Origin of the sequence: Flavipsychrobacter stenotrophus, assembly GCF_002954265.1 — a bacterium.
In the GTDB taxonomy this organism is placed as follows: domain Bacteria; phylum Bacteroidota; class Bacteroidia; order Chitinophagales; family Chitinophagaceae; genus Flavipsychrobacter; species Flavipsychrobacter stenotrophus.
Window position 1 is genome coordinate 1 of sequence record NZ_PPSL01000007.1, and the last position, 115,343, is coordinate 115,343.

Sequence of the window (115,343 nt, forward strand, 5' to 3'; positions counted from 1 at the left end):
TAGCAGCGATTTTGAGGACTCCCATCCTGTAAATATAATCGGTTACAGACTGTTCGTGTATGATATTTTGAATAATGAGCGAGCCCCGTTCTTCCGGATGTCCGAAGGGCTAGGAAGTCAAAATAAATTCCAAATAAATAACAAAAACACTTTATTGAACTGGTGTTCGACAGCTCCCTTGATTACCATGACAACAGTTATCGAACCGCTTATTTGATTAATACCTTCGCGCCTAAAGCCGCGTCGGTAAAGGAAAAGGGGCTACTCGCCACGAGCAGCCCCATCAATATTCGAGCAATTTTGCTCTAAGTGCCCCTAACTGACAAAACTTCGAACCAGATAAAAAATTTCTTTTATGAAATACATTCTTACGCAAGGGTATTAGTTAGTAAATACAAACAACAACAGAAGAAATGATGGTTACAATTTAAATTTCGAAAATTTCCTTCCATCAAATTGATAAACTCCGGCTCCATCCGTCCCAAACCATAGAATATCGTTTTTATCTCTATAAATTGCCCAGATTAGGTCAGTCCCAAGCCCATCCTTAGTTGTGTAGTTAGTCAAACGTTTACCATCAAACATCCAGACACCTGCGTCAATAGTCCCTATCCAAAGATCTCCTTTTTTATCTTCTGCTATTGTCCATACACGAGCGAGAGTACCTTCTTTACTTTCAAAATTTTTGATGAAATTTGAATTTTCAAGATTTTGTTGCTTTGTTACATTAACTAACGCTCCACTATCATATCGAAACAAGCCATAACCGTTGTTACCTATCCAAATTGTTCCATTTTGTCCTCAAAAATAGAGCGAACCGGAACACCTAATTCGTTATTTTTAATCCAAGTGTATTCTTTCCCATCATATTTACAAACACCTGCAGTGCATGTCCCGAACCATATATTACCACGCCGGTCTTTTAACGTACTGTAAATATCGTATTGAAAGCGAGAGTTTTTATTTTCATCCTTAATGTATGAGGTGTGCGGTAGTGCAATTTTTACAAGATATTTTCCGTCATAGTAATGATCAATTAGTAACTGGTCTTTCATGAAGTCGTAATTTATTGGCCTCGAACTCATTTCACCTTCTTGCTGCACAATAAATTGTTTTCCATTAAAATAACAAACTCCCTTCTCAGTTTTAAACCAAATATCTCCATTGTTTGCTTCCTGAACATTCCAAACGATGTTGCAGCAAATACCATGTTTGTCGGTAAATTGCCTGAGAGATTTTCCACTGTACAGAACAGGAGGTCAAAAATGGCTTTGTAAAGATTCCCAAATGAGTTTGTATGTAGGACTGACATGGTGCTCTAACCAGCTGAGCATATAGTGCCCTTTATTGAACAAAGTCAATATAGTTTATAAGAATCAATAAGGAAATAAAAACAATAAAAATTATCCCTTACGGAGTATTCTTTCCCATCCGCCACAATTGGGTATAAGATCCATGATACCTGACTATTACTGAGGCTTTAATGGTCCTGTGGTTCTTTGTTGCCCCGTATTCCTCGTAGCAAAGAATGTAATGAAAACCAAAATGGACTAACAATATATTTTACAAAAAAATAGATCTCAATTCCATCACTTTACAACAAATAGAAAAAGTCCAGAATAAATTCAATAACTGACACAAAAAAAAGAAAAATTTCACTTCACGAGCTAAATTATTAGATTTACATAAGTTGCATTTGCCGCTTGCACTTGAGTCACTTAGCATAAAACACTTACAGAACATGAAACAACACATTAAAGAAAAACTAGAGGGTTTAAAATCTAATACCAAGAACGTACAGCTTACATCTGGTCGACTAAAAGAAGTTCCAATAGAACTTAATATTTGTACCGAAATCAGGTATTTAGATTTATTTGGCAACTCTATTGATGAAATTCCTGACTGGTTCTATCGTTTTAAGAAATTAGAGCACCTAAGTCTACGAAATAATACACTTAAAGAACTACCTACAATTGTATTTACTCTCGAGAATATTAAATACCTAAACTTATCGGATAATCAAATACATGAAATAACGGGGCATTACTTTAGAAATTTGATGAGTATTGAAAAAGTTGATATTAGTTACAACCAAATAACATCAATTCCTTCAGAAAAAATAACATATTCGAAATGCAACAGTTTAAATATAAAAGGCAATAAATTACAAAAATTTCCAACTGCAGTAAGTGAAATTCATACTCTTGAGAAATTAGATTTGTCTGAAAACAATATTAATTCAATAGAGGATGATGCCTTTGAAGGACTTGAGAATTTGATAGAACTCGATTTAAGTTTCAATAAGCTCCAATATTTACCAAGTAGTATCGGTCAATTAAAAAAGCTTAAAAGGCTGAATTTAAGTGGAAATGAGATTAGTTCTTTGCCAAAGGAATTTGAAAATCTTACCTCCTTGGAGTTTCTGGATTTCAATAATAATCCGATAGGAAGAGTACCAGTGGAAATTTCTTCACAGGGTGTTTCAGGAATCATAAACTACTATCTATCGCTTGGTGATAATGTACAATTATTCGAAGCAAAGTTGCTGATAGTCGGACAAGGCAACGTTGGAAAAACCTATCTGATGAATCGCTTGATACATGACTCGATACCCGAAACCCAAACTACAGAAGGGATTGATATAAAAACATGGACGATTCAAACGCAGTCATCATCTGACTTCAGAGTCAATATTTGGGACTTTGGAGGACAGGAGATATATCATTCAACTCACCAATTTTTTCTAACAAACAGATCTCTTTACTTGCTAATCTGGGAAGCAAGAACAGATCAACATCTTATTAGCTTTGATTATTGGCTTAATGTTATTCGTCTTTTGAGTAGCAACTCCCCAGTAATAATTGTGCTAAATAAAATTGATGAAAGACTTGCCAACATTGATGAAAAATCACTCAAGGCAAAGTTCAAAAACATAGTTTCTTTCCATCAAGTCAGTGCAAGTAGTGGTAAAAATATTGACTTGCTCACAACAAAAATTAGAGCGGAAATTGATTCATTGCCCCTTATTGGTGACAAGCTTCCCAAAGTATGGTTGGAAATAAGGACAATACTAGAAACTCAAGAGTCAAACTATATTTCAGCTGAACAATATTTAAACATTTGTAACCAGCACGGTTTGTCAAATAAGCGAGCACTTTTTTTAAGTCAATACTTTCATGATCTTGGTGTTTTTCTTCATTTTCAAGATGACAATTTCTTAAGAAATATACTTTTTTTAAAACCGGAATGGGCAACAAATGCAGTATATAAAATACTTGACTCAAAAGCTGTTATAGCTCGGAACGGTGAATTTGACTCTGACATGTTAGACTCTATACTTGAAGGATTTGAGCGTGACAAGCGTCCCTACATAGTTACACTCATGAAGAAGTTCGAGTTATGTTTCGAGGTTGAAAGAAACTTGTTTCTAATACCAGAGTTACTTCAGCCAGAAAAAGTTGAATTTGATTGGGATTACAAAGATAATTTGCGTTTTGAGTACCAATATGACTTTATGCCTGCGGGTATAATGGCTCGCTTTATTGTTAGAACAAGAAATTTGGTATACGATAAAACCTTCTGGAAGAATGGGGTAATTATTCAAAGAGAAAATACAAGGGCATTAGTTACGGTCGACCAATATTCTCGAAAGCTTTATATCTGGATTCATGGCAATAATGCATCTTTTTTACTTGAGATTATCAGGAAAGAATTGAATGACATACATCAATCTTTGAATTATCCTGATGTTCCTGAGAAAATCCCATGTAATTGTCAAGAATGCATTAATTCAAAGACCCCCCATCTCTTTAACTATGCATTTGTTAAAAGAGTAGGGTTTGAAAATACTTTCAGAACTATACCGTGTGAAGTGAGTGCTACAGGAGTAAATGTTCATAAACTTCTTGGGTTATATCGAATTGATAGTCCTGAGCCTGATAATAATCCCATATACTCACTTGATAAAATCCTAAATGATCTTATTGAAGTTGGATCACGAATTCTTGAACGAAAGTTTCAAAAGAAGATTGAAGACCTAATTAATGATGACATTGTTGATTTATTAAGAACCAAAGGGCATAATATTTCAGACCAAACGAGATCTGGGACTTCTGGTAATGGAAAAGGAGCTGGTGAATTAGACATTATGATTAGGATGAGCAATGGAATCCCAGTTACCATTATTGAATGTTTCAGACTCGAAAGTTGTGGCCCCAAAAATACAGTAATTGCAGATCACCTTATAAAACTACTTTCAAAATATGACACACATGAGCTTAAGCGTAAATTTATAATTGTGTTTGGTGAGGCAGAACGGTTTGACAATTTATGGACCAACTATACTCAATACATCAAAGATCTGAATTCTAATAATAATTATGGAGATGACTATCCTCTCTCGGGCTTTAGCGTGAGAGACGACCTCCATAGCTTTGCAAATATGAAAGTGGGTTTTTCAAGACATGAAAACAATGGCGAAATTGTTGAGGTTGTGCACGTGATGATAAATATGAAATAAGTAGCCTTATTTACTTTGCATTTCTAGCATAGCCCTGTGAGTAGGCCAGGTCGTGTTTATATATTTAACCGGTTTGCCTCGGGCATTATGGTACAAATTTGACCTTAGCAACATTGTATTAGACCGCATAGGATCTTGATGTAAGTGTATCTGAATTACTCATAATTAACAGCAGTTGCATTAACTTGTAGCTGCTTTCTTATTTTTGTTCAATTCTTGGTCGCAACAGCCGTTGCTTTAGTCGCATTGTACTGTATTGTTTGGCTTTTATAATGTTGCGCTACTCTATGTAGCTGGGCTCGATTTGACCTCAAGATGAGCTTAGAATGTTTATTGGTGGAAGACATGGTGCATCAAACCAGCTGAGCATTAACGGAGTAAGTTCCGTATAGGACCTGACGGCTTGCGCTGTAATATCAATATTGATATAAATGGGTAGGTAAGTTTCGAAAAAAAAATCCCAATGTATCACTACATTGGGGTTTCTATTTATTCAATGTATTAAGCTGCTTGTTTATTCTTAACTAAGTAAACTACTCGCTCAGTATCTGCATCAGTTAGAGGTTTTACCCCACCTAACAATCCTTCAAAGTTCTAGTCATCTGTCATTAAAAGAATAGTTGCACTATCCGTCCACTCATCGTAAGAATCAACTTCTTTAATTCGAAGGATTTTCTTAGTATTTAAGTCATTATTAACGAAATAACCGACTACTGTTTTTGCCTTATAGGGTGCCAAAGATGTCTCACATTTCCATGAGATAATGTATTGCTGGTTAGGTGTATAATTCCCCATTGGCAAAATTACCCCTTGTCTTCCTCCGGGCCAAGAATAAATAGTTGATAAATCCACATCGATATTATTTATTGTCACATTAACAAATTTCACAAAGGGGCTTGAGCCGATGGGAGCCCATCCGAGATATAAAGAAAGCTGTGGTTTTAACCCATCGATTGAAAAGTTTCCCTCCCATGGTTTCTCATCATAAATTTTGAAAACACTTTGATTTGCATTAGGTAGATTCAAATTAGTCACATAGTTCTGAAATTCTTTACAACTTCCCGAATCAAAAACATATCGAGTAATCGCATCACCTACAATTATTTCAAGTAGGTTGTCTTGTTCATTGCATGACGATGTCAAAAGTACCTTAACCTTTATGTATTGGCCAAGGTGCATTAGGAAAATCAATCCATTTGTCACGGTAGATTTTGAACATTGACTAATTACGTATTCTTCATTAAGGTAGGACATCCGTCCACTTCTGAATTTGTCATTAATTACAATTTTGAATTCATAGGTCGTACCTAAATGATCTATTACGCTTGCAGAATAATCTTTCATGGTTTAATTTTTACTTTAGTTTTAAGTTATTATAAAGGTTGTTCAGTCACGCCTTTGAGGAAAATAGTCATTAAATATGCATCGTGATTAATATTTTGAATTGTTCCTTTAGGGAAAAATTGATGATAAATGTGATCAATAAAAGCACTAATACGACGCATTTCCCCAAAATCATTAAACTTTAATAAAATAACTTCTTCTCTTCTTGGTCCATCAACAGATGTTGTAAATTGCATAACGACAGACCGATCCATAGATTGAAATTTAAATTGAAAATCTATAGCATAAACAACAGTATCATCGTATAACTCTTTCAAAAGTGCTTCCTTATTTTCTAACAATTTGAAATTGCTAAATTTATCATTATCAATTAAAATGTTTTCCATATTGTTTATTGTTTAAATAATTAAAAGAAATTAAATTACATATATTGATACTCGAGTAAAATTGTAAACTCGCTATCCGTTTCGACTGCCTTTAGTGTCGGCTAAAGGGGGGCACTTTTTTCTTACTATCAAAAAATGCAAAATATAGCTTCAGATAAAGTTACAGTAACAATCAGAAATATGTCAAACTAAGATCTAATTCTGAAAATTCTTCTTGAATAATAATCCAATGTCCTTTCCACTTGTCATTAGAAGCAGTGCTAAAAATACAATTTTAGTTTTCATCTCTATTCGATTTGATACTATAGTTGAACAATAATTTTATCTGCAACTTGACCATGTGCTGTTACAATCGACAGGATATATACCCCTGTTTCATTGAGGTCAACGCTTATGGTACTGTTTGTTTTGATTTCCCTCTTCAATAACTCCCGGCCTAAAAAATCTGTTACAATTAACTGTCCATTTTCTGTAAAGTCCGATGTCAACTTCACATTAAATCGTCCATTGTTTGGGTTGGGTGATATTTCCATTTTACCGACCTTGCCTGAAGTAATGTCATTAACTATTGTTGGCACTCTTAAATAGGTCTTCTGCATACAATCCTTATAGGTGGTGATGACCCAATAGTACTTGTTTGTAAAGTCAGGATTCTCATTATAATAGTTCTGATTAGTTTCACCAACCAAAAGAGATGAATCTAATGTACCCACGTCGTCATAACCCCACTGATAGGTCCACTCAGGATTAAACAAGCATACAAAATCAGGATGGTGATAGATCACTTCAGGTGACATTGACGTGTAATCGCCTACAAGTACTACAAACGAGTCCCTCGTTTTACAGGTATATCCAGTGTATGATGAAGAAAGAGTTACCCAGGTAAAGCCCGGATACTTAAAGTTAACCAGACAATATTGGTCGTCAATACCGGTAGCCCATACTTCTGCACCATTTGCTGTCCAGGTATATTTTATTCCTGATGGAGGAATTGAAGCAGCACCAAAATTCTGGTACATTGTTCCTGTACACAAATATGATGGAGACATAGTAGTGATCCTCGGCGGAGCAGGTGCTTGGGTTTCAACAAGTACATTTACATTTTGAGTCGAAGTACAACCAGCTGCAGATAGAGTAAATGTATACACTACAAATATACCAGCACTGGTAGAATTGGTAAGACTCTCAGATATATAATTAGTCCCAGTACCCACTGAAGGTAATATACCTAAAACACTTGCTCGTGACCATATGAAAGATGTTAGTGGCGTAGCACTACTGGCAAGATAATTTATAGGGACATCTGAACATGTAGTGATGTTCAAGCTACTATTCATTGCCGGAATAGGATTGATAATAACTGAAACGGCCTGAGTGTTGCTGCAACCTAAAGAAGTTACAGTGACATTATATATTACACTCGTTGGTAGAGCCCCATTTAGAACAAGTGTTTCATTAATACTATCAACACCATAACCTGCAACATTCACAATGAGCGGAACTACTGCCCTACTCCATGAATAACTGGCACCAGGACTGGCACTAGTCGGCAAATAATTAAATGGCGAACCGCTACATACACCTGCAGGATTCAAAGTGCTACTTAAAGAAGGAATAGGATTGACAGTAACATAGAATATGGCAGTATCGTATCCGCATGTATTTGACACTACATATCTGACAATTGCTGTACCGGCATTAATACCATCTACCCTAACACTGTCCGAGCCTAATCCAGATGTATTGATATTGATTACTCCACTTGATGCAACAATGCTCCAGCTTCCACCCTGGACTATACTATGTAGTATACTTGAAGAACCTGCACAAATGCTACTTGGACCAGATATTGACCCGGCATAAGGAAGCTGTTTAACAATGACGGTATCAGTTACATCTGCAACTCCACATACGTTTGTTACAGTGTAGTGAATTACAACATTCCCAAATGATAGCCCGTGCAAGACACCAGTTGAGTTAATCGTTGCAATGCTTAAATTACTGCTGCTCCATATACCGCCAATCGCAGTATCACTCAACAAAATATTAGAACCGATACATACGTCAGGCAGCCCTGTAATATTGCCGGCAACGGGCAAAGCAATCACCGCGAGAGACTTGTGAACTGTATCTGATCCGCAGGTATTTGTAATTACGTACTGAATTGTGTCTGTCCCAGGCAGTATGCCGCTGACCAGACCTGCAGTATTAATTACAGCATCAGTATTGGTCATCAGCCAGGTTCCACCAGGAGTAATATCTGCCACAGTAACAGTAGAGCCAACACAAACATATGCAGGGCCAGTAATGCTATCAATCACGGGTATTCGATCAATAAAGACTTCTAATGAATTTGTGTCACTACCACAGATATTGGATAGTATGTAAACTGCTGTATCTAATCCATAAGAAATACCTGTCAAAGCTCCTGAGCTATTAATTGCAGCATGGTTATTCTTAACTGACCAGATACCCCCTGATACAGAATCCAAAAGTATCGTCGTTGCAAATTGGCATACCAATTGACTTCCTGTAATAGACGAGCCATTAGGTATAGAAAGCACGTGAACCATTACGCTATCTGAAGAAAAACAATTATTTATTCCTGCAGTTACTTTATAATATCCTGAGTCTGACAACGAAACTGGAACTATTGCTGTGTTTTGAAACGTTGACGTGTAACCTCCTGGACCACTCCATACAAATGAAACCCCTATCGTAGTATCTGTTGAGCTCAAATTCAATATTGAACCTAGGCAGACAGGTGAGTTAGTTGTCAAATGTGGAATGGCAGGATTAGGGGGATCAACTAGTAATCCTGTAACGTAATTTGAAGTACATCCACCTAATGAGACACTAATGTTTGTATAGGTACCCGCAGTTAAGCTATCAAGAAGTAAATTACCAACTGCATCAGAAGTTTTTACTGTTACGTGAGGAATACCATTTTTAAGATAATTGACGTTATAAGTGATCGAGCTCCCAACTCCCATTATCTTTATGGCACCACTTATGCCGTTACATGTTACTGGATGTATTAGTTGTACACCACTAATAATAAACAGGTTATTTACTGTAACCGTAGCTGTTCTATAGCACCCTGAGGACAATGTGTAAGAAATTGTTGAACTGCCTACTGCTCTTGCATATACTAAACCAGTACTGCTTATGGTTGCAACTGAAGTATCGCTACTGCTCCACACCCCACCTGAAACACTATCTGTCAGCTGAGATGTAGTACCGAGACACAATCCTGTTGAACCTATAATAGGTTGAGGTAACGGATTTACTAGGACAGAAATATGACTACTGCATGCAGACAAGTTAGAGAGTGTAATTGTGAGTATTCCAGGAGTGACTGGAGTAACAACATACATTACAGCACCTGAAGAGTCTGTAAGCACTACTGGTGAATTCACACATGCTGTTGGACTACCAAAAATAGGAACCGGCAAAGGATTGACTTTGATCAGATCAACAACCTGGCAACCTGTGCTAGAAATTGTATAGACAATAGTATCAATTCCTGAATGGACACCAAAAACTAATCCTGAAGTACTAACAGTTGCAATTGAGAGATTGGCACTACTCCATATGCCACCCGGCGTTGTATTTGCCAATCCAACATTTGCCCCAACGCATACGGAATCAGTACCTGTTATTGCATTGGGCAACGGGTTTACTAATAACATAGTTGTTATAAGACAACCCGTTGGTAAAGTATAAGTGATCGTATCTATCCCAGTTGATAATGCAGATACAAGACCAACAGGACTAATTGACGCAACTAAAATGTTACTGGTGCTCCAACTACCGCCAACTGAAATATCTGAGAGTAAAGATGTCAATCCAAAACAAACTGTAGTATCACCGGTTATAACTGCAGGAGTTGGATTAACTGTAATTACAAAGCTAACAGGACTACCAATACATCCATTTGCAGATGGAGCTACAGTGATCGTAGATGTAGCTACAACGGGACTGGTATTAATTGCGGAAAATGAGCCTATATTCCCTATACCATTGGACGATAATCCTATGCTATTGTTACTATTACTCCAGTTATAGGTTGTACCGCTAACTAACGAACCTCCGAAAATAATTGCGGCGGTACTAAGTTGATTACATACGCTTTGATCTGACACCGCGGCTACTGAGGGTGTAGGATTGACCGTAATATTGAAGCTATTAGATAGACCGTTGCACCCATTTGCATATGGAGTTATGTTTATAGTTGCGATAACAGCGGTAATTCCACCATTTAAAGCAGTAAATGCAGGTATATTACCAACACCAGTTGCAACAATTCCTATACTAGTGTCGCTGTTGATCCAATTGTAAACAGTTCCCGAAACAGAACCTCCAAATATAGTAGATGCTACAAAATCAGAATTACATACAGTTTGACTAGGTACAGAAAAAACATTTGGAGTAGGATTTACAGTGATATTGAAATTTTGAGAATTACCTGTACAACCATTCGCAGCTAAAGTAACTGTAATTGTAGAAGTAACAGCAACCGTACCTGTATTATTAGTTACAAAGGATGAGATATTGCCGGTTCCTGAGTTAGCTAATCCCATACCAGAAGTACTATTGACCCAGCTATAACTGGCTCCACTTACCGACCCACCAAATACTACTGATGTGGTCGCGCCTCCATTGCATATTGTCTGCCCAGAAACCGGAGAAACAAAAGGTGTGGGTTTAACATCAATTGTAAAAGTAGTTGTGCTTCCATTACAAAGATTAGCTGTAGGTGTGACAGTAATGATAGCTGAAACAACTGTACTTCCGGCATTTATTGCTGAAAATGGAGCTATTGACCCAGCCCCTGTTGAAGCAAGACCTATCGATGGGGCGTTGTTTGCCCAGCTATAGGATGTTCCCGCAACATTACTATTGAATGATACTAATGTGGTTGAGAATCCATTACAAATAGACTGACCTGAAACTGGGGAAATAATTGGAGTTGGGTTTACAGTTATGGTGAAATTTTGCGCGGGACCATTACAACTATTTGCAAATGGAGTAACGGTAATAGTTGAAATGGTACTTGTTGTCCCAACATTTACCACTGGGAAGGAAAGGATGTTACCAATACCAGATGCTGCAAGACCGATACTTCCATTGTTGTTTGCCCAATTGTAAACAGTGCCAACTACACTACCGCCAAATAATACTGTTGCTGCCGAAGCTCCATTACATATTATTTGATTTGAAACTGGATTTACATCCGGAGTTGGCTTGATAGATATTGTAAAGACTTGAGCAGCACCAATACACCCATTAACCGATGGAGTTACAGTAACTGTTGACACAGAAGTAGCAGTTGTGGTGTTGATACCAGTAAATGCAGCCATGTTACCTGTACCTGCTGTTGGCAACCCAATAGATGGGTTGCTATTTACCCAATTATAGACTGTACCTGTAACACCTCCACTAAAAATAATGGCAGTAGTCGCCGCTCCATTACAAACAGATTGACTTGTCAATGGCAGTAAATCAGGGGTGGGATTTACGGTTATCGTAAAATTAACAGGACTACCACTGCAGAGATCTGCAACTGGAGTGACCGTAATAGTAGAAACATTTGCAACGTTCCCAGAATTCGATCCGACAAATGGCAATATATCACCAGATCCTGTTGCTGGAATACCTGTAGTGTTATTGCTATTAGTCCAATTATAAACAGTAGAAAATCCACTTATTGGAGACCCTGTAAATGACACTAGAGTCGTAGTTGAGCTATTGCATATCGTCTGGCTTGCAACAGAAATTACAGTTGGAGATGGTTTTACATTTAAGCTAAAACTCTGAGGTGATCCAACACAACTATTGGCAACAGGGGTTACAATTACTGTTGATGTTACGGCTACGCTACTGCTATTTATTCCTGTAAATGATGCGATATTACCTGTTCCTGATGACGCTAATCCAATACTGCTATTGCTATTAGACCAATTGTAGTTTGTACCACTTACTGTTCCATTAAATACTATTGTTGCAGTATTGGTGTTATTGCATACTGTTTGTCCTGGCACACTCAATACGGTTGGTGTTGGTTTTACTGTGATAGTAAAATGCTGAGAACCACCAATGCAACCGTTACCTACAGGAGTAACCGTAATTGTGGAGGCAATTGCCGAACTTGTCAGATTGCTGGCAGTAAATGCCCCTATGCTATCACTTCCAAAAGAAGACAGCCCGATGGTTGCATCACTGTTTATCCAGTTATATATAGTAGAAGATCCACTAACCGAAGTTCCATTAAAAATAACAGAGGATGTCAAGTTGTTATTACATACTGATTGATTTGAAATAGGGAGAACCGTAGGAGCTGGTTTAACAGTAATTGTAAGATTTTGGCTTGTACCAACACATGTATTAGCAACTGGTGTTACTGTGATAGTTGATGTTACTGCCACGCTACCTGTGTTAATCACAATAAATGAAGCAATATCTCCCGACCCAGTCGTTGCAAGACCAATACTGCTATTACTATTTGACCAATTGTAAACTGTACCGCTTACATTGCCACTGAGTGCAATTGCAGTATCAAAGGTTCCATTACAAACAATCTGACTAGTAACAGGTATTACCGTTGGAGTCGGATTTACCACTACAGAAACTGTTTGCGGCAAACCACTACATCCATTTGCATATGGTGTTACAGTAATCGTTGAAGTAACTGGTGTCGATGTCGTGTTAACAGAGACAAACGATGCAATGTTACCTGTACCAATAGTAGCAAGACCAATACTTGCATTACTATTGATCCAGTTATATGTCGTTGAAAATCCAGTAACAGGAGATCCAGTAAACACTATTGTTGAAGTTGACGCATTATTACAAGTTGTCTGCCCCGCGATTGGGAATATTGTTGGAGATGGTTTAGCAGTGATAGTGAAAATCTGAGTGCCTCCATTACATCCGTCAGCAACGGGCGTCACCGTAACAGTTGACACAATTAGCGTACTACCTGTATTTAGAGCAGTAAACGTACTTATATCTCCGGCTCCTGATCCTGGTAAACCAGTACTGCTGTTGTTATTGATCCAATTATAGGTAGTTGAAAAACCACTGATAGCTACGCCACTAAACAAAATGGGCGTACTAGATTGTGTGTTACATAATGTTTGACTGGCAATAGGCAGTAAAGTTGGTGATGGTTTTACTGTTATTGTAAAAAAGTCAGCAATACCTATACAGCTGTTAGCCGAAGGTGTAACGGATACTATTGCCGTTGCTGAGACAGTACCCGTGTTAATAGCTGTGAAAGATCCAATATTCCCTGTCCCAGTTGTAGTAATCCCAATTGTACTATTACTATTTGTCCAACTGTACAACGTACCTGAAACAGCACCTGCAAAAGTTGCTGAAGTCAATGTATTATTACATACAATCTGGTCGGAAATATGATTTACGGTTGGTGTAGGCTTAACTGTTAATGTAAACGTCTGTGGAGCTCCTGTACAACTATTAGCAACCGGTGTAACTGTAATGGTAGTAGTTATTGCTACACTTCCATTATTGATTGCAGTAAAAGAGCCTATATCGCCTGTTCCAGTAGTTGCAAGGCCAATGCTGCTATTACTATTTGACCAATTGTAAACAGTCCCACCAACGCCTCCTGTAAAAGTAATTGGTGTAGTTGATGCATTATTGCATACTGCTTGATTCACGACTGCAGATACTGTAGTTGTTGGCGCAACCGTAATTGTAAAGATCTGTGAAGAACCAATACATCCATTTGCAGTAGGTGTAACAGTAATTGACGAAAATGTGATTGTACTACCAGAGTTCACCGCAATGAACGATCCAATACTACCTGTCCCAGATGTAGCTAAGCCTATACTACTATTAGTATTTACCCAACTGTAGGTTGTACCACTTACAACACTTGAGAAGGAAATGGACACAGCAGCACCATTACATACAGCCAGGTTAGATAATGAGGTGATAGTCGGTGTTGGTTTAACAGTTACGTTAAAGGAACTGGATGATCCATTACATCCATTTGCCACAGGGGTAACTGTTACAGTGGAAGTGATGGCAACAGTTCCTGTATTAATAGCAGTAAAAGAACCAATATCTCCTGAGCCTGTACTAGCAATACCGATGCTATTGTTACTATTCACCCAGTTATAAGTTGTTGGTACTCCGATAATTGGTGATCCCCCAAATATGATTGGCGTGCTCAACGAAGTATTACATAGGATTTGGTTTGTAGTAGTATTAACTGTTGGCGCAGGATTGATTGTTATAGTAAAACTATCTAGAGTACCAATACAACTACCAACAGATGGTGCAACGATAATATTCGAGGTGACAGCAACACTACTGCTATTCAAACCGGTAAATGACGAAATATTTCCAGTTCCATTGGCACTTAACCCGATTCCTGCATTACTATTAGTCCAGGTATAACTAGCACCAGGCACCGAACCAGAAAAATTGATGGGTGAAGTACCTGTATTTTTACAAATTGCCTGATCCGCAACTGGATTAATCGAAGGTGTGGGAGTTACATTGATAGTAAAGTTACTTGAAGTCCCAATACAACCGTTGAACACTGGTGTTACAGTTATAGTTGCCGTTACGGTAACGCTGGTGCTGTTAATGCCTGTGAATGAGGCAATATTGCCTGTACCGGTAGATGCCAAGCCGATACTACTGTTGCTATTTGCCCAGTTGTAAGTTGTACCGGCCACAGATCCATTAAATATAATTGGAGAGGTAAAAGTATTGTAACAAAGAGTTTGATTTGAAATTGGCGATACAGTTGGTGAAGGGTTTACTGTGTAATTGAAACTTATTGAACTGCCTGCACAACCATTTGCAGCCGGAGTAATAGTTATTGTGGATGTTACCGCAACAGCAGATCCATTGTTAGCTGTAAATGAACCAATACTACCCGTACCTGAAGTAGCCAAGCCGATACTACTGTTACTATTCGACCATGTGTAAGTTACTGGTACTACAGAACTAGTAAATGTAGTTGGCGCAGTTAGTGCATGATTGCACACCGACTGATTCAAGACAGGTGATAATATCGGTGTAGGTTTAACTGAAATGGTAAAAGATTGTTGGATACCTGCGCATCCATTAGCATTTGGAGTAACCGTAATCGTTGAAGTAACAACTGTAACACCAGAATTTATTGAAGTAAAAGAAGCAATATTTCCATTTCCTGATGAGGCAATACCAATTGTAGTATCAGATGAAGCCCAACTATAAGTAGTGCCCGCAACCGGACCAGAAAAAGAAGTCAACGAAGTCATGCTTCCATTACACAAAATTTGATTAGATGTTACGGATAAACTTGGTCGAGGATTGACTGTTATTGAAAATATTTGCTGAGGCCCACTACAACTGTTAGCTACTGGAGTTACAGTAACCACTGAAACTAATGGAACATTGGTTGCATTTGTAGCAAGATATGACCCTATATCACCCGACCCGGATACGCCAAGCCCAATAGCACTGTTACTGTTGATCCAATTATAGGTAGTTGGACTACCACTTACAGCAACACCATTAAATGATATTAAAGTCGATGTAGAGCCGGAACATATTATTTGATTGGGAATAGGAGTAACTGTAGGTGAAGGTTTGACAGTTATCGTGAAAGACATTGGAATGCCGGTGCATCCATTAGAAAAAGGAGTAACTGTAACTGTAGATGTTACAGCAACACTACTTGAATTCAATGCGGTAAATGACGGTATATTTACTGCACCCGATAAAGCCAGTCCTATGCTACTATTACTATTTGTCCAACTGTATGTAGCGCCAGCAACTGATCCGGTGAATGTAATTGCTACGGAAGATGTGTTATTACAGACTACCTGGCTAGATATTGCATTAACTGTTGGAACTGGATTTACAACAACAGTCCTATTTGTAGTATTAGCACATCCGTTACCTCCAACCGCTGTTACCGTGTAGATAGTAGTTGCGGTAGCATTAGAGACTACTACCCCACCGGTAGAAGCAGATAGCCCTGTAAATGGAGTCCAAGTATAACTGATACCACCCGACGCGGTTAGTGTGATGTTTTGTCCGCTACATATTATAGCAGGTGCTGGTGTGATGCTGATTGTTGGCAATGAATCAACTACAATTGTTGTAACGGATGTATCAGCGCATAAATTACCATCCTTACCCGTTACTGTGTAAGTTGTTGTAACTGTCGGATGCGCATTAACTGACGTACCTGTAGTTGTGGTTAAACCTGTTGTTGGAAGCCATGAATATGTAGTTCCGCCTGTTGCCGTCAGAGTTGTATTCTGACCACTACAGATTGTCGTAGGTGGTGATGCCATTGTAACAGTTGGCAAAGAATTAACTGTAACTATCTTAGTTGCAGTACTTATGCAACCATTGATATTATTTCCTGTAACAGTATAAGTAGTTGTTGTCGTTGGAGAAGCAACGACAGACACTCCAGTACTAGAGCTCAGAGTTGTTACTGGTATCCAGGAATAGCTTATTCCACCACTGGCAGTCAAAGTGCGAGTGCTACCAACGCAAACAGAGGCGAACGTAGGAGAAATAGAAATAATTGGAAGTGCATTGATAGTAATTGTAATTGTAGTAAAGCATGTGGTAGGAAGCGTATATGTAATTGTTACTGTACCTGAAGCAAGTCCTGTTAGTTTCCCAGTAGTGGCATTAATAGTTGCTGTTGACGGGCTGTTACAAGTCCAAATTCCTCCAGAATCAATATCGGTTAATGTTACAGAAGAACCTACACAAAGAGCAGGCGGACTAGAGATCGGGTTGGGAAGGGAGTTTGTTATAACTTGATAATCTACTTCACAACCACCTCCTAATGAATAAGTAAAGCTGACATGATTAATGCCAATATGAGTTCCAGTGTAGGTTTCCCAAGGATCATTATTTAGTGAATCTCTTACAGTGATAGGATTGCCATAACATGTACTGAATGACCCAAGATGTAAACTATCAGGATGAACTGAAACGACTCTAGTTACGAAACAACCTGTAACGGGATATATGTAAGATATAATAGCAGCACCTGTATCGAGCCCAGTAATATATGCTGTAGAAGGATCTATAGTAGCTATAGAAGGACTTCCGCTGCTCCAAATTCCTCCAGTACTGGTTTCCAATAAATGAATTTGATGTCCAATGCAAGTGACAGCAGCCGTTGTTAAATATACCTGAATATCTGCTGGTCGAGGATTTACTGTAATTGCACTAATTGCTGTATTGCTGCAATTATTTGTATCAGAGCCGGTAACCAAATATAATTGGGTTGCGCTAGGACTAGCCACAACAGATGATCCAGTAGATGTATTTAAACCTGAGACGGGATTCCATGAATAACTTGTTCCGCCAACTGCAGTTAAAACAGCACTATTGCCATTACAGATAGTATCTAACGATGGAGTAACGGATATTACAGGTAATGGCTTAATTGTAACTTTAATAGAATCTCTTGCACTTTCACATCCACTTATTGTTTGCGAGACATAGTACTTTGTTTCTCCGACTAGCGCAGTTGAAGGGATTGGTGTTACTGATGAGCCTACCCCTCCTGTTGCAGAAGTATACCATTGTAAAGATGCACCTGTTGCTACTAATGCAGAATCAGGTCCATTATTGCAATATTGAATAGGTGAAAGTACAATTGGTGTGGACGGTTGAAAAATTGTAGCGACTATTGTGATTATTGCAGAATCAGTTCCATCATAGATCTTGATCTTGAAGGTGTCTGTACCCGTGAAACCGATGACAGGTGAATAAGCAACCGTATGTGACGGGGCCATTGCAAGACCTGAAGAACTCAAAGTGTCATCTAAGCCTGTAATGCTACCATGGGTAGGCAACCTAAAAATAGATATAACCTCAACTTGCCCGGTATCTAGATCGTTGAATTGCAATAGAGCATTCAAGCTATTATTTAGTGAGTTTTTACATACAGTTATAGTTTGTGGTGAAATAGAAACAAAGCTAGGTGGGTTATTGGCTCTTAATTTGCTAGAAATGAACAATAAAACTAAAAGAAAAGCATAAGAGTTTTTCATAGAGATAGTATAAAATTTTAATTGAGGATAAAAGTACAATTAATAAATATAATTTCAGCACAATGAAGCGATTATTGGATTACACATAAAATAATATTAATTTTATTTTATAAATCTAAGTTCAACTCTTCTGTTTAGCTTTTTTATAAAATTTTATTGTCCTTATTTCATCAGTAACCATAGTAATATATTGTGTATATTCCCTTTTGGAAGGCATTACATCACTCTATAATCAAATTCTTAAAATGAGCTTAATGGGAGACGTAATAAATAAGGAATATTACCATATTCAACGAACAACACGTATCAGCAATTTTGAAGTTGTGCCCAATTTAGAAAAATGGCAGACGGATAATGAGATAAATTTTGGAGAAATATATAATTCTCTACGTGATAGGATTTTTCAAATAAATTTTGATGTAACAAAGGAATTAGAACTTTTGTCACGCCTGAGCAGATCTTCAGCGTTTGATTTTTATAAAAATCAGGTTCAGTCTGACTTTTTTCATAATGGCTTTTTGCTTAAATACTTACAACTACTTAGAGAAACTGTGCTCGAAGTAGATTTTTCTTTAAAAATTCAGTCTTACCAAGTATAATACTATGTTTCTCTTAAAAGATTGATGGAGATATATTAAGTGTATGCAAGAGAAATTCCAGTTACAAGAATAATTCAAAATATGGAGCCAAACGTACACAACTCTCATCAATTCATATAACGATTTTAAAAGTGCCAATATTGACCCAATTTGTAATGGTAATTTTTTACTGAAAAAATCTTAGTCCCCCCTCTTAAAGTACGTGGTTATCCTTAGCATATCAGTTTCTCCATTTAGCACGGCATCAAGATTCACTACTTCTGCATCATTAATACGCAAAGTCCTATGTTTGAATGTAAAGATTTGGTCGTGAACAAAAATGCGGTATGTATCAAAAACTATGGTAAGGTCATTGATAGGTTCACCATTTCTTTCCTTCAAATTAGTTATTGCTTCGGCATCAAATTTGCCCTCTAAGTAAGAAGTAAAATCCAATTGCATCTCGGAATTACAACTGATTGCATAAAGTAATCGAACCAACTGAAAAGTATCATCCGTGATTTCATCAATTGATATGAATCTTACTTGATAGTACTTTTCTATCTCTGATAACATTTTGAAATAATTGAAGTATTGCTCAATCCCCCTCGATTTTTTGATGTTAGAGTTTATTCCACCGGGATATTTTTTGCCGTTTTGCAAAAAGATGCTGAACGGATTCCCCTCAGCTATGTACTTTAATAAAGTAAAAGCTTCCAATTCATCTTTAGGGTTACCATAAGGCTAGAACGTAATCTTATCTCGCAACGTACAAAGAAAGTCTTGTCTCGCAAACGTGCAGAGGGAATAGTTTTATGACGTCCCAAGGAATACGTTCAACTAAGGTGAAGCTTTCCGGTCAATTGGAACGACCTAATGTGCAAAACGTTTCAGCAGATCGAAAAGGGGACAAAGGGATTCGAACCAATAATTCTAAAGTGACAACATTTTAAAGATATTTCCCTTTCGTTTCTAATTACTTTGTACTTTTGAAAATAGTTCATTGAATGATAGTGTGCCATTCCGATTTAAAGTGAAATCGTTTCACCGCTTCTTCACCAAATATTTGCGACCACGCTAAAACATAGTATTCATAGGCCTTCCAGCCAATCCATTCTATTCCTGGCAATACCAAAGGATTGATAGGAATTTTATTTAGACTTCTTATCTCTTTATCATCAGTCAGACTTTCAAAATGGTTCTTTGAAAGTAGCAAATAGTCATATGCCTTCTTAAAATCCACATTATTATACTTTTCATCACTAAATAAACAGACATTGAATAGTTCAATTCAATATCATTTGGAGACTTACGTATGGCTTTATTGAGTTTCTTGGACGCCTTAGTATATTTTTTTTTCTATCAGCTTCAGGTATTTGTTTTGGCTAAAAGATATGTGGCTACTTTTGATCAGAGCCAACACAAGAATCAATTTGATGTAGTTTATAGTGTGATTTGGAAACGGTAAGGGTAAAATTTCGAAAGGATTAAACGGAAAACAATCAAACTCGACGCAGAAAAGTAATAAATTAATCGAAAGTATTTTAAGCAGTATTTGATATCCAGCTAAATCACCTGTAAAGTTACTTTAAGAAATGGGAGTTTACGGGAGTAAACGGCAGTTTACTCCCGTAAAATGAAGGACATTTCTTTACAAAAATTTGCCCCTAAATTGTTCATTAGATTTAAAGTAACTTTAAAAGTACTCATTAATCAATTCACTATTGAAGTCATAGTTCTGCAAAGAATCGCATATCACATACCAACTATTCTACTTACAAATTTAGTTTTTTATTCCTCAATCTTATTGCCACGCCTTTACAGATTCATAAATACTGTATAAATCCTCATTATGGAAATTTGGCTAAAAAACATGCTATGTTCGAGTCTGGACGGGGGCTTTAGTTATTGTATGAAATGAACTGAATTATACTCCAATGAACACTTATAGTCACTTCGGAGATTTTCAAAAAGACGGTAAATGTCCATATGAGTCCACAGTAATACAAAGCTGTTTAACGATTCTCTACGGTAGCTCTACGGCAAGATATTTTTGCACTTACAAATAATCCCAAATCCATTTCACAAAGCGACCATATTCCAAATTAATCCTTTATACATCGAACAGAATACCCACTCTTATATGAACTATATAATTTAATATACGTTATAGAATTAAGAATCGGCGTCATTCTATACACTTTGGTGGTCATAATTTTCCGATCAACGTTCGAAGTCCAAAAAAAACATTGCCCTTTTGTACGCATGCCACCCAGTAAATAGGACGCAGGCAAAGCAGAAAAACCGCTTACGTTTGTGCCATTTCCGTCATCCTCCCATCCTGTTGTATCTTTCAACTTTTTACCAGCGATATTTTCCCCTCCTAAATATTCTATGAGCTCAAGCCACTCATCTTCAGTAGGAATGTGCCACCCTTTTGGTGCTAAACCTCTTGGATCTATTACCGCGCCGCCACTATAGATACATCCGAGTTGCTCAATATTCTCAGACTCCAAATTAAGATTTGCCCAGGCTGACTTCATTTCAAAATTTGAGTCAACAAGCTTTCCATTCCAATCATTATCAGATTTTGCTTCGTTTATTGAGTCCCCGTTTCTAAACCTTGTCACATTTAAGTTTTCAGCCATCCAAATTTGATTTCCAATTTTCACAGATTTATATAAAACTCCATCAGCTTTCTTTGTTGGCTCCGCTTTTTTAATTTTCTCAATTGTCACCCCTTTTTTTGCTGTTGTTGCTTCGTTTCTTTTAGGTGAATTTACATGCTGCACCTGTGCACCGATGCAAAAATTGCAAAACAGTATTATTAAAAAAAAAGTTGCATTATTGCGTTTAGCATCTATTATTGTCATCACATCATAATATTTATTGAATTGAAAGGAAATTTGTCTTTACATCCTTAAAAAGAACGAACTGCCCGAGTACTACAGTTGCATATGTCAAAACGAATTTTAAATGATTCGCCATTGTCAAAATCGATAGCTGTATGATTATTCGCGCTCCAATAACCCAAATGAACCAGATTAGCATCCATTATGGGAATTCCTATTGCAACATGTTGACTATTTTTCTTTGTTATTGTGTTAAAACCACCAATGTCATCTTTCCCCAAATTTTGATACACAAGTTTCAATTCTTTAACAGATGGCAACCTCCAATCGTGGTACCCACCCATTCCAAGTTCATCGCACTCCTTTTTTGCAACGTCCCATTTCATTGCCGGATCAATATCTGTGATAGCTGCAACTAAACCATGCCCGTTTTCCTCGTAAATAACAACCCCTCCGTTTTTTATAAGGGAGTGTATACCTCTGGGCTTAACAACGTATCCGCTTATATGCTCAATTTGTTGAAGCGTTTTAGGATCGTCCCACATAAATGTCGCGGCTTTTTGTCCTGAGGCTAATAACGTAATACTCCCTGGGTGAGCAACCTTATAAAAGTGAATTTCTCCATTTCCATAAGTCTCAACGTCCGAGACAACCTTAAAAGACCTTATATACCCCTCTATACAATAATTAAAATTTGTCAGTGCTAGAGATGACGCAAGTGTCCTTAAGTAAATTTTTTTGCTCTGTCCTTTATACGTTATTTCATATTGAAAATATAGCTTCTTAAGCTCTGCATATGTCTGCACTTCTTCTCTCGTTAAGCTTATTGCCTTTAATGTTTTAAAAAGATATTCTGAGCAGACATCAATATTCTTATTCGTAGTTGCAGTCACAACTATTGGTATGTTCCAGTTTTTACCTTCTTTGTCTATAATACTCGATGCCTTGGATTCACTTGTTTTAATTTCATAGTCGTAAGCCGTTTGCATGGGTTCATGTAGCAACATTAATAGATCAACAATAGATTTGAATTCACCTTGTTCATTTAGAAGTTGCTGTTTTATATTCATCGCAAAAACTGCTCCATTAAATTCAACGGCAATCCCCTTCGCCTGCACAAAACTAGATAGCTTACTTACAGAAACAACAGCTTTTAGCATCACACCCCAGGTACCATCTGGCAACTGAGAAGCATTCAACACATCGAACGATTGTATGTTGCCGCTGGCAACAGAACTGATTTGATCCGCTACTACCTTATCGTTTAATATCTCCGTTTTCGACGATATAAATGCACCAAATGTCTGCTCTATTGCAGACCGAAGAGCCGATTGTTTTGCCTCATCTTGTGTTTTACCGCTGCCGCTCACGGTAAGGGTTACCACTTTATCTTTTTCCTGCGCCAGTGCACACGAAAAGGTCGTTAGGATCAATAATAATGCGAGGGAGGCTCTTTTCAGACGAAAAATCATATCATAAACTTGCTTTAGTGTGTATGTAAAAACGGCCAGCTATTTTTTTAGCTCTTTATAAAAAAAATATACCTTTTTGCTATCGAGGTCAAATTTCACGAGGTTTTCCAATCCATCAACAAACCCCATAGATTGTTCCCTGATCATTTCAGATGCATTGTCTTTCTTGCGTCCACTTGTGGTAATGATCATATCTGAGCTTATAGTTGACCCGTTGAAAAAAATACTCGCCTGAGATTTTGCTTTTATTTGAGCTACTCTATCCATCATAGCCGCAGATGCATATTTCTTATTCTCCAGGGTTACTCCCGAGATTAAATAACTGGAATTGGGGGTAGTAATTAGCTTTGCTCCATCAAACGGCTGCTGCTTATAAGTAATTACAACAAATTCAGAGAGGGGCTGACATAAAAATAAAAACGTTGTTTTTTTCTTCCCCTGGTCGGGCATTGCAACAAGCATCTCCAATTTTATACATGGCTCTGCAAAAGTACTCCTGGCCGATTCCTCGGCTTTGTGTTCTGCAGTAGTAAGTTGTTTTTCGGAAGATGGCTCCTTACTTTCATCTGGCAGGGTAATGGCAACCACATAATATTTTCTGTCCTCGCCTTCTATTAATTTTGCACCTTCAAAAGAGGAAGCCAGATACATTCTCTTAACATAGTTGGTCACTACAACCTTTTCATCATTAAATGACTGAGAATAGCAATGAATATTGACGAACAGTAAACAAATTATTACTAGAAAACGTGCGGTCATTTTATTTTGTTTCATGCTTATTTCCAATAAATATTGTTGTAAACTTTCGTACCGGGCTGCCTGTTGAAATAAGCTACAGCTATATTTTCGTACGCAATAATTTGTTCTTTTTCCAACGATAATTCTTCAACATGATTCTTTTGGGCAAGTAGTTTTTTCTCTCTCTCGTCTACTGTTGTCTTTTTCAGTATTTTTTCAGAAAAGGCCCTAACCTCATTAAAGCAGGAGGAAGACGGGCTTATTGAAGATAAATTCTCCTCAATAAGCAAAGCTGTTTCTTGATTAGGACTTGCTGCCCATTTATTCTTTGCTTCCTGCAACTTTTGCTTACAATCAAAATCTATCTTCGACTTATAAACTGCTGGCAGCTTTTTAGCGGCTTTTATATAACACTCTTTACAAACATCGGGTATGAGTACCAACGTGTAAATTGCAGCGTCATACTTTTCTTGTTTTGCAAGCCCTTCAGCTTCTTTAATAATGAATTCGCATTGCGAATTGAAATAGGAAATTATCTTGTTCTTCCCTTCTTCCATCAAAACTGCTATCTCTTTGCTTTGATTATTCAGGTTTATTATGGCGTCAATGAATGCTTTGTCCTCATTGGTTCCCACCCCTTTGGTCTTAATGGTTATATCAGAAAAACGCATGGCTGTATATGCATCGCCGATAGAAATGGTGATTTCCAGATTTTGGGCCAGCATTTGTGGTGGACCGGAAATGAAATCCTTAGTACCCACATTTACATTTGCTGTTATGACAAATCTGGGGTTTATGGAATTTCCCCCAACACCATAGTGGGTGGCTATTTGTGTCAATTTATCTTCCAGCATTTTTTTCGCTTCCTTGGGTATCGATATATTTGCAGGCAGATATGTATTTAAAACTATCCGGTTAAATCCATTTGATTTTGTTTGTCCATTGCTTACGCCACATGCCAATACAAGTACCAAGATTGATATAATTTTTTTCATTGCTATTATTTTTCACCCAGCACCAGAATTGCTTCTCCCAGCCCGCGTGTCATTAATTTCACTTCAAAATTAAAAGGAGCCGCCTTTAAATATTTTTGCAGTCCTTTTGCAAATTGCCGCGCATCAAGCGCATTATTATTGGAATCGAATAATGGAATACGAACCTGGTCAAAGCGAATATTATTTTCAGTGGCGTCACTAGTGCTAAATCTGCCCTTCGTGGTGTTTAGTGCCATCCATTTATTAATGTAGTCTGTTATTTCCTCTCCATTTACCTCTGTTGACAGATTCTTATCCCAGCTCTTCCATCTTTTTACAGTTACAATAACTTCCCTGCCATTACTAAACATGTCATCAAAATGTTTTTGTAATTGAGCTGCAAAAGGGTCGATATTAGCTAACACCGCTTTTTGTAAAAGCTCTGGAACTAAATCAGTGGTGTTAGGCGATCCAATACCTGTTGATGATGCTATCCTTTTACTGGTAAACGCATCAAAAGCTTCCAGAGTAAATGAAACAGAATTTCCTTTGTCGGTTTTGTTGATCTTCCACCATATTTGAATAATAATGTCTGCCTTTGCCTTGTTTTTTAGTTTATCCAGTGGGCTTTCCGAAATTGAAGAAGCTGAGGTTGTACTACTCGTCATATTGTCCTCTGCACTTCTTGCCTCTATTGCTTTCAGTTCTTGCTCTGCATCTTTAAGGGGGAAACCGCGCTCAATCATGAGTGAACCAATTTTACTTATAACCTGGTTGATTTCCGCGTCTTCCTGAAATACCTGTTTATAATTGGGTACCTTTTGCTTGGTGCCTTGATTATCAAATTCGGTCATAAAATACCGCTGCTCACACCAGTTGTCACTGGGGAGGATCATTAAGGTTGGCTTTTTTGCCTGCCCGATACAGGTAACCGAATTACCTAGAGCCAAAAGTATTGCAACAATTAAGTAAGTGCTTTTCACAATTAAAATCCTTGATTTAAAGGTTTAATAATATTATTCTCTTCCAGGTATTTTCTCAATTCACCCTTGGAGACTGAAACCTGATAGACCTTCCAGCTCTTATTCTCAACATGCGACGGAACTGTTGTCTCAGTAGCCGCACTTCTGGTAAACATTACCCATTTCCCATTTCTGGAAAAAAAGGCTTCTTCTATGCTTTTGAATTTTTCCTGTTCATCTGCTGTTTTGAGTATTGGTGGTTGAGTAGGACAACCATTGCTTCCGGCAACTCCGGAATACAGAACGGCGTTAACGGCATCTTTGCGTGCTTTCACGGCTTTATACAAGGACCGCTTTTGGGTATCCCATATTTTAATCGTCAGATAACCATCTGACTCAAGTGAAACACATTCAGTTTGATAATTTCTGTCGTTGGGGAGAAATGATAGCAACCCTAAACTGAAGACAAACAATAAGCAGATTTTTATCGTGCTTGATTTAATTTTCATAATAATTTACATTTTAGAACAAACTATTTGCTGAGGCTAGCTTCAAACTATATCCTCATTCCTTTTACTTCCAATGCAGATTCATGTCTACTATTGTCAATATATCGTCCTTAACCATGGTGCTTTTATCTGATTCCAATACCTGGAAGTCATTGTTCCCTAAATATTTGACTTTTACCTTGCTCCCCGGGCCATACTTAAAAGAAATAACCTGCTCAAGATTCAACCCCGATATCGTCATAGTTTCCATTATCTCTATATTAGAATTATCGATCAGTCTATTATCTTTAGACGCGTCCTCCCAACAATTATATCCTGTATATTGCGCAATCAGATCTAGGGTAAATTTCCGCGGATGGGTAGGCCCTTGTTTAGCCATACCAAATATCCGCACCAATGTGGCAGGGCTGATTTTTTCATTGCAATAATTACTGATTGATAGAGCTAGTGCGTCACAGTCTTTGGGATACCTTATTGATTTTCCAAAACGTACTTCTATTCTTTTCTTGATAGAGTCAGGTATCATAGTTTACTTTCAAGCGCCAAAGTAGCGAAATCTATTTACGAAACTGCGGAGTGCAGTAAATGGAGGAAATGATTGACTTGCAGCAACTGATAAATATTTATTTTAGGGAATTTACAACTATTTTTGTTTCATATTAAATTATCATTATGATAAATAAATTTATTACATGTGCGGTCCTGATTATCATATTAATTTGCGGGAGTTACAGTTGTAAAAAAAACTATACTGGTATATATTTAATTTCCGACAGTGTGCGATATAAACAGTATCAAATTGCTACGTTGACACTCAGCGGAACAACGTTTAAAAAAAATACATATGAGGCCCGACTTAATGGTCAAATAATAGAGCTGTCGGCTATTGGTAACCAACTCGTTTTTATTACGCCTACGTTAACACCTGGGGCATATAGTTTGCAGACAAACATTGATGAAAGAGTATTTACCGTGGCAATAAATATAGATTCTACAGTTTTAGACAAGAGCCCTAATGAAATTATTGCAAACGTTTTTGACAGCTGTTTTTATCGTAACAGTTGCCTTGACAGTCTTACGCAACTCAATAACGGATTATTAAACGTAGATACTGAAAATGCTGTTCATGATGGTATGTTACTCAAGCAGCAGTTAGCAAGAACATTAGCCACATTCGACTCTGCGACAACTTCGGAGAAACTTATAGTTGCGAAATTTATCCAAGCCAACCCCGATTTCTTCATGCCTTTGGCTGATGTTATTTCGTATGCTGACACAAATACTCTCCACCGGACAACAGACGAGGAGGATATGGAGGTGGTATTTAGAAATGATATGACGTTTTTTAAGCGAAGATTGCGAACTGATTTGGCATTAACATTCGTAGGTGGAGTTATATTTCGTATTCCTAGCGCAGGTATAAACCAAATAATAGGAGGTCTGTTAGGCGTTTCGGGGGTATACAGGTTGTACAACGATCTCATATGGAGTCAATTGGTTTTTTCAAAGCCATTTGTCCAAACGGCATTAGATGTAATTGGAGCACACAAAACTACCTCGACTTCGATTACTTTCGGCAATAACCAATCTTATGTTCTCGACATAAACGGAAACTACAGAAATATATGTAACCAAGACGTAAACTCCGCCGACCCATTACTCATCGATTTGAATTCGGTTATGAAAGAATTTAAAAAAACGTGGGATGTTGTCAGTTTATTTCTCCCAGAAAAATTAAACAGTGTGCCGCCACAATTTGAAAGTGCTGTAGCGGTCAGATCTAAACAGTTAAAGGTGAACGCAAGATACCTTTCGATAGATAACATTTCCAATTTTTGGGTATCGTGCATAACCGACAATGTCAATGGAGAGTTGAAGGTCAAGTTTAATACATCATCAACTACTAATGAAGATTTTTCCTATAATGTGACATATAACAATCTTAACGGCAATTCAAACACACAAACGTTTAATGCGAAGGTGAGTACAAAAAAATATAATTTGGTTGGCACCTGGATTTCCCAAGACGAAAACTTATGCCCCGGACTTGCCGGAATGATTGTCGCTTATAACGGTATTCAAGGTACTATAGTGTCTGGATCATCAGCCGCTTGTAGCCTCTATCCAGGAAATCAAATGTGGACTAACTATGATTCAATAAACTATAAAATGGACATACTTACCTCTGGATGGTCTGGTGGAACATATGAAAAATGGGATATTAGTTTTATAGACTCCACTAATATTATACTTGGAAATACAGTTCGGTATATCAGACAATGACAACTATGAAATCACTCAAGTGTATTTTTTTTGTAATCGGTAATGTAGTTAGTATTTCGGCAAATGCACAATATAACATTGGTATTTCAACAAGTCTTTATGGCGGTATAAATGCCGTGCAAATGAATCCTGCGTTTATTTCTGGCTCGAGACAAAAAATAATTGTAAACTTTTTAGGGATATCCTCTTTCCCCACAGATCTTTTGGTTACGTCGGGCAATTTTGCAGCAGCCATTTATTCAGAAAACGAACGTGGACTAAATTATAACAGCAACATTATCGGAAATGTAAACAGAATTAACCAGGCCCAAGGCCCAGGATGCCAAATTAGCATTGGGCAAAGGTTCGGAATAGGAATCAGTTCTCGAATAAGAAGTATGGAAAAAATAACCAACATAAACGAAAATACGTTGGGTATTATTTCAAATAATAACAACCCTCAAACATTTGACCTTGCTACACATTTCAGATATAATTCACATTTTTGGAACGAGGTAGGGTTTACTTTTGGCGCCTTGATGTACAAAAAAGAGGACAGGCAAATTAAGTTTGGAATTACTCTTCGATCCTTGGGCGGTATTCAGTACATGTCCGTTAATTGTAAAAATATGTCCGTTCAATATCGAAACGCAGATAGCACATTTGTCGTAAAGGATGTTGACATGACTGCGTCAGGAAATTTGTATGACACAAAATGGCAGAGTGCTACCAATAACGTGGCAGGGCAACTTTTTGATTCAAAAATAGGCAAAGGGCTTAGTGCCGATATTGGCGCAGTTTATTCATGTTTTCCAATGGTGGCAAAGCGCAATGACAGTACAGGAACGTTAATCTATTCGGATGAATATAAGCTGAATGTGTCCGTCTCAATAACTGATATTGGGTCGATTAAATACCCATTTGCATCGGATAATAGTTATAAAATCTCCGGTAACGGTGTTGTGACCCAAGAGGGATTAAATTACAATTCGCAAAAATTCGAAAATCTGCTATATTATATGCAGAGCAGTGGTTTTAAAATCGATACTACAAAGTCGATAACGAAGATGTATATGCCCACTTCGCTTATCATGAGTGTCAACTATAATATTCTACATAGATTTCATACAGTCCTTACTGGATTGTTTTCCATAATTAGTAAAAATAAACCAGGAGTATTTTTTGATAACTATCTGAATTTAAATACGATGTATGAAGGCCCCAGGTTCAGTTTTGGGGTTCCTGTTTCATATAGGTATGCAACTGGAAAAATTGATTATGGTGTAATGTTAAGGTGGAGGGGTGTTTATTTAGGTACGGATAATCTCAAGAGTGCATTTACCCAGTCTGGTATTAATTTTTATTTAGGATATCAATTAATTTTAAATAAAAAACCGAACATAAAACCGATTGTTAAAGCACATTAGATATGTTATTGCAAAATACCTGCATTAGGGTGGAAAAATAGACCTAAACTGGAACGCGTATGGCGCAGCCTGTGCAAAATGAACAGAAGTGTCTTGTTGTGGTGTAACACTATTGTTTGTTCCGCCAAGATTATAAAGGATCTTTTATCTCCTCCGTTGTATCCTGTATGAAGTTGAGCGACAAGCGTAAAGTACTTATACAATGGTTTACGCCATTCGGCACTTGTTGTTAATCAAAAGACAAAAGGACCACCTTTATCTGAACCCTTAAATCCATCAAAAAAATCAGCTTTGTTACCTGTAAACAATCTCTGTAATTTTGGCTTAATGAACTAAAGTTACCATATAATATTACCTTTGAGCGTAGGGGAGGTTGATGTCAATTGTAAAGTTGTAAATATTTAGCATAGCTACAATGAAGAAAATTCCGGTCAGACAGCTTGCAGAATCTCAAAACAAACGAGGTACGCTTGAGATGTTCAACATACGTCAAGTAAGTGATCTATTTGGTGACAAAGAAATAATTAACCATGAGCTTCACCGGCACGACTTCTTTTTTGTTCTTGCTCTTAAAAACGGAAACGGTGTCCACGAAATCGATTTTAATGCGATTGATTTGTCCGAAAATTCGATCTTTGTTTTACGTCCAGGCCAAGTTCACCAACTTACATTAATGGCAAAGTGCTCGGGATACTTAATGGAGTTTAATACTGAATTTTATCATTCGGACAATACGCTGTCGAACCAGCGCTTGAGAAAAGCCGGTAATAGAAATTTTTGTAAGGTAGAGGATGCTCGGTATGATAAGTTGGAAGCGGTTCTGTCCTACATCTTTAACGAATATGTCGATAAATCGGATGGATACCAGGATATTATTAAGGCTAATCTGGATATTTTCTTCATAGAGCTTACACGTCAAAGTCGTAATTCTAATGCTGTAATAGCTAACTCCGGTTCTTATCAGCAGGAGCGATTGGAGGAATTTTTAGAGCTCTTAGAATTGCATATCATTGGCCAAAAACAAGTATCTTATTATGCAGATGAGATGAGTCTTTCCCCGTATCAGTTAAATGAGATTACTAAGAGCATTGTCGGAAAAACAGCGTCAGACGTTATCAACAGCCACATTATTCTTGAAGCAAAGCGCTATCTGCTGGCTACTCCGAATCAAGTCAAGGACGTCGCGTATCAATTAGGCTATGAGGATGTTTCCTATTTTATCAGGTTCTTTAAACGGCATACAGGCCATTCTCCGGACATATTCAGAAGCAATTTCAGATAAGTCCTATTCAACTCCATTACAGTCCTACTATACCACCTTTTGCCTATGGTACTTTTGTGAAAGCAAAGATAATTGCTGATAAAAGTATTCGATATGAAAGCAAAAGCAAGACTGTTAATGTCTCTAAAAATTTGGTTGGTCATTTATCCATCAATTACATTGTTCCTTTTCCTGTTTGGACAGCAATTGTCAGATATTCCACTATATCTGCGAACATTCATTTTAACTATTTCATTAGTGCCATGGATGATGTTTGTTGGGGTTCCGTTTCTGGATTTTATCCTTCGTCAGTTTTCAAAGAATAATTCATTGAAATAACATGTTGCGGCGTGACTTCGTAAAACAAACAGGAATCCTATTAGGCGGTATGTTGGTGCCTATACCATTAATAAGCAATTCGATAAAAAATAAAATGAAACAAGAGAAAGTGTTTGACGTAATAATTATTGGTGGCAGCTACTCTGGACTTGCAGCAGGCATGGCTTTAGGCAGAGCATTGAGGCGAGTGTTAATCATCGATAGTGGAAACCCATGTAATAAACAAACGCCACATTCACACAATTTCCTCACCAACGATGGAAAGACACCTCGGGAAATCGCCAACCTGGCTAGGCAACAAGTCCGGATGTATGATACAGTGACAATTTTGGACGCATCGGTAACTGGTGCCAGTAAAATTGAAAAAGGATTTGATATTCAGGTAAATACTGGTGACAGGTTTACAGCGAGTAAACTGGTCTTTGCGACTGGCATAAAAGACATACTTCCTGATATACCAGGTTTTGCCGAATGCTGGGGGATTAGTGTAATTCATTGCCCATACTGCCATGGTTATGAGGTCAGGTATCAAAAGACGGGTATACTTGCTAACGGCGATAGTGGGTTCGAGCAATCGTCGCTCATCTCTAATTGGACAAATGATTTAACCCTGTACACAAATGGTAGGTCTACACTTAACGATCTACAAAAAGCAAAGCTTCAAAAGCACAACATCACCATAGTAGAAGCTGAAATTGAGCGAATCGAGCATGAAAATGGTCATGTGCAAAGGGTCGTTTTCACTGACGGCAGGAAGGAATCCCTTAACGCCTTGTATGCGCGGCTTCCCTTTGCACAGCAGTCGACTATTTCCCAAGAGTTAGGCTGCGAGCTAACTACAGATGGTTATATTAAGATAGATGCTGCCCAAAAGACGACAATTCACGGTGTGTACGCGTGTGGTGATAATACGACAAGAATGCGGACTGTAGCAAATGCTGTGTCAATGGGCACAACCTCAGGACTAATGGTGAATAAGGAATTGATTGAGGAAATTTTTTAAATGAAAGGTCAAGAAAACATAGAAAAATCTAGTCCTGGGGAAGTATGGAGTCTAAAGTCCAGTTTCAAAACAGAGATGCCAAATAAAAAACAGTTTTATTAATCACAATTAAACAATTACCAAACAAGTATGAAGATTATCATCGTGGGTGCATCAGGCACCATGGGGACTTATTTGTCCAGCGCATTTGAAAAAGAGCATGAAATAGTGCGTGCAGACCGCAGTGGCGCAGACGTTCAGGTAGATATTACATCGCCAGAGTCGATAGAAGAAATGTATAAAAAGGTTGGCACATTCGATGCAGTTATCAGTACAGCAGGTCCAACTTTTGTGGGGCCGTGGAATAAGCTCACAGACAAGGAGTTCAGGCAAGGAATAGAGGGCAAAATGATGGGGCAGATTAACCTGGTGCTAATCGGACAACATTACATCAACGCCAAAGGTTCGTTCTCGCTGATTACCGGGGCATTGACGCATGACCCTCAGAAAAACTTTGCTAATGCATCAGCCGCGAATGGAGCAGTAGAAGGCTTTGTGCGTGCTGCTGCTATCGAGTTGCAAAACGGCATTCGTATCAATGCAGTAAGCCCTACTGTAATTGAAAACTCTCCACAGTATTTTCCATACTTCCCCGGCGATATACCAGTGACCATGAAACAACTGGAATTTGGCTTCCGCAAAAGTGCTTTCGGTGCAAACACAGGCCAAGTAATCAAACCACATTAATTTCTTCGGTCAGTCGGGTCATTGTTTTAACAGTGGCCCGAATGACATTAAAACAAAGCAATGAGATACTCAATATTTCCCTTCATATTATGGCTAATGGTTTCTGCCTCAAATAGCTATTCCCAGATCAACATTTTGAGGTACAACGATAACTTCACCTATCTCAAGGCAGATAGCGTAAATAAGAAAGGCATCGACAAAATTAAGTATATAACCTTAACTAAGGGAACAAACATATCATTTGGCGGCGACTTCCGGGAGCAGTTGCAATATTATAAGAATAGCAATTTTGGAGATGCTAAATCATCTCATACAAATACTTTCCAACTATGGCATAGATTAATGATACATTCAAATTTAGAACTAGGTAAAAAAACGCGACTGTTTGCTCAACTGGGAAGTACATTCCGTTTTTTCAATCCCGACCCACTTACTCCAGAAATCGATGAAAACAGGCTTAGCTTGCATCAAGCTTTTATTGATTATAACTACAATAAAAACTGGTTGTTCAGGATTGGCAGGCAAGAAGTTACTTATGGTAATAATAGGGTCGTAACATTTAGAGAAGGACCAAACACCCGGCAGACATTTGATGCAGCAATTGCAAAATACCATACCGAAAAAAGAAGACTGGATATATTGGTAATGAGCCCAGTAATATCGGAACCAGGGTTATTCGATGACAAAAGTTCTGGTGAGGTAATAATTGGAGTTTATGGTACAGAAGTTGCTCGCAAAAACCTTCCTGGATTGGATTATTACATTCTCAGCTATACAGGAAATCGGCGCAAATACAATTTCACTCCTGGCAATGAAGTGCGCCAAATCTACGGTTTCCGAATATTTAGCAAGAATAAGAGCTTCAATTATGAATTTGAGGGTACATATCAGTCTGGAAAATTCAACAACCTTAGGATAAACGCTTATAGCATTTCTGCAGATCTAAATTATGCATTGGTGACGAAAAAACTTACTCTCGGCGTTGCCGCGAATTATGCCTCGGGCGATAAAAACAAAAATGATAAGGAACTAAACACCTACAACTTTCTATTTTCAAAGCCACAATACGGACTTGCAGCACCTATCGGTGCGACAAATATTGCGAACATAAATCCCTATGTTACCGTCACACCGTTTAAAGAGGTACATATTGATGCAGGAGCATTTTTCATGTGGAGACAAAGTGCACAGGACGGCACATATTCTCCTCTCGCAAAAGAGGTGCGTCCGGGCCCTGCCCTATTATTTAGCTCCACTAACAAAAGAATTGGGACCCTTCTTAACCTAGAATCCACATTTGTCATAACAAAGAACTTTTCCTTTGGTGTAGATGATGCCTATTTCATTGCGGGGAATTATCCCAAGGGAACCGGAAAAGGAAAGGACATTTTCTATAGTGCTCTCAAAGCAACAATTAAATTTTAAAACTGAAAGTATCACCCGCATAAAATTTACAAAGTCCCATATCGATTCGTGTTTGTCTATCAGATGGACGTATCGCTACAATACTTTTGCCTTGAAATTAGGACATAGAATGAAATAGGCTAGTCTAGACCCAAAATGGGAGTGAACGGAAGAGAAGACGAAAAGATCGCTATCAATAATCGCTTGTTTAACATAGTCGAAAAATAGCACAGGACTACATTTCGATCGGGCTGTCAAAATAGCCATTTAAAGGTTAGCTAGTCAAAAAAATGAACGATCAATCTTATATGGAAGTTTACGGCAACTATTGCAATACAAAAAAAATTGCAAATACGATAAAGAAAACTGCTATATAATGTCAATAATCTCTCGTTTTGCAGACAATTATGACCAGTTTGCATAATTTCCCCCTCAATGCCAAATGAATAACGGAGGTTTGCTTACTTTTTAATTGACATTTCTAAAGCACGAAAAAATCGTTTGTTGTTTTATACTTTGGTTTTTGAGTGTGTTATTTTTTAAACGATAATTAAGATATTGGGTGTTTATTACAGAAGCAGTTCTCGTTTAAAAGCAGCGACTACCTTCTCATAGCGTCTTAATGTCTATTGCTGACAGATCGTTAAAATGATGGTCGTTGAAGGCTTACGCACAAAAAAGAGGATACGATATCAAATCATATAGTGACGTAATAGATAAAGTGACACATTTATATAAAATATGAAAAAATCATTTGCGCTGTTGTTGAATTTAGGGTTCTGGGTTTGCTATTTTAGCTTGATCGGTATCCTTTTGACGCTTTACAACAAAAGCATCTCGCATGCGGCCGATCACATTTACAAGGTGATCAATGCCTTTAAAAGCCTTTTTATTTTTGCTATCCTGCCTTCAGCGATCACCTATGTTCTTTATTATTTCGTGCTGTTCCGCAAATACCTACAGCATCGAAAATACTTACGCTCAATGCTTTTCGGCTTGGTGATTGCTATTGGTGTGGCGGTGCTTAGCTATATCCTGCATCGTTATCTAATCGAAACCGGCCGTATTCTTGATATGGATGAAGCCGGCAGGAAAGGTCGATCTACCGCTATCATAGTGATAACTGCTACGACCGTCATCAATCTGATAACCGGAATGCTTGCATTAAGTATTAAAGGCTTTGTCACTTGGCTCTCAGAGATCAGGTTAAAAGAACTGCTAAAGGAAAAGAACTATGAAATGGAAATGGCCCTCGTTAAATCACAGCTTGACCCACATTTGCTATTTAATACCATCAATAACATTGACGCACTGATATTGAAAGATGCGGTCAAGGCTTCCAATTATCTGAATAAGCTATCGGGTATTATGCGTTTTATCCTTTACGAAACGAAGACTGATCTGATTTTATTGCACAAAGAAGTGGAGTACCTTGAAAAGTATATCGCCCTTCAAAAAATCAGAACGGCCAACCAGCATTATGTCAAGTTTTCAGTAACCGGGGTGATGGGTAATAAACTCATTGCACCGATGGTTTTTATTCCATTCATTGAAAATGCCTTTAAACATACCAACAATAAAAAAATTGAGAACGCCATCACAATTGATATCATTGTCAATGATGACAATATAAGATTAGTCTGTGCCAATAAATTCGAGACTGGAGCAAAAATACAACAGCCGGACAGTGGATTGGGTAATGAGCTAATAAAAAAGCGGCTGGAACTCCTCTATAAAGGAAGACACAGCTTAAGCGTGAATAACAACGGTGAACTATACAAGATCGACTTAATGATTCCCTATGGATAAACTAAACTGTATTATCGAAGACGAGCCACTGGCAACTGAAAAACAAAGGGCTTTGTACACAAGATTGGAAAATATTTTGCCTCAGGGCGTTTTTCTTTTGACAAATACAGTCAAAACCCGGTTCTGTATTTACAATATCTTGACGATAACGGGGACAGAAAAATAGGTTTATGTGTAGATGATTTGGATAACAGTCCGCCTTACCCTGAGTTTCGCTGTACGTATAAGGAAACAGAAAAATTACCTAATGGTCCAGAGAGTGAGGCTAAACTAAAACAAATACTGGAGCCAGCTAATAAGTGACCCTACCTTTTCCCATCGGGTTTTTATTGGTAAAGACGCAGACAAATCAGCATTAATAAACTTAGCAGATAAAAAAGGCATGTCAAGGATTCAGCTTATTGTTGAGTTTATTGGAGATGCAAAAATAGATTTCCTCGACTCTACAGGCAAAATTGTTTATAGTTTACCCAATAAAGTGAATCACTAAAGAACAGCATGCAATCACATACACCAACCTTTAAGTTAGCGGTAATTTTTGACATTCATTGATTATAACGAGGGGAAAACATGAAAAAAGAGAATAAAGAAAACTATAGGCAACTTCTGATAGACAAAATAGGAGGATTAGTTGAACAAAGAGAAGTAACTATTGGAACAATAAAAACGACCTACTTATTATGTGGAAATGGTAAACCTATAATTTTCCTACACGGAGCTGGTGCTGGCGCTGTTACCTGGTATCCATCAATAAATACTATCTCTAAAAATTTTCAAGTAGTAGCACCAGATATAGTTGGATATGGAGAATCTGATAAACCTGATGCGCCTTATGATAGGCCATATTTTTCGAACTGGCTCAAAGATTTCATGAAAGAATTGAAAATATCAAGGGCTCATATTGTCGGATTGTCTCAAGGTGGCGCCATCGCTTTGCAGTTTGCCATAGACAATTCTGAAATGGTTGATAAGCTTGTTTTAGTTAACTCTGCAGGTTTAGGTGCAAAAGTTTCTTTTTGGCCTCTAATTGGAATAATATGGATGAATAGTTATCCATCATCATTGGCAAATCGTTTTAATTCGCGTTATATACTTCATAAACCTATAAACAGAGACCCGAACCATAGTAGCTACTCAATAGCTGTCCTCAAATATAAAGGAGGAAAAAATGCATTTAAGCAGGGGCGTGGAACCTCAGTGTCTAAAATATCCGAAAAATTATTAATGCAAATAAAAAATGAAACACTTATCATTTGGGGGAAAGATGATAAATTATTTTCTGTTGAATATGGCGAAGCAGCAGCTAAAATTATCCCAAATGCAACGCTTCATTTAATTCAAGATGCTGGACATTTACCATTAATGGATCAACCCGAAATTTTCAATAAAATTCTTGATGCTTTTTTAAAAAGCGAATAAAAAACGGCATACAACAAGAGTATTGCCAATGGTCGGAGTGAACGTTGAAGTAATTGGCTGTATTTCTCTTTCAGCTTTGCTTCTGCCAGAACCAACTATTTTGAACCTCAAAATATATTATCATACCAACAATAAAAAAATTGAGAACGCCATCACAATAGATATCTTTGTCAATGATGACAATATAAGATTAGTCGGTGCCAATAAATTCGAGCCGGGAGCAAAAATACAGCAGCCGGACAATGGTTTGGGCGATGAGCCAATAAAAAGGCGGCTGGAACTCCTTTACAAAGGAAAACACAGCTTGCGCGTGAACAACAACGGTGAACTATACACGATCGACTTAATGATTCCCTATGGATAAACTAAGCTGTATTATTATTGAAGACGAGCCACTGGCGCTGGAGAAAACAAAGGACTTTGTAGCCAAGGTCCCTTTTTTGCTTTTAAGTGCAACGTTTGATAATGCCCTAACTGGGCTGAATTACCTCAATAATAACAAAGTCGACCTACTTTTCCTGGATATAAATATGGATGAATTGTCGGGCATCGAATTGCTGGAAAGTACAAAAATAAACAGCCAGGTTATTATTACGACGGCCTACCAGGAATATGCTTTGAAGGGATATGAGTTGCAAATAACCGACTACCTTTTAAAGCCGTTTACCTTTAATCGCTTTATTCAGGCTGTAAATAAAGCACAGGAAAATATATTGCATCGCACTCCCGATGCACCGCCTGATTTTATTTTCGTCAAGACTGAGAACCGGCTTGAGAAGATTATGCTTAATGAAATCGTTTATATTGAAGGGAAGCGGGATTACCGCAGAATTCATACAGTAAATAAGAAAATAATGACTTTGCAGAATTTCAGTGATTTTGAAAAAGCAATCCCATCCGGATTGGTTTGCAGGGTACATAAGTCTTACATGGTTGCCCTGAACAAAATAGAATCCATTGAGCGGAGCAGAATAAAAGTTGCAGACCAATTGATTCCCATTTCGGAAACTTATAAAGATATTTTCTTTAATCTCATCAATAATAAGGCCTGACCTCGCTACTATTTTGCAGGCTAATTTCATCAGTACGCAGACATCTTAAGTTGTTTTGCATATCCAAATTGTACCACTATACGCGTTCATATACTTTTGTACCAGTTAATAAAATAACAAAAACAAAATAATATGAATTACGGATTTAGAGCATTTATTATGCTTGTTGTCTTTCTGTACAACTACAAGGTAAAAGCCCAGAATTACCCAATGGTATCAGATAACGGGGGCTCTGTTTGGCTATCAGAAACAGTTGTGTTTAATGTTGGTACGGATATCAACGTAGGAACTGGCGCGACCGATGACGGCAGTTTTAAATACATAAGGATCAGCTCGCAAAGCTGGATGCACAATAATTCCAAATGGGGAATTAATTCCAGATATGTAAATGAAGCAAACTGTTTACCAGTGAGGTTCACTGGCCTGAAGATGCATATTAAGAAGATAAGGTTTATTGGAGATCAGAAGAGAGGGTATGTCGTTTATCTGATATTGGGGGGCGGCACAGCCACAAATTATGAATGCGATATCGCGCAGGCTGTAAAAGCAGGCGAAATCGAATGCCAGCAATGTGAAACATTGAGAAGAACAGGCTCAAATGTTATTGCCGCGAACCAATTAAGTACTGCAGATGAATTGGTGAAACTTAAAAAATTAAGAGACGACGGCGTTCTATCTGAACCAGAATACCAAACTCAAAAATTGAAATTGCTAAACAGGTAACAATAGTAATTCCTCTTTATTCCCCGTTGGCCAATTCATAATGGTTCCATTACAAAGCTCACCTAAGCGATAGCAACTACCCGATTTACAGGATTTTAAAATTAGCCTGCTGCATTACTTTTTCTCAAAAAATTCTAAATAAAAAATAAATGATTAGATCGATTACGCTCATTGCCCTGCTTTTTACTACATATTTCTCCTTCGCCCAACAGAAATATACCATTAGCGGGACAGTAAATGACAAAACCACAGGCGAAACCATTATTGGTGCTATTTTGAGGATTGAAGGAAAGAGTGCCGGTACAACGACAAATGAATATGGGTTTTATTCCCTTTCACTTCCCGCAGGCAGCTATATTGTCATGGTTGATTATATCGGTTATCAGGAACACATGTTCAGCCTGACCTTAGAGAAAGACTCCATTTTGGCTATTTCCATGGTACCGAAAAACAAGCAGCTGTTGGAAGTTGTTGTAACAAGTAAGGCGAAAAATGAAAATATTACATCAGCCCAGATGGGAATGAATACCCTTAACGTTAAAGAATTAAATGCATTACCGGTGCTCTTTGGAGAAAGGGACGTAATGAAAATAATACAGCTATTGCCCGGTGTAAAATCAGCAGGCGATGGCAATACAGGCTTCTTTGTAAGAGGTGGTGCTGCAGATCAGAACCTGATATTACTCGATGAGGCGGTAGTATATAACCCGTCGCATCTTCTGGGGTTCTTCTCTGTTTTTAATTCGGATGCAATTAAAAACCTTTCACTGTACAAAGGAAATGAGCCCGCACAATATGGTGGTCGTCTGTCTTCCGTTATGGATATAAAGATGAACGACGGCAACAACCAGTCTTACCATGCCAGTGGCGGTATAGGCCTAATATCTTCTAGGCTGAACTTGGAGGGGCCGTTAGTAAAAGATAAAGGGTCATTCCTAGTGAGTGCCAGGCGAACTTATGCCGACGCATTTCTCATTTTTTCCAGCGACGAAAACATGAAAAAGAACAAGCTTAATTTCTATGATTTCAACGCAAAATTGAACTATAGGTTTTCAGACAAAGACAGAATATATCTATCTGGGTACTATGGCAAAGATGTCTTAGGGCTTAGCAATCTATTTGGCATTAACTGGGGCAATGCAACCGGTACATTAAGATGGAATCACATTTTTAATCCGAAATTGTTTTCAAATACATCTTTGATCTATAGCAACTATGACTACAAATTCAAAGTTACTACTGCCGGTATTGATGCAAGCATACTGTCTGTGATCAATGACTGGAATTTCAAAGAAGAGCTGAAATATTTTATGCATCCTGGTAACTCTCTGTCATTCGGACTAAATTCAGTGTACCACACGCTTACTCCGGGACAATTTGAAGGCACTATCACTGCGCCTAGTCAGCCAAAAGTCCACTCTTGGGAGAACGCTTTCTATATTGCCGATAGTTGGAGAGTATCAAAGAAACTGAATATTGACATGGGAATCAGGTTGAGTACATTCTCATTCTTTGGAGGAGACAATAAATTCTACAATCTCGATGGGAACCATAATATAACAGACACATTCACCTATGCTTCCGGACAAATAGTGAAAACCTATGTCAACCCTGAGCCGCGGCTATCGGCAAGCTATCAGCTAAACAATTCGTCCTCCATTAAGGCAGCATATGGGCGCAACACACAGTATCTGCATTTACTATCAAATTCAACGACAAGTAATCCTACTGATAAATGGGTGGCGACAAATAACATTATTAAGCCCGAGCTTTCAGACCAGGTCTCATTAGGTTATGCACAAAATTTTAAAGACAATACTTATGAATGCAGTGTGGAGACCTACTACAAGTCTATGCAGCATCAGGTTGATTATAAAAATAATGCGCAGGTATTGAGCAATGACGCCATTGAGCCACAACTCTTATTTGGACAGGGAAGGGCCTATGGTATTGAGCTGCTGATGAAGAAAAACGAGGGCAGGTTTACAGGCTGGGTTTCTTACACATTATCCAGAACTGAGTTACAGATCGATGGCATCAATAAAAATGCATGGTATCCGGCACATCAGGACCAGACACATAATTTGTCGGTCGTCGGTATGTACAAGCTGTCAAAAAAATGGACCGTATCGGCCGATTTTGTTTACTACACTGGGTATGCTGTTACATTTCCAAGTGGAAAGTATAACGTCGATAATCAGGTAGTCTTCTACTATACAGAACGCAATGCATACCGCGTACCGGCTTATCATCGGTTAGACCTCGGGGCCACGTGCAAGCTAAGAGAGCGAAAGCACTTTTCGTCTGAGGTTTCCTTCAGTTTGTATAATGCATATGGTCATGCAAACCCATATACCATCACATTTCAGCAGGATCCGAATAATGCAACTAAAACCCAGGCAGTGCAAACCTCTTTGTTTCAATGGGTACCATCAATATCATACAATTTCAAATTTTAATTTCACAACATGAAGAGCTTATATATTTCCTCCATTTTTTTGTTGCTTACCACACTAGTGGCTTGTCGAAAGGTAATCAAAGTAGACCTCAATGCGTCAACTCCCAGGTACATTGTGGTAGGTAATATTACTGACAAGCCCGGCCCTTATCACGTAAAGATCACCAAATCGTTGAACTTTGATCAGGATAATAATTTCCAGGGCGTCAGCAATGCTCAGGTCCTGATCACCGACATAACTTTGAGCGTTACCGACACACTAACCGAAGAAAGCAGCGGCAATTACGTTACGCATTCCATCTTAGGGATAAATGGACATGTCTATAGTTTGAAGATAACTTCAGGCAACAACATCTTCTCCGCAACATCTACCCTGCCAGCGGCTGTTCATCTCGATGACCTTTATACCGAGAAAGCCGCACTGAATGACAATCTTGATGTAGTGCCTGTATTTAACGATCCGGCAGAAAAAGGCAATTATTTTCATTTGCTGCTCACGGTTGCAGACAGTATCAGCCCGCAAATAATGATTATTGATGACGGATTGATTAATGGACAAAAGATCATGACACCCATCTACAACAAGATGAAATTTGCTTCTGGCGATGCTGTGAGTGTAGAGCTGCAGTGTGTAGATAAGGGGGTATTTAATTACTATAGTGATCTACAGCAAACAGAAGCTCAGAATTTAGCCAACCCAGCGAATCCCCAAAGCAATATTACCGGTGGTGCCTTGGGCTATTTCAGCGCGCATACGGTGAACAAAATGACGATAATAGTTCCATAGCATATTAGCAACAACATTAAGTTATTGGATTGATATTTAATTGGAGCACAAATGAATATAATGAATTCAACAATGAGAACAGACAAGATAAATGCTACTGTTACAGGTGTGTTTTTTATTATTGCCGCTGTGGCAGCTATCACAGGGCTTATATTATACGACCCGCTTCTAAACCACAGCGACTACCTGATCCGTGGTGCCAGGTATTCAAATCAAATAGTTTTAGGGGCTTTCCTAGAACTAATACTTTCCTGTTCGGCAGTCGGAACGGGGATTATGCTATACCCATATTTAAGAAAAGTAAATGAAAGTCTAGGGATGGGGTATGTATGTTTTCGAATGTTGGAAGTCGTTTTTATACTAATCGGCATCGTAAGCGTACTTTCACTTTTAACGCTGAGTATTTCATTTACAAATACAACTGCGCCGGACGCTGCATCATTTCAAGCGACAGCAAGAACATTGAAGGCTATACATGAATGGACCTTTATGCTAGGTCCAAATTTCATGCTTGGAATAAACACATTTATATATAGTTATGTACTCTTTCAGTCTAAACTTGTTCCAAGAAAAATTTCAGTGATTGGAATTCTCGGAGCGGTTCTAGTATTCACAGCAGCCCTCCTGGAATTGTTTGGCATAATTCTTCAAATATCCATATGGGGGGCGTTATTGGGCATGCCGATCTTTGTTTATGAAATGACCTTAGCAATCTGGCTTATCATAAAAGGATTTAATTATCCGGTAGAAACCGTCAATTAAGGGGATTACAACAGGTTTATAACAGGTTTAGCGAAACTATTTATGACTAAGTAATTTCATTATCAATAAAATAACTAAAAGCATTGAAAAAAGTATCATTTAAGTGCGCCTGATAAATTAGCGACATTTTAAAAACTAAAAGGCGACGGCGTATTATCAGAAATATAATACCAACCGCAAAAAACAAAAAAATGTTACGCAACTAAAAAATTTTCAACAAAATAGAACAACTCACTTTACAACACCGAAAAGGATGCAAGAAAGGATAATTAAATCGCCAGTGACAAGAATATTCCTTGGACTATTTGTATGCTTAACTACAATAATCATCGTACAACAAATATTCCTTAAAATACCGGGTATAGGTCTATTGAGTAATGATTTCAGAAATCTTATTAAAGGAATAGTTGTCTCATTTTTAGCAATGGGTAGCTATGCAGGTTTTTACTACAAATACGAAAAGAGGGTAATTACAGAGTTATCAATTAAAGGAATAGGGAAAATACTGTTTTTGGGATTGATTATCGGTGTCGGTTTGCAGTGCCTGACAATTTTGGTAATTTATCTATTCGGTAGTTTTAAGATCATATCTATTAATGCTTTTTCAACTCTGATTATTCCATTTACTGTGGCTATTACAGTAGCGATAATAGAGGAAATATTACTTAGAGGAATTGTATTTAGAATCACGGAAGAAAGATTAGGGAGTGTGATCGCATTGATTATTTCTGGTATTATTTTCGGCGGGTTGCATCTGATAAATCCGCACGTTACACTAGTTTCTACTTTATGTACGACTACGGTCGGGATATTTCTTGGTGCTGCCTATATGTGTTACAGAAGTTTATGGTTTCCAATAACGATACATTTTGCCTGGAATTTCACACAAAATGGAATTTTCGGTGCCATAACATCCGGCAATGAGAAGACAAATAGTTTATTGGCAACTAAAATAGGAGGACATGAAATCATTTCAGGTGGACAATTTGGCCCGGAAGGTGCAATACAAACACTATTTTTTTTCTTAACGGCTACTGCTATTATTATTCAAATACTCAACAAAAACCGAAAGTTTGTAGCGCCGTACTGGAAAAATAGGCATACACCTTTAAATAGTAGCAAATATTGTGAACTCAAGTAAATGACAACGAGAATAACTCGTACTCTACTAGCTAACTGAATTTTGGAATATCACTCGATCTTTTTTGTACATTCTATACCGAACATCAATTTATCGCCAAATACTAGTTGCTAAGGTTTTGCAAAACTCGTCAACGAAATGATACCAAAAACGTGCATTTCCCATTAAACGTAAAAGGATGCAATTAATTTGCATCCTTTTACACATTTTTAGGCGGACCGTGGGGGATTCGAACCATCAATTCAAAAGTTATATCGTTCCAACGATATTTTCATTTTCATTTCCTACCTTCGTTCACGTATAGTAAATGATAGTGTGCTATTCCGATTTAAAGTGAAATTGTTTCACCGCTTCTTCACCAAATATTTGCGCCAACACTAAAACATAGTATTTATAGGCCTTCCAGCCAATCCATTCGATTCCTGGCAAGACCACATTATAATAACGGAGTACATCAGCGCGCCAAGCGATGATGCGCTCCGTTCCCATTTTCGCCCTGCACAGAAGCTACAAATTCACCAATTGACTAGATAGCTCCCACCCTTCTCCATATTAAGCCATATCATTGATCCTACGCTCTACTTTACCCCCATCACCACATTGAAATATCCAATACGCTGCGATACAGAATCCACTTACTTTTGTTGAGTATCAGCGGAAATAATTTAAACAAACGCCTGCGTAAAAGAACCCCATCGTGCAGGCAAGCAATGTGCAGATCATTCCGCAACTCACCAATCAAAATGTAGTTAATGGAGGCAAACAAAACCCTACGTCTTATACTCGGCGATCAGTTGAACAGACAGCATAGTTGGTATGCACGCGTAGATGATGATACTACATATGTAATGATGGAAGTGCGATCAGAAACTGACTACGCTACTCATCATATTCAGAAAGTAGCCGGCTTCTTTGCCGCTATGCGTGCCTTTGCTGATGAACTGAGCATGCTAAAGCACAATGTCGTTTATATAAAATTGACCCATGAAGGAAACAAACAGAGCTTCAAGGAAAACATATCAGACCTCATAGCCAAAAAGAACTTCACACATTTTGAATACCAGCTACCCGATGAATACCGGATGGACATGCTACTGCAAGACGTTACCAGCAACCTGTCAATTCCCTTCAAACTATACGATACAGAACATTTCTTCAGTACCCGGGACGAACTAGGTAAGTTCTTTGAAGGCAAGAAGCTGTACCTGATGGAGAATTTCTACAGGTACATGCGCAAAAAGCACAACATCCTGATGGATGGTGACAAACCAGTAACCGGCCAGTGGAATTATGATGGAGAAAACAGGAAGAAACTACCCGCAGGCCACAAGCCGGTTGCGCCAATTCTACTTCAGAATAATGTACAAGACATCGTCGACGAGATCGGTACAACAAACATTAAAACAATTGGCACCGTCAAGGTAAACGCTTTCGCATGGCCAATTGACAGGCAACAATCTCTTTCATTGCTTAGCTTCTTTCTAAAGGAATGTCTGCCATTGTTTGGCACATACCAGGATGCCATGACAACAGGTGAATGGTCGCTCTATCACTCCCGCATATCCTTCTCACTGAACTCTAAAATGATATCTCCGGCTGAAGTAATAGAAGCGGCCATACAAGAGTGGAGCGAAAGACCAACTGAGATACAGTATAACCAACTGGAAGGATTTGTGAGGCAGATAATTGGCTGGCGGGAATACATGAGGGGTATCTATTGGCTTAAAATGCCTGAATTTGCTACGCTCAATTTCTTCGAACATACTACTTCTCTACCCGATTGGTATTGGACAGGGCAAACAAAGATGAACTGCCTGAAACAAAGCATTCAACAGTCACTCACGCATGCCTATGCCCACCACATACAACGCTTGATGGTAACAGGCAATTTTGCCTTACTGGCAGGCGTACACCCCGACGAGGTCGATGTCTGGTATCTGGGTATCTATATTGATGCACTCGACTGGGTAGAAGTGACCAATACCCGCGGTATGAGTCAATATGCCGACGGTGGAATTATTGGCACAAAGCCATACGTCAGCTCTGCTGCCTACATCGACAAAATGAGCAACTATTGTTCCACTTGCTACTACGACAAGTCTAAGAAGACAGGCAACAGAGCCTGCCCGTTCAATAGCTTGTATTGGAACTTCTATAACAGGCATGAAGAAAAGCTGGCCAAAAATCCAAGGGTACAAATAATGTATACCATCTGGAACAAAATGAAACCCGGGCAAAAAGCAGAACTACTACAGCAAGCAGACTATTACTTACAAAACATTAATGCGCTATAAAGTGAAAACCGCCATAGTCTGGTTCAAAACGAACCTGAGAGTACATGACAACGAGCCACTGCTAAGAGCCATTGAGCAAAACGACCTGGTAATACCGGTATATTGTTTTGATGACAACCACTATAGAACAACCGAAAAGGGCTTTAAGAAAACAGGTTCCTTCAGAGCACAATTTATCTTGCAGGCATTGTTAGATCTGGACAGCAGCTTACGTCAACTAGGCTCAGGACTTTTGATTGTAAAGGGTAACACAGGTGATGTATTAGCGCAAATAGCACTGGAATACAAAGCTCGTAAAATATATGCCCAACAGGAAGTTGCTCATGAAGAACTACAAACTCAGGATGAAGTTACAACTAAGCTACAAGCTATTCATTGCTCACTGGAGACTTTTAATACAACCGCACTTTACCATCCCCACGACTTGCCATTTACAATAGCAAACGTACCTGATATTTTCACCCCGTTCAGACATAAGGTAGAATCTTCCACCAAAATAAGAGCTCCCTTTCCTTCACCAAAAGCTATCAGATCACTAGAACTACCTGCACTGCAACTCCCGAGCTTATCCGACCTTGGATTGGGTCCTGCAATTTTAGATAGCCGTGCTGCGTTTAATTACCCCGGAGGAGAAAGCAGCGCAATGATGAGGGTTAAATACTACTTTGAAGAAAGCGGACTGGTCTCATCATATAAAGCAACTCGCAATGGACTGGTAGGCGCAGACTACTCCACTAAGTTCTCACCCTGGCTGGCCATTGGCTGCTTGTCGCCCCGGTATGTATATCAGAAGTTGAAGGCATATGAAGCAAACTATGGGGCCAATGACTCCACCTATTGGGTAGTATTTGAATTATTATGGAGAGACTATTTCCGATTAATAATGAGCAAATATGGTGTACAATTATTCCTGAAGAACGGCATTGACAGCAACCACCCGAAAGCTAAACAGCACAATACAGAAGTATTCGCAAAATGGATCAACGGCGAAACGGGAGTAGACTTTGTAGATGCCAACATGCGTGAACTAAAACTTACAGGCTTCATGAGCAACAGAGGACGGCAGAATGTAGCCAGCTACCTATGTAACGACCTTAAACTAGACTGGACATATGGTGCAGCATATTTTGAAGTACAACTGATAGATTATGACGTGTGCAGCAACTGGGGCAACTGGGCATATATAGCCGGTGTAGGCAACGACCCACGCAAAGACAGGTACTTCAACATTCAAAAGCAAGCCGACCAATATGACACTGACCACAGTTATAGAAACCTGTGGCTTAAGTAATACTTGGATGTATTAGTGCCGCAGCTGACCAGCCCGACACGCGCATATTTTTTGCTCTTTGAGAAACTTTATTCCTTCAACAATTTCACATGCCCGATCCTTACTCCATTGTGATAATAGTTGATAATGTAAACCCCTGATGAGAGTTCACTAATACTTAGCGTGCTTTTATTTTGGTCTATACTTACTGTACGAAGAACCTTGCCTGATAAATCAGTCAACTCTACCATTGACGTGCCATTTAGCGGTCCGTCTATGGCTACTGTTACCATATCATTAGCAGGATTAGGATAAACACTCAACGTCTGGATGCGATTCACATTTTCAACAGCCAGATTAAATATGCCATACTCAGCCGACAACCTGCTGCAACCATTGGTGTCTGTCACAAGTACCTTATATCCGGCATTGGTAAATGCATGTACACTGCTGCTGGTTGCCCCTACAATTGTAACGGTATTAGCATACCACTGGTATGAGGCAAAATAATTGCCTGTACGTAGTGTAGATCCATCGAATGTAATAACAGGCGCTGGAGCAGGATATACATGAACATATACTGCAGCGGACGAAGATGCACAAATGCCTGGCAAGTTAACAAAACACGTATAGTAACCGGTAGATGTAGCGATATAAGAGGCTGAAACGGCACCGGGGATATTCACACCACCCCTCTTCCACTGATATACAGCGCCGGGTACATTGGCTACGGACAGTGCTACATTTATGCCTTCACAGAAAGTCGTAGGTCCGGCGGGAGCAATGACCGGAGGAGGCACAGAAGTAACCGAAACTGTATTGGAATTAGTTACACATCCCTGTGGACTGGATATAACTGCATGATAGTATGCGGTAATACTTGTGCTGAATGTAGCGTTCGTAGCTCCGCTGATTACAGCTCCACCACCAGCTACCGGAGATGTATACCATTGGTAAGTGTACCCTGCACCGGTTGCCGCTGATAAAGTAACACTACCTCCTTCACAAAAGGTAAGCGCGCCACTTGCAGCAATAGTTGCTAATGGCGCCGGATCAACGGTATCTGTATGAGGGGTGCCTGTAGTATCTGAACAGCCTGCTGCATTAAAAACTATGAGCCTGAAATTACCTGAATTGTGTACTGTATAGGAAGCGTTGGTGGCGCCAGGTATAGAAGAACCACTTGACCTCCATTGATAAGTATACCCAAGTACAACAGGTCCATTAAGCACCACACTATCATAAGAGCAGAATCTGGTCATTGACGATGATGGTGTGATCGTTGCCGTTGGCTTAGGCCTGATGGTCACGACCACAATTCCGGCACCTGTGGTTACCGCACTGCAGCCTGTTGTGGTATTCAATATTCTTACCGAATAGCTGCCGGTTGCATTGGCAGTATATGATGAATTTGTGGCACCCGCAATTGCAGGAACGCCAAGATACCATTGGTACGCATAACCCGCACCCGGTGTTGCATTCAATACAACAGAATTGGGAAAACAAACACTTGTCCCACCTACCGATGTAATTGTAGTGACGGGAAGTGGGTTCACAACTACAGATGTACCGGTTGTAGCGGCAGCACTGCAACCAAAGCTGTTGGTAATGGTTACATTGTAGGTACCTGCCATTAACGCCGTATAATTAATATTGGTTGCGCCTGGTATTGGACCTGCGGTATTGCTCCATTGGTAAGTGTCGCCGGCACCACCACTGGCCATAAATATTACGCTGTCCCCTGCGCAGAAGGTTGTGGTACCACCTGTAACAGATATAGCTGCTAAAGGCAGGGCATGAACGACCACTGTCTGTAGGGCAGAAGTAGCAGCGCAGGCACCGGAGCCTGTGATCACAACCGTATAGTCACCTGTAGTACTTGCACCATAGTTTGAATTCGTAGCGCCGCTTATTGCCACCCCGGTATTGTACCACTGATAAGTATACCCTACACCTGTAGTTGTACTGAGCGTTACATTAGCACCCGCACAAATAGATAGAGAACCTGATGTGGTAACTGCTGGTGATGGATAAGGATAGACAGTGACTGTTGCGCCTGCTGAAGTAGCACTACAGCCTGCCGCCGATGTAGTAACAACCGAATACGTTGTAGTTGTGGTAGGGAACGCAAGATAAGTATCATTGGTTGCACCTGCTATTGGCGATGCTCCATAATACCATTGGTAAGTGTTACCTGCACTTACAGTGGCACTCAGTGTTACACTGCTGCCATTGCAGATAGAAGATGAAACCGGAATTATCGATGACGTTGGCAACGGATTTACTGTTACCGTAGTTGTGGCCGTACCCACGCAGCCGGTAACATCTGTTCCTGTCACTGTATAGATAGTGGAAGCAGATGGAAGAGCAGTAACAACATCGCCCGTAGTCGCAGACAATCCGATTGATGGCCCCCATGTATATGTACCAGCCACGCCTGCCCCACCACCTGTAAGGACTACACCTGTTGTTGAACCCGTACAGATAAAAGAAGTAGCTGGTGTGGCTGTAATTGTTGTTAATGGGCATACTACCCTGCAATAATAGTCGTTAGATTGTCCCCACCAGGCAGAACACGGAGCCGAAACACTGCCGCCCACATAGTGCGGTTCACCCAAATATACCCGCATTGGCAAATTGACACCAACAGTAACCCCTGTTACAGGAACCGTAAAATTGTAAGAACCAGATCCTGTAGATGATGCAAGATAGGTAGTAGTGCCTGCCAGTTCAGACAACTCAAATGTTCCATTATTATTCCAGTCAACATACACAGCGATATACGCAGGATACCCTGTAACCCTTGAAAAAGGAATAGTGACAGTGGCACCAGCCGGAGCCACAATTCCTTGTGTTGAAAAATAATTAAAGTAAGACCCTACACAACTACTGCCGGTGTAGCTGATAGTAGATGTTACTCCCACACCGGAAGCAGAAACAGAATAAAAGAACTGCGAAGTACACCCAGCCGTGTATGAAGGCGCAGTGCCTGTACTACATTGCCCATATGCATTTTGCATATTAAAAAGGAAAGCACAGATAGCTAGCGTATTAAAGAGCGTACTGAGTATTTTCATGTTCTGTTTTTTATGTCGTGCCAAAAAATCCTGACAGAACAACAAAACTAAAACCCCAATATAACCTCAGCCCGAAGTGAAGGTTAAGGATTTATTGTTTAATTGTTACATGTTTTAATTTGCAATTAATAGATCACTGTAACGATCATGCAGAAGTAAAAAATAAAGAGGCCGTCACCTGCAGGGACGATCTCTTATCAACTCCTAAATCTAAACACAACTTATTCTTTGACTAACCTCTGCGAAACTTTCTGCTCGCCCTGTGTAAGCTCTACCATGTATATACCGGCTGCAAACTTGCTTAATGGAACGGAAACAGTACCATTCTGCTGTTCACCCAACTCCTCATTGTAAATATTTACACCACTGATATCCATAACACGCACTGATACCTTTTCCTTTTTACCGGATGTATAACTGATCTTCACATCATCGATTGTTGGGTTAGGTGTCATACTTACAACAAGAGCTTTAACAGTTGCAGAAACATTGGACTTCAATGTAAGCTCAAAGCGATCTCCCTGAGTAGTTTTATCCTTGCTAATTGTAAATGCATATTCCGTACCCTGGTTAAGATCAACATACTTTTCAAGCAGCTTGTCATGAAGTACTAATTTACCACCTTCAGGAACAACCACATTGTCAGCACGGATGATAAAGTTCTGCTGGTAACCGCTGGTTACACCCAATGGTATTACCTTCTCCACTGCAAATGGACGACTATCTACTGCTAGCTTACGATTGTCGGAAGACTGACTATAGAAATTGAAATCCGACACACCCATAGGCTTCACCGCATCCAGCATCATATCTTCTTTATCAGTTGCATGGTCGTTGAAATCGAATTTCAACATATCCCACATATGGTAGTTCACATCATAAACATTGATGCTGGTATATTGAACCGGGGCCTTGTACAGGTAGTTTGAAGTATTTGGTGATTTATCGGCCTCTATAAAGTCAATGTGGGCGTTATCATGATCGGCACGTACCTGTATACAGGTATTGGCTTGCACGTAATAATGCACCGGACTACTACCAAGGTTAATGGCAACAAACTGACCACCGGCACTTAGATTAGGATCAAAAACATAGAATGCGCCACCTATCACTTGTCCGGCTGCCCTTGCATTCCAGATTACGTAACCCATATCCACTGACGAAGGGTATGGATTTCCCACCATATTAAAATCCTGTATCGTATCTATCAATCCCTGCGCTAACGGTATGGATACATCCCCTTGGTTTACCGGACCAAGCATCTTAAAGGTTGTTGGTGATGGTGTATATCCTCCGGTCGCTCCAAGGTAACCCAATCCTTCTCCCTTGGCTCCTCTGAAAAAGAGGCGTATACCTTGACCCGGATGCACCTTGTTAGAATCAACAGCACTAATATTTATCTTAGTAAACGGCTTCCAACCGGGATCATAACCCAGCGACGAATTCTCTGTATATGGATCCAACCTGAATGCAGATGGAGCATTGGTAGTTGTTGATGTAAAACCGTTTGCAGCCCCGCCAGAACCTGTTATATCTATATAAGGCTTTAACTGGCTCAGCGATAACTTATCGCTAAACGGATGAGCGAAGAAACGATACCTGCGCAACCCACCCATTACATACTGATCCACCTTTACTTTACCTGATATACCGGCACCAACATTGGTAATGGCATCGATACGGGCAGTAACATTGGTGTCAAATGATGCAAGCTCCAGGCTATCACTGGTTGATAAAATACCGGATGTAATGTAAAGCGTATTGGCAATGATCACATGCGCGCCACTATCTACCGCTGCACCCGATGCATTATCCAGTTCAAGGTTACTTATTGTTCCGTTACCTTTTATTGCCTGCAGACTTGTGCTATTCAATATCACTTTACCATCGCCCGAAACAAAACCATCGTTCTGCAACGTACCCTTAGTATTCAGAACAGATCCCGCATCCATCACTATAGTTGCACCACGTCCTAGTTTAAGCCCGGAAGTTGTAAAAGGTGTAATGCTGCTTATTACAGGAACGTATGATCCTGAATCAACAATTACATCATCTCCCAGATCCGGAACTGTATTACATGCCCAGTTTGCCGCATAATTCCAATCAGTGAGATGACCTGCCGAGCCACCTATCCATTGCATAGGGGTCGGCGCTATATAAACTACTGTATCAATATAGGTAGTACATACTGGATTAGACACACTTAAAATGGTATAATTATGAGGTATTGAAATTACCCCTGAATTGATGGAGAACGCGCCGCCTACAGAAATTGTGGAATTGACAACTGCGCTACTATCCACCATGTATGAAATTGTATTAGACGGCACACCTGTTATATAAACTGTACCAGCATGACCGACACAAGGCACATCAACTGCCGTGACTGTAGCTGTAGGGTAAGCCAGGATGGTTGTTGTAACCGGATATGGTGCACTCGCACACACACCGTTACTCACGATCACAGACCCGTTAAAAGTACCCACGGCACCCGAGGCAGGCATAATAAGAGGTATAGAACTACCAATAAGCGCGGAGCCTGTTACATCAGTAAATCCAACACTATTGGCAGTACCATCCCAGTTCAGGTCGTAACTTGTTGGCCCGGCTGTTGTTGAGCTGAATGACACAGAAGCTAATGTAGTAGGCTGACAAACTGTTGGCATTGCAGCACTCAATGCTATAGTTGGATTAGCATTTACTGTATCCGCACCAGCCATACCATAATCACATGCACCGATACCCGACGCAATAATTGTATAAACACCTGCGGCTGATTGCAAACCAAAATCCAACGGCGCTAGTGAACCGGGAAGAGCAGCGCCCACAGGTGACACACCATTGTACAATTGATATTGAGTACCTGTATCTGAGTTATTAAGCCCAATTGTAACTCCTGCAGAAGCACAGGCATTGCCACCAGTTATATTATAGACAACAGGGTGAGGATTAACGGCGACCATTGATGTAACCGATGGAAGGCTTATACATCCCGGCCGGTTATAAGTTACCGTAAGGCTATATACACCAGACTGTCCTGCACTCGTTGGCGTAATCGTCCTGCTGCTTACACTTGCAGCTATAGCCGTTGAAGTATACCCGCCAGGGCCAGACCATGCATAAGAAACAAATGATGTACCTGCAGGGCCGGAAGGTGTACCCGTTTCCGATAACACAAAACTCTCAGTACCACCCAAACAGATATTTGTATCTGAAGCAGCGACTGTGCCCGCATCAGGCAAAGGCAACACAGTTACACTTGCTGTACCTACTACACAACCACCTACTGAAGCTGTATACGTTGTTGTAACGGTCGGTGTAGCCATTACTCCTCCGGCAGTTGTAGTCAAACCGGCTGACGGAGACCATGTGTAAGCAGATTGCGCGGCAGTTCCTGTGATCGCAACATTGTCAACAAAATACAACCAAGAGGCAGCTGCGCCAAACTTATAGAAGCCAAACCTTACTTTAACATTGGCATTACCAACATATGGTGTAAGGCTGATAGTATTGGAAATCCCGTTCATGGCATAGGTGCCACTGCCCGGCCAGCTATTAGGCGCTCTCCATAAGCTAACCCACGTACTACCGCCATCGATAGATATAGCCACGTTACCTGAATCATTGGTAGTTGCCCCGAGATCGTAAAAATAATTGTAGCTGATCGAGGCAGTTGCATAATCAGCAAGAGAAAACGAAGGAGATACCAATTGAGACGCCGTAGTTGCTCCGCTTCTGTTATCAAGAACATAGGCTTTGCCCGATCCAGATATAGTGGTAGAAGACCAGGTAAAAGGTAATGTGACGGGAGACCAAGCTGTAGTTCCGCTCGTAGTCCACCCTTCAGTGGCTATATTTCCTTCAAATGCTTGTGTCGGCATCGGATAGAGATTTGCCGAGGCTGTTAGTAACTGGCCTGGCGCTGCGCAAATCGATGTTGTAGTTGGCGTCACCGATAGTGCATTAACACCGGGGTAATTTATTGTGGCAGTTGCATTGCTGGTACAAGTAAATGTATTCGTACCTGTAACTGTATACACCACTGAAGCAGAAGATAAAGAGTTAACCGTAACGTTTGCTCCGGTTGACGCTGACAGGCCAGTGGAGGGAGACCATGAATAAGTGCCTCCAATGCCTGCACCGCTGGCACTTAATACTGTACTGCTTGCACCTGTGCAGAATGCGCTACTTGATGGAGTCACAGTCATTGTTGGAACCGGACTAATGTTGATGACCGATGTTGATGTAACGCTGGTATCGCTGGTATTGGTGCACGTCACAACCGATCTGTAGTACGTATTTGCCGTAACAGATGGAGTAGTATATATATTACTTGTTGCACCGCTTATATTAGACCACGTTGCATTGTCAGGTGAAGATTGCCATCTGTAGGTGATACCCCCTGCTGTAGGTGATGGCGCTGTTAGAATATTAGAACCTGTCCCACAGTATGTTGCAGAAGCAGGGGTCACAGTGCCCGCTGACGGTACTCCCGCACATGGCGGCGGAACAGTAACCGTAAGTAATCCTGCACCGGATGTCGAAGTTGCACCGGCTGCGTTTGTAACTATACAACGATAACCATACCCATTCCAGGCCAGTGGAACGTTAGCCAGCGTAAGCGTATTAGTAGTAGCTGTTGATGTAGTGCTGTACCCGCTATAAGTACCGGTAGCATCCAGCGTAGCGGAATTTATATTTGTCCACGTACCACCACCGCCAATACCGGAAGTATTTCTCTGCCATTGATAAGAGGCCGCACCCCCTGCACCTACGGAAAATGAAGTGCCGGCAAACTCTATAATAGAAACATTATTTGGATAAGGGTTAATGACCGGAGCAGCAGTACCAGGAACAAGTATGCCACTTAGCGTAAAATCATCTACCCTGAATGTGCCGGAACCTGAAGCCCCGTTTACACCGAGTACAACGGTAACTGTACCGGTTAGGTTAGATAGAGCAGGAGAAAGTGATAGTGTACCGGTTCCTGTACCGCTGGTTGGCGCGGTACCCGACCCTACCGATGTACCGTTAATGGTCAATGTATAATTTGGCGCACCTGTAGCGCTTCTTTGCCTCCAGAAACTATATGATGTAAGAGAAAGAGAATAACCGGGCTGAATGGTCATTGTCATGGTAAAAGTTGGGGTGCCGGCGGAACTACTAAAAGCGAGTGCCTGTCCTGAACCACCTGCAAATTGTGTTACAGCGGCTGAACCGGTCCAATTTCCACCAGACAGGCCTGGCGCAAGAACCGCGCCACCGGTATAATTTGGAGAGCTTAGCGTACCGGCATCAAAACTGTTGTAGTAAAGCTGGCCTGAGGTTGTAACTGCCGTAGATACAGTCAGCGCTTGAGTTGCAGTATTAGTGCCACAGGCATTGGTTACATTATAAACAATATTTGTAGTGCCGGCTGAAAACCCGCTTACTCCTCCTCCGCTCACATTCACGTTGGCTACGGCAGGACTACTGCTCGTCCATGTACCACCGGTTGCAGGTACATATGAAAGAGTTATTGTGCTCCCTGCTGTTAAAGTAGAAGTACCTGTGATCGTTGGTATGACATCAACAACAACCGATACCGTAGTAGCAGTAACAGTGCCACAACCATTTATTGCCGATACGGTATAGATACCTGCTGATAGTGAATTGGTCACTCTCGATGCCGGATTACCGCTGGCTGTATAAGTATTCGGGCCTCTCCAGGTGTATGAAGTGGCGTCTGTTGCCGTTGCTGTAAGCGTTAGTGTTGCACCACTGCACAATGGTGTAGATGTAGCTGTCGCGGATACCGCTGTTGGTGGTGTGTTAACAACTATTGAACTTGTGGTGGCACTTGTAGTACCACATGCATTAGTCACCGCAAGTGTGTAAACTCCGGCAGATAAAGTATTAACTGCAAAGCCCGCAGGATTTCTTACCGTTTGGCTGTAGCTATTAGGTCCCGTCCACTGATAGGACGTTGCGCCTGCCGGGCTACCCGTTAATGTAAGTGTCTGTCCACTGCAAAGTGTCGTTGCATTAGACGTTGCAACAACGCCTGTTGGAACCGTAATGACTGACACAGACGCAGTTGTGGCTGTAGTAGTACCGCAACTATTCATAGCACTTAAAGTATATATCCCGCCAGACGAAGCTGTGGCTACAATTGCCACCGGATCTTCGTCGGTTGATGTATAACTATCCGGTCCGCTCCAGGAGTACGAAGTTGCAGTAGTTGCACTACCACTAAGTGTGAATGTACTGCCCAGACAAACGGTTGTTGGCAAAACCGAAGCAGATACGCCTGTTGGTATTCCATTTACAGTAACCGATGCAGTTGTCGCAGTTACAGTACCGCAACCATTTATAGCAGTAAGCGTATACACACCTGAAGCAGCATCTGTGGCGGTGGTAAATGAGGTATTAGCATCAGTAGATGAATAACCTGCAGGACCGCTCCATGAGTATGAAGTAGCATTAGAAGCACTTCCGGTAAGTGTAAGTGTTTGACCCGTACACAGAGAAAGCGGCATAGCGTCTGCTGTTACCGCAAAAGGTAATGAGTTAACAACCACTGAAGAAGTAGTTGCTATCGTAGACCCGCAAGTATTAGTTGCAGTTAATGTATATACCCCGGCCGACATTGTTGTAGTTGTAAAGGCCGCAGGATTCAGATCTGTCGATGTACCACCGTCAGCGTAGCTCCAGTTGTAAGATACAGCGTCGGTTGCAGATCCGGTCAAAGTCAGCAGATTACCGCTGCAAAGCGTCCCCGGGTTGGCCGATGCTGTTACTGCCGAAGGCACTGTATTAATTGTTAGCGCTGAAGACGAAGCAGATGTACTTCCGCAGCTATTAGTTGCTGTAAGCGTATAAATACCTGCAGACAATGTAGTGGTAGTTATTGCAGCTGGGTTAAGATCAGTTGATGTACCACCGTCAGGGAAATTCCATGTATAGGTTGTTGCACCGGTAGCCCCACCTGTCAATGTCAGTGACTGCCCTTGGCAAACAGTAGAGGAAGACAATGTGGCACTTACAGATGTAGGTACCGTAAGTACATTAAATGAAGCTGTGGCAGTACTGGTACCACAAGCATTTGTTGCAGCAAGCGTATACACACCAGCTGAAGCTGTACCAACTGTGAATGATGCAGGATTCAGATCGTTAGACAAATAACCATCAGGGCCGTCCCACTGAAAAGTAAGACCATTTGTTGCGCTACCCGTAAGTGTTAATGTACCACCGTCACAAACCGCTGCGGACGACAGATTTGCAGTAACCGCAGTTGGCGCAACAGTACAACCCATATCAATAGTAATTGTAGCACTTTCTCCGGTAACTATCGCAAAACAACCAGCCAGTGCCCTTGCACTATCAATAGTATAAGTAGTAGTTGACACGGGTGTTACTGTGAACGAATATGCGCCACTCGCGTCGATTGTCACGGAAGAGTAACTTCCTCCCGTCCACGAATAATAGACAATATCACCATCATTGCCATTTATGGTCAATGATGTGCTGCTTCCTGAGGGTATAACGGCGGTTCCTGTTATGGATGGTGTAGGGGTAACATTGATTATTACGTTTGATGTTGTTGCAGTTACCGTTCCGCAACTATTCGATGCAGTGAGTGTGTAAATACCTGTCGACGCTGTACCTACTGTAATTGCCGCAGGATTAAGATCAGTTGAAGTAAAACCATCGGGGCCATTCCAAACATATACTGAAGGACCAGTAATGCTACCGGTTAAAGTAAGGTTACTACCGGTACACAGTGTTGTTACCGATGCATTGGCCATTACTATTGGTGCCGCAGGTGATATAGTTACAACTGTATAAGCATAGCTTGTATCACCACCAAAAGTTGTGTAGTAAATTACGGTATCAGTACCGGCTGAAAGACCGGTCAATACCCCACCAGATGCAGTGATCGTTGCATTGGTAGCATTTGACACTGTCCACGTCCCACCGGTAACTGTATTACTGAATGTAGTTGAAGTACCTGCGCACACAGTAGTTGAACCTGTTGTCTGCCCTATCGGCGGAACAGGATAATTCTTGAGGATTGTAATTGTATTAGCTGTTGCCGCGGAAGTGCCCCTATTGCCGGTTACAACGTCAGGATAACCATCAGCATCCAGGTCACCAATAGTAACTGTTACGGGCCTGCTACCTGTTCCAAAATTAAGGACTGGTGCAAATGCTAATGTAACCGCACTGCCTGTAGCCAGGTTACGGAACATGGACACCGTGTTATCTGTATTATTAGATACAACCACATCTAACTTCCCATCTCCGTTAAGATCTGCAACTGCGATACCTGTAGGCGCATTGCCTGTAGCAATATCGGTGTGCGCTGCAAATGAACCGGATGTTAATGTTCCCAATGTACTTGTGTTGATCAGGACACTGAAAGTAGCATCGTTGAAATTAGTTACCACCAGATCATTTTTACCGTCATTGTCAATATCGCCTGCAGCAATATCGATTGGGCCCGACCCTACACTTAGAGACACTGATGTAACAAACGAAATATTACCATAGGTTGATGTATTGCGCGCAATGGTGACTGTGCTTCCTGAGTATGTTGCAGGCGATGCACCATTGCTACCCGAATTAGGTACGGCAACATCGGGCTTACCATCACCATCAAGATCAGCTATGCAAACACTCGATGGTGCAGCACCCGCTGGTATAGTTACAACCGGACCAAACGCCGCGGCTCCCGGAGTGGAAATATTAGGCAAAACATAGATGGCTCCAAGACCGCCCGACACAGCAATATCCGGCTTTCCGTCACTATCAAAATCATTGATCGCCGCAACTGAAGAGAACGGTCCGGCCGTAACATCGGTATGCGCTGCAAAAGTTGGCGTGCCTGTACCTGATGTTGTGTTAAGATATACGATCATGGTCGAACCGCCTACAGCATCTAAAAGAGGAACAATTATATCCAGCTTACCGTCACCGTCAATGTCCGCAAGCTTTATGTTGTTCGGACTCTTGGTTCCGATTCCGTCAGTAAGTGTACTTGTAAGCGAATAAGAAGCTCCTGAGATCACACCGGCACCGGTCATTACATTTTCAAATATAGAAATGGATGGAGTACCACTACCGGATACTGTAGCAGAATTGTTGACAACCAGGTCAGGCTTACCATCATTATTCAGGTCGCCGATTGCCCCGGAAAAAGGTGTCGCACCCGCAGTAAGTATAACAGAGCCTTTAAAAACAAGACTATCTGTACGGAAACCCGCATTGTTATATATAGGTGTGAAGTTAGTGTCGGAATAGGCTGTATAATTACCCGAAGTTGTAATAGTTACAGGAGCATACGTAGCTCCTGCCGGTACCGTAACCGTCAAGCTGAGCGTGGTAGAGGCACCTGCATTTACAATCGCCCGTGTTGCACCAAAATAAACAATGTTGTTTGCAGGCGTTGCATCAAAGTCTGTCCCATTGATGACAACAGTAGAACCGGGCATACCGGTTTGTGGTGCAAATGACGTAATAATCGGTGATGGTCCGTTTACACTTATTGTTCTTGTAGCATATACAGGTCCGCAACCTGCAGCTGTAGTAGATGTATAACTTATAGTAGCTGTACCCAAAGTAAGGCCCGTAGCAACCCCTCCTGCATCAATTGTAACACTGCCTGTACCGGCAGAAGTACTCCATACGCCGGTTCCGGTTGCAGTTGTATTAGCGAGCGTAATTGATGTGCCCACCTGCACAGCAGGGGTTGATGGAGTTATTGTTCCTGCGGCAGGTAATGGGTTAACCGAGTAGGTTGCCGTAATACTACTATTACCACAACCGGTAGCCGCTGTCATTGTATATGTACCGGTCATTGCAGTTGTTGGACCCGACCTTACCAATGGATTAATTGTTGTAGAGCTAAGCCCTGGTCCTCTCCATGAGTAAGTAGGGGATATATAACTTGTAGCATTTGCTACAAGGCTGAATGAACTACCGGCACAAACTGAAAAAAAAGGACTGCCGGTAATAGTTAGCGAAGTAGGAGCAGAGCCTACTACCAAGGGCACAGTAGTAAGGGTAGAAATACCGCATGAGTTAGTGGCTGTAAGTGTATAGATACCGGCCCATGCTGCAGTAATTGCAGTTCGTGAAGCAACGGCCGTAGCTGAATTTGTCAAGGCACCCGGTCCTGCCCAGCTAAAAGATGTAGCATTTGTAGCACTTCCGGTTAGCGTAAGATTCGCACCTGAGCACAATGGATTTGCAGAGGTAATTACTGCAGATGAAATAGTTGGAGTGGCCGTATGCACTACTACTGCTGTGGGAGAAAAAGTAGCAGTACCGCAAATATTCGTTGCTGAGAATGTATAAGATCCGGCCCCAGACGCGCTTATAGAAGTAATAGAAGCAATAGATGTCGTTGCACCAGCCCAGCCTGGCCCAGCCCACGAATAGGAAGTTGCGTTGGTTGCAGTACCTGTCAATGTAAGTGTGTTACCCACGCAAACAGGGCCATTAGTAGTTGCCGATACTGACGACGGAACCCCTGGGCTAACCACAACGGCGGTAGGCGAAAGTGTAGCAGTTCCGCAACCATTTGTTGCTGAGAATGTATATGTGCCTCCACCGCTGGTGGTAACCGGCGCCCTGCTTGTTATCGAGGTAGTTGCCCCGGCCCAGCTTGGCCCGGCCCACGAGTAAGTTGCGGCATTTGTAGCAGATCCTGAGAGGGTTAGTGTAGATGTGGCACATAACGGGGTTGGTGTTGCAGATGCACTTAGTCCAGATGGCATACCAGACCAAACTGTTACTGATGCGGCGTTAGAAGTGTTAGTACTGCCGCCCGAACTACAAGTGCTCACACATTGGTAATACGTGGTGGTCGAGGCGGCAAGTGTGGTAGGTGTAGTATATACAAGAGTGGTAGCACCCGAGCCGCCTGTAACGTTTGTAAAAGGGCCACCTGCACTAGTTGATTGCTGCCACTGGTAGCTGATACCGGAGCTGGTGGTAGCACTGCTAAGAGCAATAGTAGTAGAGCCACCGGTACAAATATTAGCAGATCCTGCAGTTGCCGTACCCGCAGCAGGAGTGCCCGAGCAACCTGAAGCATATACCGGAGTGATCACTACATCATCAACACCAAGAGCCTGCCCATTTGTCGCTCCACCACTACCGGTTAGTGTCCATTTGAAAAAATAGGAAGATCCATTCGCAATGCTCAGACTAGAAATGGTACATGAAACTGGCGTAGATGATATTGGGGTTCCGTAAGTTGAGTTTCCGCCATCGGCTGCGTAGCTAAGATTACCTGCTCCTGACACAGGATCAGTATATGTCCCGCCTGATGTAGTAGAAGTTGCAAAAGTCCAGCCCCATGCCCTGCTACCCGACCGGTATTTTTCATATTTCCAGGAGATCGTAAAGCCAACAATTGTTGCTCCTGTATTATTTGTTACACCAAAATATAAGACACCGGGCGTAAAAGATCCCGAACCTAAAAAGCCGGGGCATCTGTCTGTTCCTGCTGCATAATTATAGGTTCCTCCAGCAGTGAACGAACCGCTGGCGACATTTGTTACCGTTCCCGAAGCCGATGCGTAAGCAGCAGTACCGGCCCCTATAAGAAAACCTGTGGGCAACGCAGTTCCGGTACTCATTCCATCAAAATTTGTGGTTACAGCTGAAGTCGTAGTCAAACTCAGCTGACCCTTTACATTGCTGACGAACAATTGAAGGGCAAGAATCAGAATTGCATATTTACCTACAGTAAAAAAACTTTTCGTTACGAAGCTGGTTTGATACCTCTCGTGAACTAGTGGCCTCACACAGTTCGTTCCGTCTACACTACCCAATAACACTCCTGACTTGTAATTCTGTTTCATATATGGATATACTTAAGAACACAAAAGTCAAAATGTAATGTCAACGCAACGCTAAGCCTTTATTACCCTAACATAAAGGAATTGTTATGGGGGAAGGAGTGATGGCACTAACAAAAAGAACCAACGTATTGGAAATCAATCGTAGTAGAATTCAAAACGGAGTTATTGAGAAATTTTTACGAAACATACCGTTAACAACATCACTAATTATGATCATCACCGGCCTATAGCTATCGCTATAGGAACAAACAAAAACGGCCCGAACACTCTCATTGCTATCCGCACTACACTAACATCAATTATAATTCATCAGACGTTCCTCATTCAATGGTATTCAGTTATTATTACTTTTATCTCGCTATAAGGTAGTTGAATATTCTAAAACCACTAACTTCCTAGAACACGTCAACTCCCTTCCTCGTTGTTATCAGGCTGTACAAGCTCTCCTGCACCAGTCTGCCCCATGCACCCGAGCAGCCACCATAACACTCTATGGCGGGCACGAGTCCTTGGTGGGTAAAAGTGACTTTCGTTTTATTTCCTTCTGTGCTGATATCAAATACAATTTCCGTATCCGTCCACTCATCCTTATCGACGACAAAATTGATTTTGCTGTCGGTCACATGCCACACTACTTTTTTGTTAGGTATAAGCTCGGTTACCTTCTGCTTTGAAAAATGTACATCTACCATCTGGTAGGTAAACTCATCATTTAGTTTGTCTGTACTACCCTCAATTTTACCTTGCCACCATCCACGCACATTGTTGATGGAATTAAATACTTCATTGGGAGTCTGGTCTACCAAAATACTTACTGAATAATCTCTCTTCTCCATAAATCTTATTTTTTGTTGATCGATATGTTTGCGATGATACTTTTTGCTGTACAAATATATAGTCTAAAACTGCCGTCATTGGGGTACAAAAAAGACATTATAGCAGGCATATTTGGACAACCGGTATCTCGAAAAATATCTGACATACCTATCTAGAACACTGCACTGCTCATGCTTTAAATATTTTAAACTGGGGAACTACACCCCAGAACTGTAGAAATCAACGGTTGTTGGGCAATAACAACAGCTGCAATTTCAATATACATAACACACTCATTATCTATTATAACAGTCTCCCCACTGCAATCCCCCTAATGACCATCACTGTATAACAAATACACAATAGTTACCTTGTATTCACAACCGGAAAAATAATATCACGTGGCATAGTTTTTAGTTCTTTATCGGTATAAAACTACCTACAATGACACTTTCATTTAACAGCGCTGAAAAAACGATAATTATTCTTAATGACCTGATCAAGATCAACAACGACCGTATTGCATGCTATGAGCGGGCTATCGGGAACGAAAAAAATCTTGATACTGACCTTAAGCAGATTTTCAGCGATGTAATAGCGGAAGCCAACAATAATAAACAACAACTCATTGATAAAGTAAAGAGCCTTAGCCGTAACCCTAAGGACGCAAGCACCCTGTCTGGTATTCTGCACCGCGCCTGGACAGACCTTAAAGTAACGCTGATAGGTGAATCGAGAAAAGCGATCATCAACTCTTGCCTTTACAATGAAGAGATCGCACAGCACACTTATGAGGCAGCTCTCAATGTATCAGGTAAGATGAGCGAAGATGTTCATACAATTATTCAACAGCAACACGCAGGAATAAAAGAGACATACAACCACATTAAAAGCTACCGCGAAGTGGCTAGCTACTACGGCGCTTCAAGACTAGCGTACGCCAACTGATCTTATTATAATGCCAACTCAAAAAGCCCTGCACACCAGTTGTCGCAGGGCTTTCTTTATGTTGGAACGGTTTTTATTCAATTCAGATAACACACTATTTTCCAGGCATTTGAGCAATGAATACTCATTCGGGCAATGCAATGGGCATGGAAAAGAACATATATTTTAAAATATCACTTCCACATGCAGGCTAAAAACATATCGTTCCACGAACTACTTATAAAACTCAGATCATACTTCCAGGAAAATAACCAGTCCCGTAAATATGCAAATGAGCAGCCACCACTAAGGGCTGAGTTGTTCAGCACCGCCCAGATGGAACAATATGGCCGACACCTGGCAAAGGCTCATAAAACGGTAACCGGCAGAGCCCCCAACTTTCTGCTGAAGCGCCTTGCTGAAAATGAAGATATGCTGCACGAAGTACGCAACCTGCTGGCCGAGGCTATTAAAGAAGAACAGATGATAAGCCCGGCCGGCGAATGGCTGCTCGACAACTTCTATCTTGTAGAAGAGCACATACGCACAGGTAAGCAGCACTTACCAAAAGGCTATAGCGAGGGCTTGCCCAGGCTTACTGAAGGCGATAAAGAAGGCCTGCCACGTGTTTATGATATAGCTGTAGAGATCATTGCACATAGCGATGGTCACATCGACATTCAGAACATCAGCAGCTTCCTGCATGCTTATCAACAGGTTACTACTTTAAAGATGGGTGAGCTTTGGGCTATACCCATCATGCTGCGCCTCGCACTGATAGAGAATTTACGCAGGGTATCAGCACGTATAGCCATAGACCGCATAAACCAGAAACTGGCAGACCAATGGTCTGACCTGATGATGGAAACCGCTGAGAAAGATCCTAAAAGCCTGATACTCGTTATAGCAGATATGGCCCGGTCTGGCCCACCTATGGAAGGCTCATTTGTAGCAGAACTTACCCGCCAGCTCATGTGGAAAGGTCCGGCACTCACACTCCCACTTACATGGATGGAACAGCGCCTTGCCGAAAATGGCCTGACTACTGCCCGACTTGTAGACATGGAAAACCAGAAGCAAGCCGCCGATCAGGTATCTATTAGCAATACCATAGGTAGTCTGCGCTTTGTAAATACTATGGACTGGCGTGAGTTTGTAGAAACAATGAGCAGCGTAGAAAGCACTCTGCGCCACGATCCGGCAGGCGTATACGGACAAATGGATTTTGCCACACGCGACAAATACCGCCATATAGTAGAGCAGGTATCCAAGTTTAGCCAATGCTCCGAAACAAAAGTAGCGGAGCTTGTTCTGGAGTTAGCCAATTCCGGCAACGTACTCTACGGTTCTGCAAATAAGAAAAGCCACGTAGGCTATTACCTGGCTGAGAAAGGCTTACGCGAAACTGAAAAAGCAGCAAAGATGAGGTTACCGCTTCATCATGCTGCATTCAAATTATTGAAAGACAACAGGCTCATGGTCTATGCGTCTTCCATTACGTTCATCACAATACTATTGGCGGGGCTGGCCGCTTACCGCGTATACCTGCACAACTCACCCATATGGTTAACCGTCATAGTAGCAGTATTCTCAATGATAGCCGCCAGTCAATTGGCATTGGCATTGGTCAATTGGGTAGCTACCTTACGCATTGTACCCAACATGCTCCCCCGTCTCGATCTCTCTCACGAAATACCTGTAGAATACAAAACGCTTGTAGTAGTACCTACTATGATCAGCAGCCCTCACGGTATCAGTTCACTTACAGAAAGCCTCGAGATCCGCTTTCTCGCCAACAGGAAACCCAACATATATTTCGGGCTGCTTACCGACTTTAATGACGCCCCCAAAGAGCATATGCCGGCCGATGATGAACTGGTCGCTATTGCAGGAGAAAAAATAAAGGACCTCAATAAAAAGTATGGCGGCGGAAAGGATATTTTCTTTCTCTTTCACCGCCCGCGCAAGTGGAACAAACATGATAACACATGGATGGGTTATGAGCGTAAAAGAGGTAAACTTGGTGCATTGAATGACTTCCTGCTGAATGGCAATGCAGATGAATTCACGTCAATAGTTGGCGACACCACCCTACTGCACAGAGTGAAGTATATCATCACCCTCGATACCGACACTCTCTTACCAAGAGACAGTGCGTGGAAGCTGATTGCCACAATGGCGCACCCGCTCAATCACCCGGTGTACTCTGAAACAAAAGGAAGAGTAACGGAAGGTTATGGGTTATTGCAACCTCGTGTCTGCGTGAACATGCCCGAGCCAGACAGCTCCTTCTACTCCCGCATGCATGCCAGCGATACGGGCGTTGACCCATACACAAGGCTAACCTCAGATGTATATCAGGACCTCTTTTACGAAGGTTCTTTTATTGGTAAAGGCATCTACGACATAGCGGTTTTCGAAAAAGCGCTGAGTAACAGGTTTTCCGAGAATCGAATCCTCAGTCATGACCTCATTGAAGGCTGTTACATCCGTTCAGGACTGGCCACAGATATACAGGTATACGAAGACAACCCCGGCAAATTCAGCACCGATGTTAGTCGCCGGCACAGGTGGATAAGGGGCGACTGGCAGATCGCATGGTGGGCACTACCTATTGTACCCGACGCCAATCGTAAGCTGAAAGCAAATCCGCTCTCGGTCCTTTCACGTTGGAAAATATTCGATAATCTCCGCCGCAGCCTGGTGCCATTTTCTATCATGGTGCTCCTCATACTCGGCTGTAGCCTGTTAGATGATCCATGGTATTGGACCTTATCTCTATTTGCTATTATTATTCTTCCTTCCCTCATTGGCTCACTATGGGGATTGATGAATCGCCCAAAGGAGATCATGCCCAGCCAGCATATCATATCCTCACTGGGCAGTATGACAGACGGTCTGAAGCAAAATATCTTCGCCCTTGCCTGTCTGCCCTTTGAAGCATTTTACACAGTCGATGCCATACTCCGCACCAGCTGGAGGATGATCATCTCCAACCGTAAACTCTTGCAGTGGAAACCATCGGGCACTGTAGAGCAAAACAATGATAACACCTTAAGTAATGCATACCGGGCCATGTGGATCAACCCGGTAGTAGCAATAGCATTGGGTATATACATGGGTATCTATGAAGGCATTTCTCTTTTCATTATGATGCCCATACTCCTGTTATGGTTAACTGCACCCGCCGTAACTTGGTTGATAAGCAGGAAGTCGGCTAAAATAAAAACAGAACTATCCGCGGCTCAACTGTACTTCCTGCAAAAGCTTACCCGAAAAACATGGGCCTATTTTAAAGAATTTGTAGGACCCGAAGATAACTGGTTGCCACCAGATAACTATCAGGAAGTGCCGCGTGGCATTGTAGCACACCGAACCTCTCCAACCAACATTGGCATGGCACTGCTTGCCAATCTGTCGGCATATGATTTTGGCTACATTACAGGTGGCCAGCTTATGGACCGTTGCACCAACACCTTTGAAACAATGGGTAAGTTGGAACGCAGCCGCGGCCACTTTTACAACTGGTATGATACTGTGTCCCTAACACCACTGCCGCCGCGGTATATATCTGCCGTAGATAGTGGTAATCTTGCAGGCCACTTGCTGACCCTTAAGCAAGGGCTTACTGAGATTCCGGGCAACCAGGTAATAACCCGCAGAGCATTTGAAGGCCTCCGCGATACATTGGGCGTCCTTGAAGAGCAGGCTGGCAACACCAAACAGATAAGTGAATTCCGCGATTTCCTCGTAAAGGTCATCAGCAATAACCAGGTCTACCTGCAGGAAGTATATAAAGATGCTGTTACACTCAGACAGTTATCAGGCAACATCATCGACAGCTTTAGCAACCCCACAGGAGACGTCTTGTGGTGGGCGGAAGAGCTAAGCCAACAATGCACCGCGATAACCACTGAGCTCACTACACTGGTCCCATGGTGCGATAGTACAAAGATCCCCGAAGGCGCAGACATGGGCGTAATTGAAAACATACCACCCCTCAAAAGTATCCACGGCATTGCAGCTTCACTAGCCAATTTCGACCGGGCAGCAATTGAAAATGCCATTGCAACCGCTGAAAAGCGGTTGCGAGAGGTAGACAATCTCATAGAAGAATGTGAGATCTATGCCGACATTGAATTTGAATTCCTATACGACCGCACCAAACATCTGGTAGCTATTGGTTACAATGTAGAAGATAATAAACGTGATGAAAGCTATTACGATCTGCTGGCATCTGAAGCAAGGCTGGCCAATTTTGTAGCTATTGCACAAGATAAGTTGCCACAGGATAGTTGGTTCGCACTCGGCAGGTCTGTAACCAATACCGGCGGTGGTGTTATGCTCCTTTCATGGAGCGGTTCAATGTTCGAGTACCTGATGCCGCTACTGGTAATGCCTACTTACGGACAAACATTGCTCGACCAGACTTACAGATCCGTAATAGAACGCCAGATTGCATATGGACAGAAAAGAGATATTCCATGGGGAATTTCAGAGTCAGGCTATAATCGTGTTGATGCCGCCCAGAACTATCAATATAAAGCTTTCGGAGTACCCGGCACAGGTCTTAAACGCGGACTGGGTGACGACCTCGTCATAGCACCTTACGCCTCCGTAATGGCACTGATGGTCATGCCCAATGAAGCCTGCGAAAATCTCCAGAACATGGCTACCCTGGGCTTTATGGGCAAGTATGGTTTTTATGAGGCTATCGACTATACCCCTGGCCGCCTGCCAAGAGGACAATCTAATGCTATCATCAGGTCATTTATGGTGCACCACGAAGGGATGAGTATGCTGGCGTTGTCTTATCTACTACAAAACATGCCTATGCAGAAGCGCTTTGAAAGCGAACTCCGCTTCCAGGCATCTCTTCTTTTACTGCAGGAAAAGATTCCAAAAGCTACTACATCATACGCGCATACAATGGATGTATCTGATATAAAGATCACAGCCAAAGACAGTGACATGCGCTACATCAATACACCGAATACTCCGGTGCCTGAAATACAATTATTATCCAATGGTACTTATAACGTCATGGTAAGTAATTCGGGCGGTGGCTACAGCAGGTGGAGAGAAATAGCCGTGTCAAGGTGGAGAGAAGATACCACCTGCGATAACTGGGGCACATTCTGCTACATAAAAGATGTTGAGCAGGATATCCTTTGGTCCAACACCCATCAACCCACACTCACAGAAGCAAAGAGTTACGAGGCATTGTTTACGCAGGGTCGTGCGGAATTCAAAAGATTCGATCACCATATAGAAACCCATACCGAGGTAGTAGTATCACCCGAAGATGATATCGAACTGAGACGAATTAAGATCACCAACAGATCGCGAAGAAGGCGCACGCTCGAGATCACAAGTTATGCGGAGGTTGTACTCAACGTACCGGCAGCCGATGAGATCCATCCTGCTTTCAGCAATCTCTTTGTGCAGACAGAGTTGCAGCAGGAAAAACATGCGATCCTTTGCTCGCGCCGGCCACGGTCTGCAGATCAGCACCCGTCATGGATGTGCCACCTGGTAAAGCTAAGAGGCATTAAGCACGAGTCTGTGGAGTATGAGACATCACGCATGCACTTCATTGGCAGGGGCAATACTGTGGCCAATCCACAGGTAGTAACTGGTAACGCCAAAATGCAGGGCAATGAAGGCTCTGTACTCGATCCAATAGTAGCTATAAAATACAGGATCACATTAGAACCCGGAGAGATAGCAACGATAGACATGATCAATGGCATGAGCCCGGATAAAGAAGGATGCCAGGCATTGGTAGATAAGTACCAGGACAAGCATCTTACAGATCGTGTGCTGGAACTGGCATGGACACACAGCCAGGTAGTGTTAAGGCAGATCAACGCTACAGAATCTGACGCACAGCTATATGGCAGAATGGCCAGCTATATCATCTACATGAACTCCATGCTTCGGGCCGATACTGCAACCATCATCAGCAACCACAAGGGCCAGCCCGGTCTTTGGGGATATGCGGTATCAGGCGATGTACCTATAGTGCTACTGAAAGTACGCGAGGCAACAAGCATAGACATGGTAAAGCAGTTACTACAGGCACACGCCTACTGGCGCACGAAGGGACTGATCGTAGACCTGGTTATCTGGAACGAAGACCATGGCGGCTACAGGCAAACCATGCAGGACGAGATACAGGGTCTTATATCTGCTGCTGGAGCAAACTATACCGACAGGCAGGGAGGAATATTCCTGCGCCCGGGCGACCAGATAAGCAAGGAAGACAGGATTCTGTTCGAGACAGTAGCACGTATCATTATCTCCGACGACAAGGGTTCACTGTCTGACCAACTAAGCCGTCGCAATGCAAACAAAGGCGCAGTACCATTACTCGAACCTCCCGCTATTCGCGAAGCATTAACATCATTGCCGCTCACTCAACCCCAGGGCTTGGTATTCTATAACGGAACCGGTGGTTTCACAGAAAACGGGAATGAATATGTAATCATTACAGGCAGTAAGAAAACAACTCCCGCACCTTGGAGCAATGTCCTCGCCAATAAAAATTTCGGAAGCATAATTTCCGAAAGTGGCCAGGCATACACTTGGATAGAGAATGCGCATGAACAAAGACTCACGCCTTGGCATAATGACCCGGTAAGCGATCTGAGCGGCGAACAAATATATCTCCGCGACGAAGATACCGGCTATGTCTGGAGTCCGGTGCCGCTGCCCCTTCACCCAACATCTCCATACATAACGCGCCATGGCTATGGATACAGTGTATTCACGCACAGCGAAAACGGAATATATTCTGAACTGACCATCTTCGTCGACATCGAAAAAACGATCAAGTTCAGCTTACTCAAGCTCCGCAATGACTCCGAGAAAACAAGGAAGATCTCTGCTACAGGCTATGCCGAATGGGTACTGGGCGATAGACGGGCAAAGACGAGCATGCATGTAATTACGGAGGCCGATGCAACAACTGGCACGCTCTATGCAAGAAATGAGTACAGCCCCGAATTCAGCGGCAAGGTGGCGTTCTTCGATACCGACGATGGCGTAACACGGTCATTCACCTGCGACAGGGCCGAATTTATTGGTCGTAACAACTCCCTAAAAGCCCCCGACGCCATGCTGCGCCAAAGGCTATCAGGCAAGACCGGCGCAGGCATTGATGCATGTGCTGCTATACAGATAACGCATGAGCTTATAACTGGGCAGGAAAAAGAGATCGTATTCAGATTGGGTGCAGGCTATAATATGGGCGACGCTGTAAACCTCGCTAAAGAATTTAAAGGATTGTCCGCAGCTTACAGTAGCCTTGAAAAAGTGAAACGCTATTGGCAACAAACCCTTGATGTAATAAAAGTAGCCACACCCGATAAAGCACTCAACTTTCTTGCCAATGGCTGGTTGGTGTATCAGACAATTGCCTGCCGCCTATGGGCCAGAAGTGGCTATTATCAGTCAGGAGGAGCTTACGGTTTCCGCGATCAGCTACAGGATGTACTAGCGGTACTATATACCCGCCCAGATATTACCCGTGCGCAAATACTCGCCAGTGCTGCACGCCAGTTTCAGGAAGGCGATGTACAGCATTGGTGGCATCCGCCGGGAGGAAGAGGTGTTCGTACCACTTGCTCCGATGATTACCTCTGGCTGCCATTCGTAACAGCTCGTTACATACAGCACACAGGTGACCTGGAAATACTCGACGAAGAGATAGGCTTCCTTACCGGCAGGCCTCTTAATGATGGTGAAGAATCTTATTACGATCTGCCCGGCAAGTCAGGCAATACCGCTACCCTATACAGACACTGCGTATTGGCGGTAGATCATGCTTTGAAATTCGGCACTCATGGCTTACCATTTATGGGCTCGGGCGACTGGAACGATGGCATGGATAAAGTAGGACAACACGGCAGGGGAGAAAGTATCTGGCTGGCATTCTTCCTACACGATATATTGAACAGCTTCGCAAGGGTGTCTACTCAATACAACGACGAGGAACAGGCGCGAAGATACATACAGCAAGGCGCGCAATTGAAGACCAACATCAACAACAATGGTTGGGATGGTGGCTGGTATCGCAGAGCGTATTTTGATGATGGCACTCCGCTAGGCTCCGCAACAAACGAAGAGTGTAGTATAGATTCAATATCTCAAAGCTGGTCTGTATTGTCGGGTGCAGGATATGTGGAGCGATCTGCCATAGCAATGGACGCGGTTTATGACAGGTTAGTGGACAAACAAAATGGGCTCATTCAATTACTTGATCCCCCATTCGACAAATCTGCATTAGATCCGGGCTATATAAAAGGCTATGTACCGGGCGTACGTGAAAACGGTGGACAATATTCGCATGCAGCTATATGGACAGTAATGGCCTTTGCAGCTATAGGCGACAAAAAGCGCACATGGGAACTACTGGATATGATCAACCCGATAAATCATGGTAGCACAGCAGATGAAGTAAGTACTTATAAAGTGGAACCATACATAATGGCAGCCGACGTTTATAAAGTACCTTCTCACCTTGGCCGTGGCGGATGGACCTGGTACACAGGCTCAGCAGGATGGATGTACCAGTGTATCATTCAGTCATTCCTCGGCATCAGGCAAAAGGGCGATCAGCTGAGCTTTGCACCGTGCCTTCCACCTGACTGGGACGATTGTTCAATAGACTACAAGTACAAAGACACCACGTACCACATCACCATTCATTGCAAAACCATTAATGCCTTACCGGTTGTAAAATTAGACAACACAAACCAGCATGGCAACACCATAACTATGGTCAATGATGGCAAAACACACGAAGTGATCGTTGGTTAAAACTGAATACTTAACTATTTAAAGCGACGCGGCCATCATTACATGGTGGCCGCATCACAGGTTCGGCGTAATCTTCAGATTACGTCGTAGCGGTCGGCAATCTTCAGATTGCCTCTTTCGTGGTAGCATTTTTGTATAGCCTATCCAAAGACAATACAATGAATATCAAAAAACTAGCAAAAGACACCTGGGAAATATTAAAGAACTCTTTCGAAGGGTTTTCCAATGATAAGGTAACTAAACTGGGTGGCTCACTGGCCTACTCTACTGTTTTCTCTATGGGACCGCTGCTGGTAGTCATCATATCTCTCTGCGGTCTATTCCTTGGCAGAGAAGCAGTAGAAGGTAAGATCTACCACACCCTTGAAGGTTTCATGGGCCGTAATACAGCTATAGAATTACAAGACATAATTAAAAAAGCTGCTTTAGGCGGCAAGAGCGGTGTAGCTGTCGTAATCGGGTCAATTACATTACTCATCGGCGCCACATCCGTATTCAATGAAATACAGGATTCTATCAACGGCATATGGGGCATCAAGCCAAAGCCCAAAAAAGGATGGGTAAAAATGTTGCAGAACAGGTTCTTGTCTTTCTCAGTAATTATTAGTCTCGGCTTTGTACTACTGGTATCTCTAATGGTCACCTCATTTGTCGATGGCTTCAGCCAGAAACTGCAAACCTATTTTGCCGACACAACGGTTGTCATATTCTACATTATCAACCAGCTGCTTACGCTAACTGTTGTCTCCCTTATGTTCGCTGTTATCTTCAGGGTACTGCCCGATGCGCAGATCAAATGGAAAGATGTAATAGCCGGCGCCGTCATCACGGCTGTGTTATTTATGCTTGGCAAGTTTGGCATATCCATATACATCAGCAAGAGCAATGTAGGTAGTACTTATGGTGCCGCGGGTTCACTGGTAGTACTGCTGCTGTGGGTCTACTACTCTTCGCTTATTCTCTATTTCGGAGCAGAGTTCACCAAAGCATATGCCATCAAACTGGGTTCAGAGATCAAGCCCAACCACTATGCTGTAACTACAAAACAAGTGGAAATAGAAACAGGAAACGCATCGATACAGGAGAACGACAAGATCGCCGATGTACAAAAAGTAAGCGACCTCCCCACCCCAAAAAAGTAACCTACTTCCCCAACTATTGATACTCGGGGAAATATGGCACGCAAAAAACACGCACGCCCATATGTGGTACGGTGTTTATTAAATATAGGCATACCAATTAACGAAAAACTAAACAGATCATGGAAACACAAATCACCAACGAGAACCATTTGGTTACGGGCCTATTTAACGACAAAGACAGCGCTGACAGCGCATACCGCTCACTGCAGAACAGGGGCTACGACAGCGACAAGATCCACGTCATCATGTCCGACGACACAAGGAACAAACATTTCAAGCATGAAACTGTAAAAACTGAGATCGGCTCAAAAGCAATGGAAGGCGCAGGTACCGGCTCTGCAATTGGCGGCACTGTAGGTGCAGTTGCAGCAGCAGTTGCGGCAATCGGCACTAACTTACTGCTTCCTGGCCTCGGTCTTGTAATTGCAGGCCCTCTGGCTGCAGCACTGGCGGGTGCAGGTGCAGGCGGACTTACCGGCGGCATTGTAGGCGCACTTGTAGGATCAGGCATTCCTAAAGAAAGAGCAGTAGTGTATGAGAAAGGCATTAACGAAGGTCACATAGTTATCGGCGTTCATGCGCGCAATGCAGCAGAAGTAGCGGACATCGAAAGCGACCTCCGCACTCATAATGCGCATAACATACATAGCTAATAAAATTAAAACTCAAAAGTAGAAATCTTTAAAAAATAGGCATACGCTAATCACTTTTAGGTTTTGACTTTTAACTTTTAACTTCCTCCTAATTCACCATATTGAAAACGTAACTAAGGCAGGCTTTTGTCTGCCTTAGTTATAATACATCAACCATAAAACAACGATCATGAAAAAGATAATAATACCGATCTGTTGCCTGTCTGCAATGCTCATAGCATCATGCGGACAAACAGACACAAAAGGCACATCGGGAACCAACACCGATACAGCCGTAATGATGAAAGACAATGAAGTGAGCACCGAGACTAAAGTGGTCACTCATTGGGACAGTGTCGACTTCACTTCACCTATTGTGAAATACAAAGAAGTTACGTCAAAAGAAATTGACGTAAGAGGTAATGAACGCTATACCATATATGGCATGAGCGATGAAGTGTTATTCTCTTCGGGAAAAGCCGACATCAGGGAGGAAGCTAAGCCATATCTTAACCAGGTTTGCGTATCAGTAAAATCTCATTATAACACACCTGATGTAAGGGTTTACGGATATGCCGATGCAACCGGAGATGCAGCAGCTAATAAAGAACTATCTGCGCAACGTGCTATGGCGGTAAAAGACTACATTGTCCGTACAGCTAACATAGCCGCTGACAACATCGAAATAGTGGCAAAGGGCGAATCTGAACCCGCGGCTACAAATGCTACTGCTGAAGGTAGACAGCAAAACCGCAGGGTAAGAGTTGTGGCCATGAACAAATAGTTCTTTTGACCCATCAACAGAACATGGGCCGCCGCACTTGTGTAGCGGCCCATTTACTATATCAACAACAGGTTCATTAAAAGACTTGATCACACGCACAGCGTAGGTAGTTACTATGGCAAAGATATGGAAGAAACCAGCCCTGAAAGGGCGTTATAAATAGCGAGGGATTTCAACCCTCAAGTGTTCTAAACGTGATAAAACAGGTCTGAAAGACCGAAATATAATAGCCCGGGGTGTAGCCCCGGGTATTAAAAATGAAGTGATCCTAGCCCTGAAGGGGCAAAAGAAGTTACATTGTCTGGGGAGTTTGTTTCAGAAAATGAAGCTTCGAACACTTATGGGTTTTTCAACCCCTCGAATAAACAATCACAAAAACGTTAGCCCTGTAAGGGCGACATAATTGTATATCCAACTCGACAACATCAACAACTCATTGGCACAACTTCATACGGTTGTCTATGCCTGAAGTTCTATCAATTGTGATGCTGAAAAACTGCTCTTACCAATCAAAACAGATCTTACACAGCTATATGGCATCCTTTACATGTCATTGCACCGTTAGGTGCAAAAGGTTTGTAGCACAACACAGCCTTTCTTTTCACATGCGAGCTGTAGGTTCGCAACCAATTGTAAATGTGCATATCTCAAATTGAAAAATCTGGTACAATTAATACAATGTTTTATGCCTGAAGGTCCATCAATAATAATACTTAAAGAGCTCCTCCTGCCTTTCAAAAACAGGAAAGTAATGGCCGCAAGTGGCTACGCCAAGATCGACATTAAAAATCTACTTAACAAAAAGATCACCGACATCAAAAGCTGGGGCAAACACACCCTCATTTGCTTCAATGGATTCACCATTCGCATACACCTTATGATGTTCGGATCCTACCGCATCAATGAAGAAAAAGAAAAAGCCAACCCTACCCTTCGCTTGGAATTCAGCAAAGGAGAACGGATTAACTTCTACACATGCGCTGTTAAGATATTGGAAGAACCGCTCGACGATATCTAAAACTGGAAAGCAGATATTATGTCGGACAAATGGAGTGCCGCCGCCACAAAGAAAAAGCTAAAAGAAAACCCTGAAATGCTGGCCTGCGATGCATTGATGGACCAAACTATTTTCGCAGGCTGTGGCAACATTATAAAGAACGAGGTACTCTTCAGAACAAGAATACATCCATTAAGTGCCATTGGCAGTCTCCCTGCAAAACTACTAAAATCACTGGTTGACGAAACCCACAATTATGCATTCGACTTCCTCGAATGGAAGAAGAAATATGAATTGAAAAAGCACTGGCTTATCTATACTAAAAAGACCTGCCCCCGAGATCACACACCGGTAATCAAAGAATACCTGGGCACAGCCAAGAGACGAACTTTCTATTGCACAACCTGCCAGGTTTTGTACAATGGATAGAATATGTGTGTTGCCTAAAATGCTCACAAACATAAAAGCAATAAGCGCCATAACCCTCCGGGTTTATGGCGCTGCCTGTGTCTAAAACTTCATAAATCTATTTTCCCGGAACTGGCTCTACAGGTGGCTGCACCTCCGGCCTCGATGGCACTTGTGTGATCTCTGGCTTATTCGGCTGCACAGGCATATCTGGCTTAGGTTCTCGCACCGGCTGCGGCATATTAGGTGGAATTTCCGGCTGCGATGGCTGCATAGGGATTTCCGGCATCTGTTCAAGAGTACTGCTTATATTGTAATGCATGGCTGTAATTTTTATTGCTGTGTTTACTTAAACTGTAAATACCGTGCCACTTGCACTATGCATCAGTTCACAGCTTCGGCAATATCCTTTACTCCGCCAACCGGCAATGAAATGGAAAACGTTGCCCCTTCATCTATTTTGCTGGACGCAGATATATGGCCATGATGCAGCTCTACTATCTTCTTACATATAGACAGCCCTATACCCGTCCCTTCAAATTTATCGGCACTGTTCAGCCTCTTGAACAACGTAAAGATCTCATCTGCATATTTCTGCTCAAAACCAATACCATTGTCCTTTACGTAGATAGTGTAATAGTCGCCACTTGGTTTACTATTTCGCTTCGATGTATTTACCTTAACCTGCTCGGCATATATCGTGATCTCAGGAGGCGCATTTTCTCTTGAAAACTTCAATGCATTCATAATAAGATTTTGAAATACTTGTCTGAACTGGCTTTGCACTATAGTAATGGTCGGCAGACTACCAATATTTACTACTGCCTTCTTCTGCTCTATCGAGACCTCAAGGTCCGATATTATTCCCTGTAGCAGAACATTCAGATCGGTAGGCTCGAACACATCATCATTAACTGCCGATCGCGAAAAAATGAGGATATTCTTTATCAATGCCCGCATCCGCTCTGCAGCCTTCATTATACGCATTATATAGTCATTGCTCTCCTCGTTCAGCACATCCTTATACTTCAATGAAAACTTGTCGCTGAACAAAATGATCTTCCGCAACGGCTCCTGCAGGTCGTGTGATGCCACATAGGCAAATCGCTCCAGTTCTTCATTCGTCACTTTTAAGCGGTTGATGTTCTCCATTAACTGCATATTCAGCATCTTCACCTTTGCTTCAGAATTGATTCTGTCCTTGATCTCCTGTTCCAGCCGCTTATTCGCAGCTGCCATCTTCTGGTCCTGCGCTATCAACAAATGGTTCTTACGGTACAACTCTACAAAAACCGATACTTTGGCACGCAATAGTTCAGGGTTTACTGGCTTGTAGATGTAATCCACCCCGCCCATCTTATACCCCTTGAATACACTCTCGTCGCCATAGTCATTGGCAGTAACAAAGATGATGGGGATATGCTTAAGTTTATCCCGCTCATAGATAAGCGTTGCTGTCTCAAACCCATTAAGATCAGGCATCTGCACATCCATTAGTATCAGTGTAAAGTCTTCTTCTTTAAGCAATATCCTTAATGCTGCGCGGCCCGAATTGGCCGTGCGGATGATATAGCCATCCTGCTCCAGTATGGTCTCTATCGAAAACAAATTATCCTCCCTGTCATCAACTATCAGCAGTTTAATGTCAGACTTCACCGGATTTTCTGTCAATACTTTCTCCATACTTTATACCTCTATTAGCATATACATTTATACCCCAACTTCACTACTATCTACCATCTACTATCTACCATCCACCATCTACTATCTACTATCTACTATCTACTATCTACTTTAGACTATCTTACAACAACCACTTACGACTTACGACTTATGACTTATGACTTATGACTTACGACTAAATCACTTATACAACCACACCCTCATCAAAGACAATAACTGATCTATCTTCACCGGCTTGGTGATATAATCAGATGCCCCCGCCTCTATGCATTTCTCCCTGTCGCCCTTCATCGCCTTCGCCGTCACTGCTATTATAGGTAGGATACTGTTTTTATGCTCCCTGCGTATCTTCTGCGTGGTCTCATACCCATCCATCTCAGGCATCATAATATCCATCAGCACCATATCTATATTACTGTTTTCATTGAGAATGTTGATCGCATCCTGGCCACTCTCTGCAGTAATGGTATTTATATTATACCGCTCAAATGCCGTGGTCAATGCAAACAGGTTTCTTACATCATCATCTACTATCAGCACTCGCTTATCTGCCAGCACATCTTCTTTTAATCTCAGGTTCTCAATGATCCTTCTCTTTTCAGGTAACAGATCCTTATGATTAATGTGTAGATGCATTATCGTTTCTTCCAGCAGCAGCTCCAGTGAGTTCACATTCTTCAGCAACACCCTGTTGGCAAACTGTTTCAACTGGGTCTTCTCTTTTGGCGAAAAGTCTTTGGCTGAGTAAACGATTACCGGCATTATCTGGTTTTTCTTGGCACTGTGTATCTCCATTACAAAATCCAGGCCGCTGATGTCGGGCAACATGTAATCCACTATCACACAGTCGTATAAATTATTGGCGATCAGGTCCAGCGCATCTTTACCATTTGTTGCAATAGTAATTTGTATCGCCTCACCATTATCCAGCTCCTTCACTATCTGTGAACAGTCTATCTCATTGTCTTCCACAACCAGCAACTGCTTAGGGCCTTTGTCATTGAAGTCTACAATGTCATTGAACAATACCGACAGTGCTTCATTTTTCAACGGTTTAAGATGAAAACTTCGCGCGCCTCTTTTCATTGCCAATATCCTGTTCTCTTCCCCCGATATAAGATGTACAGGTATGTGCCTGAAGTTCATATCATTCTTAAAGAGGTCCAGTATCTTCCAGCCACTCGCGTCGGGTAGCTTCACATCAAGTGTCACCGCTACAGGACTGTATTTATTGGCAAGTTCAAATACGTCACCAAAGCTGGTAGCCACTATAGTTTTCAGGCCGCTCTCATGGGCCTTGTCTATCATTATCTTGGCAAAGCGCAGATCATCTTCTACCACCATCACTACCTTGTCGTTAGAGTTAATGTTGTTCCGGTCATCCCCGGTATGATTGATGATCTCATTCACTCCCTCAAGATCGCGCTCCGGCATCTTTATAGATGGGATCGTCTGGAACGCCAGCTTCTCTTCATTCTGCGCCAACTCATATTCACTCAGTGCGATAGCAGATTGTTTTTCCTTCTTCATCAGCTTAGGATTGTATTCAATAGGCAGATACAATGTGAACACACTACCCTTGCCCACCTCGCTCTCCAATTCTATAGTACCACCTAGCAAGTCCGCAAGACCACGACTGATGGATAATCCAAGACCGGTACCACCGTACTTACGACTGGTTGATCCCTCCGCCTGCTGGAATGCTTCGAAGATAATATTCTGCTTATCTCTCTGTATACCTATACCCGTATCCGTGATCTCAAATGCCACCACTTTCCTTGCCTGCTCCAGGCTCGGGTTACCCATCCTCCAGCTCTTGGTAGATTCGTAAATGCGCAACTTCACCTCACCCTTTTCGGTGAATTTAAACGCATTAGAAAGCAAATTCTTAAGTATCTGGTTCAGTCGCTGTACATCTGTTTCAATGAGGTCCGGCAAGGTCGTTTCCTTGTCAATGATAAACCGGAGGCTCTTGCTTTCAGATACGTGTTTAAATGTGGTCTCTACAAATGTGGTGATCTCATTGATGCGCACATTAATGAAGTCAGCCGATATATAGCCCGACTCGATCTTCGACAAGTCAAGGATATCATTAATGAGTTGTATCAGGTCATCACCACAACTATGAATGGTCTTCGCAAAACGCACCTGCTTTTCGGTAAGATTACCTTCCTGGTTCTCGAAAAGTTGTTGCGCAAGGATCAGCAATGAGTTGAGCGGCGTACGCAGCTCGTGAGACATGTTGGCCAGGAACTCTGACTTGTACTTGGAAGTAAGTGTCAACTGCTCGGCCTTTTCTTCCAACGATCTTCTGGCCTCTTCCACTTCCTTATTCTTATTCTCTACCTCTTCCTTCTGCTTCACAAGCAGGTGCGCCTTATCCTGCAGCTCTTCATTCGTTCTCTTCAGCTCGTCTGCCAGCGATGTTGACTGTTCCAGCAGATGCTCTGTACGGGTATTGGTCTCGATCGTATTCAGTACTATTCCCAGGCTCTCTGTCAACTGGCCAAGGAAGTCAAGGTGCGTTTCATTGAACACATCAAAAGATGCCAATTCAATTACCGCTTTGATTTCTTTTTCAAACAATACCGGCAATATTATCAGGTTCAATGGCGTCGCCTCACCCAGTCCCGACCCTATCTTCACATACCCTTGCGGCACATTAGAAAGGAGTATCTTTTCCTTTTCGAGTGCGCACTGCCCTACAAGCCCTTCTCCCAATCCGAACTCTCGCTTAATGTTGATGTCATCCCTATATGCATAGGCAGAAAATAGTTTCAACGTACTGCTGTTAAAATCTTCATCTGTTTCCAGAATATAGAACATACCATGCTGTGCATTGACCACCTGTGCCAGCTCGGAAAGGATACGACGTGTTACCGTATTCAGATCTTTCTGGCCTTGCAGCATTTGTGTAAACTTGGCCAGGTTAGATTTCAGCCAGTCCTGCTCCTGGTTACGTAGTGTCGTTTCTTTCAGGTTGGCGATCATCTGGTTGATGGTATCTTTCAGCTCTTCCACCTCACCCTCTGCGTTTACACGTATCATACGGGTAAGGTCACCTTTCGTTACCGCCGATGCCACCTCCGATATCGCACGTACCTGCGTCGTCAGATTTTCTGCCAGCTGGTTCACATTCTCAGTGAGGTTCTTCCATATACCTGATGCACCCGGCACATTGGCCTGTCCACCCAATCGTCCATCTACACCCACCTCACGGGCTACCGTTGTCACCTGGTCGGCAAATACCGCAAGGGTATCGATCATTTCATTAATAGTATCTGTCAATTGTGCCACCTCACCACGCGAGCTGATAGACAGCTTTTGTTTCAGGTTACCCGTAGCCACCGATGTTACCACCTTGGCAATACCACGCACCTGGCTGGTAAGGTTAGATGCCATCATGTTCACCGAGTCCGTAAGGTCTTTCCATGTACCGGCCACACCCTTCACTTCTGCCTGTCCGCCCAGCTTACCTTCCGTCCCCACTTCACGCGCCACACGCGTCACCTCAAAGGCGAAGGAGTTCAGCTGATCTACCATCGTATTGATGGTATTTTTAAGGTCAAATATTTCCCCCTTTACGTCAATAGTTACTTTTTTGGAAAGGTCACCACTTGCCACCGCTTTCGTTACCTCGGCAATGTTACGCACCTGGCTGGTAAGGTTACCCGTCATCTGGTTCACCGAGTCCGTAAGGTCTTTCCATGTACCCGCTACACCCGGCACAAATGCCTGTCCACCTAGCTTACCATCTGTACCCACCTCACGGGCCACACGCGTCACTTCACTTGCGAACGCTCTCAACTGATCCACCATCGTATTCAGTGTCTCTTTCAATTGAAGGATCTCACCACGAACATCCACAGTTATCTTTCGACTCATATCACCATTCGCCACCGCAATGGCCACATTGGCAATGTTACGTACCTGGTCGGTAAGGTTACCGGCCATCTGGTTTACCGAGTCGGTCAAGTCTTTCCATGTACCTGCCACTCCTTTCACCTTTGCTTGTCCACCCAGCTTACCTTCTGTACCTACTTCCAGCGCCACACGTGTTACTTCACTTGCGAATGAGTTCAGCTGATCCTCCATCGTATTGATCGTATTCTTCAGCTCCAATATCTCACCTTCTACATCCACTGTGATCTTTTTAGAGAGGTCACCATTCGCCACCGCTGTTGTTACCTCGGCAATGTTACGTACCTGCGCCGTTAGGTTACTGGCCATCTGATTCACGCTATAGGTAAGGTCTTTCCATACACCTCCAACGCCTTTCACCGTAGCCTGGCCGCCCAACTTACCTTCCGATCCTACCTCACGCGCCACACGCGTCACTTCCGACCCAAAGGAGTTCAACTGATCCACCATCGTATTGATAGTTCGTTTCAGCTCCAGTATCTCACCCTGCACATCCACCGTTATTTTCTTCGACAAGTCACCGTTTGCCACGGCCGTTGTTACATCGGCAATGTTTCGCACCTGTGCCGTCAGGTTACCCGCCATCTGGTTTACCGAATCGGTAAGGTCTTTCCATACACCCCCCTACTCCTTCCACCGTTGCCTGGCCACCCAGCTTACCCTCGCTACCCACCTCACGGGCCACACGCGTTACTTCCGACCCGAATGAGTTGAGCTGGTCAACCATTGTATTGATCGTATCTTTTAGTTCTAATATTTCTCCCTTTACATCCACGGTTATCTTGCGGCTCAGATCACCCTTGGCAACAGCAGTAGTCACCTCCGCAATGTTACGCACCTGTGCCGTCAGGTTACTACCCATCTGGTTCACCGAGTCAGTAAGGTCTTTCCATACACCGGCCACACCCTTCACCTCAGCCTGTCCGCCCAACTTACCTTCACTACCCACCTCACGCGCCACACGTGTTACCTCGGCTGAGAATGAGTTCAGCTGATCCACCATGGTATTGATCGTATATTTCAACTCAGAGATCTCTCCCTTTACGTCCACCGTAATTTTCTTCGAAAGGTCACCACGGGCCACTGCTATCGTCACCTCTGCAATGTTTCTCACCTGGCCCGTCAGGTTACTCGCCATCTGGTTCACCGAATCGGTTAAGTCTTTCCACGTGCCGCCAATACCCCTTACCTGTGCCTGTCCACCCAGCTTACCTTCCGTACCCACCTCCAGCGCCACACGCGTTACTTCACTTGAGAATGAGTTCAACTGATCCACCATCGTGTTGATGGTATTCTTTAATTCCTGTATTTCCCCTTTTACGTCAACCGTAATTTTCCTTGATAAGTCTCCCTTTGCTACAGATGTAGTTACTTCCGCAATGTTTCTTACCTGTGCGGTAAGGTTACTCGCCATTTGGTTTACTGAGTCGGTAAGATCCTTCCATACACCACCCACGCCCTTTACCGTGGCCTGTCCACCCAGCTTACCCTCTGTACCCACTTCAAGCGCCACACGCGTTACCTCCATCGAGAAGAGGTTCAGCTGCTTCACCATATCATTTACTTCCTTGGCAATACGGGCAAACTCTCCCTGCAGCACATGGTCGCCTATCTGCAGCGGCATCTGCTGGCTCAGGTTTCCCTTGGCCACCGAACTGATAACCCCCGCTATCTCAATGGTTGGATGCACCAGGTCTGATATCAATGTATTCAATGCATCTACCCCATTGCTCCACGATCCCTTTGCGAATGGAACATCGATACGGTGTGTCAGTTTACCATGCTTACCAATAGTGTTACTGGCGCGGGTAAACTCATGGGTCATCTTCTGATTCATGAAAATGATCTCATTCAGCGTATCGCAGATCTTACCGCTGATCCCCACCTGGTCTATAGGCATACGCACATCAAAATTCCCATTCCTCACTTCTATGAGTATTCTGAGGAGTTCTTTATCCAATACCTCCTGCGGACTCACCTGGTAAAATGATTCATACTCAGGCTGATAAACAGGTTTTGTCCGCGCTTTTTTTATGCGTTTCGGTGTTGGTATCTCAGCAGCCTCTTCTTTCGGAAGCACTGTCTCGCCTGCATTTGCAGCGTTAAGGAGGTTTTTATCTACGGTGTCCATAACAAATAGATTTGGCCAGTATGAAACAATATAAATATTACAATAAATATATTTTCAATATCTAAATCAAACTTTCAAAACTGTGGAAAAATGTGGAATGTGGGAATGTGTTAAAAAATCATGCCACGCTCATTGTGCTTTGTTTATCAAAACTTTGTATCGTACTCGTCCTCACCTCGTGCTGGGCGCAGACCTCAAGTGTCCGAAACGCGATAAAACAGATCTGAAAGACCGAAATATAATAGCCCGGGGTGTAGCCCCGGATATTAAAAAAGGAAGTGAGCCTAGCCCTGAAGGCCTGCCTGCCGGTAGGCACGGGCGAAAGAAGTTACATTATATGGGGAGTTTGTTACAGAAAATGAAGTTTAGAACACTTGTGGACGCAGACTCTTTCTACGTCCGACTGGTTACCAGTCTCCAGACTGACACGTCGGGACGGTTCACTTTGAGTACGGACCCACACCCCATCACACACAAAATAATTTCCATATCATCCAAAAACACCCTAATCACACACCCACCAAAAACAACTTATCCACAAATTTCAAAATCGCTGAGGGCATTGAAAGACAATAAATTAACCCATTTTCACCAACCATGAATGTGGATAACAATTGATTGTTAATTTGCACATGTTATTTTCCCTAAGTAGTTTTACGCCCTCAAAAGATAAACTATATGCTATCATCGCAATTCAACCCCACCGCCATTCCGGCCATCATTGCCGACAATTTCTGCACTCAGTTACTCTCCATCCAAAACGCGCTCTTCGCACGCCCGGCAGCCGAACAGATTCCCACCCAACAGGAGATCAACATGCACACAAAACTGCTCACCAACGTTATCAAGATCAAGAAATTCAACGCTACCGACCACGTAGCTAAGTTCATGACCACCTTCTGCAGCTTCCTGGCTAAAGATGACAAGGAACTGTCAAAAATTATAGCCCAAAAGTACATGCAGTTTATGGGCCTCGACACTGCCGAAACAGAGATAGAGCCAACTTCCAAGGCACTAAAACAAACCCGTGAAGAACCCGCGCCCCTACCCGCCGACGCACTAAAAACAGAAGAACGCCCCTACGACTACTTCGACAAATACAAGCACTTGCTCGAAGATTACCGTTATGGCAACAAAGACTCGATAGTCGACATAGGTGAAAAACAATACAACAAACAATGCGTGGAATATAACCTACTCCAGTACACCCTTCCCGAAGCCGACCGCAGGTTCATCCCCGATCCCGGAGATTACCATGCACAGATCGACCACGAACAAACCATAAAACAAATAGAACGGTATTTACGCTCACGGGCAGCATAGCCGCAATACTGATCCTCAATTAGAATAACCGAATCCAGCACCAGAAAAAGCATTACATATCATATCAATATCAATAATCACGAATAGCTCTGAAAGAGCTAACTCAATAGCGTAGGGCGTTAGCCCTACGTATAAAACACCCCTTGAAATAAGCTCTGAAAGAGCGTACTCCTATATAGGCAACAACAATGTCCTTAACTTATGTCATTGCCCCGTAGGAGTTACCCTATCCCTACATGCCCAATATCACTACAGATCATAATTCCAACATATAAAGTCTAACTTTATTTTCACACTTGAAAAAGTATATTTGTAAAAAACATACCCGGCCACGGCAGGAAAATTCTATATGCAGAAAATTCTTTTTTTATTATTCCTTGTTTTAATATCAGTTACAAACTCAGATCTACTCGCCCAGGAACGGCCCAAATTTCTGTTCGACACAGTCGTAGCTAAAAACGATCAGGTAATAATAAAGGATACCCTTGCGGTGAATGATAGTACCAAACAAAAAGATACGCTGGTAATACAGAGGCATATCATCGTGAAGAAAGACACCACCCCTGTAGAAGTAACAATAGACCCTTATAAGGTCACTACCTACATGTACGAAATACCTTTTAAAAGAAGGTATTTCCATGAAGATAAAATAGACAAGGAACTAAAACGGGCCGACGCATCAGATGGCATCATCGACAATCAGATAAGGTATAAAACAGACACCGCGTTATCTAAGATCATCACAAAGGCTATCCTCAAAGACGGCAACTTCCTGCAGGTAATGGTAGAGAATATGCCTGCAAACGGCCGCGACTCTTTTGCCGATCATCAGGAACGTATCCGCTGCCTGAACGCTGTGTATAACATGCTGCGCAACTTCAACACTGACCCCTCGCCCGATCCGATCTATTACAAAAAGGTGGTCGCCAATATGCATGATATGCTTATTGCTTACAACGAGGATAAGTTCGCCAGCTTCTGCGTAAAAAACACCAATTATATAACACTCGACAATGGCCGTTTGCTCTTCGATAACTATAAAGAAGTACGCGCCTACATGTACACAACCCTCGGCAAGGCTGACCCTAAGAAAATGATCAAACGGCTGGGCGACTTTGCCAACGATACCTTTGCAGGTCCAATAATAGCAGACGTCGCGATTACCGACCCTGATATCGTTTACAATTACGCCACATCTACCAACGCGGCACTTACCGATGCGGTACATCGCACTGCTAACCCTCTTGTGCAGTCAATTGTAAAGATCGCCGATGGCTCTAAAGCACCACTTAAAGCGCTTTGTTTCCTGGGCGACATCTACCATAAAAGAAAAACAGTAGCACAGATCGATGTGATCACCGCCGATGAAGATCTGTTTTACAAAAATCTCATCCGCCTTAAGGTGACCGAAGAACCTATCGCCAAATACACCTATACACAGGAGGCTGCACATCGCGCCCTCAGGTACATACGGGAAATGAATGAACTGCATGAATCTTCTGATGCCGTTAGGTTCAAAATAATTGAAGGACTATCGCACGTAGAACTATACAACGTAATGGTCTACGGCCAGGACGAGATCTATACCAGCAGCTTCCTCGGCTCTTTCAAAAGGCTGCTTGACAAAATGAAGCCAATGAAGGGCAATCAACTGCTCGATTCATTGCACTACGATCACTTCCGCACATTCATCCGCATGTGCGCCGGTTACAACACCCTGTCAGAGTTCCTCTACACTATGGATGATTCTTCCCGTATCACCCTGATGTCAGGCTTTATCCGCAACCTGCAGAAAGGGCGCGAAGACGACCTTGAAGATGCGGTAGATGTGGCTGATGCCTTTGGCAGCATTACAGACACTGCACTATCTGCTTTCCTGCAAAACCAGGTAAAAGAAAGTTACGAACAATCATTTAAGGAACGAAGCAAGAAAGGTATGGTCATCTACAGCCTCCTATCCAGACTGTTCGATGGCAATAAGATCTCAGATAGCGATACGGGTGCCAATGTAGTATCTGCAAGACTAGGCTTGCCTAACATCAACAAGGTAGCATTCAAAGATCTGGTCAATGACTCCGGCACCGTCTACCAACAGGTATTCTTCTTTGGCGACGAAGACGGCAAACACTCTTATGAACACTTTACCGACCTGTTCCGCAAAGACAAACGCTGGAAAATGGCCACCAATGCCAACTGGACAACCATTTCATCAGTAACGGGCAGAAAGGTAGTTATCTATGCCAACCTGCCCCTGCCCGATCAGGAAGCAGAAGCCGCCATAGACAAAACAACCAAGTTCCTCACAGATACAGGCATCCATCCATCTATCATGATACATCGTGGCCATAGCTACCACCTTAAATCTACAATGGAGCGACTGGACAAGAGCGCCCGAATCATCATCCTCGGCTCTTGCGGCGGCTACCAGAACCTGGCGGGCGTGCTCAACAAATCACCTAATGCACACATAGTATCATCAAAGCAAACCGGCACCATGGGCGTGAATGATGAGATCCTCCGCTCCCTCAACAACTCATTGATAGAAGGCAAAGACATCAACTGGATCAACATGTGGCAGGGACTCGAAGTCTTCTTCAACAAAAAGCGCGACGCCGCCGACAAGGACAAATTCTCAGACTACGTACCACCCTACAAAAACCTCGGCGCCATCTTCATTAAAGCCTACCGCCACATGATGGAAGGTGATGGCAAATAGTCACCGGTAGGTAACAGATCATAGATAACTGTCGCGAGAGTTAGCGCAGCGCTCTCGTGACGACATAATTTAACGGTCTCTAACCCGAACACCCGGCCGGCCCTCTTTGAGTCCGTAAAAATTACGCTGGGCAAAGCCTCCCGACTTCGGCCTATTGTTTGCCGTTGTTGGTGTTATCACCAAAAACCATCGGGCCTGTCCTCTTTGAGATCGCCCAAACCACAACCACCGTTAAACCTTTTTTTCCCAATACCCATGCTCCACCCTTATATTTACGTCTAATAGTATAACGGTATCACTATGAACACAAAACTCCTCACATCACTACTCCTCGTCGCTACACTCCCGGCCAGAGCACAAGAGCTATACGGCATTGTTACAGACACCCGTCGTGAACCACTCACCAATGCTACAGTAAGAATACTCCAAAACACCAAAATGATAGCGGGGACCATCACCGACTTCAATGGTGTCTACAACTTAAAACTACCCGATACCGGCACCTACGAAATTGAAACAACCTACATCGGCTACCAAACTCAAAGAGCAAACAAAACAGTAGCAGGTAGCAAACAAACCATTGCCAATTTCTTTCTCGCACAACGATTTGAAAGTCTCCATCCATACAATACTCGGCAGTGCGGCAAAAAGCAATTGACAAATAAACATTAATACGTACGAACCTCAACCAACTTTGCACATGAATTTTAAACTACAGATACTATCATTACTACTAGTATCAACTTTCTACGCAACCGCGCAGCAGATAAACGGCATAATTACAGATAGCATGAAACATCCCATTGTTAATGCCTCGGTGGCTGTGAGACAAAATGGAATTGTAGTTGGCAAAAACAATACGGATTCCAATGGCAGGTACATTCTGAATGTGGTCAATGCTGGATATTACAACCTCACAGCAAGCAAACAGGGGTTACAGACGATCACCATCTTAAAATTAATTGTTGGCCCTAATGAAAAAACGGAACAAAATTTCACTTTACTAAACGTATGCTATCATAAGGGTATTCTAAAGAAAAACTTTATAAGACCTTTTAGTTGTGACAACGGGCACAGACATCGGAACTATCCTAGTAGAAATGCCTCGCTTGAGGCTGAAAAATAATCTTTAATAATCAACCCTATTTTGCACGTGTCGAAGACTATCTACACCACATTAGTATCGCTTCATCAAGAAACATAGAGGAGTATAATTAAATGCGGGATGTGTCTACATCCTGCTTATTTCCTAACTGTGAATCAAGAAAATCCTTTCATCCCCTAAAAATCATGGTTCAGACTAATCCGCACAAAAAAAGCGGGATGAAAACCATCCCGCCAATATTACCTTATTAACCTATTAACTGATTACCCTTTAATGCTCTTTGCTATTATAGCAATACACTCATCTATCTGCGCCCTGTCTATAAGCAGTGGTGGTGCAAAACGGATGCGGTCGCCATGGGTAGGCTTGGCCAACAGACCGTTATCCTTCAGGCGCATGCATATATCCCATGCTGCATCTTTATCAGGGTGATTGATAACTATGGCGTTAAACAAACCCTTACCACGTACTATAGATATATGCTCACTATTCAGTGCCACCAATTCGCGACGCAGATGAGCGCCTTGTATAGCAGAGTTCTCAGCCATTTGCTCATCACGCAATACCTCTAAAGAAGCTATTGCCACTTTACAAGCCAGCGGATTACCACCATAGGTAGAACCATGTTCACCCGGCTTAATGGTGAGCATAATTTCATTATCAGCCAATACTGCCGACACCGGCATAGTACCGCCCGAAAGTGCTTTACCTAACAACAATATATCAGGTCTTACTTCTTCATGATCGCATGCCAGCATCTTACCTGTGCGCGCAAGGCCGGTCTGTATCTCATCAGCTATCAGCAATACGTTCGCATCCTTACATATCTGTGCGCACTGTGCCAGGTACCCTTCATCCGGCACCACTACACCCGCTTCACCCTGTATAGGCTCTACAAGAAAGGCAACCACATTAGGATCCTGCAGTGCCACCTTCAATGCAGCTGCATCGTTATAAGGGATCACTTCAAAACCCGGTGTAAACGGACCAAAGTCACGGCGAGAATCATCATCGGTACTGAACGAGATCACACTCAATGTACGGCCATGGAAGTTATGTGCGCAGGTAATGATCTTCGCCTTGCCCTGCTGCACTCCTTTCACATCATAACCCCAGCGGCGAGCAAGCTTCAAGCCGGTTTCAACCGCCTCAACACCCGTGTTCATTGGTAATACTTTATCGTAGCCAAAGAACTTAGTGATAAACTCTTCATATTCACCCAGCACGTCATTATGAAACGCACGTGAAGTGAGGGTCAGTTTTTGAGCCTGCTCCAGGAAAGCCTCTATGATACGAGGGTGACAATGCCCCTGGTTGATAGCAGAATACCCCGAAAGGAAGTCATAATATCGTTTATCATCAACATCCCATACAAACACACCCTGTCCTTTTTTAAGCACAACAGGCAGCGGATGATAGTTATGCGCACCGTATTGTTCTTCTTTTTCGAGGAAATATTGAGTAGATGATGTTAAATGAGTAGTTGCTTGCATGTGGCAAATTTACAGATTAAAGGCTAAAATACCATACTGCTATATATTATAGCTATAGATAAAACCTATAAATGACAAATGTAATGAGCATCTATGAGATGCTACGGTAGCCAATGTACATCGTTATTGATTTTGTAATTTGCGTATTAGATAGCCATTTTCCTGTTTAGTTGAAATGACCTTAGTGACAATGGCATTCGGTTAAGGTAGTCTGCATACTTATAACGTCCGATACCTTCGGCATCGTTTTCCAATTTGTATCGGATTTTGCTATAGACATCTGATACCTTCGGCATCATAACATATTGTTAGTTAAGGGTTGTATGTATTCGTAATGACGCTGAAGGCGTCACATATTTATAGCAATACAAGCTATTTAGGACACGAAGCCGAAGGTATCGTATGTCTATATAAGCACAATTTCTCAACCAAAACAAAAAACCGCTGCCCAATCTGATCGGGCGGCGGCTAGAATGTAATTTCCTTGAAATATCAATTAGTTCGTTCCCATACGGTTGTACGCCCTATAAGCGAGATGCCAACATATCCCCTTACATCCAGTTTATCGCCTTTGTAAGTGATCTTGCAGCTATAGGTCTTGCCATTTTTAGGATCATAGATCTCGCCATCATTATACGTTTCTTTATCATCGATCTTGAAGTGCTTCAGGAGCACGATCCCCAGCAGCGGCACTTTCTTCAGTGCATCCTTAGGATTCTTGTCGTCCATCTTAGGCACACCGTTTCTTAGCGGTTCCTTAAGCCATACAATTTTGCCCCAGAACTTACCATCAGTAGCCTTGTATATTTCCACCTTGGCCGTCTTTTCTTCATTGTACCACAGTCCCTCTATCTTGTCTTTTTGAGCAAATGCAGAAAGCCCTGTACTGAGGATCAGACTCAATATAAGTACCACGTGCATTGAAAAACGTTTGATCATAACTGTTCGTTTAAATGGTTAGTAATCGCTGAGATAAATATAAAAAATATTTCTGAAATCCCTAAGCCTTTGCCTTCGGAATATCTTCTGCATAATCATCACTATGCGGTGTTTGCATAAAAAGCGTATTCAGGTCATCAGGCAACGAAGTCAGCTTTCTTTGTACCGTATCTATCCATGCCCCGTCTACATTGATAATGGCGGCCTTGGTATTGTCACTCCTGTATATCTCATGCCTTATAGACCACCGCGATCCATCAGCCCGACTTTTGGTTAATTCGCACGTCACCCGCACTATATCATTTGGCCGTACCTCTTTTAGAAAGAAAGTCTCCTCCCGAAAGAGAATAGGACCTATACCCTGTTTCAGAAACACAGATGGTTTTAGACCAAAGCGTTCCAGCAAATTCAATCTTGCCTGCGCAGCAAAATCGGCATATGCTGAATGGCGTAAGTGCGCATTGGCATCCACCATTGACCACATCACCTGCCCCTCATAAAATACATTGTTCATGGTATCAGTTAGTTTAAAAGCAAAAGGTGTACCAATTATAGCAAATAGCAATAACGGGTACACCTTTATGATAAAATTATGGGAATCTTACTCCTGAATATTTGTTCACATCAACCATTGGAATCGTTGAGTGATACTTGTTGTTAATGGTAAGCAGAATGTAATTAGCAGCCAGTGCATATCCACGTGGTGTAAGATGCACACCATCCAAAGAGAATGCACCACCTGAAACGAATGTAGCGTTGAACGTAACTCCGTTAAATATTGTACCAGAGCTAATGGTCTTTAGGTAAGCATTCATATCTACCACTGGCAGATTATGTGCTGCACCCGCAGCTGCTATCACATTATTGAATGCTGCTGTCGCGTCCTTTACATTGGTCACCTCATCAGCCGATAGCACGTAATTCTTTGGGATAGGCTTGCGGCTACCCCAGCCTGCACACTTCAGTGAATCTGAAGGCGTAGTCAGGATGATGTATTCACCATCGTGTATCTTCCTCATTCCACCCGGTGCAGCGGCATCTTGTATAATGAAGTAGTTGGCACCTGCGGTAAACGTAATGCCCAACGGAGCATAAGCTGCTGAAAGAGAATCGGCCTGGCCCTGGCGCAGAACTAAACCCTTAGCAGGTATGGTAGTGAAGTAAGGAATGCTGGTTACATCAGGTATATTGATCAATACCCCCTTTGCACCACGTGCAGTCATGGAATCTACTACGGAATTATACACACTTGTAAACGTAGCCAACGGCGAAATGTCTGACTGACCTGTACCGCTTACCGCACCATTACCACCGGACGTAGCATAACCCAAAACATCATTAGCACCCAACCACATAGAGAAGAAGGTAGCATTGATCTTGGTAGCCTGCGTAACCGCCTTTTCAAAAGGACTGGTAAAGAACCTTGCGGCATAAGGATTGAATAAGGCATAGCCCGCAGTAGTATAGTCTATACAACGGATACCCGGCACACCCACATTGTTATAAGGTCCGCCGGCTGCTATGTTGGCAGAGCTACCGGTAGTATCCAGCGTGCCGCTATACAATACTGGTCCAAGTGCGGTTACACCGTCGCAACCTGTGCTGTAACCTAAGACACGTTTGAGCCCCGGATAACCGGCCTCTCCCGGCAGCAAGGGCTGTTTAAACTCACCACCGCCAACCAGCTTAAACTGAGCTGCCAGCATAGATGGGTAAGAACTCTGCTGACCACTGCGATACAGTGTACCATCGGCATAACCGGCTGTAAGAGAATTACCTACCGAAACGTAGGTGGTAAAATCCGCATCACCCTTCGATGGACTTGCAGGCTCCAAATTTGGCTTACAAGCAGCAAGGGAAAGCGTGGCTAATCCAACTATATATATTTTCTTCATTGTTTGTCTGATTTAAGAAATTAGAAATGATACGCAAACCCTACTCCACCTGTAAACGCTGTTGATTGGTACTTTCCGCTGAAATTTGCAGGGAGGAATGTCGCGTCGCGCTTGTCAGAAGTAACAAACTCCAATGCAGCCATAATGGTTATCTTTTTCATAGGGCTGAATGAAGCACCAACTGTTCCTACATACCTGTTCGCATCAGGCAACTCAGGAGATACATAACCATCTCTTACAGGTGTAGGATCATAAGCAGCACCGGCACTTACAGATAATGACTTCATGATCTGGTAATTAGCACCAAGCCTTATAGCCATAACACTCTGATAAAGACGGGGCGTGCGCGTATCGGCCAATGAAGAAGTATTGGTCTTATAGTCGAACACCAATGAATCATATACTTTCCAACCCGTGTATTCCAGGTCAGCCAATATGATCAACTTAGTATTGACCTTATAGCCTACACCAAATGTAATAACATCTGGCAGGTTGAGCTTGGTAGAGAAATTGGTATTGGGGAAGTTAGCTGTCAATGAAGACGGCACAACGAATGTTGCATTACCATCGTCTACCTTCATCTTCACCTGAGAGCGATAAGTAAGACCCAGCTGTATCTTTTCTGTAGCCTTTACATGTACGCCAAGGTTAAAGCCAACCCCATTCGCATTACCTTCTAACGTGCCCTTGCTATCGGCACCAGTGGCAAACTGCACCGGTAGTGCCTGCTCTATTTTTACATTACCAAAAGCATAGATGAAACCAGCACCTACACTCACCAGTTCATTGATCTTATAGCTAACAGTAGGCTGCACAAAAAAGCTCTGCAGCGATATGTTCCTGTTAATATATCTGCCCTGCCAGTTGTCGTCCCACTTGGTACCACTACCAAACGGAGTATACACGCCAATGCCCACACCTATCTTATTATGCTTCTTCAATGTACCTCCGAAATAGAGATTGAACGGCGTAAAGGTCTGTGCCTTTGTCTCTGCCGAGTAGCCACCTGTTGGCGTTTGCACATATTTCACACTGGGCATTACAAAGTTGACCGCACCGTATACCTGCATTCCTTCCAGCCTGGATACTGCACCCGGATTGTAGAATATAGAAGAGGCATCCCACGCCCAGGCAGTACCCGTATTGGCCATAGCCAACTGGCGTAATCCCTGCAGGTTTAACTGGAAACCTGCACCAAATGCTCCGGAAGAGTAAAGGAAGCAGGCAATTGCTGAAATACATAGTTTTTTCATAAATGGTCCGTTGTTAAAAGGGTGAGCAATAAAGAAAAAATCAAAATGGAATTATTGGAGAGATTTGACAACTTTTTAAAAAGTTGTCAAATCTGACTAAGCCTATTAGTAACAGTACTTATTGGCCGCAATGATCTTAGCGGCTATGTTTCTACGTGCCTCGGTTGTGTTCAGATCTTCGGTCTTAGTGAAGCGCTTCAGGCCCATCATCATCATTCTTCGTTCATCACCTTCAGCAAAAGCATTCAAGGCTTCCTTACCAGACTTAAATATGTTCTCTGCCGCATCATTGATATAGACACGCATGATGTCTATATACTCTTTACATGCGTCTTCACCTTTCATACTCACCAGCTTTTCTACACGAAGCTGCAGCGACTCACTTACGTACAGCTCTATCAGCATATCCGCAAGGTTCATCAGCACTTCCTGCTCCTTGGCAAGGTTCATCATCAGCTTCTGCACAGCACCGCCGGCAGCCATCAGTATGGCCTTCTTAAAGTTGGCAATGTATTTCTTTTCCTTAGCAAACAAAGTATCGTCAGTACCACCAAAGTCGGGAATGCTTACCAGCTCATTGGCTACCTGTTGTGCAGGGCCCATAAGGTCCAGCTCTCCCTTCATCGCGCGCTTCAGCATCATATCTACCGTAAGCATACGGTTGATCTCGTTAGTACCTTCAAATATGCGGTTGATACGGCTATCACGGTAAGCCCTGTCCATAGGTGCTTCAGCGCTATAGCCCATACCACCATATACCTGCACACCTTCATCTACCACATAATCGAGTGTTTCTGAGCCATGTACTTTAATGATAGCCGCTTCTATTGCGAACTGCTCTGTGCCCTTGAGCTTGGCCTTGATGGGGTCCATACCACCCGCTATTAAAGTATCGGTAGCTTCCTCCATACTCTGGCTGGCGCGGTATATCGCCGACTCAGAAGCGAATGTCTTGATAGCCTGTTCTGCTATCTTGTAGCGAATGGCACCATACTTAGAGATAGGCCTGCCAAACTGTTCGCGCTCATTGGCATACTTAACCGTTTGAGAGATCACCTCTTTACTTGCACCAATAGTGCCACCACCCAGCTTTATCCTGCCCAGGTTCAAAATATTTACAGCTATCTTAAAACCATTCTGCCTTTCAGACAACAGGTTCTCAACCGGTACCTTACAGTCATTAAAGAATACCTGTCGTGTAGAGCTGCCCTTGATACCCATCTTGTGTTCTTCGGCATTCAAGCTCAATCCTTCAAAGCCCTTTTCAACAATAAATGCACTCAGATTGGCATCATCATCTATCTTGGCAAATACAGTAAACACATCTGCAAACCCTGCATTGGTGATCCACATCTTCTGACCATTGAGCAGGTAGTGCTTACCATCTTCCGTCAGCTTTGCTTTTGTCTTACCCGAATTGGCATCGCTACCGGCACTTGGCTCGGTAAGGCAATAAGCACCCTTCCACTCGCCGCTGGCCAGCTTAGGTATGTACTTAGACTTTTGCTCTTCATTGCCATAATACAGAATAGGCAAAGTACCTATGCCGGTATGCGCTGCGAATGCCACCGAAAATGAATGACCCGCACCCAGTCGCTCGGTAACCAGCATAGATGTTTTGAAGTCCTTACCAAACCCACCATACTCCTCAGGCACAGAGATACCCAACAGGCCCAGTTCACCCGCCTTGGTCATCAGGTCATCCATCAGTCCTTCCTCCTGCTCATCTATACGAACCAGGTTGGGATTAACGTGCTGCGCCAGGAAGTTGGTACAGGTATCTGCTATCATCAGCTGTTCTTCTGTCCATTCTTCAGGAATGAAGATCTCTGCCGCGTGTGATTCTTTGATGAGGAACTCTCCACCTTTTATGGTTGTCTTTGTTGCGTTCTCCGTGCTCATGATCATGTTAGTGTTTTTGTTGTTAGTGTATTGTATTACAAAACGAATACGTCCCGATGTGGTAACCACCTCCCCCACCTAGTCGGCGGGTACTCCTCCTTCAAAAGGAGGAGAGTGTGGGCTTAGCGCTTACAAAACGAATACGTCCCGTGAGATTGCCATGGTTCGAGAGCCTCACCATGACAATCGTATAATTCTAATTAGTTCATCATTTCAAAGATGCCTGCAGCGCCCTGGCCTGTGCCTACGCACATAGTTACCATTCCGTATTTACCGTTGCGGCGTTTTAGCTCACTGAATAGTTGTACTGAGAGCTTAGCACCGGAGCAACCCAATGGGTGACCCAATGCTATTGCACCTCCATTCACATTCACTATATCCTGGTTCAGATCAAGCGTGCGACATACAGCCAATGACTGTGAAGCAAATGCCTCATTCAATTCTATAAGGTCAATATCGTTCTTTGTTAAGCCGGCTAGCTTCAGTGCTTTAGGAATAGCGTAGACAGGACCAATACCCATTATGCGGGGTGGCACACCTGCTACGCCATAGCTTACAAAACGGGCTATAGGCGTAAGGTTATGTTCCTTCATGAAACGCTCACTTACCACCATTACAAATGCGGCACCGTCGCTTGTCTGCGAAGAGTTACCTGCGGTAACACCACCCTTAGCATCAAACACCGGCTTTAACTTGGCCAATGCTTCTATAGATGTATCTGCTCTCGGGCCTTCATCTGTATCTACTATAAACTCCCTGTTCTTTTTCTTACCATCCTCGCCTACGTAGGTCTCCTTAACAGTAACCGGAACGATCTCGTCCTTAAACTTACCTGCGGCAATAGCAGCTGTTGCCTTTTTATGAGAATTAAGTGAAAACATGTCCTGGTCTTCGCGACTCACATTATACTCTTTGGCAACCGCCTCGGCCGTAAGGCCCATGCCCCAGTAGTAGTCTGGGTTGGTCTTGGCTATATCCAGATCGGGCACTATGCGCCAGCCACCCATAGGCAACAGGCTCATGCTCTCTACCCCACCGGCTATGATACAATCGGAGATACCACTGTTGATCTTAGACGCGGCAATGGCTATTGTCTCCAAACCGGATGCGCAATACCTGTTCACGGTCATGCCAGGCACCTTGTCGGTATCGAGCGCCATAAGCGATATAAGGCGGCCGACATTAAGACCCTGCTCTGCTTCGGGTGTTGCATTACCTACTATTACATCATCTATCAGGTCTTTATCTACCTGCGGCACCGAGGCCATAAGATGACGTATAACTTTTGATGCCAGTTCATCGGGCCTTGTGAAACGGAATCCGCCACGACCTGCCTTACCTACTGCACTACGAAAACCGGCTACTATATATGCATTCATTTTGATTAGCTTTTTTTGATTTAGACAATTAGTTTCTCAGCACTTTACCACCGGTGATGATGCTTTGCAACCTCTCCAGTGTTTTCTTCTCTGCACATAATTGCAGGAATGCTTCACGCTCCAGGTCCAGCAAGTATTGCTCACTTACCAGTGAAGGCTGAGAAAGATCGCCACCAGACATTACATATGCCAGCTTCTGCGATATCTTCACATCATGCTCGCTGATGTAATTTCCTGAGAACATGCTGTTAGCACCTATGTAACCAAGGCCAAGCGACTGTTTACCCAATACCCGTATATCTGTTCTTTTTACCGGTGGTGTGTAGCCTTCATCTGCCATTACCAAACATTGCTCCTTAGCTTCAGATAATACACGGTTGCGGGAAACGACCACTATATCTCTACCCTTGCGCAGGTAACCATAGTCAAACGCTTCGTATGCAGATGTAGATACCTTAGCCTGCCCTACGGTAAGGAAACGATCTCTGAAATTGTTCAGCTCTATATCTCCTTCCTGCAGCTCATCGCTCAGGCGCAGTGCAAACTCTTTAGTTCCCCCACCACCTGGGATTAGGCCTACGCCAAACTCCACAAGGCCCATATATAACTCGGCATGTGCTACTACCTTATCTGAGTGCAGACACATTTCGCAGCCACCACCCAATGCCATATTATGTGGTGCCAATACTACGGGTATAGATGAATAACGGATTCGCATCATAGTGTTCTGGAACATACGCACAGCCATGTCCAGCTCATCATATTCCTGCTCTACCGCCAGCATAAAGATCATGGCTACATTGGCACCGGCACTAAAGTTGGCTCCTTCATTAGAAATGACCAGACCCTTATATTCTTTCTCTGCAAGGTCTATAGCCTTGTTGATACCTTCCAATACTTCGCCACCAATGGCGTTCATCTTGGTATGAAATTCCAGGTTAAGGATGCCATCACCAAGATCAGTTATAGTAGTACCACTGTTTTTCCAGATGGTATTGGCAGCCCTTATATTGTCAAGCAATATGAATGACTCTGTACCCGGAATTACCTTGTAAGACCTAGAAGCTATATCATAATAAAGCTTCTTGCCATCTTCTACTTTATAAAACGTAGTGAACCCTGCGGCCAACATATCATATACCCACTGCGCCGGCTTGCGACCTGCAGCTTCCATATCTTTAACCGTGTTGGCTACACCCAGCGCATCCCACGTTTCGAAGCCACCCAGCTCCCAACCAAAGCCCGCCTTAACTGCATCATCTATCTTGTAGAAGTCATCAGTTATCTCAGGTATACGATTGCTGGCATAGGCAAATAGCGCATAGAAGGTATTGCGGTAAAAATCACCTGCCTTATCCTTAGATGCAACTAATGTCTTGATCCTTGTGCGCAGGTCATCGATATTCTTAGCCGCTTCCAATGAAGCGAACTTTACTTTCTGCGAAGGCTTGTATTCCAATGTCTTCAGATCCAATGCAAGGAATACAGTCTTACCATCTACCTTGTCTTTCTTAAAGAAGCCTTGATTTGTTTTACTGCCCAGCCATTTGTTCTCCAGCATCTTTGTAATAAAGCCGGGAGTCTGGAATGTTGCCTTCTCCTCATCCAAGGGCACATTGGTGGTAAGGCCATTGGCAACAAGTACCAATGTATCTAACCCCACAACGTCACTTGTTCTGAACGTAGCCGACTTAGGGCGGCCAATAACCGGCCCTGTAAGCTTATCCACCTCTTCAACGGTCATGCCCATCTCTTCTACCAGGTGCAGTACATGCATCATGCTGTATACGCCTACCCTGTTACCAATGAAGGCCGGTGTGTCTTTAGCCAGTACCGTGGTCTTACCCAGGAACTGCTCACCATATAACATTAAGAAGTCTGTGACCTCTTTAGATGTATCAGCTGTTGGTATGATCTCCAATAAGCGGAGATAGCGGGGAGGATTAAAGAAGTGTGTACCGCAGAAGTGCTTCTTAAAGTCTTCGCTCCGGCCCTCGGCCATCAGGTGAATGGGTATGCCCGATGTATTGGAAGTAATGAGTGTGCCGGGCTTTCTGTATTTTTCTACCTTTTCAAAGACCTGTTGCTTTATATCCAGGCGTTCTACCACTACTTCTATTGTCCAGTCGCAGGTGGCTATGTCTTTAAGATTATCATCAAAATTGCCGGTAGTAATTCTCTTGGCGAATGACCTTCTGTATATGGGCGAAGGATTGGACTTCAGCGCAAAGTCGAGCGCGTCATTCACTATCTTATTGCGGGCCTTTTTGTCGCCTTCCGGCGCATCTTTAGGCACTATGTCGAGCAGGAGCACTTCCACGCCAATATTGGCGAAATGACAGGCTATTCTGCTGCCCATAACGCCGGAGCCAAGTACTGCTACTTTCTTAATTTTTCTGTTCATTGCTATATCGGTGCTTATTGAGGTTTTGACTATTTGAAAGGGCATAAAATACCAGGGCATTTTGTGCTTCATAAATGTAGGTAGGTTTTTCGCCGTTACAAAGGGTCGGAACTCGGTTGTATTGGTCAAAAAGTCGGAAAAGTGGTGGAGAATCAGTTTCACAAAGAGAGCGCAAAGAGATGTTGCCATGGGTAACGGAGCGCTAATGATCTGAGTATCATGTTTTATTATGCACAAACTCTGGTTTGTGAGTATTTGACTGGCCCGGCTGATGTGGAAGCACTTAATTTTAAGTTGAATTATTAAATTTGTCTGTGGCAACGCCCACTTATAAAAAACTAAAATCATGAGAGCAATTAATACATGGATCAACTTCAATGGAAATGCTGAAGAAGCATTCACTTTTTACAAATCAGTTTTTGGCGGAGACTTTACGAAGATCGTTCGTTTCAAAGATCTGGAAAGCGATGATTTTCCGGTGCCGGAAAATGAAGCCAATAAGATCATGACCATTGCGTTGCCCCTTGGCAAAAACAATGTGCTAATGGCCAATGATGTTCCAGAATTTATGGGGCGTGTAAACGAGAACGAAAACAGATCAAAGATAGTAGTGGCTGCTGAGAGCCGTGAAGAGGCGGACAAAATATTTAACGGCCTATCTGCAGGAGGATCCGTAGAAGGCCCGATCGGCGACAGTCCATGGGGTACCTATGCAGGAATGTTCAGAGACAAATATGGCATTGAATGGATAGTGGAATTTGATCCGAATTATAATGGGTAAATTTAGCTGAAGAGCAGTCCAGTACTATTTCACGCCCTATCATTCATACTATACTGTGCAAGATAAATTTGTGACATTGCTAAATAAAAACAGTCACTTTTTAGCTTGCAAAGTTTAGTACACTTAGCCATCAATAACAAGCATGACCGCGATTGTTGCGGCCCTACGGGACGCTTTAAAGTGAGGGTTGTGTATGCTACAAACCTGTTGCCACCTAACGGGGCAATAACATGTAACCTGCCTATTTCTGATGTTTAGTTGGTATTAGTTTTTTAACGCCATCCTATACTCCGAAGGAGACAAAGCTGTGTGCTTTTTAAAGTACTTACCAAATGAAGACTGGTCGGGGAAGTGAATGTCGTCGGCTATTTCTGCAATGCTGATGTCGTGGTTGCGGAGGAGGACTTTGGCTTCCAGTATTACGGCATCGTCTATCCACTCGCCGGCTGTCCTGCCTGATACCTCTTTAATGGTCTCTGTAAGGTGCTTGGGAGATACGAATAGTGCATCGGCATAGTACTGCACATTCCTGTGCTCTTTATAGTACTTGAATACGAGGTTGTGAAAGAGTGTATTCAGCTCTTCCTTGCGGCTCAGCTTTTTGCTGATGATAGCGTATTGGTATTTATAGATGGCCTCAACCTCATATAATAAGGTGGCAACTATACTGCGGGTAATCTCTGCTCTGTATGGATGACCCTCTCGCTTAACTTTATCCTGTATCATAGAGAATAAGTCGAGCAGTATTTTGGCATCTTTCTGATCTACATTTACGGTGGGTATTGAGTCGTTCTTAAAGTAGCTGAACTTGTCGAGAAAGTGACTGTCATTATAACTCTCAGTCATAAAGGCCTTTGAGAATACAATGAACCGGCACAGAAAATCCTCGCTCTGATTATATATCCTCGATACATGAAATGGCGTAGACATCATCATAGCATAAGGCTTTGCCTCATACACTTTCAGATTTACCTCTACCTCGGCAGTGCCACGGGTGCAAATGCCTATGATATATCCATCCGACCGATAAGGAAATTCACTCAGATCCAGTATCTGCTTCTCTTCTGAGATAAAGAAGTCACCGTCTATCAGCTTTGCAGCATAGAGGTCTGCAAACTTAGAAAAACTGAGATGTGCTATCTTTTTGCTCATGGGGTAAGAAAAGTGTATTATGTTGAGGAGTAGCAAAATAGTAAAAACTGACGAGAAAGGACCATTATATTAGTGCAAAGCCCCAATGGGAGAAAAGGCATATATGGCCAGGTGTTTTGTTCAAGGTAATTTCTGTTATTTTGCCCCTGCGTTATGAGGATAATTATCTCCCCCATATTACTTCTGCTGGTAGCATTTACCGGTTTGGCCCAGTTCAACGACTCGACGCATTACTATGTCAGTTGCAAATCGGCAGGGTCTATTAACCGCACAAATGCCAACAGCGCTTACTTGCTTAACAATGCGTTTAAAGTGAGCCTGGACAGGAAGCAGTTTACTCTGAATCTTGCTAATAGCTGGGTGTATGGAGAACAACAGAACAAGCTAACTAACAACGATTTCAACTCAACGCTTGACTGTAATGTATACAACTCCCTACCCCACTTTTTCTATTGGGGACTTGGCAATTATACATCCAGTTATTCTTTAAAGGTTATTGACCAATACCAAACAGGAGCGGGGCTTGCATATAATGTCTTTGACCGGGCGAAGATCAAAATAAATGTGAGTGATGGTATATTGTACGAAAGCAGTGACATCCGTCTTACAGATTCTACGCACGATAAGTACACCACTTTCAGAAACTCGCTACGGCTGTCATTCAAATTGAACATACACGAGTTGATCACGTTTAACGGTGTGAATTTCCTGCAAAATTCATTTTCTTCAAGTTCAGACTACATCATCAAGTCTAATCTTACACTAGGTGTAAAGCTGAGAAAGTGGCTTAGCCTCACCACCACCTATTCCTATAACCGGTACAACCGCACAGGTAGGGAAAATACTTTGTTTAGTTATGGGTTGACGGTGGAAAGGTATTTCTGAAATGAATAAATGAAATGACCATATCGTTAATAAGATATGGCCATTTCATTAGTTGATATGTTAACGACAACCTATACTCCTGCCGCACTTATTTCCTTTACTTCCCCGTTCTCAATGCGCACTACACGGGCAGGGTACTTCTGTATAATGGAGTAATCGTGCGTAGCCATGATAAATGCCGTTTGGTAGTCGCGGCAGATGTTGAAAAGCAACTGCATGATCTCATCTGTTGTATCGGGGTCAAGGTTACCCGTAGGTTCATCGGCAAGGATGAGCTTTGGGTTGTTGAGCAGGGCACGGGCTATATCTACTCTTTGTTGCTCACCGCCGCTCATTTCATATGGCATTTTGACGCCCTTATTCTTCAGACCTACTTTGGTCAGTACATTCTCTATCTTTTCCTTCATCAAGGCTTTGTCCTTCCAGCCGGTGGCTTTGAGTACAAATTCAAGATTATCATATACGTTACGATCGGTAAGCAGTCTGAAATCCTGGAATACAATGCCGAGGTTTCTTCTTAGTAACGGTATCTTCTTCCACGAAAGGTCTTTAAGGTTAAAGCCAGCTACTACTCCACTACCCTCTTTCAGGTATATATCGCCATACATGGTTTTCAACAAACTTGATTTGCCGCTACCTGTGCGGCCTATCATATATATAAACTCACCGGCACCAACTTCAAGATTCACATTATTCAGCACGAGGCTGCTTCCCTGGTAAATGTTGGCATTGCTGAGCGATACTATACTTGTTGGGTTCATTCAAATGTATTTGTAACAAAGATAATCGCAATTGAACATTTTATTCAACACAATTTTCCCCATGTTCTGTTAATAAAAACGGCCGCCATTTCGGTGGCGGCCGTTAGTGAAATTTCGCTCTAAGCTATTAATAAACAACCAGTTTCTGCGTCTTAGTCAAACCGCCCGTTGTAGTCTGTACCATATAGATACCTTGTACCTGTATGTAAGACTGTGGTATCTCTATACGAGCTTCGCTGCCCACTATTGGCTGGCTTGTCTTGTAGATAACCTTACCTGCTATGTCTGATACAGTTACTTCGGCCACAGTGTTTGCAGCATCTTTAACTACTACAAATGCGTTACCGCTTGTAGGGTTAGGAACAACTACTGCATCCAGGTTGCCCATTACAACGTTATCGACGCCGGCAGGGTTAGGGCTGAAGTTCAACCTGTCGAGGTAGAAATTGTTACCTGTGCTGATCTCATAACCATTATGGTCTACACCAGGCAGGTAACGGAAACGGAATACTACATAAGAACCACGTGCAGCTGTAGGTATGGAGATCGATTTAGCAACCCAGTCGGCATTGCTTACCGGAACATATGGAGTAGATATAGCCCCCTTGTTCAGGAGCTCGCCCTTAGCCAATACTTTAAGTGTTGTCCAGGTCTTAGCTTTATCTACAGAATAAGAAATGATCATTGTATCTGTGATATCCAATGAATTACTAGAACGTGAAGCACCCGTGGTGAAGAAGTTCATGTTGCAGTTACCAGATGCCATTGCAGTGAGATCTACAGCAGGGCTGAAGAAATCATCATAGTCACCTTTAGGCATACCAGTAGGAGGATAAATGCCAAGCATAGGATTAACACGGCTATCAAAACCGTTGTACTTCATAGAATGGTTGTCATAAAAACCGTTATACGCATGCTCCCATTTGAACTCGTTATCGTAGTAATTAAATGTTGGCCATTTAGCCAGTGTTTCATCAGGGTTGAACTCTTCAACAATGTTAGATGCCGGTGTGGCATTGGCATCAGTAACGAAAACTGACTTATCGAATATCACTGTGGTATCTCCGCTGTGGTTACCGGTAGCTTTCATAGTTATGTTCACCCATCCACCATCGGTAAATGCATTATTTACAAAACTTGAAAACGTTGGGTTAGCGATAGTAGTTGTTGGCGTAGTTGCGCCATTAGAGAATGACCATACGAGGCTGGTAACGGTATCATTCCATGTCTTGTTAGTAAACCTCAATTGTGTGCCGGGGCAGGTAAACATCTGCAGGCGAGTTGAGTAAGTACTATTGAATTCAGGAATTGGTTTAAGATCGGGCCTTGCTGCCAATGCACCTGTATACAAAAGGTTGGTATCATTCCAAAGATGGTTTCTACCAGCAACCGAGGCATTCAATGTAGCATGCATACGCTCAACTTGTCCTTTTGTGAACATCTTGGAACAATAAGTATAGTCCATGATATTCTCAGAGTTAGTTGTATCAGGGTAGTTGACCAAAGAGTCGAGACCAGCCATATTAGGATAGATCTTGAAGTAGTTATGTGCACAAGCAGTATCATATAATGCTGCCGGGGTGCAACCTGTAACATTATGGCCCAAAGTTGGCGGGGTATCATCTACGTTATCACTACCACCATCGGCACAGCTTCCGGCGCCGGCGCTGTTATTACTACCCCATGGGTGATCGAGAAAGAAGCAATGACCTATTTCATGATTCAGTGTATTATCGTTTACTATGTAGTCGTACAATGAGATTACACCATCATAATATGGAATAACATCAGCGGTAGGTGGCTGATATGCATAAGCCGCTGCACCCGTGTGCGCACCACTGAACTTATTGATGAACCACAGATTAAGGTAAGAAGACGGAGACCAGTCATCGTATTTAGCCTTATCGCCTCCATTGCTGGCCAGGTAAGTTCTGTGACGAGTTATGCCGTGTGTTGGATTGCCCAACGGATCTTTGGTAGCAAGATGCAACCTTATATGCGGATTACCTATGTACTTTTTGAATGGTTCAATAACAGTAGCTGTATCAGAGTTTTGCTTTGCAAATACAATATTCCAGGTTTTCACCGCATCAAACACTGTATTATCGGTCATGTACTCAACGCCGTAGTCATGAACAATATGCACTACCACCGGAATATCATACCAGAAGTTAGCGCTGTCGGTCATATCAGTAGTAGTGGACTTTTTAGCCATCCTGCTGTAGTCAATGTGCTTCAGCGCTTCTGCGATCTGTTTGTTCAGATCTGCTTCACGAATCAATATTTCAGGATGAGCTGCCAATATTTCTTTGCGCGCCTCGTCTGTATGGCAATGTTGTTGTCCATAACTAAGTCCTGACAACAGCATGGCTGTTAGAGAAAAAAATAAAGATTTTTTGTTCATATCTATTGCTTAGAGAGGGTCAAAGTTAATAAAAATATAAAAATGAGGAGTTTTAATTTTTTAACTTCTAAATAGGAATAATCTATTCATTTTCAGGGATAATAGGAGTGGCAATTGGCCCGGTCGATGGCAGTTGGTTGGGGGATTAAGCTGTGACTGAGGTGGGAGTTCGCAAGGAGACGCTTGCAGGCGAAAGGACGAAGCGGACGCTTCGGACCAATGAAACATACAAAACGAATAAGTCCCGATGCGCCGGTCTGGAGACCGGCAGCCGCAAGGACGTAGTCAGAGACTAGGCCCAGCATAAGGGGGAGGAGTTCGCAAGCGAGACGCTTGCATGGGTGAGGACGAAACGGACGCTTTGACCAGTGCAGGACGGAGAAAAGAGCACAGAGCAGCAATCCAGGCTTAGCGGCATATAACAAGGGCGGGCCGCAAATGCGACCCGATGACTGTTGGCTGGGAGGCTCAACAGCGGCAAATGATGCCTCAAAAAGAGTTAAGGTACGCTAATCCGCAAGATCATCAATCAGTCATTCTATAGAAAATTGGGCATTTGGGATGTCTGGTCCAATGTTATAGTTTCACAAACTTGCTTGTTTCTTTGTTGTTGACAAATACAAAATACACTCCGGCATTGAAATTGGCAATACTGACCTGAATTTTGTCCGAGTGATAATGACTGCTGTATACGATCTTCCCTTTAATGTCGGTAATCTTTAACTCTCTGATTGTCTCGGTTGAGCTTATGGAAAGTGTTGTATTTGCCGGATTGGGGTATATGCCCACATGTACTTGCGAGACTACCGGCACTACAGCAGATATAGGTGCAGGCGTAACTTTCCGAACGCAGAAATTGACCTCGTCACAAAAGTAGAAGTTTCCAAGCGAGTCCATTGCCATATCGTTCGGCCACCTTATTTCCGCATTAATGGCAAGTCCGCCATCTCCACTAAAGCCGGCCGACCCTGTGCCAACCATCGTGGAAATAATACCTGATGTGTTTATCACACGAATACGACTATTGTCACAGTCAGATATGTATATGTTCCCGGACGTATCAATAAAAAGTCCTCCAGGGCGAGCTATGTGGGCCGCTGAAGCAGGTCCTCCATCTCCGTAGAAGCCAGAGCTACCAGTTCCGGCAAATGTGGTGATAATACCTGAAGTATCCACTTTACGAATTACATTATTAAAATAATCACAAAAATAAATGTTTCCTACTTTATCCGTTTTAATGTCATCAACCAGTTGAATCTCAGCCAAAGTTGCAGCGCCACCGTCGCCGCTATAGCCCGCAACTCCAGTCCCTGCAAATGTTGTTATAATGCCGGAGGTATCTACTTTACGAATGTGATTTGTATACTGGTCTGGGATATACACATTGCCAACATTATCTACACCAATTCCATATGGAGAAGAAATCGCAGCGGCTGTTGCCGGCCCACCATCACCACTATATCCGCTTGATCCGTTACCCGCAAAAGTGGTGATGATTCCAGCTGCGTCTATCTTGCGCACCCGTGAAGAGTGCATTTCAGATACGTAGAGGCTGGTTCCAAACATTACCAATTCGGCAGGGCCATCTATACCGGCTGCAGTGGCGGGGCCACCATCACCCGAATACCCACCTCCATTACCGGCAAACGTAGTAATAATACCGCTTGTATCTATTTTTCGTATCCTGTTGTTTGAGTAATCTGAAATATACATATTCCCCACTGCATCCATTGTGATGCCGAATGTTTCAGTCATTGTTGCAGCGGAAGCGGGGCCGCCGTCTCCGCTAAAACCAGAAACGGTTCCAACACCTGCTATGGTAGTGATAATCTGGGCTTTTGCAAAAAAAGGGATTAGAAAAATCATAATACATAAGTTCTTCATAGGGTTTGTTTAAACGAAGATAAAATATTTTTTAATTGAAAAATACTACATGTAATTTTAGCTTTACAAGTAACGTTGTCTCGTCACTGATATTGTGAGGCCTTCTGAAGACAATTCCAAATGAACAGCACTGCAACAGTGAACGCCATGAGGACTATAAAAAGCGAGAGCGCAGAAAAATCTGCGCTCTCGCTTTTATATTTGAACTTTTAATGTAGTCTATTTACTTTATACTAACGACTATGTACTACTATGCAAACACCCCTACGTTGGGCATTTCCTGAGGGTATAGTTTGTTTTCGAGTTTGCTGCGAACGGCATCGAATGCTGCCAATGTTTCGTCGATATCCTGATCGGTATGGGCTGCAGTAGGTATGATACGCAGTTCAATCTGTCCCTTAGGGATAACAGGATAAACAACTACAGAGCAGAAGATATCGTGGTTCTCACGCATATCGCAGGTAAGCTGAACGGCATCGTACAGGCCACCCTTCATGAATACAGGTGTTACCGGAGTGTTGGTTGTGCCCAGATCGAAACCTCTGTCGCGGAAACCCTGCTGCAGACGACGAACGTTGTGCCACAGTTTTTCGCGCAGTTCAGGCCTGTCGCGGAGTAATTCAAGACGCTTAAGGTTACCTACCACAAATGCCATTGGTAATGACTTAGCGTATATCTGCGAGCGCATGTTGTAGCGCATGAAGGTCAGTATCTTTTTATCAGCAGCAAGGAAACCACCTATGCTGGCCATAGACTTAGCGAATGTAGAGAAGTATACATCGATACCGTCTATACAATTCTGCTCGTCGCCTATTCCTGCACCACGGCTACCCATGGTACCGAAACCATGTGCATCATCTACAAACAAACGGAATTCATATTGATCTCTCAGCGCAATGATATCCTTGATAGCACCCTGGTTGCCGCTCATACCAAATACACCTTCTGTGATCACCATAATACCACCGCCGGTCTTCTTTACCATTTCGGTAGCACGTGCCAGCTGCTTTTCGCAATCAGCAATATCATTGTGCTTGTATACATAACGATGACTAGGTATCATACGCAGACCATCAATGATACATGCATGTGATTCCGCATCGTAAACAACTACATCGTGACGGCCACAAAGTGTATCAATAGCAGATACCATACCCTGGTAACCAAAGTTGAACAACATAGCATCTTCCTTACCAACAAATACAGCCAGTTCTTTCTCTAACTGAAGGTGGTAGTCAGAGTTTCCACTCATCATACGCGCACCCATTGGAGAAGCAAGGCCAAATTTAGCCGCTGCATCAGCATCAGCCTTTCTTACCTCGGGGTGGTTAGCCAGGCCCAAGTAGTTGTTAAGGCTCCAAACAATTTTCTCCTTACCATTAAACTTCATGCGGTTTCCGATCTCTCCTTCCAGCTTAGGGAATGCGAAATAGTTTGGCGCTTTTTCTGCGTAGTCCCCGATAGGACCCAGCCTGTTTGCAAATTTGGCAAAAATATCCATGTTCTATTATTTAATTTACTAATTTAAAAATCTTAGCAAAAGCAAAGCGATCTGTTGAAAATCAAAAAATATGCTCTACTTGCAATTACCGGAAAAATATCCGAACATTTGCGCAGCGAAATTAATAAAAATATAACTGCCTGTTCATTACTAATTTTGCACATTTGTTACTAAACTGTATTAATGAAACGTTATTTCTTAGCAATTCCGGCATTTTTCATAGCATTTCAGACCATTGCGAAGCAACCAACCAAGGTAACAAGGCCCAAACTGGTGGTGGGAATAGTAATTGACCAGATGCGCTGGGACTACCTGTACCGGTTTAACGACCAATACGGAAAAGGTGGTTTTAAGCGGCTGATGAAAGATGGTTTTAACTGCCAGAATACCATGATCAATTACCTGCCGTCTTACACAGCCCCGGGGCATTCGTGCATTTATACCGGATCTGTACCCTCTATACATGGGATAGCCGCTAATGACTGGTACGACAATTTCACGGGCAAGAAAATGTATTGCACGGATGATACTGTAAGGGAAATAAATAATGGTATTGTTGGCGATACGTCTATGAGTCCGCGCAACCTGCTGACCACAACCATTACGGATGAGCTTAGGCTGGCCACCAATTTTCGCAGCAAAGTATATGGCATATCTATAAAAGACCGAGGCGCTATATTGCCGGCAGGACACCTGGCCAATGGCGCTTACTGGCTGGATGATACCACGGGCAGCTTTTGCAGCAGTACCTATTATAAGAATACCAACCCCACATGGCTACAAGCATTTAATAAAAGAAAAGTTGCGGACAGCCTGATAAAACTTACGTGGACACTACTCGACCCGACCAATAAGATCTACACGCAAAGCCTTGCTGACGATAACAAATATGAAGGGAAATTTAAGGGAGAGGGTGCGCCCATATTTCCGCACGACCTAAATAAATTAAGAGGAAAGGATAGGTACAATTCTTTTAAAGCTACAGCGGGCGGTAATTACCTGACCCTGCAAATGGCGATGGCCTGCAGAGATGGAGAAAAGCTTGGCGAAGGTGAAGAAACAGATTTCCTGGCAGTGAGTTTTTCGAGTACTGACTATACCGGCCATCAGTTCAGTCCGAACTCTATGGAAGTGGAAGATGCTTATCTGCGGCTGGATATGGACCTGGCTACCCTACTCGACTATCTTGACGAGACCGTTGGTAAGGGTGACTATACCGTTTTCCTTACCGCAGATCATGGCGCGGCACATAATCCGCAGTTCCTTATAGACAATGGTGTGCCGGCGGGCTTTGTGGATCAAGATTATAAAAAAGACCTCAATACCTACCTTGATGGTATCTATGGTCAAAAAGATATCATAAAACATTTTACCAATTACCAGTTTTATGTCAACGAGGCTGCGATAAAAAGTGCTAATCTAGACAGGGGTAAAGTAAGGGAAAGCATCGTTACCTACCTTAACACCAAACCTGAATTTCAGTATGTGGTGGATATGGAGAACATGAACCGAACGGCAGTACCTGAGCCAATACGCACCATGCTGGTAAATGGTTACTACCGGGGCCGAAGCGGCAGTATAGAGGTGGTACCTAATCCGGGATGGTTTGAAGGACATAGCAAGACCGGCACCACCCATGGCACATGGAATCCGTATGACGCGCACATTCCGTTGCTTTGGTACGGCTGGGGTATTCCTAAAGGCGAGACGAATACTGTGGTGAATATGACAGACATATCGGCCACACTAGCGGCATTGCTGCACATACAGATGCCGAACGGGTGTATAGGGAAACCGATATTAATGGCGAAATAGCTCAATGGCTGAATGGCTCAATTGAATTGCCAGTGTGGTCGTTTGGCAACAATTAATGATAAGGACAATTATTAACTCTTATGTTTATTAGTGACAGAGCAAATTTAAAACGGACTATTTCAGTTTTTATGCGGTGGCATGTCGTTGCTGCTGCGATCTTACTTGTGTCGTGTGGACAGGGTGCCGAGCATAAGGAGAGTAATGGTACGAGTGTGTCGAATCAATCTGCTAGTTATGATAATACGCTGTCGACCGGGGTTGTAAAGGACACCGTAGTTTGCAAAAATGATGGGGCGCAGAGCTATGCGCTATACCTGCCCAAAGACTATAGGAGTAAAAAGGCATGGCCGTGCATCATCTTATTCGATGCGCATGCCCGCGGCGCACTGCCCTTGCGGATGTATAAGGATATCGCTGAAAAATATGGTTTTATACTAATTGGTTCCAATACATCTAAGAACGGCATTGCTGCAGAAGTAACTGATAAAATTGTCAATACGCTGTGGAATGACATACACCAACGGCTGAATATTGATACCAGCCGCACTTACACCAGCGGATTCTCGGGCGGATCTAAAGTGGCGAGTATGATTGCCACGAACCATGGTGGTATTGCAGGTGTAATAGGTTGTGCAGGAGGATTTCCTAATACGGGTCAAGCGGCACAACCAACGTTTGACTATTTCGGCATTGCAGGTAATTATGATTTTAATATGCCTGAGATGCTACAATTGGATAACTACCTGGATCAGAAAAAATCAACTCATTTTTTGCTTACCTGGCCGGGCATTCACGCATGGGCGCCTGCAGAAGCGTTCAGAACCGGTGTACTCTGGATGACCGTAAATAGCATGAAAGCCCACCGGCTAAACCGCAACGACGCAGTAATTGCGGACCTAATGATGGACCTGAACAAGCATATTAGCGAGGCTATATTAAAGAACGATGAGCTAACTGCTGTCCGATTGCTTAGCGGCACTGTTACCGTTCTGGAAGGGCTTACGGACGTGACGGGCTATAAAAAACAATTGGCTGCGCTTACCAATGGCGGCACCTATGCTTATTCATTGAAAGCAATGCAGCAGTTACTGCAAAAAGAACAGGCTCAGTGCCAGGAGATGGCCGGGCAATTTACCGCTCAAAATGAACAATGGTGGGCAGATAAGATCACAGCGATCGACAAAGTGGCAACCCATACCAAGATGGTTCAGGAAGCTAATTCTAACAGACGGGTTTTGGCGTTCCTGGGGTTCATCAGCTACATGAATGTTTCCCGCGCCATATCAACAGGAGATATGGTACATGCTGCCAGCCACCTTAAGATATTTAAGATGGCAGACCCTAGAAATCCGGACTGTAGCTATTTTGCGGCAATCGTAAGTATGAAAAACAAGGACACCAAAGCGGCAATAACCGCGCTCAATGAAGCGGCGGCGTTGGGTTATAGCGATGTAGAGCAACTAGCTGCCGAACCGGCATTTGATTCTTTACACAATGGTGCCGATTTCCAGAAGATCGTAGCATTGGTGAGGGATAATCATGATGGAAAATCGTTAGTTCATTGATCTTAGGAACATCTACAAATGAATAAACCCTATCTCCGCTTCCGGCCCAAAAGCCTGGCGAATTCGCTCGGGGTGGGTATCTGTGAGGATGACCTGGCCGAAGGTTTTATCGCGGATGATGGAGAGGAGGGCTTCCATGCGGCTTTGGTCGAGCTTTTCGAAGATATCATCGAGCAGTAATATGGGTAAGTGGCCGAGTACCTTGCTGAGGTAGGCATATTGCCCGAGTTTCAATGCAAATAAGAAGCTCTTCTTCTGGCCTTGCGAACCAAATTGTTTCAGGATCATTCCGTTCAAGGAAAACTCCCAGTCGTCTTTATGAATACCCCGCAGAGTGCGCTGTAAGCGCAGATCTTGATCCAGACCATTCACCAGCCATTCTTCCATGCTCTTGTTGTTGAGATCGGCGGTATAGGACACTTGAATGATCTCTGCTCCCCCACTCAACCTGTGGTAAAACTCATTG

70 protein-coding genes (1 of these 70 running past the window's edge) are annotated in these 115,343 nt (G+C 42.5%); 35 read left to right on the plus strand and 35 right to left on the minus strand.

What is annotated here, in order from left to right; translation table 11 throughout:
- The coding region (locus CJD36_RS23530) for a hypothetical protein (RefSeq protein ID WP_205685658.1) at positions 1-217 on the plus strand (217 nt) is incomplete at its 5' end.
- Between the two features lie 203 nt (positions 218-420).
- On the opposite strand, the gene CJD36_RS20155 is transcribed toward CJD36_RS23530, so the two are convergent.
- Positions 421-759: a two-component regulator propeller domain-containing protein gene (locus tag CJD36_RS20155; protein WP_105041018.1), complete on the minus strand. Its 339-nt coding sequence runs from the start codon at positions 757-759 to the stop codon at positions 421-423.
- A 17-nt stretch (positions 760-776) separates the two neighbouring features.
- Positions 777-1,055, minus strand: coding sequence for a two-component regulator propeller domain-containing protein (locus CJD36_RS20160; protein WP_161499398.1), 279 nt, complete (start codon positions 1,053-1,055; stop codon positions 777-779).
- A 686-nt stretch (positions 1,056-1,741) separates the two neighbouring features.
- Between CJD36_RS20160 and CJD36_RS20165 the strand changes: the two genes are divergently transcribed.
- Positions 1,742-4,519, plus strand: coding sequence for a COR domain-containing protein (locus CJD36_RS20165; RefSeq protein ID WP_105041123.1), 2,778 nt, complete (start codon positions 1,742-1,744; stop codon positions 4,517-4,519).
- A 594-nt stretch (positions 4,520-5,113) separates the two neighbouring features.
- Here CJD36_RS20165 and CJD36_RS20170 read toward each other — a convergent pair.
- From CJD36_RS20170 to CJD36_RS20180, 3 genes are all read right to left on the minus strand, one after another.
- The gene (locus CJD36_RS20170) at positions 5,114-5,863 is read right to left on the minus strand and encodes a hypothetical protein (protein WP_105041020.1); all 750 of its coding nucleotides are present in this window, start codon (positions 5,861-5,863) and stop codon (positions 5,114-5,116) included.
- 29 nt (positions 5,864-5,892) lie between these two features.
- Positions 5,893-6,249 (minus strand): hypothetical protein, encoded by a 357-nt coding sequence (locus tag CJD36_RS20175; protein WP_105041021.1) that lies wholly within the window; start codon positions 6,247-6,249, stop codon positions 5,893-5,895.
- A gap of 302 nt (positions 6,250-6,551) precedes the next feature.
- Positions 6,552-18,173 (minus strand): T9SS type A sorting domain-containing protein, encoded by an 11,622-nt coding sequence (locus tag CJD36_RS20180; RefSeq protein ID WP_133162734.1) that lies wholly within the window; start codon positions 18,171-18,173, stop codon positions 6,552-6,554.
- A gap of 386 nt (positions 18,174-18,559) precedes the next feature.
- Between CJD36_RS20180 and CJD36_RS20185 the strand changes: the two genes are divergently transcribed.
- Entirely contained in the window at positions 18,560-18,904 is a 345-nt protein-coding gene (locus CJD36_RS20185; RefSeq protein WP_133162735.1) for a hypothetical protein, read from the plus strand.
- Positions 18,905-19,084: 180 nt separating this feature from the next.
- On the opposite strand, the gene CJD36_RS20190 is transcribed toward CJD36_RS20185, so the two are convergent.
- The 9 genes from CJD36_RS20190 to CJD36_RS20230 all read right to left on the minus strand — a co-directional run bounded on the left by CJD36_RS20190 (position 19,085) and on the right by CJD36_RS20230 (position 26,916).
- Positions 19,085-19,603, minus strand: coding sequence for a hypothetical protein (locus tag CJD36_RS20190; protein WP_105041024.1), 519 nt, complete (start codon positions 19,601-19,603; stop codon positions 19,085-19,087).
- Positions 19,604-19,883: 280 nt separating this feature from the next.
- On the minus strand, positions 19,884-20,126 hold the full coding sequence (locus CJD36_RS20195; protein ID WP_105041025.1) for a hypothetical protein: 243 nt from the start codon (positions 20,124-20,126) through the stop codon (positions 19,884-19,886).
- Between the two features lie 862 nt (positions 20,127-20,988).
- Positions 20,989-21,756: a fibrobacter succinogenes major paralogous domain-containing protein gene (locus CJD36_RS20200; RefSeq protein ID WP_105041026.1), complete on the minus strand. Its 768-nt coding sequence runs from the start codon at positions 21,754-21,756 to the stop codon at positions 20,989-20,991.
- Between the two features lie 47 nt (positions 21,757-21,803).
- Complete coding sequence (locus CJD36_RS20205; protein ID WP_105041027.1) at positions 21,804-23,207, minus strand: DUF1566 domain-containing protein; 1,404 nt, start codon at positions 23,205-23,207, stop codon at positions 21,804-21,806.
- Between the two features lie 39 nt (positions 23,208-23,246).
- On the minus strand, positions 23,247-23,981 hold the full coding sequence (locus tag CJD36_RS20210) for a hypothetical protein (RefSeq protein ID WP_105041028.1): 735 nt from the start codon (positions 23,979-23,981) through the stop codon (positions 23,247-23,249).
- A gap of 2 nt (positions 23,982-23,983) precedes the next feature.
- The gene (locus CJD36_RS20215) at positions 23,984-24,940 is read right to left on the minus strand and encodes a hypothetical protein (protein ID WP_105041029.1); all 957 of its coding nucleotides are present in this window, start codon (positions 24,938-24,940) and stop codon (positions 23,984-23,986) included.
- Positions 24,941-24,945: 5 nt separating this feature from the next.
- A complete protein-coding gene (locus CJD36_RS20220; RefSeq protein WP_205685659.1) occupies positions 24,946-25,902 on the minus strand; it encodes a DUF6175 family protein in 957 nt (318 codons plus the stop codon).
- A gap of 2 nt (positions 25,903-25,904) precedes the next feature.
- The gene (locus CJD36_RS20225) at positions 25,905-26,390 is read right to left on the minus strand and encodes a hypothetical protein (protein WP_105041030.1); all 486 of its coding nucleotides are present in this window, start codon (positions 26,388-26,390) and stop codon (positions 25,905-25,907) included.
- A 64-nt stretch (positions 26,391-26,454) separates the two neighbouring features.
- Complete coding sequence (locus CJD36_RS20230) at positions 26,455-26,916, minus strand: hypothetical protein (protein ID WP_105041031.1); 462 nt, start codon at positions 26,914-26,916, stop codon at positions 26,455-26,457.
- Positions 26,917-27,062: 146 nt separating this feature from the next.
- On the opposite strand from CJD36_RS20230, the gene CJD36_RS20235 reads away from it, so the two are divergent.
- The 17 genes from CJD36_RS20235 (at position 27,063) to CJD36_RS20320 (ending at position 48,548) form a co-directional block, all read left to right on the plus strand.
- A complete protein-coding gene (locus CJD36_RS20235; protein WP_105041032.1) occupies positions 27,063-28,673 on the plus strand; it encodes a hypothetical protein in 1,611 nt (536 codons plus the stop codon).
- A 5-nt stretch (positions 28,674-28,678) separates the two neighbouring features.
- Complete coding sequence (locus CJD36_RS20240) at positions 28,679-30,079, plus strand: DUF5723 family protein (protein ID WP_133162736.1); 1,401 nt, start codon at positions 28,679-28,681, stop codon at positions 30,077-30,079.
- Positions 30,080-30,494: 415 nt separating this feature from the next.
- Complete coding sequence (locus tag CJD36_RS20245; RefSeq protein ID WP_105041034.1) at positions 30,495-31,361, plus strand: AraC family transcriptional regulator; 867 nt, start codon at positions 30,495-30,497, stop codon at positions 31,359-31,361.
- Positions 31,362-31,773: 412 nt separating this feature from the next.
- The gene (locus CJD36_RS20255; RefSeq protein ID WP_105041126.1) at positions 31,774-32,682 is read left to right on the plus strand and encodes an NAD(P)/FAD-dependent oxidoreductase; all 909 of its coding nucleotides are present in this window, start codon (positions 31,774-31,776) and stop codon (positions 32,680-32,682) included.
- A gap of 129 nt (positions 32,683-32,811) precedes the next feature.
- Entirely contained in the window at positions 32,812-33,408 is a 597-nt protein-coding gene (locus CJD36_RS20260; RefSeq protein ID WP_105041035.1) for a short chain dehydrogenase, read from the plus strand.
- Between the two features lie 60 nt (positions 33,409-33,468).
- Entirely contained in the window at positions 33,469-34,833 is a 1,365-nt protein-coding gene (locus CJD36_RS20265) for an alginate export family protein (RefSeq protein ID WP_105041036.1), read from the plus strand.
- Positions 34,834-35,553: 720 nt separating this feature from the next.
- Positions 35,554-36,621, plus strand: coding sequence for a sensor histidine kinase (locus CJD36_RS20270; protein ID WP_105041037.1), 1,068 nt, complete (start codon positions 35,554-35,556; stop codon positions 36,619-36,621).
- 570 nt (positions 36,622-37,191) lie between these two features.
- Positions 37,192-38,040, plus strand: coding sequence for an alpha/beta fold hydrolase (locus tag CJD36_RS20275; protein WP_240609392.1), 849 nt, complete (start codon positions 37,192-37,194; stop codon positions 38,038-38,040).
- A 37-nt stretch (positions 38,041-38,077) separates the two neighbouring features.
- Positions 38,078-38,404, plus strand: coding sequence for a LytS family sensor histidine kinase (locus CJD36_RS20280; protein WP_133162737.1), 327 nt, complete (start codon positions 38,078-38,080; stop codon positions 38,402-38,404).
- The gene (locus tag CJD36_RS20285) at positions 38,397-39,092 is read left to right on the plus strand and encodes a LytR/AlgR family response regulator transcription factor (RefSeq protein ID WP_105041039.1); all 696 of its coding nucleotides are present in this window, start codon (positions 38,397-38,399) and stop codon (positions 39,090-39,092) included. The genes CJD36_RS20280 and CJD36_RS20285 overlap by 8 nt, the downstream gene beginning before the upstream one ends.
- 132 nt (positions 39,093-39,224) lie before the next feature.
- A complete protein-coding gene (locus CJD36_RS20290) occupies positions 39,225-39,815 on the plus strand; it encodes an SHOCT domain-containing protein (RefSeq protein WP_105041040.1) in 591 nt (196 codons plus the stop codon).
- A gap of 149 nt (positions 39,816-39,964) precedes the next feature.
- Entirely contained in the window at positions 39,965-42,274 is a 2,310-nt protein-coding gene (locus CJD36_RS20295) for a TonB-dependent receptor (RefSeq protein WP_105041041.1), read from the plus strand.
- A gap of 9 nt (positions 42,275-42,283) precedes the next feature.
- On the plus strand, positions 42,284-43,060 hold the full coding sequence (locus CJD36_RS20300) for a DUF4249 family protein (RefSeq protein WP_105041042.1): 777 nt from the start codon (positions 42,284-42,286) through the stop codon (positions 43,058-43,060).
- A gap of 60 nt (positions 43,061-43,120) precedes the next feature.
- A complete protein-coding gene (locus CJD36_RS20305; RefSeq protein WP_205685660.1) occupies positions 43,121-43,822 on the plus strand; it encodes a DUF4386 domain-containing protein in 702 nt (233 codons plus the stop codon).
- 253 nt (positions 43,823-44,075) lie between these two features.
- Positions 44,076-44,963, plus strand: a complete 888-nt coding sequence (locus tag CJD36_RS20310) for a CPBP family intramembrane glutamic endopeptidase (protein ID WP_105041044.1) — start codon at positions 44,076-44,078, stop codon at positions 44,961-44,963.
- 752 nt (positions 44,964-45,715) lie between these two features.
- A complete protein-coding gene (locus CJD36_RS20315) occupies positions 45,716-47,257 on the plus strand; it encodes a cryptochrome/photolyase family protein (RefSeq protein WP_105041045.1) in 1,542 nt (513 codons plus the stop codon).
- Positions 47,247-48,548 (plus strand): DASH family cryptochrome, encoded by a 1,302-nt coding sequence (locus CJD36_RS20320; protein ID WP_205685661.1) that lies wholly within the window; start codon positions 47,247-47,249, stop codon positions 48,546-48,548. Before CJD36_RS20315 ends, CJD36_RS20320 begins: the two co-directional genes overlap by 11 nt.
- Positions 48,549-48,616: 68 nt before the next feature.
- Here the strand turns inward: CJD36_RS20320 and CJD36_RS20325 are convergent, their stop codons facing one another.
- The 3 genes from CJD36_RS20325 to CJD36_RS20335 form a co-directional block, all read right to left on the minus strand.
- Complete coding sequence (locus tag CJD36_RS20325) at positions 48,617-51,604, minus strand: Ig-like domain-containing protein (RefSeq protein ID WP_105041046.1); 2,988 nt, start codon at positions 51,602-51,604, stop codon at positions 48,617-48,619.
- Between the two features lie 221 nt (positions 51,605-51,825).
- A complete protein-coding gene (locus CJD36_RS20330; protein WP_105041047.1) occupies positions 51,826-63,456 on the minus strand; it encodes an FG-GAP-like repeat-containing protein in 11,631 nt (3,876 codons plus the stop codon).
- Positions 63,457-63,851: 395 nt separating this feature from the next.
- Positions 63,852-64,292 carry an SRPBCC family protein gene (locus CJD36_RS20335; protein WP_105041129.1) on the minus strand — a complete coding sequence of 147 codons (441 nt, stop codon included), beginning with the start codon at positions 64,290-64,292 and terminating at the stop codon, positions 63,852-63,854.
- Positions 64,293-64,716: 424 nt separating this feature from the next.
- Between CJD36_RS20335 and CJD36_RS20340 the strand changes: the two genes are divergently transcribed.
- The 7 genes from CJD36_RS20340 to CJD36_RS23760 all read left to right on the plus strand — a co-directional run bounded on the left by CJD36_RS20340 (position 64,717) and on the right by CJD36_RS23760 (position 78,006).
- Positions 64,717-65,220 (plus strand): PA2169 family four-helix-bundle protein, encoded by a 504-nt coding sequence (locus CJD36_RS20340; protein ID WP_105041048.1) that lies wholly within the window; start codon positions 64,717-64,719, stop codon positions 65,218-65,220.
- Positions 65,221-65,403: 183 nt separating this feature from the next.
- Positions 65,404-74,022, plus strand: coding sequence for a glycoside hydrolase family 94 protein (locus tag CJD36_RS20345; RefSeq protein WP_105041049.1), 8,619 nt, complete (start codon positions 65,404-65,406; stop codon positions 74,020-74,022).
- Positions 74,023-74,180: 158 nt separating this feature from the next.
- On the plus strand, positions 74,181-75,164 hold the full coding sequence (locus tag CJD36_RS20350) for a YihY/virulence factor BrkB family protein (RefSeq protein WP_105041050.1): 984 nt from the start codon (positions 74,181-74,183) through the stop codon (positions 75,162-75,164).
- Between the two features lie 119 nt (positions 75,165-75,283).
- Positions 75,284-75,817 (plus strand): general stress protein, encoded by a 534-nt coding sequence (locus CJD36_RS20355; RefSeq protein ID WP_105041051.1) that lies wholly within the window; start codon positions 75,284-75,286, stop codon positions 75,815-75,817.
- Positions 75,818-75,986: 169 nt separating this feature from the next.
- Entirely contained in the window at positions 75,987-76,580 is a 594-nt protein-coding gene (locus tag CJD36_RS20360) for an OmpA family protein (RefSeq protein ID WP_105041052.1), read from the plus strand.
- A gap of 685 nt (positions 76,581-77,265) precedes the next feature.
- Entirely contained in the window at positions 77,266-77,598 is a 333-nt protein-coding gene (locus tag CJD36_RS23755) for a DNA-formamidopyrimidine glycosylase family protein (protein ID WP_240609393.1), read from the plus strand.
- Between the two features lie 18 nt (positions 77,599-77,616).
- Positions 77,617-78,006: an Fpg/Nei family DNA glycosylase gene (locus CJD36_RS23760; protein WP_240609394.1), complete on the plus strand. Its 390-nt coding sequence runs from the start codon at positions 77,617-77,619 to the stop codon at positions 78,004-78,006.
- Positions 78,007-78,103: 97 nt separating this feature from the next.
- On the opposite strand, the gene CJD36_RS20370 is transcribed toward CJD36_RS23760, so the two are convergent.
- The 4 genes from CJD36_RS20370 to CJD36_RS23765 form a co-directional block, all read right to left on the minus strand.
- On the minus strand, positions 78,104-78,307 hold the full coding sequence (locus tag CJD36_RS20370) for a hypothetical protein (RefSeq protein WP_105041053.1): 204 nt from the start codon (positions 78,305-78,307) through the stop codon (positions 78,104-78,106).
- A 62-nt stretch (positions 78,308-78,369) separates the two neighbouring features.
- Complete coding sequence (locus CJD36_RS20375) at positions 78,370-79,668, minus strand: sensor histidine kinase (RefSeq protein ID WP_105041054.1); 1,299 nt, start codon at positions 79,666-79,668, stop codon at positions 78,370-78,372.
- A 180-nt stretch (positions 79,669-79,848) separates the two neighbouring features.
- Positions 79,849-84,174, minus strand: coding sequence for a HAMP domain-containing protein (locus tag CJD36_RS20380; protein WP_240609395.1), 4,326 nt, complete (start codon positions 84,172-84,174; stop codon positions 79,849-79,851).
- Positions 84,164-85,720: a HAMP domain-containing protein gene (locus tag CJD36_RS23765; protein ID WP_240609396.1), complete on the minus strand. Its 1,557-nt coding sequence runs from the start codon at positions 85,718-85,720 to the stop codon at positions 84,164-84,166. Before CJD36_RS23765 ends, CJD36_RS20380 begins: the two co-directional genes overlap by 11 nt.
- Positions 85,721-86,398: 678 nt before the next feature.
- On the opposite strand from CJD36_RS23765, the gene CJD36_RS20390 reads away from it, so the two are divergent.
- The 4 genes from CJD36_RS20390 (at position 86,399) to CJD36_RS20405 (ending at position 90,885) form a co-directional block, all read left to right on the plus strand.
- Positions 86,399-87,043 carry a hypothetical protein gene (locus CJD36_RS20390; protein WP_105041056.1) on the plus strand — a complete coding sequence of 215 codons (645 nt, stop codon included), beginning with the start codon at positions 86,399-86,401 and terminating at the stop codon, positions 87,041-87,043.
- A gap of 349 nt (positions 87,044-87,392) precedes the next feature.
- Positions 87,393-89,759: a hypothetical protein gene (locus tag CJD36_RS20395; RefSeq protein ID WP_105041057.1), complete on the plus strand. Its 2,367-nt coding sequence runs from the start codon at positions 87,393-87,395 to the stop codon at positions 89,757-89,759.
- A 300-nt stretch (positions 89,760-90,059) separates the two neighbouring features.
- On the plus strand, positions 90,060-90,431 hold the full coding sequence (locus tag CJD36_RS20400; RefSeq protein WP_105041058.1) for a carboxypeptidase regulatory-like domain-containing protein: 372 nt from the start codon (positions 90,060-90,062) through the stop codon (positions 90,429-90,431).
- 28 nt (positions 90,432-90,459) lie between these two features.
- Complete coding sequence (locus CJD36_RS20405) at positions 90,460-90,885, plus strand: carboxypeptidase-like regulatory domain-containing protein (protein WP_105041059.1); 426 nt, start codon at positions 90,460-90,462, stop codon at positions 90,883-90,885.
- Between the two features lie 242 nt (positions 90,886-91,127).
- On the opposite strand, the gene rocD is transcribed toward CJD36_RS20405, so the two are convergent.
- From rocD to CJD36_RS20445, 8 genes are all read right to left on the minus strand, one after another.
- Positions 91,128-92,357 carry an ornithine--oxo-acid transaminase gene (rocD, locus tag CJD36_RS20410; protein WP_105041060.1) on the minus strand — a complete coding sequence of 410 codons (1,230 nt, stop codon included), beginning with the start codon at positions 92,355-92,357 and terminating at the stop codon, positions 91,128-91,130.
- A gap of 492 nt (positions 92,358-92,849) precedes the next feature.
- Complete coding sequence (locus tag CJD36_RS20415; protein WP_205685662.1) at positions 92,850-93,296, minus strand: DUF2147 domain-containing protein; 447 nt, start codon at positions 93,294-93,296, stop codon at positions 92,850-92,852.
- A 61-nt stretch (positions 93,297-93,357) separates the two neighbouring features.
- Positions 93,358-93,810, minus strand: a complete 453-nt coding sequence (locus tag CJD36_RS20420; protein WP_205685663.1) for an acyl-CoA thioesterase — start codon at positions 93,808-93,810, stop codon at positions 93,358-93,360.
- A gap of 76 nt (positions 93,811-93,886) precedes the next feature.
- A complete protein-coding gene (locus CJD36_RS20425; protein ID WP_105041061.1) occupies positions 93,887-95,191 on the minus strand; it encodes an SGNH/GDSL hydrolase family protein in 1,305 nt (434 codons plus the stop codon).
- A 20-nt stretch (positions 95,192-95,211) separates the two neighbouring features.
- Complete coding sequence (locus CJD36_RS20430; RefSeq protein ID WP_105041062.1) at positions 95,212-96,444, minus strand: OmpP1/FadL family transporter; 1,233 nt, start codon at positions 96,442-96,444, stop codon at positions 95,212-95,214.
- Between the two features lie 105 nt (positions 96,445-96,549).
- Positions 96,550-98,346 carry an acyl-CoA dehydrogenase family protein gene (locus CJD36_RS20435; RefSeq protein ID WP_105041132.1) on the minus strand — a complete coding sequence of 599 codons (1,797 nt, stop codon included), beginning with the start codon at positions 98,344-98,346 and terminating at the stop codon, positions 96,550-96,552.
- Between the two features lie 200 nt (positions 98,347-98,546).
- The gene (locus CJD36_RS20440) at positions 98,547-99,725 is read right to left on the minus strand and encodes an acetyl-CoA C-acyltransferase (protein WP_105041063.1); all 1,179 of its coding nucleotides are present in this window, start codon (positions 99,723-99,725) and stop codon (positions 98,547-98,549) included.
- Positions 99,726-99,753: 28 nt separating this feature from the next.
- A complete protein-coding gene (locus CJD36_RS20445) occupies positions 99,754-102,129 on the minus strand; it encodes a 3-hydroxyacyl-CoA dehydrogenase/enoyl-CoA hydratase family protein (protein ID WP_105041133.1) in 2,376 nt (791 codons plus the stop codon).
- Positions 102,130-102,475: 346 nt separating this feature from the next.
- Here CJD36_RS20445 and CJD36_RS20450 point away from each other — a divergent pair, with 346 nt between their 5' ends.
- Positions 102,476-102,910 (plus strand): VOC family protein, encoded by a 435-nt coding sequence (locus CJD36_RS20450; RefSeq protein WP_105041064.1) that lies wholly within the window; start codon positions 102,476-102,478, stop codon positions 102,908-102,910.
- A gap of 264 nt (positions 102,911-103,174) precedes the next feature.
- On the opposite strand, the gene CJD36_RS20455 is transcribed toward CJD36_RS20450, so the two are convergent.
- The gene (locus CJD36_RS20455; protein ID WP_105041065.1) at positions 103,175-104,062 is read right to left on the minus strand and encodes a helix-turn-helix domain-containing protein; all 888 of its coding nucleotides are present in this window, start codon (positions 104,060-104,062) and stop codon (positions 103,175-103,177) included.
- A 153-nt stretch (positions 104,063-104,215) separates the two neighbouring features.
- Between CJD36_RS20455 and CJD36_RS20460 the strand changes: the two genes are divergently transcribed.
- Positions 104,216-104,947 (plus strand): DUF481 domain-containing protein, encoded by a 732-nt coding sequence (locus CJD36_RS20460; protein ID WP_105041066.1) that lies wholly within the window; start codon positions 104,216-104,218, stop codon positions 104,945-104,947.
- A 71-nt stretch (positions 104,948-105,018) separates the two neighbouring features.
- On the opposite strand, the gene CJD36_RS20465 is transcribed toward CJD36_RS20460, so the two are convergent.
- The 4 genes from CJD36_RS20465 to CJD36_RS20480 all read right to left on the minus strand — a co-directional run bounded on the left by CJD36_RS20465 (position 105,019) and on the right by CJD36_RS20480 (position 111,497).
- A complete protein-coding gene (locus CJD36_RS20465; protein WP_105041067.1) occupies positions 105,019-105,708 on the minus strand; it encodes a cell division ATP-binding protein FtsE in 690 nt (229 codons plus the stop codon).
- 127 nt (positions 105,709-105,835) lie between these two features.
- On the minus strand, positions 105,836-108,112 hold the full coding sequence (locus CJD36_RS20470) for a zinc-dependent metalloprotease (RefSeq protein ID WP_105041068.1): 2,277 nt from the start codon (positions 108,110-108,112) through the stop codon (positions 105,836-105,838).
- Between the two features lie 576 nt (positions 108,113-108,688).
- Positions 108,689-109,978, minus strand: coding sequence for an NHL domain-containing protein (locus CJD36_RS20475; protein ID WP_161499399.1), 1,290 nt, complete (start codon positions 109,976-109,978; stop codon positions 108,689-108,691).
- 268 nt (positions 109,979-110,246) lie between these two features.
- A complete protein-coding gene (locus CJD36_RS20480) occupies positions 110,247-111,497 on the minus strand; it encodes an aminotransferase class I/II-fold pyridoxal phosphate-dependent enzyme (protein WP_105041070.1) in 1,251 nt (416 codons plus the stop codon).
- 183 nt (positions 111,498-111,680) lie between these two features.
- Between CJD36_RS20480 and pafA the strand changes: the two genes are divergently transcribed.
- Both pafA and CJD36_RS20490 read left to right on the plus strand, forming a co-directional pair.
- Positions 111,681-113,312, plus strand: a complete 1,632-nt coding sequence (gene pafA, locus CJD36_RS20485) for an alkaline phosphatase PafA (protein WP_105041071.1) — start codon at positions 111,681-111,683, stop codon at positions 113,310-113,312.
- A gap of 128 nt (positions 113,313-113,440) precedes the next feature.
- On the plus strand, positions 113,441-114,877 hold the full coding sequence (locus CJD36_RS20490; protein ID WP_105041072.1) for a hypothetical protein: 1,437 nt from the start codon (positions 113,441-113,443) through the stop codon (positions 114,875-114,877).
- 12 nt (positions 114,878-114,889) lie between these two features.
- Here the strand turns inward: CJD36_RS20490 and recF are convergent, their stop codons facing one another.
- Positions 114,890-115,343 carry the end of a DNA replication/repair protein RecF gene (gene recF, locus CJD36_RS20495; RefSeq protein ID WP_105041073.1) on the minus strand. It continues 707 nt past the right edge of the window, so 454 of the gene's 1,161 nt are visible here — the last part of the coding sequence; its start codon lies off the right edge, out of view — the gene reads right to left on this strand; its stop codon occupies positions 114,890-114,892.

Bases quoted from the DNA above. Each gene is read 5' to 3' on its own strand.
- CJD36_RS20160 (WP_161499398.1), bottom strand. From the start codon at position 1,055: ATGAAAGACCAGTTACTAATTGATCATTACTATGACGGAAAATATCTT.
- CJD36_RS20165 (WP_105041123.1), top strand. From the start codon at position 1,742: ATGAAACAACACATTAAAGAAAAACTAGAGGGTTTAAAATCTAATACC.
- CJD36_RS20170 (WP_105041020.1), bottom strand. From the start codon at position 5,863: ATGAAAGATTATTCTGCAAGCGTAATAGATCATTTAGGTACGACCTAT.
- CJD36_RS20175 (WP_105041021.1), bottom strand. From the start codon at position 6,249: ATGGAAAACATTTTAATTGATAATGATAAATTTAGCAATTTCAAATTG.
- CJD36_RS20185 (WP_133162735.1), top strand. From the start codon at position 18,560: ATGGGAGACGTAATAAATAAGGAATATTACCATATTCAACGAACAACA.
- CJD36_RS20200 (WP_105041026.1), bottom strand. From the start codon at position 21,756: ATGACAATAATAGATGCTAAACGCAATAATGCAACTTTTTTTTTAATA.
- CJD36_RS20205 (WP_105041027.1), bottom strand. From the start codon at position 23,207: ATGATTTTTCGTCTGAAAAGAGCCTCCCTCGCATTATTATTGATCCTA.
- CJD36_RS20210 (WP_105041028.1), bottom strand. From the start codon at position 23,981: ATGAAACAAAATAAAATGACCGCACGTTTTCTAGTAATAATTTGTTTA.
- CJD36_RS20215 (WP_105041029.1), bottom strand. From the start codon at position 24,940: ATGAAAAAAATTATATCAATCTTGGTACTTGTATTGGCATGTGGCGTA.
- CJD36_RS20225 (WP_105041030.1), bottom strand. From the start codon at position 26,390: ATGAAAATTAAATCAAGCACGATAAAAATCTGCTTATTGTTTGTCTTC.
- CJD36_RS20230 (WP_105041031.1), bottom strand. From the start codon at position 26,916: ATGATACCTGACTCTATCAAGAAAAGAATAGAAGTACGTTTTGGAAAA.
- CJD36_RS20235 (WP_105041032.1), top strand. From the start codon at position 27,063: ATGATAAATAAATTTATTACATGTGCGGTCCTGATTATCATATTAATT.
- CJD36_RS20240 (WP_133162736.1), top strand. From the start codon at position 28,679: ATGAAATCACTCAAGTGTATTTTTTTTGTAATCGGTAATGTAGTTAGT.
- CJD36_RS20245 (WP_105041034.1), top strand. From the start codon at position 30,495: ATGAAGAAAATTCCGGTCAGACAGCTTGCAGAATCTCAAAACAAACGA.
- CJD36_RS20255 (WP_105041126.1), top strand. From the start codon at position 31,774: ATGAAACAAGAGAAAGTGTTTGACGTAATAATTATTGGTGGCAGCTAC.
- CJD36_RS20260 (WP_105041035.1), top strand. From the start codon at position 32,812: ATGAAGATTATCATCGTGGGTGCATCAGGCACCATGGGGACTTATTTG.
- CJD36_RS20265 (WP_105041036.1), top strand. From the start codon at position 33,469: ATGAGATACTCAATATTTCCCTTCATATTATGGCTAATGGTTTCTGCC.
- CJD36_RS20270 (WP_105041037.1), top strand. From the start codon at position 35,554: ATGAAAAAATCATTTGCGCTGTTGTTGAATTTAGGGTTCTGGGTTTGC.
- CJD36_RS20275 (WP_240609392.1), top strand. From the start codon at position 37,192: ATGAAAAAAGAGAATAAAGAAAACTATAGGCAACTTCTGATAGACAAA.
- CJD36_RS20285 (WP_105041039.1), top strand. From the start codon at position 38,397: ATGGATAAACTAAGCTGTATTATTATTGAAGACGAGCCACTGGCGCTG.
- CJD36_RS20290 (WP_105041040.1), top strand. From the start codon at position 39,225: ATGAATTACGGATTTAGAGCATTTATTATGCTTGTTGTCTTTCTGTAC.
- CJD36_RS20295 (WP_105041041.1), top strand. From the start codon at position 39,965: ATGATTAGATCGATTACGCTCATTGCCCTGCTTTTTACTACATATTTC.
- CJD36_RS20300 (WP_105041042.1), top strand. From the start codon at position 42,284: ATGAAGAGCTTATATATTTCCTCCATTTTTTTGTTGCTTACCACACTA.
- CJD36_RS20305 (WP_205685660.1), top strand. From the start codon at position 43,121: ATGAATTCAACAATGAGAACAGACAAGATAAATGCTACTGTTACAGGT.
- CJD36_RS20310 (WP_105041044.1), top strand. From the start codon at position 44,076: ATGCAAGAAAGGATAATTAAATCGCCAGTGACAAGAATATTCCTTGGA.
- CJD36_RS20315 (WP_105041045.1), top strand. From the start codon at position 45,716: ATGGAGGCAAACAAAACCCTACGTCTTATACTCGGCGATCAGTTGAAC.
- CJD36_RS20320 (WP_205685661.1), top strand. From the start codon at position 47,247: ATGCGCTATAAAGTGAAAACCGCCATAGTCTGGTTCAAAACGAACCTG.
- CJD36_RS20325 (WP_105041046.1), bottom strand. From the start codon at position 51,604: ATGAAAATACTCAGTACGCTCTTTAATACGCTAGCTATCTGTGCTTTC.
- CJD36_RS20330 (WP_105041047.1), bottom strand. From the start codon at position 63,456: ATGAAACAGAATTACAAGTCAGGAGTGTTATTGGGTAGTGTAGACGGA.
- CJD36_RS20335 (WP_105041129.1), bottom strand. From the start codon at position 64,292: ATGGAGAAGAGAGATTATTCAGTAAGTATTTTGGTAGACCAGACTCCC.
- CJD36_RS20340 (WP_105041048.1), top strand. From the start codon at position 64,717: ATGACACTTTCATTTAACAGCGCTGAAAAAACGATAATTATTCTTAAT.
- CJD36_RS20345 (WP_105041049.1), top strand. From the start codon at position 65,404: ATGCAGGCTAAAAACATATCGTTCCACGAACTACTTATAAAACTCAGA.
- CJD36_RS20350 (WP_105041050.1), top strand. From the start codon at position 74,181: ATGAATATCAAAAAACTAGCAAAAGACACCTGGGAAATATTAAAGAAC.
- CJD36_RS20355 (WP_105041051.1), top strand. From the start codon at position 75,284: ATGGAAACACAAATCACCAACGAGAACCATTTGGTTACGGGCCTATTT.
- CJD36_RS20360 (WP_105041052.1), top strand. From the start codon at position 75,987: ATGAAAAAGATAATAATACCGATCTGTTGCCTGTCTGCAATGCTCATA.
- CJD36_RS23755 (WP_240609393.1), top strand. From the start codon at position 77,266: ATGCCTGAAGGTCCATCAATAATAATACTTAAAGAGCTCCTCCTGCCT.
- CJD36_RS23760 (WP_240609394.1), top strand. From the start codon at position 77,617: ATGTCGGACAAATGGAGTGCCGCCGCCACAAAGAAAAAGCTAAAAGAA.
- CJD36_RS20370 (WP_105041053.1), bottom strand. From the start codon at position 78,307: ATGCATTACAATATAAGCAGTACTCTTGAACAGATGCCGGAAATCCCT.
- CJD36_RS20375 (WP_105041054.1), bottom strand. From the start codon at position 79,668: ATGGAGAAAGTATTGACAGAAAATCCGGTGAAGTCTGACATTAAACTG.
- CJD36_RS20380 (WP_240609395.1), bottom strand. From the start codon at position 84,174: ATGGCGGGTAACCTGACGGCACAGGTGCGAAACATTGCCGATGTAACA.
- CJD36_RS23765 (WP_240609396.1), bottom strand. From the start codon at position 85,720: ATGGACACCGTAGATAAAAACCTCCTTAACGCTGCAAATGCAGGCGAG.
- CJD36_RS20390 (WP_105041056.1), top strand. From the start codon at position 86,399: ATGCTATCATCGCAATTCAACCCCACCGCCATTCCGGCCATCATTGCC.
- CJD36_RS20395 (WP_105041057.1), top strand. From the start codon at position 87,393: ATGCAGAAAATTCTTTTTTTATTATTCCTTGTTTTAATATCAGTTACA.
- CJD36_RS20400 (WP_105041058.1), top strand. From the start codon at position 90,060: ATGAACACAAAACTCCTCACATCACTACTCCTCGTCGCTACACTCCCG.
- CJD36_RS20405 (WP_105041059.1), top strand. From the start codon at position 90,460: ATGAATTTTAAACTACAGATACTATCATTACTACTAGTATCAACTTTC.
- rocD (WP_105041060.1), bottom strand. From the start codon at position 92,357: ATGCAAGCAACTACTCATTTAACATCATCTACTCAATATTTCCTCGAA.
- CJD36_RS20415 (WP_205685662.1), bottom strand. From the start codon at position 93,296: ATGATCAAACGTTTTTCAATGCACGTGGTACTTATATTGAGTCTGATC.
- CJD36_RS20420 (WP_205685663.1), bottom strand. From the start codon at position 93,810: ATGAACAATGTATTTTATGAGGGGCAGGTGATGTGGTCAATGGTGGAT.
- CJD36_RS20425 (WP_105041061.1), bottom strand. From the start codon at position 95,191: ATGAAGAAAATATATATAGTTGGATTAGCCACGCTTTCCCTTGCTGCT.
- CJD36_RS20430 (WP_105041062.1), bottom strand. From the start codon at position 96,444: ATGAAAAAACTATGTATTTCAGCAATTGCCTGCTTCCTTTACTCTTCC.
- CJD36_RS20435 (WP_105041132.1), bottom strand. From the start codon at position 98,346: ATGAGCACGGAGAACGCAACAAAGACAACCATAAAAGGTGGAGAGTTC.
- CJD36_RS20440 (WP_105041063.1), bottom strand. From the start codon at position 99,725: ATGAATGCATATATAGTAGCCGGTTTTCGTAGTGCAGTAGGTAAGGCA.
- CJD36_RS20445 (WP_105041133.1), bottom strand. From the start codon at position 102,129: ATGAACAGAAAAATTAAGAAAGTAGCAGTACTTGGCTCCGGCGTTATG.
- CJD36_RS20450 (WP_105041064.1), top strand. From the start codon at position 102,476: ATGAGAGCAATTAATACATGGATCAACTTCAATGGAAATGCTGAAGAA.
- CJD36_RS20455 (WP_105041065.1), bottom strand. From the start codon at position 104,062: ATGAGCAAAAAGATAGCACATCTCAGTTTTTCTAAGTTTGCAGACCTC.
- CJD36_RS20460 (WP_105041066.1), top strand. From the start codon at position 104,216: ATGAGGATAATTATCTCCCCCATATTACTTCTGCTGGTAGCATTTACC.
- CJD36_RS20465 (WP_105041067.1), bottom strand. From the start codon at position 105,708: ATGAACCCAACAAGTATAGTATCGCTCAGCAATGCCAACATTTACCAG.
- CJD36_RS20470 (WP_105041068.1), bottom strand. From the start codon at position 108,112: ATGAACAAAAAATCTTTATTTTTTTCTCTAACAGCCATGCTGTTGTCA.
- CJD36_RS20475 (WP_161499399.1), bottom strand. From the start codon at position 109,978: ATGATTTTTCTAATCCCTTTTTTTGCAAAAGCCCAGATTATCACTACC.
- CJD36_RS20480 (WP_105041070.1), bottom strand. From the start codon at position 111,497: ATGGATATTTTTGCCAAATTTGCAAACAGGCTGGGTCCTATCGGGGAC.
- pafA (WP_105041071.1), top strand. From the start codon at position 111,681: ATGAAACGTTATTTCTTAGCAATTCCGGCATTTTTCATAGCATTTCAG.
- CJD36_RS20490 (WP_105041072.1), top strand. From the start codon at position 113,441: ATGCGGTGGCATGTCGTTGCTGCTGCGATCTTACTTGTGTCGTGTGGA.